The sequence below is a fragment of the Roseovarius aestuarii genome, assembly GCF_019966515.1.
GTDB lineage: Bacteria > Pseudomonadota > Alphaproteobacteria > Rhodobacterales > Rhodobacteraceae > Roseovarius > Roseovarius aestuarii.
Window position 1 is genome coordinate 57672 of sequence record NZ_JAIMIB010000002.1, and the last position, 109613, is coordinate 167284.

The 109613-nt window shown below is 59.1% G+C and carries 121 protein-coding genes (2 of these 121 cut by a window edge); 71 read left to right on the forward strand and 50 right to left on the reverse strand.

Features of this window, described 5'->3' with window-relative positions:
- The 6 genes from LC334_RS03350 to LC334_RS03375 form a co-directional block, all read left to right on the forward strand.
- Positions 1–114, forward strand: the end of a protein-coding gene (locus tag LC334_RS03350; protein WP_085798847.1) for a glutathione S-transferase family protein. It extends 555 nt beyond the left edge of the window; 114 of the gene's 669 nt are visible here — the last part of the coding sequence; its start codon lies off the left edge, out of view; its stop codon occupies positions 112–114.
- Positions 111–770: a glutathione S-transferase family protein gene (locus LC334_RS03355; RefSeq protein ID WP_085798848.1), complete on the forward strand. Its 660-nt coding sequence runs from the start codon at positions 111–113 to the stop codon at positions 768–770. Before LC334_RS03350 ends, LC334_RS03355 begins: the two co-directional genes overlap by 4 nt.
- A gap of 1 nt (position 771) precedes the next feature.
- Complete coding sequence (locus LC334_RS03360) at positions 772–1626, forward strand: hydroxymethylglutaryl-CoA lyase (RefSeq protein ID WP_085798849.1); 855 nt, start codon at positions 772–774, stop codon at positions 1624–1626.
- 12 nt (positions 1627–1638) lie between these two features.
- A complete protein-coding gene (locus LC334_RS03365) occupies positions 1639–2427 on the forward strand; it encodes a crotonase/enoyl-CoA hydratase family protein (protein WP_085798850.1) in 789 nt (262 codons plus the stop codon).
- 133 nt (positions 2428–2560) lie between these two features.
- The gene (locus LC334_RS03370) at positions 2561–3589 is read left to right on the forward strand and encodes a hypothetical protein (protein ID WP_223412869.1); all 1029 of its coding nucleotides are present in this window, start codon (positions 2561–2563) and stop codon (positions 3587–3589) included.
- 21 nt (positions 3590–3610) lie between these two features.
- On the forward strand, positions 3611–3811 hold the full coding sequence (locus LC334_RS03375) for a hypothetical protein (RefSeq protein WP_223412870.1): 201 nt from the start codon (positions 3611–3613) through the stop codon (positions 3809–3811).
- Here the strand turns inward: LC334_RS03375 and LC334_RS03380 are convergent.
- Together LC334_RS03380 and LC334_RS03385 are read right to left on the reverse strand one after the other, a co-directional pair.
- Positions 3808–4137, reverse strand: coding sequence for a cupredoxin domain-containing protein (locus LC334_RS03380; protein WP_085798851.1), 330 nt, complete (start codon positions 4135–4137; stop codon positions 3808–3810). The genes LC334_RS03375 and LC334_RS03380 overlap by 4 nt on opposite strands.
- A 2-nt stretch (positions 4138–4139) precedes the next feature.
- Positions 4140–4658, reverse strand: a complete 519-nt coding sequence (locus LC334_RS03385; RefSeq protein ID WP_085798852.1) for a DUF4142 domain-containing protein — start codon at positions 4656–4658, stop codon at positions 4140–4142.
- A 139-nt stretch (positions 4659–4797) separates the two neighbouring features.
- Here LC334_RS03385 and LC334_RS03390 point away from each other — a divergent pair, with 139 nt between their 5' ends.
- The 29 genes from LC334_RS03390 to LC334_RS03530 all read left to right on the forward strand — a co-directional run bounded on the left by LC334_RS03390 (position 4798) and on the right by LC334_RS03530 (position 29428).
- Positions 4798–5748, forward strand: a complete 951-nt coding sequence (locus LC334_RS03390) for an AraC family transcriptional regulator (RefSeq protein WP_085798853.1) — start codon at positions 4798–4800, stop codon at positions 5746–5748.
- A gap of 206 nt (positions 5749–5954) precedes the next feature.
- A complete protein-coding gene (locus tag LC334_RS03395) occupies positions 5955–7004 on the forward strand; it encodes a cobalamin-independent methionine synthase II family protein (RefSeq protein WP_085798854.1) in 1050 nt (349 codons plus the stop codon).
- 161 nt (positions 7005–7165) lie between these two features.
- Positions 7166–7531, forward strand: a complete 366-nt coding sequence (locus LC334_RS03400) for an NADH-quinone oxidoreductase subunit A (RefSeq protein WP_085798855.1) — start codon at positions 7166–7168, stop codon at positions 7529–7531.
- A complete protein-coding gene (locus tag LC334_RS03405; RefSeq protein WP_085798856.1) occupies positions 7522–8055 on the forward strand; it encodes a NuoB/complex I 20 kDa subunit family protein in 534 nt (177 codons plus the stop codon). Before LC334_RS03400 ends, LC334_RS03405 begins: the two co-directional genes overlap by 10 nt.
- Positions 8052–8378: an antibiotic biosynthesis monooxygenase gene (locus LC334_RS03410; protein ID WP_085798857.1), complete on the forward strand. Its 327-nt coding sequence runs from the start codon at positions 8052–8054 to the stop codon at positions 8376–8378. Before LC334_RS03405 ends, LC334_RS03410 begins: the two co-directional genes overlap by 4 nt.
- Positions 8371–8979 carry an NADH-quinone oxidoreductase subunit C gene (locus tag LC334_RS03415; RefSeq protein WP_085798858.1) on the forward strand — a complete coding sequence of 203 codons (609 nt, stop codon included), beginning with the start codon at positions 8371–8373 and terminating at the stop codon, positions 8977–8979. The genes LC334_RS03410 and LC334_RS03415 overlap by 8 nt, the downstream gene beginning before the upstream one ends.
- Positions 8976–9137: a hypothetical protein gene (locus LC334_RS03420; protein WP_176237610.1), complete on the forward strand. Its 162-nt coding sequence runs from the start codon at positions 8976–8978 to the stop codon at positions 9135–9137. Before LC334_RS03415 ends, LC334_RS03420 begins: the two co-directional genes overlap by 4 nt.
- Positions 9134–10366, forward strand: coding sequence for an NADH-quinone oxidoreductase subunit D (locus tag LC334_RS03425; RefSeq protein WP_085798859.1), 1233 nt, complete (start codon positions 9134–9136; stop codon positions 10364–10366). The genes LC334_RS03420 and LC334_RS03425 overlap by 4 nt, the downstream gene beginning before the upstream one ends.
- Positions 10367–10409: 43 nt before the next feature.
- Complete coding sequence (locus tag LC334_RS03430) at positions 10410–10697, forward strand: hypothetical protein (RefSeq protein ID WP_085798860.1); 288 nt, start codon at positions 10410–10412, stop codon at positions 10695–10697.
- Positions 10697–11857, forward strand: coding sequence for an NADH-quinone oxidoreductase subunit E (locus tag LC334_RS03435; protein WP_085798861.1), 1161 nt, complete (start codon positions 10697–10699; stop codon positions 11855–11857). The genes LC334_RS03430 and LC334_RS03435 overlap by 1 nt, the downstream gene beginning before the upstream one ends.
- A gap of 13 nt (positions 11858–11870) precedes the next feature.
- Positions 11871–12089 carry a DUF5337 domain-containing protein gene (locus LC334_RS03440; RefSeq protein ID WP_085798862.1) on the forward strand — a complete coding sequence of 73 codons (219 nt, stop codon included), beginning with the start codon at positions 11871–11873 and terminating at the stop codon, positions 12087–12089.
- 6 nt (positions 12090–12095) lie between these two features.
- The gene (nuoF, locus tag LC334_RS03445; protein WP_085798863.1) at positions 12096–13391 is read left to right on the forward strand and encodes an NADH-quinone oxidoreductase subunit NuoF; all 1296 of its coding nucleotides are present in this window, start codon (positions 12096–12098) and stop codon (positions 13389–13391) included.
- 4 nt (positions 13392–13395) lie between these two features.
- On the forward strand, positions 13396–13812 hold the full coding sequence (locus tag LC334_RS03450; RefSeq protein ID WP_223412871.1) for an MAPEG family protein: 417 nt from the start codon (positions 13396–13398) through the stop codon (positions 13810–13812).
- 48 nt (positions 13813–13860) lie between these two features.
- The gene (locus LC334_RS03455) at positions 13861–14193 is read left to right on the forward strand and encodes a hypothetical protein (RefSeq protein WP_085798864.1); all 333 of its coding nucleotides are present in this window, start codon (positions 13861–13863) and stop codon (positions 14191–14193) included.
- A 124-nt stretch (positions 14194–14317) separates the two neighbouring features.
- Positions 14318–14725, forward strand: coding sequence for a DUF5333 domain-containing protein (locus LC334_RS03460; protein ID WP_085798865.1), 408 nt, complete (start codon positions 14318–14320; stop codon positions 14723–14725).
- Positions 14726–14731: 6 nt separating this feature from the next.
- Positions 14732–16750, forward strand: coding sequence for an NADH-quinone oxidoreductase subunit NuoG (gene nuoG / locus LC334_RS03465; protein ID WP_085798866.1), 2019 nt, complete (start codon positions 14732–14734; stop codon positions 16748–16750).
- Positions 16750–17154 carry a hypothetical protein gene (locus LC334_RS03470; RefSeq protein WP_085798867.1) on the forward strand — a complete coding sequence of 135 codons (405 nt, stop codon included), beginning with the start codon at positions 16750–16752 and terminating at the stop codon, positions 17152–17154. The genes nuoG and LC334_RS03470 overlap by 1 nt, the downstream gene beginning before the upstream one ends.
- A gap of 7 nt (positions 17155–17161) precedes the next feature.
- Positions 17162–18199: an NADH-quinone oxidoreductase subunit NuoH gene (gene nuoH, locus LC334_RS03475; protein ID WP_085798868.1), complete on the forward strand. Its 1038-nt coding sequence runs from the start codon at positions 17162–17164 to the stop codon at positions 18197–18199.
- 1 nt (position 18200) lies between these two features.
- On the forward strand, positions 18201–18695 hold the full coding sequence (gene nuoI, locus LC334_RS03480; RefSeq protein WP_085798869.1) for an NADH-quinone oxidoreductase subunit NuoI: 495 nt from the start codon (positions 18201–18203) through the stop codon (positions 18693–18695).
- Positions 18692–19105 carry a carboxymuconolactone decarboxylase family protein gene (locus tag LC334_RS03485; protein WP_085798870.1) on the forward strand — a complete coding sequence of 138 codons (414 nt, stop codon included), beginning with the start codon at positions 18692–18694 and terminating at the stop codon, positions 19103–19105. Before nuoI ends, LC334_RS03485 begins: the two co-directional genes overlap by 4 nt.
- Positions 19102–19710 (forward strand): NADH-quinone oxidoreductase subunit J, encoded by a 609-nt coding sequence (locus LC334_RS03490; protein WP_085798871.1) that lies wholly within the window; start codon positions 19102–19104, stop codon positions 19708–19710. The genes LC334_RS03485 and LC334_RS03490 overlap by 4 nt, the downstream gene beginning before the upstream one ends.
- Before the next feature lie 42 nt (positions 19711–19752).
- Positions 19753–20058: an NADH-quinone oxidoreductase subunit NuoK gene (gene nuoK, locus LC334_RS03495; RefSeq protein WP_085798872.1), complete on the forward strand. Its 306-nt coding sequence runs from the start codon at positions 19753–19755 to the stop codon at positions 20056–20058.
- A 4-nt stretch (positions 20059–20062) separates the two neighbouring features.
- Positions 20063–22189: an NADH-quinone oxidoreductase subunit L gene (gene nuoL / locus LC334_RS03500; protein ID WP_085798873.1), complete on the forward strand. Its 2127-nt coding sequence runs from the start codon at positions 20063–20065 to the stop codon at positions 22187–22189.
- Positions 22189–23736 carry an NADH-quinone oxidoreductase subunit M gene (locus LC334_RS03505; RefSeq protein ID WP_085798874.1) on the forward strand — a complete coding sequence of 516 codons (1548 nt, stop codon included), beginning with the start codon at positions 22189–22191 and terminating at the stop codon, positions 23734–23736. Before nuoL ends, LC334_RS03505 begins: the two co-directional genes overlap by 1 nt.
- A 12-nt stretch (positions 23737–23748) precedes the next feature.
- Positions 23749–25185: an NADH-quinone oxidoreductase subunit NuoN gene (gene nuoN, locus LC334_RS03510; protein WP_176237611.1), complete on the forward strand. Its 1437-nt coding sequence runs from the start codon at positions 23749–23751 to the stop codon at positions 25183–25185.
- Positions 25186–25202: 17 nt separating this feature from the next.
- Positions 25203–25952 carry a biotin--[acetyl-CoA-carboxylase] ligase gene (locus LC334_RS03515; protein ID WP_085798875.1) on the forward strand — a complete coding sequence of 250 codons (750 nt, stop codon included), beginning with the start codon at positions 25203–25205 and terminating at the stop codon, positions 25950–25952.
- 10 nt (positions 25953–25962) lie between these two features.
- Entirely contained in the window at positions 25963–26733 is a 771-nt protein-coding gene (locus tag LC334_RS03520) for a type III pantothenate kinase (protein WP_085798876.1), read from the forward strand.
- 6 nt (positions 26734–26739) lie between these two features.
- On the forward strand, positions 26740–28410 hold the full coding sequence (locus tag LC334_RS03525) for a ribonuclease J (RefSeq protein WP_085798877.1): 1671 nt from the start codon (positions 26740–26742) through the stop codon (positions 28408–28410).
- A 175-nt stretch (positions 28411–28585) separates the two neighbouring features.
- Positions 28586–29428, forward strand: coding sequence for a HalD/BesD family halogenase (locus LC334_RS03530; protein ID WP_085798878.1), 843 nt, complete (start codon positions 28586–28588; stop codon positions 29426–29428).
- 39 nt (positions 29429–29467) lie between these two features.
- Here the strand turns inward: LC334_RS03530 and LC334_RS03535 are convergent, their stop codons facing one another.
- The 3 genes from LC334_RS03535 to LC334_RS03545 all read right to left on the reverse strand — a co-directional run bounded on the left by LC334_RS03535 (position 29468) and on the right by LC334_RS03545 (position 32942).
- Positions 29468–30463, reverse strand: coding sequence for a heme-binding protein (locus tag LC334_RS03535; RefSeq protein WP_085798879.1), 996 nt, complete (start codon positions 30461–30463; stop codon positions 29468–29470).
- Positions 30464–30640: 177 nt separating this feature from the next.
- Positions 30641–32047: a DEAD/DEAH box helicase gene (locus LC334_RS03540; RefSeq protein WP_085799152.1), complete on the reverse strand. Its 1407-nt coding sequence runs from the start codon at positions 32045–32047 to the stop codon at positions 30641–30643.
- A 271-nt stretch (positions 32048–32318) separates the two neighbouring features.
- Positions 32319–32942 (reverse strand): hypothetical protein, encoded by a 624-nt coding sequence (locus tag LC334_RS03545; protein ID WP_085798880.1) that lies wholly within the window; start codon positions 32940–32942, stop codon positions 32319–32321.
- 160 nt (positions 32943–33102) lie between these two features.
- Here LC334_RS03545 and LC334_RS03550 point away from each other — a divergent pair, with 160 nt between their 5' ends.
- A complete protein-coding gene (locus LC334_RS03550) occupies positions 33103–33660 on the forward strand; it encodes a hypothetical protein (protein WP_139836285.1) in 558 nt (185 codons plus the stop codon).
- Between the two features lie 109 nt (positions 33661–33769).
- Here the strand turns inward: LC334_RS03550 and LC334_RS03555 are convergent, their stop codons facing one another.
- The 3 genes from LC334_RS03555 to LC334_RS03565 form a co-directional block, all read right to left on the reverse strand.
- Positions 33770–34099: a GYD domain-containing protein gene (locus LC334_RS03555; RefSeq protein WP_085798881.1), complete on the reverse strand. Its 330-nt coding sequence runs from the start codon at positions 34097–34099 to the stop codon at positions 33770–33772.
- Between the two features lie 206 nt (positions 34100–34305).
- Positions 34306–34500, reverse strand: a complete 195-nt coding sequence (locus LC334_RS03560; RefSeq protein WP_085798882.1) for a hypothetical protein — start codon at positions 34498–34500, stop codon at positions 34306–34308.
- Between the two features lie 8 nt (positions 34501–34508).
- Complete coding sequence (locus LC334_RS03565; protein ID WP_085799153.1) at positions 34509–34961, reverse strand: iron-sulfur cluster assembly scaffold protein; 453 nt, start codon at positions 34959–34961, stop codon at positions 34509–34511.
- Between the two features lie 67 nt (positions 34962–35028).
- Between LC334_RS03565 and hisI the strand changes: the two genes are divergently transcribed.
- On the forward strand, positions 35029–35391 hold the full coding sequence (hisI, locus tag LC334_RS03570; RefSeq protein WP_085798883.1) for a phosphoribosyl-AMP cyclohydrolase: 363 nt from the start codon (positions 35029–35031) through the stop codon (positions 35389–35391).
- A gap of 33 nt (positions 35392–35424) precedes the next feature.
- Here the strand turns inward: hisI and gluQRS are convergent, their stop codons facing one another.
- The 4 genes from gluQRS to LC334_RS03590 all read right to left on the reverse strand — a co-directional run bounded on the left by gluQRS (position 35425) and on the right by LC334_RS03590 (position 39519).
- Entirely contained in the window at positions 35425–36267 is an 843-nt protein-coding gene (gluQRS, locus tag LC334_RS03575; protein WP_085798884.1) for a tRNA glutamyl-Q(34) synthetase GluQRS, read from the reverse strand.
- A complete protein-coding gene (locus LC334_RS03580) occupies positions 36264–36878 on the reverse strand; it encodes a class I SAM-dependent DNA methyltransferase (RefSeq protein WP_085798885.1) in 615 nt (204 codons plus the stop codon). Before LC334_RS03580 ends, gluQRS begins: the two co-directional genes overlap by 4 nt.
- Positions 36879–36891: 13 nt before the next feature.
- Positions 36892–38256, reverse strand: a complete 1365-nt coding sequence (gene trmFO / locus LC334_RS03585) for a methylenetetrahydrofolate--tRNA-(uracil(54)-C(5))-methyltransferase (FADH(2)-oxidizing) TrmFO (RefSeq protein WP_085798886.1) — start codon at positions 38254–38256, stop codon at positions 36892–36894.
- A 474-nt stretch (positions 38257–38730) separates the two neighbouring features.
- A complete protein-coding gene (locus LC334_RS03590) occupies positions 38731–39519 on the reverse strand; it encodes an enoyl-CoA hydratase (protein ID WP_085798887.1) in 789 nt (262 codons plus the stop codon).
- A 58-nt stretch (positions 39520–39577) separates the two neighbouring features.
- On the opposite strand from LC334_RS03590, the gene LC334_RS03595 reads away from it, so the two are divergent.
- Entirely contained in the window at positions 39578–40000 is a 423-nt protein-coding gene (locus LC334_RS03595; RefSeq protein WP_085799154.1) for a PaaI family thioesterase, read from the forward strand.
- Positions 40001–40150: 150 nt separating this feature from the next.
- Here LC334_RS03595 and LC334_RS03600 read toward each other — a convergent pair whose 3' ends face one another.
- Both LC334_RS03600 and LC334_RS03605 read right to left on the reverse strand, forming a co-directional pair.
- Positions 40151–40807 carry a DUF1638 domain-containing protein gene (locus LC334_RS03600; RefSeq protein ID WP_085798888.1) on the reverse strand — a complete coding sequence of 219 codons (657 nt, stop codon included), beginning with the start codon at positions 40805–40807 and terminating at the stop codon, positions 40151–40153.
- Between the two features lie 71 nt (positions 40808–40878).
- Entirely contained in the window at positions 40879–41583 is a 705-nt protein-coding gene (locus LC334_RS03605) for a corrinoid protein (protein ID WP_085798889.1), read from the reverse strand.
- 210 nt (positions 41584–41793) lie between these two features.
- Here LC334_RS03605 and LC334_RS03610 point away from each other — a divergent pair, with 210 nt between their 5' ends.
- Both LC334_RS03610 and LC334_RS03615 read left to right on the forward strand, forming a co-directional pair.
- Positions 41794–42879 carry a PA0069 family radical SAM protein gene (locus tag LC334_RS03610; RefSeq protein ID WP_085798890.1) on the forward strand — a complete coding sequence of 362 codons (1086 nt, stop codon included), beginning with the start codon at positions 41794–41796 and terminating at the stop codon, positions 42877–42879.
- 62 nt (positions 42880–42941) lie between these two features.
- Entirely contained in the window at positions 42942–43787 is an 846-nt protein-coding gene (locus LC334_RS03615) for a phytanoyl-CoA dioxygenase family protein (RefSeq protein ID WP_085798891.1), read from the forward strand.
- Between the two features lie 306 nt (positions 43788–44093).
- Here LC334_RS03615 and LC334_RS03620 read toward each other — a convergent pair whose 3' ends face one another.
- The 4 genes from LC334_RS03620 to LC334_RS03635 all read right to left on the reverse strand — a co-directional run bounded on the left by LC334_RS03620 (position 44094) and on the right by LC334_RS03635 (position 47263).
- Positions 44094–44651, reverse strand: coding sequence for a tetratricopeptide repeat protein (locus LC334_RS03620; protein WP_085798892.1), 558 nt, complete (start codon positions 44649–44651; stop codon positions 44094–44096).
- Positions 44652–44681: 30 nt separating this feature from the next.
- A complete protein-coding gene (locus LC334_RS03625) occupies positions 44682–45776 on the reverse strand; it encodes a hypothetical protein (protein ID WP_139836286.1) in 1095 nt (364 codons plus the stop codon).
- 371 nt (positions 45777–46147) lie between these two features.
- Complete coding sequence (locus LC334_RS03630) at positions 46148–46507, reverse strand: hypothetical protein (protein ID WP_085799155.1); 360 nt, start codon at positions 46505–46507, stop codon at positions 46148–46150.
- A gap of 36 nt (positions 46508–46543) precedes the next feature.
- Positions 46544–47263 carry a DUF599 domain-containing protein gene (locus LC334_RS03635; protein ID WP_085798895.1) on the reverse strand — a complete coding sequence of 240 codons (720 nt, stop codon included), beginning with the start codon at positions 47261–47263 and terminating at the stop codon, positions 46544–46546.
- Between the two features lie 81 nt (positions 47264–47344).
- On the opposite strand from LC334_RS03635, the gene LC334_RS03640 reads away from it, so the two are divergent.
- From LC334_RS03640 to glcF, 3 genes are read left to right on the forward strand one after another with little or no spacing between them, the layout of a single operon-like run.
- Complete coding sequence (locus LC334_RS03640; protein ID WP_085798896.1) at positions 47345–48784, forward strand: FAD-linked oxidase C-terminal domain-containing protein; 1440 nt, start codon at positions 47345–47347, stop codon at positions 48782–48784.
- Positions 48785–48843: 59 nt separating this feature from the next.
- Entirely contained in the window at positions 48844–49980 is a 1137-nt protein-coding gene (gene glcE / locus LC334_RS03645) for a glycolate oxidase subunit GlcE (RefSeq protein WP_085799156.1), read from the forward strand.
- Entirely contained in the window at positions 49977–51266 is a 1290-nt protein-coding gene (glcF, locus tag LC334_RS03650) for a glycolate oxidase subunit GlcF (protein ID WP_085798897.1), read from the forward strand. Before glcE ends, glcF begins: the two co-directional genes overlap by 4 nt.
- 178 nt (positions 51267–51444) lie before the next feature.
- On the opposite strand, the gene LC334_RS03655 is transcribed toward glcF, so the two are convergent.
- From LC334_RS03655 to LC334_RS03665, 3 genes are all read right to left on the reverse strand, one after another.
- Positions 51445–52593 carry a M24 family metallopeptidase gene (locus LC334_RS03655; protein ID WP_085798898.1) on the reverse strand — a complete coding sequence of 383 codons (1149 nt, stop codon included), beginning with the start codon at positions 52591–52593 and terminating at the stop codon, positions 51445–51447.
- 104 nt (positions 52594–52697) lie between these two features.
- Positions 52698–53129, reverse strand: coding sequence for an SRPBCC family protein (locus LC334_RS03660; protein WP_085798899.1), 432 nt, complete (start codon positions 53127–53129; stop codon positions 52698–52700).
- On the reverse strand, positions 53126–53467 hold the full coding sequence (locus LC334_RS03665; protein ID WP_085798900.1) for an ArsR/SmtB family transcription factor: 342 nt from the start codon (positions 53465–53467) through the stop codon (positions 53126–53128). The genes LC334_RS03660 and LC334_RS03665 overlap by 4 nt, the downstream gene beginning before the upstream one ends.
- A 189-nt stretch (positions 53468–53656) precedes the next feature.
- On the opposite strand from LC334_RS03665, the gene LC334_RS03670 reads away from it, so the two are divergent.
- The 4 genes from LC334_RS03670 to LC334_RS03685 all read left to right on the forward strand — a co-directional run bounded on the left by LC334_RS03670 (position 53657) and on the right by LC334_RS03685 (position 57870).
- Positions 53657–54142, forward strand: coding sequence for a (2Fe-2S)-binding protein (locus tag LC334_RS03670; RefSeq protein WP_085798901.1), 486 nt, complete (start codon positions 53657–53659; stop codon positions 54140–54142).
- A gap of 24 nt (positions 54143–54166) precedes the next feature.
- A complete protein-coding gene (locus tag LC334_RS03675) occupies positions 54167–56530 on the forward strand; it encodes a xanthine dehydrogenase family protein molybdopterin-binding subunit (RefSeq protein ID WP_085798902.1) in 2364 nt (787 codons plus the stop codon).
- An 11-nt stretch (positions 56531–56541) separates the two neighbouring features.
- Entirely contained in the window at positions 56542–57330 is a 789-nt protein-coding gene (locus LC334_RS03680; RefSeq protein WP_085798903.1) for an FAD binding domain-containing protein, read from the forward strand.
- A 147-nt stretch (positions 57331–57477) separates the two neighbouring features.
- Positions 57478–57870, forward strand: a complete 393-nt coding sequence (locus LC334_RS03685; RefSeq protein WP_085799157.1) for a hypothetical protein — start codon at positions 57478–57480, stop codon at positions 57868–57870.
- A gap of 42 nt (positions 57871–57912) precedes the next feature.
- Here LC334_RS03685 and mmsB read toward each other — a convergent pair whose 3' ends face one another.
- The 6 genes from mmsB to LC334_RS03715 all read right to left on the reverse strand — a co-directional run bounded on the left by mmsB (position 57913) and on the right by LC334_RS03715 (position 64380).
- Positions 57913–58785, reverse strand: a complete 873-nt coding sequence (mmsB, locus tag LC334_RS03690; protein ID WP_085798904.1) for a 3-hydroxyisobutyrate dehydrogenase — start codon at positions 58783–58785, stop codon at positions 57913–57915.
- 13 nt (positions 58786–58798) lie between these two features.
- On the reverse strand, positions 58799–59833 hold the full coding sequence (locus tag LC334_RS03695; protein ID WP_085798905.1) for an enoyl-CoA hydratase/isomerase family protein: 1035 nt from the start codon (positions 59831–59833) through the stop codon (positions 58799–58801).
- Positions 59830–60972 carry an acyl-CoA dehydrogenase family protein gene (locus LC334_RS03700; protein WP_085798906.1) on the reverse strand — a complete coding sequence of 381 codons (1143 nt, stop codon included), beginning with the start codon at positions 60970–60972 and terminating at the stop codon, positions 59830–59832. Before LC334_RS03700 ends, LC334_RS03695 begins: the two co-directional genes overlap by 4 nt.
- 115 nt (positions 60973–61087) lie before the next feature.
- Positions 61088–62218: a carboxylate-amine ligase gene (locus tag LC334_RS03705; RefSeq protein WP_263286354.1), complete on the reverse strand. Its 1131-nt coding sequence runs from the start codon at positions 62216–62218 to the stop codon at positions 61088–61090.
- 106 nt (positions 62219–62324) lie between these two features.
- On the reverse strand, positions 62325–62720 hold the full coding sequence (locus LC334_RS03710; protein ID WP_139836288.1) for a hypothetical protein: 396 nt from the start codon (positions 62718–62720) through the stop codon (positions 62325–62327).
- A gap of 160 nt (positions 62721–62880) precedes the next feature.
- Complete coding sequence (locus tag LC334_RS03715) at positions 62881–64380, reverse strand: CoA-acylating methylmalonate-semialdehyde dehydrogenase (RefSeq protein ID WP_085799159.1); 1500 nt, start codon at positions 64378–64380, stop codon at positions 62881–62883.
- Positions 64381–64494: 114 nt separating this feature from the next.
- Here LC334_RS03715 and LC334_RS03720 point away from each other — a divergent pair, with 114 nt between their 5' ends.
- The 4 genes from LC334_RS03720 to LC334_RS03735 all read left to right on the forward strand — a co-directional run bounded on the left by LC334_RS03720 (position 64495) and on the right by LC334_RS03735 (position 66808).
- On the forward strand, positions 64495–65391 hold the full coding sequence (locus LC334_RS03720) for a LysR family transcriptional regulator (protein ID WP_085799160.1): 897 nt from the start codon (positions 64495–64497) through the stop codon (positions 65389–65391).
- Between the two features lie 60 nt (positions 65392–65451).
- Positions 65452–65886, forward strand: a complete 435-nt coding sequence (locus tag LC334_RS03725) for a CBS domain-containing protein (protein ID WP_085798908.1) — start codon at positions 65452–65454, stop codon at positions 65884–65886.
- Between the two features lie 65 nt (positions 65887–65951).
- Complete coding sequence (gene coaD, locus LC334_RS03730; protein WP_085798909.1) at positions 65952–66443, forward strand: pantetheine-phosphate adenylyltransferase; 492 nt, start codon at positions 65952–65954, stop codon at positions 66441–66443.
- A gap of 11 nt (positions 66444–66454) precedes the next feature.
- Positions 66455–66808 (forward strand): cupin domain-containing protein, encoded by a 354-nt coding sequence (locus LC334_RS03735; RefSeq protein WP_085798910.1) that lies wholly within the window; start codon positions 66455–66457, stop codon positions 66806–66808.
- 187 nt (positions 66809–66995) lie between these two features.
- Here the strand turns inward: LC334_RS03735 and LC334_RS03740 are convergent, their stop codons facing one another.
- Together LC334_RS03740 and LC334_RS03745 are read right to left on the reverse strand one after the other, a co-directional pair.
- Positions 66996–67292 carry a hypothetical protein gene (locus LC334_RS03740; RefSeq protein ID WP_223412872.1) on the reverse strand — a complete coding sequence of 99 codons (297 nt, stop codon included), beginning with the start codon at positions 67290–67292 and terminating at the stop codon, positions 66996–66998.
- On the reverse strand, positions 67285–67554 hold the full coding sequence (locus tag LC334_RS03745) for an HAD family hydrolase (protein WP_223412873.1): 270 nt from the start codon (positions 67552–67554) through the stop codon (positions 67285–67287). The genes LC334_RS03740 and LC334_RS03745 overlap by 8 nt, the downstream gene beginning before the upstream one ends.
- 358 nt (positions 67555–67912) lie before the next feature.
- Here LC334_RS03745 and phnD point away from each other — a divergent pair, with 358 nt between their 5' ends.
- The 4 genes from phnD to phnE (LC334_RS03765) all read left to right on the forward strand — a co-directional run bounded on the left by phnD (position 67913) and on the right by phnE (LC334_RS03765) (position 71390).
- Positions 67913–68890 (forward strand): phosphate/phosphite/phosphonate ABC transporter substrate-binding protein, encoded by a 978-nt coding sequence (gene phnD / locus LC334_RS03750; protein ID WP_085798911.1) that lies wholly within the window; start codon positions 67913–67915, stop codon positions 68888–68890.
- A gap of 78 nt (positions 68891–68968) precedes the next feature.
- Complete coding sequence (gene phnC / locus LC334_RS03755; RefSeq protein WP_085798912.1) at positions 68969–69766, forward strand: phosphonate ABC transporter ATP-binding protein; 798 nt, start codon at positions 68969–68971, stop codon at positions 69764–69766.
- On the forward strand, positions 69763–70575 hold the full coding sequence (gene phnE / locus LC334_RS03760) for a phosphonate ABC transporter, permease protein PhnE (RefSeq protein WP_085798913.1): 813 nt from the start codon (positions 69763–69765) through the stop codon (positions 70573–70575). The genes phnC and phnE (LC334_RS03760) overlap by 4 nt, the downstream gene beginning before the upstream one ends.
- The gene (gene phnE, locus LC334_RS03765; RefSeq protein WP_085798914.1) at positions 70575–71390 is read left to right on the forward strand and encodes a phosphonate ABC transporter, permease protein PhnE; all 816 of its coding nucleotides are present in this window, start codon (positions 70575–70577) and stop codon (positions 71388–71390) included. Before phnE (LC334_RS03760) ends, phnE (LC334_RS03765) begins: the two co-directional genes overlap by 1 nt.
- Positions 71391–71535: 145 nt before the next feature.
- Here phnE (LC334_RS03765) and LC334_RS03770 read toward each other — a convergent pair whose 3' ends face one another.
- Together LC334_RS03770 and gap are read right to left on the reverse strand one after the other, a co-directional pair.
- Positions 71536–71679: a hypothetical protein gene (locus LC334_RS03770; RefSeq protein WP_176237612.1), complete on the reverse strand. Its 144-nt coding sequence runs from the start codon at positions 71677–71679 to the stop codon at positions 71536–71538.
- Between the two features lie 71 nt (positions 71680–71750).
- A complete protein-coding gene (gene gap, locus LC334_RS03775; protein ID WP_085798915.1) occupies positions 71751–72752 on the reverse strand; it encodes a type I glyceraldehyde-3-phosphate dehydrogenase in 1002 nt (333 codons plus the stop codon).
- 409 nt (positions 72753–73161) lie between these two features.
- Here gap and LC334_RS03780 point away from each other — a divergent pair, with 409 nt between their 5' ends.
- Together LC334_RS03780 and LC334_RS03785 are read left to right on the forward strand one after the other, a co-directional pair.
- Positions 73162–73521, forward strand: coding sequence for a phage portal protein (locus LC334_RS03780; RefSeq protein ID WP_370737935.1), 360 nt, complete (start codon positions 73162–73164; stop codon positions 73519–73521).
- A complete protein-coding gene (locus LC334_RS03785) occupies positions 73466–74962 on the forward strand; it encodes a phage tail protein (RefSeq protein ID WP_085798916.1) in 1497 nt (498 codons plus the stop codon). Before LC334_RS03780 ends, LC334_RS03785 begins: the two co-directional genes overlap by 56 nt.
- 64 nt (positions 74963–75026) lie before the next feature.
- Here LC334_RS03785 and LC334_RS03790 read toward each other — a convergent pair whose 3' ends face one another.
- The gene (locus tag LC334_RS03790; RefSeq protein WP_085798917.1) at positions 75027–75365 is read right to left on the reverse strand and encodes a TraR/DksA family transcriptional regulator; all 339 of its coding nucleotides are present in this window, start codon (positions 75363–75365) and stop codon (positions 75027–75029) included.
- Between the two features lie 84 nt (positions 75366–75449).
- On the opposite strand from LC334_RS03790, the gene cysE reads away from it, so the two are divergent.
- A complete protein-coding gene (cysE, locus tag LC334_RS03795) occupies positions 75450–76277 on the forward strand; it encodes a serine O-acetyltransferase (protein ID WP_085798918.1) in 828 nt (275 codons plus the stop codon).
- 622 nt (positions 76278–76899) lie between these two features.
- Here cysE and LC334_RS03800 read toward each other — a convergent pair.
- From LC334_RS03800 to LC334_RS03815, 4 genes are all read right to left on the reverse strand, one after another.
- The gene (locus tag LC334_RS03800; RefSeq protein WP_085798919.1) at positions 76900–78201 is read right to left on the reverse strand and encodes a pyruvate dehydrogenase complex dihydrolipoamide acetyltransferase; all 1302 of its coding nucleotides are present in this window, start codon (positions 78199–78201) and stop codon (positions 76900–76902) included.
- A 12-nt stretch (positions 78202–78213) separates the two neighbouring features.
- The gene (locus LC334_RS03805) at positions 78214–79593 is read right to left on the reverse strand and encodes a pyruvate dehydrogenase complex E1 component subunit beta (protein ID WP_085798920.1); all 1380 of its coding nucleotides are present in this window, start codon (positions 79591–79593) and stop codon (positions 78214–78216) included.
- Positions 79594–79608: 15 nt separating this feature from the next.
- Positions 79609–80619 (reverse strand): pyruvate dehydrogenase (acetyl-transferring) E1 component subunit alpha, encoded by a 1011-nt coding sequence (gene pdhA / locus LC334_RS03810; RefSeq protein WP_085798921.1) that lies wholly within the window; start codon positions 80617–80619, stop codon positions 79609–79611.
- Between the two features lie 140 nt (positions 80620–80759).
- A complete protein-coding gene (locus tag LC334_RS03815) occupies positions 80760–81059 on the reverse strand; it encodes an FtsB family cell division protein (protein WP_085799161.1) in 300 nt (99 codons plus the stop codon).
- 209 nt (positions 81060–81268) lie between these two features.
- Here LC334_RS03815 and LC334_RS03820 point away from each other — a divergent pair, with 209 nt between their 5' ends.
- Positions 81269–82894 carry an acyl-CoA dehydrogenase family protein gene (locus LC334_RS03820; RefSeq protein WP_085798922.1) on the forward strand — a complete coding sequence of 542 codons (1626 nt, stop codon included), beginning with the start codon at positions 81269–81271 and terminating at the stop codon, positions 82892–82894.
- Between the two features lie 100 nt (positions 82895–82994).
- Here LC334_RS03820 and LC334_RS03825 read toward each other — a convergent pair whose 3' ends face one another.
- Entirely contained in the window at positions 82995–83888 is an 894-nt protein-coding gene (locus tag LC334_RS03825; RefSeq protein WP_085798923.1) for a fructose bisphosphate aldolase, read from the reverse strand.
- Between the two features lie 103 nt (positions 83889–83991).
- Positions 83992–84771: an SDR family NAD(P)-dependent oxidoreductase gene (locus LC334_RS03830; RefSeq protein ID WP_217809103.1), complete on the reverse strand. Its 780-nt coding sequence runs from the start codon at positions 84769–84771 to the stop codon at positions 83992–83994.
- Positions 84772–85009: 238 nt separating this feature from the next.
- Here LC334_RS03830 and speB point away from each other — a divergent pair, with 238 nt between their 5' ends.
- Positions 85010–85972, forward strand: coding sequence for an agmatinase (gene speB / locus LC334_RS03835; protein WP_085798925.1), 963 nt, complete (start codon positions 85010–85012; stop codon positions 85970–85972).
- Positions 85973–86006: 34 nt separating this feature from the next.
- On the opposite strand, the gene LC334_RS03840 is transcribed toward speB, so the two are convergent.
- Positions 86007–87194 (reverse strand): phosphoglycerate kinase, encoded by a 1188-nt coding sequence (locus LC334_RS03840; RefSeq protein ID WP_085798926.1) that lies wholly within the window; start codon positions 87192–87194, stop codon positions 86007–86009.
- Between the two features lie 129 nt (positions 87195–87323).
- Between LC334_RS03840 and LC334_RS03845 the strand changes: the two genes are divergently transcribed.
- Genes LC334_RS03845 through LC334_RS03855 form a run of 3 tightly spaced genes read left to right on the forward strand, consistent with a single transcriptional unit; the run spans position 87324 to position 89134 of the window.
- Entirely contained in the window at positions 87324–87830 is a 507-nt protein-coding gene (locus tag LC334_RS03845; RefSeq protein ID WP_085798927.1) for a peptidylprolyl isomerase, read from the forward strand.
- Entirely contained in the window at positions 87823–88368 is a 546-nt protein-coding gene (locus tag LC334_RS03850) for a peptidylprolyl isomerase (protein ID WP_085798928.1), read from the forward strand. Before LC334_RS03845 ends, LC334_RS03850 begins: the two co-directional genes overlap by 8 nt.
- A gap of 16 nt (positions 88369–88384) precedes the next feature.
- Positions 88385–89134, forward strand: a complete 750-nt coding sequence (locus LC334_RS03855) for a DUF4336 domain-containing protein (protein ID WP_223412874.1) — start codon at positions 88385–88387, stop codon at positions 89132–89134.
- Between the two features lie 148 nt (positions 89135–89282).
- Here LC334_RS03855 and LC334_RS03860 read toward each other — a convergent pair whose 3' ends face one another.
- The 3 genes from LC334_RS03860 to LC334_RS03870 form a co-directional block, all read right to left on the reverse strand.
- Entirely contained in the window at positions 89283–89489 is a 207-nt protein-coding gene (locus LC334_RS03860; protein ID WP_085799163.1) for a cold-shock protein, read from the reverse strand.
- Between the two features lie 256 nt (positions 89490–89745).
- The gene (locus LC334_RS03865) at positions 89746–91116 is read right to left on the reverse strand and encodes a hypothetical protein (RefSeq protein WP_085798929.1); all 1371 of its coding nucleotides are present in this window, start codon (positions 91114–91116) and stop codon (positions 89746–89748) included.
- Positions 91117–91401: 285 nt separating this feature from the next.
- A complete protein-coding gene (locus LC334_RS03870; protein ID WP_176237613.1) occupies positions 91402–91956 on the reverse strand; it encodes a L,D-transpeptidase in 555 nt (184 codons plus the stop codon).
- A gap of 429 nt (positions 91957–92385) precedes the next feature.
- Here LC334_RS03870 and LC334_RS03875 point away from each other — a divergent pair, with 429 nt between their 5' ends.
- The 4 genes from LC334_RS03875 to LC334_RS03890 all read left to right on the forward strand — a co-directional run bounded on the left by LC334_RS03875 (position 92386) and on the right by LC334_RS03890 (position 97803).
- Positions 92386–93129 carry a VPLPA-CTERM sorting domain-containing protein gene (locus LC334_RS03875; protein ID WP_223412875.1) on the forward strand — a complete coding sequence of 248 codons (744 nt, stop codon included), beginning with the start codon at positions 92386–92388 and terminating at the stop codon, positions 93127–93129.
- Positions 93130–93603: 474 nt separating this feature from the next.
- Positions 93604–96780: a Hint domain-containing protein gene (locus LC334_RS03880; RefSeq protein ID WP_085798931.1), complete on the forward strand. Its 3177-nt coding sequence runs from the start codon at positions 93604–93606 to the stop codon at positions 96778–96780.
- Positions 96781–96894: 114 nt separating this feature from the next.
- A complete protein-coding gene (locus LC334_RS03885; protein ID WP_139836291.1) occupies positions 96895–97185 on the forward strand; it encodes a hypothetical protein in 291 nt (96 codons plus the stop codon).
- Positions 97186–97509: 324 nt separating this feature from the next.
- On the forward strand, positions 97510–97803 hold the full coding sequence (locus LC334_RS03890) for a hypothetical protein (RefSeq protein ID WP_085798933.1): 294 nt from the start codon (positions 97510–97512) through the stop codon (positions 97801–97803).
- 49 nt (positions 97804–97852) lie between these two features.
- Here the strand turns inward: LC334_RS03890 and LC334_RS03895 are convergent, their stop codons facing one another.
- Positions 97853–98113, reverse strand: coding sequence for a hypothetical protein (locus tag LC334_RS03895; protein ID WP_223412876.1), 261 nt, complete (start codon positions 98111–98113; stop codon positions 97853–97855).
- Positions 98114–98535: 422 nt separating this feature from the next.
- Between LC334_RS03895 and LC334_RS03900 the strand changes: the two genes are divergently transcribed.
- Complete coding sequence (locus LC334_RS03900; protein ID WP_085798935.1) at positions 98536–99399, forward strand: peptidoglycan-binding domain-containing protein; 864 nt, start codon at positions 98536–98538, stop codon at positions 99397–99399.
- Between the two features lie 59 nt (positions 99400–99458).
- Here the strand turns inward: LC334_RS03900 and ettA are convergent, their stop codons facing one another.
- Together ettA and LC334_RS03910 are read right to left on the reverse strand one after the other, a co-directional pair.
- Positions 99459–101114: an energy-dependent translational throttle protein EttA gene (gene ettA, locus LC334_RS03905; RefSeq protein ID WP_085798936.1), complete on the reverse strand. Its 1656-nt coding sequence runs from the start codon at positions 101112–101114 to the stop codon at positions 99459–99461.
- A gap of 59 nt (positions 101115–101173) precedes the next feature.
- Entirely contained in the window at positions 101174–102487 is a 1314-nt protein-coding gene (locus tag LC334_RS03910) for a reverse transcriptase family protein (RefSeq protein ID WP_085798937.1), read from the reverse strand.
- A 357-nt stretch (positions 102488–102844) separates the two neighbouring features.
- On the opposite strand from LC334_RS03910, the gene LC334_RS03915 reads away from it, so the two are divergent.
- The 3 genes from LC334_RS03915 to dacB all read left to right on the forward strand — a co-directional run bounded on the left by LC334_RS03915 (position 102845) and on the right by dacB (position 106430).
- Positions 102845–104083 (forward strand): alpha/beta hydrolase, encoded by a 1239-nt coding sequence (locus LC334_RS03915; protein WP_085798938.1) that lies wholly within the window; start codon positions 102845–102847, stop codon positions 104081–104083.
- 152 nt (positions 104084–104235) lie between these two features.
- On the forward strand, positions 104236–104838 hold the full coding sequence (locus tag LC334_RS03920) for a nicotinate-nucleotide adenylyltransferase (RefSeq protein WP_085798939.1): 603 nt from the start codon (positions 104236–104238) through the stop codon (positions 104836–104838).
- 86 nt (positions 104839–104924) lie between these two features.
- Positions 104925–106430 (forward strand): D-alanyl-D-alanine carboxypeptidase/D-alanyl-D-alanine endopeptidase, encoded by a 1506-nt coding sequence (gene dacB / locus LC334_RS03925; protein ID WP_085798940.1) that lies wholly within the window; start codon positions 104925–104927, stop codon positions 106428–106430.
- A 137-nt stretch (positions 106431–106567) separates the two neighbouring features.
- On the opposite strand, the gene queF is transcribed toward dacB, so the two are convergent.
- From queF to LC334_RS03950, 5 genes are all read right to left on the reverse strand, one after another.
- Positions 106568–107035 carry a preQ(1) synthase gene (gene queF / locus LC334_RS03930; protein ID WP_085798941.1) on the reverse strand — a complete coding sequence of 156 codons (468 nt, stop codon included), beginning with the start codon at positions 107033–107035 and terminating at the stop codon, positions 106568–106570.
- Positions 107036–107053: 18 nt separating this feature from the next.
- Entirely contained in the window at positions 107054–107767 is a 714-nt protein-coding gene (queE, locus tag LC334_RS03935; protein WP_176237614.1) for a 7-carboxy-7-deazaguanine synthase QueE, read from the reverse strand.
- Positions 107764–108120, reverse strand: a complete 357-nt coding sequence (gene queD, locus LC334_RS03940; RefSeq protein WP_085798943.1) for a 6-carboxytetrahydropterin synthase QueD — start codon at positions 108118–108120, stop codon at positions 107764–107766. The genes queE and queD overlap by 4 nt, the downstream gene beginning before the upstream one ends.
- Positions 108120–108812 carry a 7-cyano-7-deazaguanine synthase QueC gene (gene queC / locus LC334_RS03945; protein WP_085798944.1) on the reverse strand — a complete coding sequence of 231 codons (693 nt, stop codon included), beginning with the start codon at positions 108810–108812 and terminating at the stop codon, positions 108120–108122. The genes queD and queC overlap by 1 nt, the downstream gene beginning before the upstream one ends.
- Positions 108813–108924: 112 nt before the next feature.
- On the reverse strand, positions 108925–109613 hold the 3' portion of the coding sequence (locus LC334_RS03950; protein ID WP_085798945.1) for a helix-turn-helix domain-containing protein. 169 nt of this gene lie beyond the right edge of the window; only the last 689 of its 858 coding nucleotides appear in the window; its start codon lies beyond the right edge, outside the window; its stop codon occupies positions 108925–108927.

Genomic DNA, 109613 nt, shown 5'->3' on the forward strand with positions numbered 1-109613 from the left:
CGCGAGTTACTGTCGCGGCGTGACGCGCTGAGCACCTGGATGCATTGGATGGGCCGGCGCGCCTCGGTGGTTGAAACCCGGCCCCAGCTTACCGCAACAGGAGGTACCGTATGATTCGCTTGCATCATGTCCCGTTCTCACGCTCGTTTCGGGTGCTGTGGCTGCTGGAGGAGCTGGGCCTTGATTATGAGGTCGCCCATTATTCCATTCGCGATGGCAGCTTGCGCGATCCGGCTTTTCTGGCAATATCTCCCGCCGGGCGGGTGCCCGCGCTTGAGCTGAACGGAGATATTCTGTTCGAAAGCGGCGCGATCCTGCAGACGCTGTGCGAGCAATATGCCGATGCCGGGTTGGCCCCCGTGGGGCGGGGCGCAGAACGCGCGCGATATCTGGAGCTGTTGGGCTATGCCGAGACCATGGCGAGCCTGATTGAAAACCTGAACCTGCAACGTGTTTTCCTGCGCGATCCGTCTCAGGCCTCGCCGACCGTCATCAAATTGACGACCGGGCGCTTGAAAGTATCGCTCGCGGGCCTGGAGACCTTGCTGGGAGATCAGGATTTCCTGCTTGGGGCCGGGTTTTCCTCGGCGGATGTGATGATGGGGTTCAACCTTTTTGCGGCGCCGTATTACGTGAAGATGGAGGCGTTTCCAAAGCTGCATTCCTATCGTGACCGGTTAGCGCAACGACCAGCCTATGTCCGGGCGCGGGCCCGGGACGGCGCACAGGATTTCTACGTTAAGGATTTCTATCCGGTGCCGGAGGCGTGAGATGGGCGATTTTGTAGAGATATTCGAAGTGGGGCCGCGCGACGGGCTGCAAAACGAAAAGCGCCAGATCCCGACGGCGGAAAAAATCGCGCTGGTCGATTGCCTGAGCCGCGCCGGGTTCCGCCGGATTGAAGTGGCAAGTTTTGTCAGTCCGAAATGGGTGCCACAGATGGCCGATTCAGCCAAGGTTCTCGCTGGTATCACACGGGCTGACGGTGTGCGCTATGCGGCACTGACGCCGAATTTGCGCGGGTTTGAGGGCGCGGTGGCAGCGCGGGCCGATGAGGTGGCGATCTTTGGGTCGGCCTCGGAAGGGTTTTCGCGCGCCAACATAAATGCGTCCATTGCCGAGAGCCTGGAGCGGTTTGCGCCGGTGGTTGCTGCGGCAAAGACGGCGGAGATGCCGGTGCGGGGCTACGTCTCGTGCGTCAGCGATTGTCCGTACGATGGGCCGACCGATCCGGCACGGGTGGCGTGGGTGGCCGGGCAGCTCTTCGAGATGGGTTGCTACGAGATTTCGCTGGGTGACACGATCGGGCAGGGTACGCCCGAGCGGATCGAGGCAATGCTGGCAGCTGTGGCGGACGTGGTTCCGGTAGCGCAGCTTGCCGGGCATTATCATGATACGAGCGGTCGGGCTTTGGCCAACATCGAGGTATCTTTGGCGTACGGCGTGCGGGTGTTTGATGCGGCTGTGGGCGGGTTGGGCGGGTGTCCCTACGCGCCCGGAGCCGCTGGAAACGTCGCGACCGAGGCCGTGCATGTGCGGGCGACCGAACTGGGCTATGAAACCGGATTAGACGCCGAAATACTGCATGACGCTGCAGATATGGCGCGCGCCATGCGGCGGGGCTGAAGGAGCCAAAGGATGTATGAGACACTGACTATAGAAACGGATCTGCGGGGCGTTGCGACGCTGTGGCTGAACCGGCCCGAAAAGCACAATGCGCTGTCGGCGCAAATGATTGCAGAGCTGACCCAAGCGGCGTCGGATCTGACGGCAGATGAAAGCGTGCGCGTGGTAGTGTTGGCGGCGCGCGGCAAATCATTCTGCGCCGGCGGTGATCTGGGCTGGATGCGCGAGCAGTTCGATGCCACGCCGGAGACCCGCGCGGTTGAAGCGACCAAGCTGGCGATGATGTTGAATGCGCTCAATACGCTGCCCAAGCCGCTGATCGGGCGCGTGCATGGAAATGCCTTTGGTGGTGGTGTCGGCATGGCCAGTGTCTGCGATGTCGTGATCGGGGCAGACCATATCCGGATGGGCCTTACCGAGACCAGGCTGGGTCTGATCCCGGCTACCATCGGCCCGTATGTTTGCGCTCGGATGGGCGAAGCCAAGGCACGACGGGTGTTTATGTCGGGACGGTTGTTCGGGGCGACCGAGGCGTTAGGTCTGAACCTATTGGCCCGTGTCGTGCCCGAGGCTGATCTGGATGCTGCGATTGAAGCAGAAGCTGCGCCCTATCTGGCCTGTGCCCCGGGGGCCGTGAGCCGTGCCAAGGCGCTTTTGCGCGCGTTTGGGCCGAAGATCGACGAGGATGTCATCGCCCATTCCATTGCCGAGTTGAGCGCCTGCTGGGCCGGGGATGAAGCACCCGAGGGCATCGGTGCTTTTTTTGACAAGCGCAAACCCGGATGGGCGCCCGGAGAATAGGCGCCGCGCACCCAAGGGCATTTTAGCCACTCGACCAAGATTAACCCGTCCTTAACCATAATGCCTTTGACATGCGGGGATGGCGGCACCTACTGATCACGAAATCGAGAGAATTATTCACGGAGTAGTGATCATGGTACGAGTTCTGGCGCGCGCGCTTTTGTCTTTCGGTGTTATTTCAGCACTTTATGTGACTTCAGCTACGGCAGAGGAACGTGTCGGCGCATACTCGTTTGGTGGTGCCGTCAAAACCGACCTGCGCTATTCCGAACAGATGTTCGACCGGCAGGATCATGTCACCGACAAGATCGCCGTTGCACTCAGAGCTCGTCAGTCCGGCGCGCTTGACCCGCAGAGCTTTTACTTTGGCGGGCGGCTGGTGCTGACCTATATTGCGGAGAAATCGAACACAGCGGGCAAGTTTCCGATCCTGTCACGACTGCCGCCGACTCATACCTCGGGTAAGTCCGATTCCTATGGCGTGCTCAATGAAGCGTCACTGAATGCGACCATCACACTACCCTGGGTCACGGCGTTTGCGCAGGGTGAATATACCGAGGTGGAATATCCCGGTCAGGACGACCTGCAGCTGAGGAAATACTGGGTAACCGTCGGTGATCTGGACCACTCGCCCTTCTACGTGGGCGTCGGGCGCAAAACTGTGAATTTTGGTAATTTCGCCACCTACGCCCCATTCACTCATAACCATAGCAGTCACTATTTCTGGTCACAGACCGACGATCCGCTGCTGGAGGTGGGGTATATCACCAACAAGACGCAGATTGCCTTTTCGCTCATTCCGGAACATCGCGGGCTGCGGGTGATCAGCAGCCCCGACAATGACGGTGATCTGTCGAATTTCGCGATAAACGGGTCGCACCGGTTTGATCTGCAGGGCGCTCGCAGCCTGACTGTTGGCGGTGGATATCTGCGCGGCACCATCTATGACAGCACCATCGCGCATCATCCACCCGGTGTCGGGATCAACCGCTCGTGGAACAATGCTTACAACATCAACGCAATCTACAGCGCCTCGAACTACGATATCATGGCCGAGTTCACCCAGACAGCGGACCGCTGGCCTGCGACCGGCCACAAGGTCTCGGCCACGACATTGCAGGCGCGCTACAGATCGAAAATCCTCGGCAAGCCGGCAGTTTAATCGGTAAGCGCCAGCCGTGGCGTGCAAGGCAATGACGGGTTCGAGTGGGAGCGGATGGAGCAGGTAATCTTTGGGCTAGAGGTCGAACCAACGCCGCATGTGAAGCTGGGAGCAGAATATATGTACAATGCCGGTTTCGTGCCGCTGATCTTACCCACCATAACCGGTGATCGCAGCGTTGAATCCCATACCTTTATTGTCGGTGCGGAACTGACTTTCTAACCGATGATCAGTTTGGCCGTCATCGCCGGGTGATGGGCGCAGAAATAATCGCCGGTCCACTCTTCGGTCACGGTTAGTTCGACGCTCTGGCCCTTTTCCAGCGTCCCGGTATCCCAACTGCCATCGTCGGCAGTGGCGGTATGGGGCGCGAGGTCATGGTTGGTGAACCTTATCTGATCCCCGGGCTTCACCGCTAATGTCTCGGGCTCATACACAAAGTTGCGAATGCTGACCTCGCGGAGCTCGCCCTGAGCGGCGATTGGCCCCGGGGACAAAGGAATGAGGGCACCTCCCAGTGCCCCCCTGACAAATGTACGACGATCCATAGTTATTGAACCGCCTTGACCATCATTTCGGCATGGCCTTCATGCGCCTTGAAGATCTCAAGCCCCTGCTCAAAAAGCGCTTTGACCTCGGGATGGTCAATATTGGGAATAAAGGCGGTTTCGACCAGGTTGTTGACCGCTTGATGATAGCCCAGCTCGTTTTCGGCGTAGGCGCGGTCAAATTCGGCGCCGCGCAGCTGTGACAGCCGGTTGATGATCTCTTCCGAGTCGCTCGCAAGTTTTTGCGACAGGAAGTTATCCTGGGCTTCGGCGCCCAGCTTTGCCAGCAGCTCAAGGGCGGCAGCATTTACGGCCTCGTGGTCCCGGATCATGGTTTTGGCAAATTCGTGGATCTCGGGCGTGGTGCTGATGGCGAGCGCGAGGTGGGCGTAACGGATGTCGATCGTGTCGGCAACATAAGCCACATGGGCAATTTCAGTATCGCTCAGTTGCGCGGGGTCATTTGCAAATGCCGGGGTGCTGATGGCAAGCATCAGGGTGGCAGCGAGCAGGCTTTTCATGAGGTTCTCCCATTTGAATTGGTTTCGATGTTTCAAATAGAGAGCAGGTGGGCTGAACTTTGAATGGCGTAAAGTTCAGAATTCATGCCCATTCGTTCAAACGCATGGACCTGATAGGAAATTTCTGTACATTTAGGCCATGACCGATTTGCTAAGCGATATCCTGATGCGCCTGTCCATGAAGGGGACGCTGTATTTCCGTGCGTCTTTCCGACCACCTTGGGGGGTTCGGGTGCCAAGCTATTCCAACGTGGCGCGGTTTCATTTTGTGCATCGCGGCGAATGCATGATCAGGCATGAAAAGGGCGGTGATCCCTTGCGTCTGGCGCAGGGGGATCTGGTGATCATTCCGGGGGGCGCGGGCCATTCGCTCTATTGTCAGCCGGAAACCGAACTTGATGCGCTACCACTTGAGACGGTGCTGGAGCGCGCGGGCTACGACGGAGAGGGCGTGTTGTTTTATCCTGGGGACGACAAGCTGGAAGACAGGGAAACGCAGTTGATCTGCGGGCATTTTTCCATAGCCGAAGGCCAAGAACATCCGATTTTCGACCGATTGCCGCCTTTCGTGCATATCCCTGATTACGGCGCGCAGGCAGGGCAGTGGATGGAGGCAACGCTACGCATGATCGGGGCCGAGACCGGCGCGCAGGCGATGGGGGCCAACCTGATCGCGCTAAAGCTTTCCGAAACGATATTTGCCCAGGCGATTCGGGCTTTCCTGTCCAGCCCTGAGGCCGAGGGCGTCGGGCTGTCGGGTTTTGTCGACCCGCAACTGGCGCGGGCGCTGCGAATGATCCATGCGGACCCGTCGCATGGCTGGACGCTGGATATGCTTGCGCGTGAGGCGGGGATGTCGCGCACCGGGTTCGCGGTTCGGTTCTCGGACAAGGTGGGCATGCCGCCGCTGCAATATGTGACCTATTGGCGAATGCAACTGGCCTGTCAGGCGCTGCGCGAAACCGGCCGGTCGGTGGCTGAAGTAGCGGCCGAGGTCGGCTATAGTTCGGAATCCGGATTTTCGCGGGTATTCAAGAAGGAAAAGGGCCTGCCGCCCGCGAAGTATCGCGCGGCAATGGCAGCGGCCTGAGCAATCATTGGCATATGACGCCCTGAGACGTGTGATTGCCAGTCGCGGCAGGTGGGCTGATGATCGCCCGGCGCTCTTCGCGCCTGCTTCCGCGCCGGGCACATCTCGAACGACGGACCAGTGCCAAAGTTGACCGAACATGGTTTCGTCCAAAACAGAATTGTCCTAGCATTCCGCCCATGCGAATACACTGAAAGGACGCAGCCATGTCTTTGCCGACGACCTGTATCGGGGCCTATCCCAAACCTGACTACGTGCCGATCTCGGATTGGTTTCAGGTACGGTGCGACGATGATGACTATGGCGACAAGGTGCTGCGCAACTGGACCGAGAACAGCGAAAAGGACATTGTGGCCCTTCTGGACAGGGCCACAGTTGAGGCGGTCGAAGACCAGATCGCCTGTGGCATCGATGTGCCAACCGACGGTGAGCAGCGGCGCGAAAACTACGTGCATTACCAGTGCCGGCACTTCGAGGGGTTCGACTTCGAGAACCTGACCGAGACCGTTCAGCGCAACGGCGCGTATAAATCCGAGCTTCCCACGATCCGTGCGCCGATACGGGCCACCGACACTTCAACACTTGTGCGCGATTGGCAGGTTGCTGAGAAAGCCGCCGGCAGACCGGTCAAGATCACCGTGCCGGGGCCGATGACGATTTCCGACACCACCGCGGATGCCTATTACAATGATGCCCCGAAACTGGCGCGTGACCTGGCGGATGCGCTTAACGGGCAGATCAGGGCGCTGGCCGAGGCGGGTTGCCGGAACATACAGGTCGATGAACCGATCTTCGCCCGCAAGCCCGACGAGGCGCTGGCCTATGGTACAGAAACGCTGGAACGGTGTTTTCATGGCCTGCCCGACGAGGTAACGCGGGTCGTTCACATGTGCTGCGGCTATCCATCCTATCTCGATCAGGACGACTATCCCAAGGCAGACCAGGGATCATATCAGCAGATCGCAGAGGCGGTCGATGGCATCGCCGATCAGATCTCGATCGAGGATGCGCACCGTCACAACCCCACGCACCTCTTTCCGCAATTCCAGAAATCAAAGCTGATCGTGGGTTTCGTCACCGTCGCTTCGAGCCGGGTCGAGCCGGTCGAGGAAATCCGCGCACGTATGATCGAGGTGATGCAACATATGCCCGTGGAACGGCTAATCGCGGCGCCCGATTGCGGGCTGGGTTTTCTGGGGCGGGACCTGGCGATGCAAAAGCTCAAAAATCTGTCCGAGGCGGCCCAATCCGTCTGATGCTTCGCCGCGATGCTGCACGACAGCAAAGCTTTGAATTTCGGTGCTGTTAAAATGCTTTGGTCAGGTTGACCCCACCTTGGGGCACGGGTAAACCCGAATGTAGTCATAAAGAGCCATCTGAATGCGTGACAATTCATGCGCATGAAAGGAGCCACCACGTGGAAGAGATGCTAAGGGAATACCTTCCCATTCTCGTTTTCCTGGCCATCGCCATCGGTCTCGGAATTGTTCTGATCCTCGCCGCTGTCGTATTGGCCGTTCGCAACCCCGATCCCGAGAAAGTCAGCGCCTACGAATGTGGCTTCAATGCCTTTGATGATGCTCGGATGAAATTCGACGTGCGCTTCTACCTGGTCTGTATCCTTTTCATCATTTTCGACCTTGAGATCGCGATGCTGTTTCCCTGGGCCGTAGCCTTCAAGGATATCAGCATGGTGGCGTTCTGGTCGATGATGGTTTTCCTCGCGGTTCTGACCGCCGGATTTGCCTATGAGTGGCGCAAAGGAGCGATGGAATGGGATTAGCAACCGGCGCCAACACCGCGGGCGGCGACCGCGAATTCGCCACGCAGGAACTGAACAGGGATTTGCAGGACAAGGGGTTCCTGCTGACCACCTCCGAGGACATCGTGAACTGGGCGCGAACCGGAAGCTTGCACTGGATGACATTCGGTCTGGCCTGCTGCGCGGTCGAGATGATGCACACCGCCATGCCGCGCTATGACGTGGAGCGCTTTGGCTTTGCCCCGCGCGCCTCCCCGCGCCAGTCGGATGTGATGATCGTTGCCGGAACGCTGACCAACAAGATGGCCCCCGCTTTGCGCAAGGTCTATGACCAGATGCCCGAGCCGCGCTACGTGATCTCGATGGGCAGCTGCGCCAATGGCGGCGGCTATTACCATTACAGCTATTCCGTGGTGCGCGGCTGTGACCGGGTTGTGCCGGTCGATATCTACGTGCCTGGCTGCCCGCCCACCGCCGAGGCGCTGGTCTATGGCATCATGGCTTTGCAACGCAAAATCCGCCGTACCGGGACCATCGTGCGATGAGCAGTGCGGTTGTCAGAAGGTGGGAAGCCACCGTGGCAAGGGATGATCTGACCGCCTGCGTTGAGACTTTTCGTGAACGCGTGCTGCCCAACATGCGCGCGATCGACGGGTTCCGCGACGCTACCTTTCTGGCAAGACGTGACGAAGATCCTGCGCATCTGATCGTGCTGACCAAATGGCGGGACATGGCCGCGGTGGTTGCTTTTGCAGGTGATCAGGCCGCGAAAGCCGTGGTGCCGGATTTCATGGCGGGCTTTTTCAAGACCCAAGATGCCGAGGCCACGTTTTACGACCAGATTCTCCGGGAGGAAGGCGATGAGTGACGCGCTGAACGAACTTGGCACCCATATCGAGACCAAACGCACCGATTGCGTGCTGGGTTGGAGCGTCGCCCATGACGAGCTGACCGTCGATGTGGCGCTTTCGAATATCGTGGGTTTGGTCGAGTTTCTGAAATCCGATCAGACCTGCAAGTTCTCGACCCTGGTGGATATCACCGCCGTAGACTACCCCGAGCGGGCCAAGCGGTTCGACGTGGTCTATCACTTCCTCAGCATGTACCAGAACCAGCGCATCCGCCTGCGTATCGCCGTGCGCGAAGAGGATATGGTGCCGTCGATCACCGAGGTGCATCCCTCGGCCAACTGGTTCGAGCGCGAAGTTTTCGACATGTACGGCATCCTGTTTTCCGGCCACCCGGACCTGCGCCGCATCCTCACCGATTACGGCTTTCGCGGCTATCCGCTGCGCAAGGATTTCCCGACCACAGGCTACACCGAAGTGCGCTATGACGAAGAGCAAAAGCGCGTGGTCTATGAGCCCGTCAGCCTCGTGCAGGAATACCGCCAGTTCGATTTCATGTCTCCGTGGGAGGGGGCCGAATACATCCTGCCCGGTGATGAAAAGCAGGAGGAGGCGAAATGATCCCGTTTCTGACTGAGATTGCGGAATTCATCGTTGCTTTGCTGATGCTTGCAGCAACACAGCCCTTTTTAAAAAAATCTGTAGATGTCTCATGCTGTGTCATCCCGTTGCATGGCGTAGCTAAACCGTCGCATATTACCGGGAGGCTCGCGAAATGATGGACGGCTCCACCAACGCTCGCGGCTATGAAGACGCCCAGACCGGCGAGCAGCAGATCCGCAATTTCAACATCAACTTCGGGCCTCAGCACCCGGCGGCGCATGGCGTGCTGCGGTTGGTGCTGGAGCTGGACGGCGAGATTGTCGAGCGCTGCGACCCGCATATCGGTCTGCTGCATCGCGGCACCGAAAAGCTGATGGAAAGCCGCACCTATCTGCAGAACCTGCCCTATTTCGACCGGCTGGATTACGTGGCCCCGATGAACCAGGAACATGCCTGGTGTCTGGCCATCGAAAAACTGACGGGCACCGAGGTGCCGCGCCGGGGCAGCCTGATCCGGGTGCTGTACTCGGAAATCGGCCGTATTCTGAACCACCTGCTGAACGTGACCACACAGGCGATGGATGTGGGCGCGCTGACCCCGCCGCTCTGGGGCTTCGAAGAGCGTGAAAAGCTGATGGTCTTCTATGAACGCGCATGCGGGGCACGGCTGCATGCGGCCTATTTCCGCCCCGGTGGCGTGCATCAGGACCTGCCGCCGGACCTGATTGACGATATCGAGACCTGGGCCAATGAATTCCCCGCCGTGATCGACGATATTGACGGGCTTCTGACCGAAAACCGCATCTTCAAGCAGCGCAATGCCGATATCGGCGTGGTCAGCGAGCAGGAAGCGCTCGATTGGGGCTTTTCAGGCGTGATGGTACGCGGCTCGGGCATGGCATGGGATCTGCGCCGGGCGCAGCCCTATGAATGCTATGACGAGTTTGAATTCCAGATCCCCGTGGGCAAGAACGGCGATTGCTATGATCGGTACCTCTGCCGGATGGAAGAGATGCGCCAGTCTCTGCATATTATCCATCAGGCGATTGCGAAACTGCGGGCGCCGGAAGGGCAGGGCGATGTGATGACCCGGGGCAAACTGTCGCCACCCACACGCGGCGACATGAAAACCAGCATGGAAAGCCTGATCCACCATTTCAAGCTTTACACCGAAGGCTTCCGCGTGCCGGAGGGCGAAGTCTATGCCGCCGTCGAGGCACCCAAGGGCGAGTTCGGCGTTTATCTGGTGGCTGATGGCAGCAACAAACCTTACCGCGCCAAGATTCGCGCGCCGGGGTATTTGCATTTGCAGGCGATGGACCACGTTGCCGGGGGGCATCAGTTGGCCGACGTGGCGGCGATTATCGGCACGATGGATGTGGTGTTCGGAGAGATCGACCGCTGATGCGGTCTTGCAGAAAAGCGGAAGAACGCGAGGGACGTAGTAAATGAAGACAGGTATTCGGCTGGGAATTTTCGGAATAGCGATCGGCTTGTCGGGCTGTGCTTTGCCACCGGACGGGGTAAGCCAGCAAGATATCGCCAATTACGAGGCCGCCGTGGCCAGTATCGGCTGTGTGATGGCACATGAATCCGATTATCTGCCGGTCGAATTTCAGGCCGGGCTGACCCGCGAACAGACCCTGGCGATCACCAAATACGAACTTGCCGCCGAGAGGGCCGTCTCATTGCCCGAGGGTGGTGTGAAACTGACCACAGGAGCCTGTGCCGGATAATGCTACGCCGTCTTCACCACAAGCAACCCGAGAGCTTTGCCTTCACGCCCGCCAACCGGGAATGGGCTGATGCGCAGATCAGCAAATACCCCGAGGGCCGTCAGGCCAGCGCGATCATCCCTTTGCTTTGGCGCGCGCAGGAGCAGGAGGGCTGGCTGAGCCGACCGGCGATCGAAACTGTCGCCGATATGTTGGGGCTGGCCTATATCCGGGCGCTGGAGGTGGCGAGTTTCTACTTCATGTTCCAATTGCAACCTGTTGGTTCCGTGGCGAATATCCAGATCTGCGGCACGACGTCCTGCATGATTTGCGGGGCCGAGGACCTGGTGGGTGTCTGCCGCGAAAAGATTGCCGACAAGCCGCATACACTCAGCGGCGACGGCAAGTTCAGCTGGGAAGAAGTGGAATGCCTGGGCGCCTGTGCCAATGCGCCGATGGCGCAGATCGGCAAGGATTATTACGAGGATCTGACCGCTGCACGACTGGCCGAGATCATTGACGAGTTGGCAGCGGGCAAAGTGCCGGTGCCCGGGCCGCAGAACGGGCGTTATGCCTCGGAACCCAAGGCCGGTCTGACCAGCCTGAAGGATTTCGATAGTGGTCAGACCAAGTATAATGCCAGCGCACAGCTCGCCGTTGATATTGGCGAGACGGTAAAGCGGATCGATGGCACCGAAGTGCCTATTTTGGCGCCGTGGCGCGACAAAGGCGCCAACCACGCCCCCGCCGCTTCTGCCGTCAAGCTGAACGAAGAAGCGCAGGATGTCCGGGTTGCAACTCCTGCCAAACCTGCGGCGAAGGTCGAGAAAGCCAAGCCTGCGGCAAAGGCAAAATCGGCAAAGGCTGCAAAAGTAGATGCGCCCGCTGATACCGGCACCAAGCCCGAGGCGCTGAGCGCACCGCGTGATGGCGGGGCTGATAATCTGAAAGAGATCAAGGGCGTCGGTCCAAAGCTTGAGAAGCTGCTGAATTCGCATGGAATTTATCACTTCGACCAGATCGCCAACTGGTCCGACAAGGATGTGGCGTGGGCTGATAACAGCCTTGTCGGTTTCAAAGGTCGGGTGAGTCGCGACAATTGGGTCGAACAGGCCAGAATTCTCGCCGAAGGAGGCGAGACAGAATTTTCGAAACGCGTTGACGATGGCGACGTGTACTGACGGATGATGAGTGATGGCTGCGCAAGAGGACGAAGGCAAAAAGGGGCGGCAGGCCGCGCTGGTGATTGCCGGAACGGCGATCTTCTGGGTCGTCGCGTCCTTCGTGGGCGGTCAGTTGGGGCTGGACAACCGCACCCGCGCGCTTTTCGATCTTGTGGCTTTGGCAGGGTTCATCTGGGCCCTGTGGATGATCTTTCAAATCTGGCGCGCGCGTCAGGATAATCAGGGGTAGTAGCGGATGCTGAACGACCAGGACCGTATCTTTACCAATCTCTACGGCATGCATGATCGCACGCTGAAGGGCGCGCAGGCGCGGGGCCACTGGGATGGTACCGCGAAGATCCTGCAGAACGGGCGCGACTGGATTGTCGATCAGATGAAGGCCAGCGGGTTGCGCGGGCGGGGCGGGGCGGGTTTCCCCACCGGACTGAAATGGTCTTTCATGCCCAAGGAAAGCGATGGCCGTCCTGCTTATCTGGTGGTCAATGCCGACGAGTCTGAGCCGGGCACCTGCAAGGATCGCGAGATCATGCGCCATGATCCGCACACGTTGGTCGAGGGCTGCCTGATCGCCAGTTTCGCGATGAATGCCCATGCCTGCTACATCTACATTCGCGGCGAATATATCCGCGAGAAAGAGGCGCTTCAGGCCGCGATTGACGAGGCTTACGAGGCCGGTCTGATCGGTAAGAACGCCTGTAACTCAGGGTATGATTTCGACCTCTACCTGGCTCACGGGGCAGGCGCCTATATCTGCGGCGAGGAAACTGCCTTGCTGGAAAGCCTTGAGGGCAAGAAGGGCATGCCCCGGATGAAGCCGCCGTTTCCGGCCGGTGCCGGGCTTTATGGCTGCCCGACCACGGTCAACAATGTTGAATCCATTGCCGTGGTGCCGACCATTTTGCGGCGTGGGCCGGACTGGTTTGCCGGTTTTGGTCGCCCCAACAATGCGGGCACCAAGCTTTTTGCCATCTCGGGCCATGTCAACAACCCTTGTGTCGTCGAAGAGGCGATGTCGATCACGTTCGAGGAACTGATCGACAAGCATTGCGACGGTATTCGCGGCGGCTGGGATAACCTCAAGGCCGTCATTCCGGGCGGATCGTCGGTGCCGTGCATCCGTGGCGAGCATATGCGCGAGGCGATCATGGATTTCGACTACCTGCGCGAACAACGCTCGGGTCTTGGCACGGCGGCGGTGATCGTGATGGACAATTCCACCGATATCATCAAGGCGATCTGGCGGCTGGCGAAGTTCTACAAACACGAAAGCTGCGGCCAGTGTACACCGTGTCGCGAAGGCACTGGCTGGATGATGCGGGTGATGGAGCGTTTGGTGAAAGGCGATGCCGAACCGGAAGAGATCGACATGCTGCTGGATGTGACCAAGCAGGTCGAGGGCCACACGATCTGCGCCCTTGGCGATGCGGCAGCCTGGCCCATTCAGGGTCTGATCCGCAATTTCCGAGATGAGATCGAAGACCGGATCAAGGCAAAACGAACCGGCGCGGTTAGCGCTGTGGCGGCGGAGTGATCTGATGGAACACTTCGCTACATACGGACATGCAATCGTGGCGATGGCGGCGACGGCTATTTTTGGTCTGCTGCTCAGCCCCCTCTCGGCGATGCGGAAATCGGCGATTGGCCTGGCACCGGGATGCGAACCCGAGGCTGATTACAGCAGTTCGGTCTATCGTTGGCACCGCGCGTATGCCAACCTGTCCGAGACGATTGGCTTCTTTGTCGCCTGTGTCGCGGCCGCCATTCTTGCGGGGGCGAGCCCGTTCTGGGTGAATCTCTTCGCCTCGATCTTCTTTGTTAGCAGGCTGGTGCTGGCCGTGATCCATATCGGCGGGATCGGCAAACCAGATATGAGCGCGCGCTCGTTCCTTTATGTAGCGGGATGGCTGATGTGCGTCTTGCTGGCGATCATGGCAATTTTTGCGGTTTTGTAGGGTGAGTGCGATGGAAACATATCAGCAGCCGGTAGCGGGGGGCCTCGCATGAGGATACTGGCGCTATTGATGGCCTCGGTGGTGTTGCTTGCTGCCTGTGCCGAAAGGGACAAACGTGTCTTTTTCGACGGCAAATACTATCCGACCAAGGTCAAGAAGGTGAAAGGGGACCGTGAGACCTTTGTGGTGAATGTCCGCAAGACCTCACAGGGGATTGACGGCGCGCGTGAGGCGGGCCGCCATGGTGGGATCGAGTATTGCATCAAGAACTTCGGGTATTCCGAGATCGACTGGATAGTCGGCCCGGATGATGTGGCCGCAGGCGAGGCGCGGTCGAAGGGAAATCTGGTGTTGAAGGGGCGTTGCCGCGTATGGGAATAAAACGCTTCATATCAATGTGTTGCAGCGACTGTTATTGCATATCAGGCGGCGTCGACTCCAATTTTGCGATGCGCGGGGCCTCTGTTTCAGAGGTGCCCGGGTTCCGCATGAAAGGAGACACATTATGCGTATGACTTCCCTTGCCTTTCTGACCGTCGCCGTAACCGCTGTTTCGGGGGGCGCTTTGGCGCAACGCGGCCTCGTTCATGAGACCGATATCAACGACAAGCTGCTCGTCGTCTCCTTGGCCGATAAGGTCAACCGGGGCTGCGGTAGCATCTCAGCGCGGTATTGGCAGGCCCATTCCTTTGTCAACGAGCTGAAGGCCGAGGCGCAATCGCGCGGCTACTCCAGAGCCGAGATAGATGATTACATTGAAGACAAGGCCAATCGCGCGGCGATGCGCCAACGCCGCGATGCCTATTTCGTGTCCAAGGGGGCCAGCAGCACCGACCCGCAAAGCCTGTGTGCCTTTGGCTATGCCGAAATTCAGAAGCAGAGCCAGATTGGCGTGCTACTAAGAGCAAAGTGAGAACGGATGTCAGACCTACGCAAGATCATTATCGATGATACCGAGATCGAAGTAGATGGCGCGATGACCCTGATCCAGGCCTGCGAGCAGGCCGGGATCGAAGTGCCGCGCTTTTGCTATCACGAACGTCTGTCGATTGCCGGAAACTGCCGGATGTGTCTTGTCGAGGTCGTCGGTGGCCCACCCAAGCCGGCGGCTTCCTGTGCCATGCAGGTACGCGATCTGCGCCCCGGGCCCGAAGGCCAGCCGCCAGTGGTCAAAACCAACAGCCCGATGGTCAAGAAGGCCCGCGAGGGCGTCATGGAGTTCCTGCTGATCAATCACCCGCTGGATTGCCCGATCTGCGATCAGGGCGGTGAATGCGATCTGCAGGATCAGGCGATGGCTTACGGAGTGGATTTCAGCCGTTTCCGCGAAGCCAAGCGCGCGGTGGACGACCTGGATCTGGGACCGCTGGTTGAAACCCATATGACGCGTTGTATTTCCTGCACCCGTTGCGTGCGTTTCACCACCGAGGTGGCAGGTATTCACCAGATGGGCCAGACCGGGCGGGGTGAGGATTCCGAAATCACTGCCTATCTGGGCGAGACACTCGATAGCAATATGCAGGGTAACATCATCGATCTTTGCCCGGTGGGGGCGCTGGTGTCGAAGCCCTACGCCTTTACCGCGCGGCCCTGGGAGCTGACCAAGACCGAAACCATCGACGTGATGGATGCGCTTGGCTCAAACATCCGGGTTGATTGCAAGGGCCGCGAAGTGATGCGGATCCTGCCGCGCAACCATGATGGTGTGAACGAGGAATGGATTTCCGATAAGTCACGCTTTGTCTGGGACGGGCTGCGTCGGCAGCGGTTGGACAAGCCCTATATCCGCGAAAACGGTAAACTGCGCCCGGCAAGCTGGGGCGAGGCGCTTGGCGCGGCCGCCGCCGCGATGAAGGGTAAGAAAGTGGCCGGCCTGGTGGGTGATCTGGTTCCGGTTGAAGCGGCTTTCGCCCTGAAAGAGCTTGTCGAAGGGCTGGATGGCAACGTGGAATGCCGTACCGATGGTGCGAAGCTTCCGGCGGGCAACCGTTCGGGCTACGCGGGTACTGCGGCGATCGAAGATATTGATGATGCCAAGTTCATCATGCTGATCGGCACCAACCCGCGGGTCGAAGCACCGGTACTGAATTCGCGCCTGCGCAAGGCCTGGAGCAAGGGCGCAACCGTTGGCGTGATCGGCGAGGCGGTGGACCTGACATTCGACTATACCCATGTGGGTACAGACCGGGCCGCACTGAGCGGTGTTCTGGGCAAGGAACATGGCGCGGTCCTGGAAGCACCGAGCCTGGTTGTCGTCGGGCAGGGTGCCCTGCGCGAAGCAGACGGCGAAGCGGTTCTGGCTGCCGCGATGCAACTGGCCGACGAGACCAAATCGAAATTGCTGATCCTGCACTCCGCCGCTGCTCGTGTGGGCGCGATGGATGCGGATTGCACGACAGAGGGCGGTCTGGCCGCCGCGATGGATGGGGCCGAGGTTGTCTACAATCTGGGCGCCGATGAGGTCGAGCTCGCCGATGGGGCCTTTGTGGTCTATCAGGGCAGTCATGGCGACAGGGGCGCGCACCGCGCCGACGTGATCCTGCCGGGCGCCGCCTATACCGAGGAGCAGGGGCTTTTCGTCAACACCGAAGGCCGCCCGCAACTGGCGCTGCGCGCAGGTTTCGCACCGGGTGAGGCCAAGGAAAACTGGGCCATTATCCGGGCGCTTTCCGGTGAGATGGGCGCAACACTGCCCTATGACAGCCTTGCTCAGCTTCGTCAGGCGCTGGTCGATTCCGCACCGCACCTGGCGCAGATCGATGATGTGCCGGAAAACGAATGGCAACCGCTTGCCACCGGCAAATTGGGCGATGCGGATTTCCGCAATGCGATCAGTGATTTCTATCTGACCAACCCGGTTGCCCGTGCCAGCCAGCTGATGGCCGAGCTCAGCGCCAACGCGAAAGCGCGCGGCGAGAAACCGATGGCGGCCGAGTAATGCCCCTGCGCCCGCTCATATCCCTTCCGGTCCTTGCCCTCGCGGCGGGGTTTGCGGGCTGTGAGTCGCAGGCAACGAACGAGGTCAGCCGCGCCGCCCCAGTTTACCAGGGCATCGATACGCGGCTTATGGACAGCGATCTAGTGAACATTCATGTCGCCATGTCGGGGGCCGACTCGGCCGAGGACGTAGATCAGTATGCCGAATGTGCCGCTGCGCAATATACGCTGATCCGGGGTTACGGTTTTGCGCGTCATGTGCGCACGAAAGTGGTCGAAGAGGGTGGCATCTGGCGCGGCGATGCAGTTTATACGATCTCACCGGCGCTGCCCCGTGGGCTAAAGACAATCGACGCAGAAGTCGTCGCCGCGCATTGCGCGGAAAACGGAATACCGATGGTGTGAGGACCTGATGGCTGAATTCTTTACAACCCCCCTCGGGATCGCGGTTCTGATCGTGGCGCAATGTCTGGCTGTCATAGCCTTCGTCATGATCAGCCTGCTGTTTCTGGTATATGGCGACCGCAAGATCTGGGCTGCGGTGCAGATGCGGCGCGGCCCCAATGTGGTGGGCACCTTCGGCATTCTGCAATCGGTAGCCGATGCGCTGAAATACGTGGTCAAAGAGGTGGTTGTCCCGGCGGGCGCCGACAAGGCCGTCTTTATGCTGGCCCCGCTGACCAGTTTCGTGCTGGCGATTCTGGCCTGGGCAGTCATCCCGCTCAACGAGGGCTGGGTTCTCAGCGATATCAATGTGGCGATCCTGTTTGTCTTCGCGGTCTCTTCGCTCGAGGTCTACGGAGTGATCATGGGGGGCTGGGCCTCGAACTCGAAATACCCCTTCCTGGGCTCGCTGCGCTCTGCCGCGCAGATGATTTCTTACGAGGTCAGCATCGGTCTGATCATTATTGGCGTGATCATCTCGACCGGCAGCATGAACTTTGGCGATATCGTCGCCGCGCAGGACGGCGATTACGGCTTCTTTAGCTGGTACTGGCTGCCCCATTTCCCGATGGTCTTCCTGTTCTTCATCTCGGCGCTGGCCGAGACCAACCGACCGCCATTCGATCTGCCCGAAGCCGAATCCGAACTGGTGGCAGGCTATCAGGTGGAGTATTCCGCGACGCCGTTCCTTTTGTTCATGGCCGGTGAATATATCGCCATCTTCCTGATGTGCGCGCTCACCTCGCTCCTGTTCTTCGGCGGCTGGCTCTCGCCCATCCCCGGGCTGCCCGATGGTGTGCTGTGGATGGTGGGCAAGATGGCGTTCTTCTTCTTCATCTTCGCGATGGTCAAGGCGATCACGCCGCGCTACCGCTACGATCAGCTGATGCGCATCGGCTGGAAAGTGTTCCTGCCGCTCAGCCTGGGCTGGGTGGTGATCGTCTCGTTCCTGGCGAAATTCGAAGTCCTCGGCGGCGCATGGGCCCGCTGGGCCGTAGGAGGCTGATATGACACAGATTGATTACGGACGTGCAGCGGGGTATTTCCTGCTCTCTGACTTCATCAAGGGCTTCAAGCTGGGGCTGAAGTATTTCTTCGCCCCCAAGGCCACGCTGAACTACCCGCATGAAAAGGGGCCTCTCAGCCCTCGTTTCCGGGGTGAGCACGCCCTGCGCCGCTATCCCAATGGCGAGGAACGCTGCATTGCCTGTAAGCTGTGCGAGGCGATCTGCCCAGCGCAGGCGATTACCATCGACGCAGAACCGCGCGATGACGGCTCGCGGCGGACCACTCGCTACGATATCGACATGACCAAATGCATCTATTGCGGTTTCTGCCAGGAGGCCTGCCCGGTGGATGCGATTGTCGAAGGGCCGAATTTCGAGTTCGCCACCGAAACCCGTGAGGAGCTGTTTTACGACAAGGCCAAGCTTCTGGATAACGGTGAACGCTGGGAAGCCGAAATTGCACGTAACCTTGAAATAGACGCACCGTACCGATGAGTGATGCAAGCAATCCTTTTGCCGCGATGATGGCCCAGGCGCAGGAAATGGCGAAAGCGATGAACCCTGCGCTGGAATCGTTTTCGCCCAAGGGGTTTGAAACCCTGTGGCCGACCATGCCCAAGGAATTCATGGAAATGGCCTTTGGCAAGGGTGTCAGCAAGGACGGGCTGGATGCCAAGACGCGGCTGCTGCTGACGCTGGCGGGCCTCACCATGCTGGGCGCGCAGAGCGATACACAGATCCGGATGACCGTGCGCCACGCGCTTGAGGCCGGGGCCACCAAGGATGAGATAGCCGAGACCATCGGAATGATGTCGATGTTCGCCGGCCTGCCGTCAATGACCCGCGCGATGGAAACCGCGCGCGGTGTTCTGGACGAGCATGAGGAAGAGGGAAAAGAGACATGACCATCGCAGCGTTCTGCTTCTATCTGTTTGCGATTTCGGTGCTGGTGGGCGGACTTTTCACCGTGATCAGCCGGAACCCGGTGCATTCGGTGCTTTGGCTGATCCTCTCGTTCATCAGTGCTGCGGGGCTGTTCGTGCTGTTGGGCGCGGAATTCGTCGCCATGCTGCTGGTCATTGTTTACGTGGGCGCGGTTGCGGTGCTGTTCCTCTTTGTTGTGATGATGCTCGACGTGGACTTTGCCGAGCTGAAGGCCGAGATGGCCAAATATATGCCTCTGGCGCTGCTCATCGGGATGATCCTCTTGATGCAGTTTGGCCTAGCTTACGGTGTCTGGGAAACCTCTGATGGGGCCGAAGCGGCCCGTGCAGCAGTATCCGTCGAGGGCGTCGAAAACACCGCCGCCCTTGGCCTGCTGCTCTATGACAAATACTTCCTGCTATTCCAGCTAGCGGGCCTGATCCTGCTGGTGGCGATGATCGGGGCGATCGTGCTGACCCTGCGCCACCGTCAGGACATCAAGCGCCAGAATGTGCTGCACCAGATGTGGCGTGATCCGGCCAAGGCGATGGAACTGAAAGACGTAAAACCGGGGCAGGGGCTGTAACGCCACCTAGCCGACCGACAAGAATAAGAACCGAGGGACGACATGATAGGTTTGGAACATTATCTGACGGTGGCGGCGGCTTTGTTCGTCATTGGCATTTTCGGCCTCTTCCTCAACCGGAAGAACGTGATCATTCTGCTGATGTCGATCGAGCTGATGCTGCTTTCGGTCAATATCAACCTTGTCGCCTTCTCGTCCTATGCGGGCGATCTGGTGGGGCAGGTCTTTACCCTCTTCGTGCTGACCGTGGCCGCGGCCGAGGCAGCCATCGGGCTTGCCATTCTGGTCTGCTTCTTCCGCAACCGTGGCACAATTGACGTCGAAGATGTCAACGTGATGAAAGGCTGAAGACATGGAAAAAATCATCCTCTTCGCGCCTTTGATCGGGGCCATCATCGCCGGTTTCGGCTGGCGGATCATTGGCGACAAGGGTGCGCAATGGGTCACCACGGGGCTTTTGTTCCTCTGTGCGCTGCTCAGCTGGATCGTGTTTCTCGGCCATGACGGCGAGACCCATTACATTCACGTGCTGGATTGGGTGCAGTCGGGCACGCTTGATACCGCCTGGGCCATCCGTCTGGACCGGCTGACGGCGATCATGCTGATTGTCGTCACGACCGTCTCGGCCCTCGTGCATCTTTATTCGATGGGCTACATGGCCCATGACAGCCAGTTCGACGAAGAAAAAGAAAGCTATCGCCCGCGTTTCTTTGCCTATCTGAGCTTCTTCACCTTCGCCATGCTGATGCTGGTGACAGCGGATAACCTGGCGCAGATGTTCTTTGGCTGGGAGGGTGTGGGTCTGGCCTCGTATCTGCTGATCGGCTTCTATTTTCGCAAACCAAGTGCCAATGCCGCTGCGATCAAGGCTTTCGTGGTCAACCGCATCGGTGATTTTGGTTTCGCGCTTGGCATCTTTGCGCTGTTTTACCTGACGGACAGCATCAGGTTCGATGATGTCTTTGCCGCCGCGCCAGAGCTGGCGAACACGCAACTGACCTTCCTCTGGACGGACTGGAACGCTGCCAACCTGATTGCCTTCCTGCTCTTCGTCGGTGCCATGGGCAAATCGGCGCAGCTTTTCCTGCACACCTGGCTGCCGGATGCGATGGAAGGCCCGACACCGGTGTCGGCTCTGATTCACGCCGCGACCATGGTGACAGCGGGTGTCTTTCTGGTCTGCCGGATGTCGCCGCTTTTCGAATATGCGCCCGAAGCCAAGATGTTCGTGACCTTCCTTGGCGCCTCGACCGCGTTTTTCGCGGCCACGGTTGGGCTGGTGCAGAACGACATCAAGCGCGTGATCGCCTATTCGACCTGCTCGCAGCTGGGTTACATGTTCGTGGCCGCCGGTGTGGGGGTCTATTCAGTGGCGATGTTCCACCTTTTCACCCACGCGTTCTTCAAGGCGATGCTGTTTTTGGGCGCCGGGTCGGTGATCCACGGGATGCACCACGAACAGGACATGCGGAACTATGGCGGGCTGCGCACGAAACTGCCCTATACGTTCTGGGCGATGATGATCGGCACGCTTGCCATCACCGGCGTTGGCATTCCGCTGACCCATATCGGGTTTGCCGGGTTCCTGTCGAAAGATGCGGTGATCGAAAGCGCCTATGCGGGCACGGCGGGCGGCTATGCGTTCTGGATGCTTGTCATCGCGGCCCTCTTTACCAGCTTCTATAGCTGGCGGCTGATCTTCATGACCTTCTATGGCAAACCGCGTGGCGACAAGCACACCCATGATCATGCCCATGAAAGCCCGATGACCATGCTGGTGCCGCTTGGCGTACTGGCGATTGGATCGGTCTTTGCCGGGATGGTCTGGTATGGCAGCTTCTTTGGTAGCCATGATAAGGTGAATGCTTTCTTCGGTATTCCCGCCCATCATGCCGAAGCCGCCGAGGGCCACGGTGACGAGGTCGGTCATGGCGAGGCTGAGGCGACCGATGACGGCCATGGCGACGCTGCGATGAAGGAAGAAGGCGATCACGCTGATGCCGACATGGCGCATCGCGGTGAAGCGCCCAAAGGCGCGATCTTCATGGCACCGGACAATCATGTGATGGACGACGCGCACCATGCCCCCACATGGGTCAAGGTCAGCCCATTCATCGCTATGCTGATCGGCTTTGCCGTGTCATTCTGGTTCTACATCGTGAACCCGGAGATGCCCAGGAAACTGGCCGAAAGTCAGCGCCCGCTCTACCTCTTCCTGCTCAACAAGTGGTATTTTGACGAGATTTACGATTTCCTTTTTGTCCGGCCCGCCAAGGCGCTCGGGTCGTTCTTCTGGAAACGCGGCGATGGCAATGTCATCGACGGCGCGCTCAACGGGGTGGCGATGGGAATCATCCCCTTCTTCACCCGCCTCGCTGGACGGGCACAGTCCGGCTACATCTTCACCTATGCCTTTGCGATGGTCATCGGCATCGCGGTGCTGGTCACATGGATGAGTTTTAGCGGGGGAGCACACTAATGGATAACCTGCTTTCCATCACCACCTTCATCCCGACGATTGCAGCCGCCATCCTGCTGATCTTTCTGCGGGGTGAAGACGAGGCTGCGCAGCGCAACGCCAAATGGGTGGCGCTGATCGCCACCTCGCTGACCTTCATCGTGTCGCTCTTTATCCTGTTCGGGTTCGACCCCAGCGATACCGGCTTCCAGTTCGTGGAAGAGCATAACTGGCTTCTGGGTCTGAAATACAAGATGGGCGTCGACGGGATCAGCGTGCTTTTCGTGCTGCTGACCACATTCATAATGCCACTGACCATTGCCGCATCGTGGAACGTGACCACCCGCGTCAAGGAATACATGATCGCCTTCCTGATCCTTGAAACGCTGATGCTGGGCGTGTTCATGGCGCTTGATCTGGTGCTCTTTTACCTCTTTTTCGAGGCGGGTCTCATTCCGATGTTCCTGATCATCGGCATCTGGGGCGGTAAGGAGCGGATTTACGCCAGCTTCAAGTTCTTCCTCTATACCTTCCTGGGCTCGGTGCTGATGCTGGTGGCGATGGTGGCGATGTTCGCCGATGCGGGCTCTACCGACATCCCCACGCTGATGAACCACCAGTTCGGGTCGGAAAGCTTCAGCTTGCTGGGCATCCAGATTGTGGGCGGGGCACAGACCCTGATGTTCATCGCCTTCTTCGCCAGCTTCGCGGTCAAGATGCCGATGTGGCCGGTCCATACATGGCTACCTGACGCTCACGTTCAGGCCCCCACGGCGGGGTCGGTCGTGCTGGCGGCGATCCTCTTGAAGATGGGCGGCTACGGCTTCCTGCGGTTCAGCCTGCCGATGTTCCCCATCGGGTCTGAGGTGATGACTCCGCTGGTCCTGTGGATGTCGGCCATCGCGATTGTCTACACCTCGCTGGTCGCGCTGGCGCAGGAAGACATGAAAAAGCTCATTGCCTATTCCTCAGTGGCCCATATGGGATACGTGACCATGGGTATCTTTGCCGCGAACCAGCAAGGCATCGACGGCGCAATCTTCCAGATGATCAGCCACGGCTTCATCTCGGGCGCGCTCTTCCTATGCGTCGGCGTGATCTATGACCGGATGCATACCCGCGACATCGACGCTTATGGCGGCCTAGTGAACCGGATGCCGGCCTATGCGCTGATCTTTATGCTCTTTACCATGGCCAATGTTGGCTTGCCGGGGACCTCCGGGTTCGTCGGTGAATTTCTGACGCTGATGGGCATCTTCCAGGTCAATACCTGGGTGGCGATGGTCGCAACCTCGGGTGTGATCCTCAGTGCTGCCTACGCGCTCTGGCTATACCGCCGGGTGGTGATGGGTGACCTGATCAAGGAAAGCCTGAAGTCAATCACCGATATGGGGCGCCGCGAACGCGCGATCTTTGCGCCGCTGGTGGTGATGACGATCCTGCTGGGGGTATACCCGGCTCTGGTGACCGATATCATCGGCCCCTCGGTCGAGGCGCTGATTACCAATTACGACACTGCCCTGGCAGACGGCCGCGCCGCCAGCCAGACCGCAGCCGTTTCGCATTAACCGGAGGCCGACATGATCCAGGCTGATCTGAATATTATTCTTCCCGAGATCGTACTGTCGGTCTATGCGATGGCAGCGCTCTTGTTCACGGTCTACACCGGCAAGGACAAGATGGCGGGTTTGCTGGTGTGGCTGACCGCGGCGCTGTTCGTTGCCATGGCGCTTTTTGTCGGGGCAACCGGGGAGAGTACGCGCGTGGCGTTTGACGGCATGTTCGTCGATGATGGCTTTGCCCGCTTTGCCAAGGTCACAATTCTGTTGAGTGCCGCGGCGGTACTGGTCATGGGCCAGGAATATATGGCGCGACGCAAGATCCTGCGGTTTGAATATCCGCTTCTGATCTGCCTTGCGGTTGTCGGCATGATGGTGATGGTCAGCGCTGGTGATCTGATGGCGCTTTATATGGGGCTCGAACTGCAATCGCTGGCGCTTTATGTCGTGGCCTCGCTGCGTCGCGAAAGTGCCAAATCGACTGAGGCGGGTCTGAAATATTTCGTACTGGGTGCGCTCAGTTCAGGCCTGCTGCTGTACGGTGCCTCGCTCACCTACGGATACACCGGCACCACGCTCTTTTCGGGGATCGTCGAGGCGGCAGAGGGCCGCGCGCCTCTGGGCCTGCTCTTCGGCATCGTTTTCGTGATCTCGGGTCTGGCGTTCAAGGTCAGCGCCGTGCCGTTCCACATGTGGACGCCGGATGTCTATGAAGGTTCGCCCACGCCGATCACCGCCTTCTTTGCCACCGCGCCTAAGATGGCGGCGATGGGTCTCTTCGCCCGTGTCGTACATGACGCCTATGGCGGCGTCGTCGGCGACTGGCAGCAGGTGATTGCCGTGCTCAGTGTGTTGTCGATGTTTCTTGGCGCTGTTGCAGCAATCGGCCAGACCGATATCAAACGCCTGATGGCCTATTCCTCGATCGCGCATATGGGCTTTGCCCTGATGGGATTGGCCGCCGGGACAGCCTTTGGCGTGCAGGCCATGCTGATCTACATGGCGATCTATGTGACGATGAATGTCGGCACTTTCGCCTTTATCCTCAGCATGGAGCGCGACGGCCAGCCGGTGACGGATATTGCCAGCCTGAACATGTATTCCAAGGCCCATCCGGGTCGGGCACTGGCGATGCTTGTGCTGCTCTTCAGCCTTGCTGGCGTGCCGCCGCTACTGGGGTTCTTCGGCAAGTTCTACGTGCTGCGCGCCGCCTATGATGGCGGGTTGGCGTGGCTTGCTGTTGCCGGTGTAATCGCCTCGGTCATCGGCGCGTTCTATTACCTGCGTATCGTCTTCTTCATGTATTTCGGCGAGGAGCGGGAAGAGCTGGAAACGGCGCGCTCTCCGATCCTGTGGAGCCTGCTTATGGTGTCGGCCACGGTCATGCTGGTAGGGATCATCAACATGTTCGGCGTTGAAACCATAGCCGAGGCAGCGGCGGCAACTCTTGTCAACTAAACAAGGGTTTATGCACAATGACTGACTGGCCCGAGGGCTATGGCAAGCGGGTGCTGGCCAGTGTCGACAGTACAAATGCCGAGGCCGCACGGATTGCGCCCGGTCTTGCAGGCCCCGAGTGGATTCTGGCACTAGAGCAGACCGCCGCGCGAGGCAGGCGCGGCCGGGGCTGGGCCAACCCTGCAGGTAATTTCTCCGCAACGCTGGTGATGCATCCAGCCGAGACTCCGGACAAGGTAGCGCTGAGGTCTTTCGTGGCAGCACTTGCCCTCTACGACGCCCTCGTGGCGGCCACGGGTCGGGCCGGGCCGTTTTCCCTGAAATGGCCCAATGACGTGCTGCTGAACGGTGGCAAGCTGGCGGGTATCTTGCTGGAAAGCGCTGGCAGCGGCGGAACGCTTACACATTTTGCCATCGGCATTGGAGTGAACCTCAAACACGCGCCTGATGCCTCTCAGGTCGAACCCGGCGCGGTGCGCCCCGTCTCGCTTCTGTCCGAAATCGGCGCCGATGTCAGCCCGGAAGAGCTGCTTGATCTTCTGGCGCCCGCCTATGCCCGTTTTGAGGCGCAGTTCACCACCTTTGGTTTCGAGCCGATCCGCGCCGCCTGGCTGGACCGCGCCGCGCGCCTGGGCGAAGTTGTGACAGCCCGCACCGCCCGTGACGAGGTCACCGGCACGTTCGAAACGGTGGACGCGGCAGGTAATCTTGTATTATCCACGGCCAAATCCCGCGTGGCCATTCCGGCTGCGGACATATTCTTCTGAAGGCAACGCGATGCTTCTGGCGATTGACTGCGGCAACACCAATACCGTCTTCTCGATCTGGGATGGCGAGAAATTTCTGTGCACCTTGCGCACCTCGACCCATCACGCGCGCACGGCGGACGCCTATTTCACCTGGTATTCGACGCTGGTGAAGCATTACGGGATCGATGTTGAAATCACCGATGTCATCATCTCGTCCACTGTGCCGCGGGTGGTTTTCAACCTGAGGGTCTTTACCGACCGGTTCTTTGGCTGCCGCCCGCTGGTGGTGGGCAAGCCTGAATGCCTTCTGCCACGCGAGCCCCGGGTTGATGAAGGCACGATCGTAGGGCCGGATCGGCTGGTGAACACAGCCGGTGCCTTCGACCGGCATGGCGGTGATCTGATCGTGGTGGATTTCGGCACGGCGACAACTTTCGATGTGGTATCCAAAGACGGAAACTACATCGGTGGCGTTATTGCACCGGGGGTCAACCTGTCGCTTGAGGCGCTGCACATGGCCGCCGCTGCGCTGCCACATGTGGATATTTCGAAACCGCAAAAAGTGGTTGGAACCAACACGGTCGCCTGTATGCAATCCGGAGTATTCTGGGGTTATATCGGGTTGGTGAAAGAAATCTGCGAGCGTATCAAGGCCGAGCGCGAACGCGAGATGACGGTGATCGGTACCGGCGGTTTGGCACCGCTTTTCGCCGAGACGGAAGCACTGTTCGACGTGCTGGAAGATGATCTGACAATGCACGGGCTGACCGTGATTCATAACCATAATAAGGAGGGCTGAGGCCCGATGAGCAGTGAACGACTGATTTACCTGCCACTTGGTGGAGCAGGCGAGATCGGCATGAACGCCTATGTCTACGGCTATGGCAAACCGGGGCAGGAGAGGTTGATCCTTGTCGATCTGGGCGTGACCTTTCCCGATATGGATGGCAGCCCCGGCGTCGATCTGATCCTGCCTGACATCACCTGGCTGGCCGAACGCAAGAACCAGTTGGAGGCGGTGTTCATAACCCATGCTCACGAAGACCACGTGGGCGCCGTTGCGCATTACTACGAAGCACTTGGCGCACCGATTTATGCGCGTGCTTTCACCTCCAACATTGCCCGTCGCAAGATGGAGGAGCACGGGCATTCCGAAAAAGCGGTTAGGACCGTCTCCCCCTGGCCTGAAGTGACCGAAGCCGGGCCATTCAAGGCGGGTTTTGTGCCGATTTCTCATTCTATCCCGGAAAGTTCGGGACTGGTCATCGACACACCTGACGGCCGTCTGGTGCATACCGGCGACTTCAAGATGGATACCGATCCGGTGGTCGGGGAACCGTTTGATGCGTCGGTTTGGGAGGCGATTGCCAAACCCGGGGTGAAAGCGCTGATCTGCGATTCCACCAATGTTTTCAGTCCTATGGAGGGACGTTCCGAAAGCAGTGTCGGTCCCGAAATCGAAAAGCTGGTCGCCTCCGCAAAAGGTATGTTCGTCTGTACTACCTTTGCCAGCAACGTGGCACGCGTCAAGACACTGGCCGAGGCCGGTGAACGGGCCGGGCGGTCGATCTGCCTGATGGGCCGGGCGATGCGGCGGATGATCGAGGCAAGCATCGAAACCGGCGTGCTGAAGGATTTTCCAAAAGTCGTAAGCCCCGAAGATGCAAAGCAAATTCCGCGTGAAAGCCTGATGCTGATTGTCACCGGCAGCCAGGGCGAACGACGTGCGGCGAGTGCGCAACTGGCGCAGGGTAAGTATCAAGGGATTACTCTGGCCGAGGGCGACACTTTCCTTTTCTCGTCCAAAACCATCCCCGGAAATGAACGCGGTGTCATCAGAATTATCAATCAATTCAGCGAGATGGGCGTTGATGTGGTGGATGATACCAGCGGGCTTTATCATGTGTCGGGCCATGCCAACCGGCCTGATCTGGATGCCATGCATAAGCTGATCAAACCGCAGTTGGTGATCCCGATGCATGGCGAGCACCGGCATCTACGGGAACATGTGAAACTGGCGAAAAACAATCGCTTATATGGTGTTCTTGCAGTCAATGGCATGATGATGGACCTCAGCCAGAACACGCCCACCGTGGCCGAATATATCGAAACCGGACGGACCTATCTGGATGGCAGCGTCAAGATCGGCGCGCTTGACGGCGTGGTGCGCGACCGGATCAGGATGGCGCTGAACGGGCATGTGATGATCAACGTGATCCTGGATGAGGATGACGAACCGCTCGGGGAACCCTGGTGTGAAATCAAGGGCTTGCCCGAAACCGGCCACAGTCGCGCGCCGCTGGTGGATGTGCTTGAAGAAGATCTGAGCCAGTATCTGGGCCGCGCCGGATCTAAGACGCTGATCGACGATGACAAGCTGGAAGAGGGCCTGCGCAAGGTCGCCCGGCAAAGTGCCATGGGCGAGATTGGTAAGAAGCCTGAGGTCAGCGTGATCATCAGCCGATTGAGTGGCTGAGAAACGTAGAGCCTGTACGTAACGTACGCATAAAACGTACATAAATCGGGCCGATGCGCGGATCGGCGCCTGCGGGATGTAGATTCTGTACGTTTTGCGACCCGCAGAATGTCGAAAACGGGCAAGACCGAGGGCGTGCCGCAGCGGTTTCATGAGCGAAAGAGGAGATGTCCGCATGACCCTTGACGCGAGCCGGTTGATCGACCTTGAACGCTATCCCATCCACTGCAATGGCACAGAACGCGACGCGTTGCTGGCGCAGGTCCGGGCTGATCTGGCGCGCGATGGCTGCGCGGTGATCAAGGGGTTCCTGACCACTGGCGGCGTCGCTGCGCTGGTTGATGAGGCGAACAGTGTCGCTGATCAGGGACATTGGTCGAAGAGCCGGACCAACGCCTATTTCACCAAGGATGACCCGAGCTTGCCGGAAGATCACCCGCGCCGGCAATTCTATGACCGGTCGAACGCGTTTGTCCCGGCCGATAATTTCAGCCCGGACGGCCCGCTGCGCACCGTCTATGATGCGCCGGGTTTCGATGAGTTCATCCGCGACTGTCTGCAGGAGGAAAACTTCTATCGCTACGCCGATCCACTGGCCGATGTGATCGTGAACGTGGCCGAAGAGGGCAATGGCTTTCCCTGGCATTTCGATACCAATAATTTCACCGTGACACTGGACATTCAAAACGCCGAAACCGGGGGCGCGTTTGAATACGCCGCCGGTATCCGCGAGGGTGACGAGAATTTCGACGAGGTCGCGCGGGTGCTGAACGGTACCTCGGATCGGGTGACAGTGCTGGAGCTGGAGCCGGGCGATCTGCAACTGTTCCGAGGGCGCTATTCATTGCACCGGGTGGCGCCGCTGAAGGGCAATCGCCCGCGCTACGTGGCGATCTTTTCCTATGTACAGGAGCCCGGCATGGTCGGCGCACCGGAACGCACCAAGCAACTTTACGGCCGTACCCTTCCGATCCATCACGAACGCGCCGGACAGCGCGGGGATGCCTATATCGACTGAGTGAAGCCGGGCCGGGTACGTGCCCCGGCCCCGCCGGATCTACTCGGGGTAGTCTTCTTTTTCCAGCGTGGCGATGCTGATATGCGGCCACTGCGCGCGGCCCGGAAAACCATCTTCGCGCGGGCGGAAGAAATTCAGCATGACCACCTGTGCGTATTGCAGGCGTAGCTTGGGGTATTTCGACTTGTGTGCCCGTTCGTTCAGTTCCTGAATCCAGAAGGTGGATTTCATCGATACCGGTTCGGCCTCTTTTTCAGTGAACGGCATGTTCTGCACACCGGCGCCTTCACGCTTGGTATCAAGCACCAGCTCGGTGGTGCGTTTAATGTTCACGCCCTGATTGGCAAAGCGCAGGATCTCGGTCATGTCGCGCGGGTTGAAGCCCGGGAACCCCGCAACCGAGGCGGGGACAGTGCCGAAAAACGGGTTGTTGATGTAGTGCTCGTAAGGGTCGAGGTAATCGTCGTCAAAGACATCGTAGCCCGGCGTTGTCAGATCCTCGAACCGGCCAAGGGGCAGGGCGTTGATTGGGGGAATTTCCGGCGCGCCCCGGTGCCTGCGGGCGTCGCCAAGGGCAAGGACGGAATTGCCATGCGGAATCGAGGCCAGACGGGCGATGTCGATACCGTCGGTCCGGTGGTCCTTGACCCAGATGAACAGGCCGGGCTCGTGATGGATTGGCAGACCGGGGCCGCCAGCCTCACCGCTGACCGGGAAATCGTCGGCGGCGATCTGGGCGATCTGCTGCTGATAGTCGATCGTGGCGACTCGCTGATCCACCAGCACGCCGCGGTTGGGCACATTGTCATCGACAAAGGCGAAGGAGAGTGTTTCGTCATATTGATTCATCAGGATGCGATAGGGCGCGGTGCCCTCGGGCGCGTCTTTGAACGGCAGTGCGATCATGTTCCAGCCGGTGCCCTTGGCCCGCCAGGTGCCGGGCAGGTTTTTCAGCGGGCCGAGTTCCTGTTCCATTTCCAGGCTGGCGCTGTAGAATTGGCGTTCGCCGCCGCCATGCTTGCGTTTGTCAGACATGATAAATCCTCAAAAAAAATGAATGTTTGGAGATAGTATCTGTCAAATTACACGTAATGCGGTGCGTGCAAAAGGTAGTGAAACCCATAGTTGATTAGTGCGCGCCAAGATGCAATGGCGCCGCACCAGACGGCACAGAGTTGTTGTCAGAAAATCTGTCAGCCGTATCTGCGAAAGTCAGCCGGTCCGGCGATCGTCAAAGCTGAGGGCGATGAAGCTGGGCAGATGATCACCCATGCCTACAACCTTGTCGCCACTGGATTTACCCTTGCCGCCGCGGCTGCGGGGCTTTGGCATGTCCTCGGGTGTTTGGTCCATCACCGCGACCGGTGTCTCCGCGACCTCGGGCTTATCCTCGGATTTCTTGCGCGACCGCGAGCGTTTTGGCTTCTCGGGCTTTTCTTCCTGGGCGTCGTCGGCGTTCGGTGCGCTGGATTTCAGTGGGTTGTCGATCCGGGGGATTTCCTTCTGGATCAGACGTTCGATGGCATCGAGATTTTTCTCATCCCTGGGGATGCAGATCATCATCGCCTTGCCATCGCGGCCTGCGCGGCCGGTGCGACCGATGCGGTGCACGTAATCCTCGGCATGGCCGGGGACATCGAAATTGAACACATGGCTGACGGCGGGCACATCGAGGCCGCGCGCTGCCACGTCCGAGGCGCAGAGGAAGCGCAGATCACCGGCGCGGAATCCATCAAGCGTCCGGGTGCGCTGTGACTGGTCCAGATCGCCATGAATCGGGGCCGCGTCATAGCCGTATTTCTTGAGGCTCTTGGCGACGATATCCACATCCGTCTTGCGGTTGCAGAAGATGATGGCATTGGTGCATTTCTCACCCTCGCCGTCGATGATCGCACGCAGAAGCTTGCGTTTCTCGGTGCCTTCGCGGTCGCGGCGCGAGGCTTTGAACATCACCACACCCTGTTCGATCGTCTCGGAGGCGGTGGCCTGGCGGGCAACTTCGATCCGTTCCGGGGCGCTGAGGAACGTGTTGGTGATACGCTCGATCTCGGGCGCCATGGTGGCCGAGAAGAACAGAGTCTGGCGGGTGAAGGGCGTCAGGCCGAAGATGCGTTCGATATCGGGGATGAAACCCATATCCAACATTCTGTCGGCCTCATCCACGACCATGACTTTCACATCGGAAAGGATCAGCTTGCCGCGTTCGAAATGATCCAGCAGGCGGCCCGGTGTGGCGATCAGCACGTCAACGCCCTTGTCGATGAGCGTATCCTGCTCCTTGAAGCTGACCCCGCCGATGAGCAGCGCCTTGGTCAGCTTGAGATATTTGGAATAGGTGTCGAAATTCTCGGCCACCTGGGCGGCAAGCTCGCGGGTCGGGCAGAGCACCAGCGACCGCGGCATCCGCGCACGCGCGCGGCCTCGGGCCAGAAGCGACAGCATGGGCAGGGTGAAACTGGCGGTTTTGCCGGTGCCGGTCTGGGCGATGCCCAGCACGTCACGCCCTTCCAGCGCAGGCGGTATCGCACCGGCCTGAATGGGGGTAGGGGTTTCATACCCGGCGTCGTCGATGGCTTTCAGAACCTTGGGGTTCAGCTTTAACTCAGAAAACTTGGTCATATGTGTCCGTTTGTTGCGGACACTATCCATGGCCCGCGCGTCTGATCCCGGATCGGGCCCCGCACGGGCCCCGTGGACGTCCACATGGATGACCCGGTCGCTTGCCTTTACCGGAAGAAGGGGGGCGCGGTCAATGCAACCCGTAAAATCTTGTCTAATGCGCGGATTGGTGCGGGGATTGTTAACCATCTCGCAACAATGAGGCCGGAGTGGGACACAGTGGAGCAGTCTGACAGGCAAACCGGGCCTGCTGCTATGATCGGACGGGCGATCAGGCCATCAACAAGGCCCGCGCTGTTGGGTGGATATCGGGTTCGTACTCCTGTGCCAGCACCGCGACGGTGGGCGCAGGTGTCAGCACCGTGGCCGTGCCGCGCGCAGGACGGGGCAGACAGGCGGTATAGCTGCCACCATCCGATCTGAGCAGGTGGGATTGCCAGATCAGGTGCGGCGCGCCGTCGTGGCAGATGAAGGTGCCATCGGGCAGGCCTCCGATCGGAACCTGATGGCGGACATGCTGGCGGGTACGGGTCACACGCGCGGCATGCAGCATCCGGTCATCATGCGCAAGCGTGTCGGCCCCATGAGCACTGGCCCAGGCGGCGCGAAAGCTCTGATACGCGGTGCGGCGACACAGGCCGCAGGGGCGATGCCCGGCGGCAAGGGCACTACATTCATCGAGGAAAAACAGCTCGGTATAATTACGGGGCGTCATGACTGGCCGGTGCCAGCCTTTGTATTCCAGCACGCAGGTGACCCAGTGAGGATGCTGCCAGCGACGGGTTTGCAGCCGTTGAGTATCGTCATGCAATATCCCGCGATTGCCCATCAACGTGCCGCGCCAGGGCTGCGCGGTAATCTCACCAGAGGGCAGAACGCGGTTTTGCAGGGTCATTCGGCCAGCTTAATGCGCTAGCCCACGAGGTCCAACCCTTGCGCCGATCTGCATGGTGAATTGTCATCTGAGAAATCACTGGAAGAATCAAGCGAGGAGAGTTAGCGAAATTTGCTGCGACAAAATAATCTGTGGTTTTACTTGAGTAGGAACAAACACAATGAAACAGAGTTTGCCGATCGTTGTTCTATTTGCTTTTCTGGTTTCAGCGTGTGCTGAGACACAGAATAGTCCAGCCGTTGAAGAACCGGCGGCGGAAACTCAATCCAATGAAGCGAAAGTAGCGAAGTCCGGGAGTATCGCGTCACCAGGCTCAATTCGTACAATTGGCTCCCGCAAAGTTAGCCTTTCTCTCACCCGCAAGGTTGATTCCAATCACGGATCGCCGAAAGTAGTTGCCCAAAAGGTACCATGCAAAGTCGAAGGGCAAGGAATTTCAAAATCGTTTATGTCGCCTGGCATGGTAAACTTGCCAGCATATCAGAGTGATAACTCTGTGCTTAAAGAAATTGAATTTTCATGCACTTACGAGGGGGAAACTTATAATCAAACACTTACAACGATCAACCTTTCCGGCCGTAACAGGTCTTTAAGTTCAGGAGTAGCCGCATCGCTGGTTTGCGGCCAGGCATGTAGTCAGGCCGCTGCGAACCGAGCGATGATGCCAAAGCCTGGCGACATTTACGGTTATACAAATTTCCAGCTTAGCATTGAGTAGAGCCCTCGCCGGACTTCTGTGTTCCTCGCCCAATGTCCGCTTCGTCCCGCTCAGCAGACCTCGGGAGCAAAAAGCATGGGCTTCGGATTCTCGGAGCAGCGTGACCGCTCTAACCAGCCGGTTTGAACTTGGCGGCTATCCCGCCAGCCTTCTGCTGCGCCGCCGTGAAATCTGCGCTTGAGTAAGCCCGAACCGTTTTCAAATTCGACACCGTACCTGTTGCGCCCGCGACCATCAGAGCAGGGAGAATATCTTCCCCGTCAGCAGCCTCGCAGATCATCAAAAAATCGGTCTCTCCGGTCGTTGCATAGTAGGACAGCATCTGTCCGCCTGCGGCCTCGACCAACGGTTTGACGGCAGCGGCTCGATCCGATGGGTTTGCAATCATACCCTGGATCGCCTGGGCCGTGTAATTTCCGGTAACGATAAAAGTCGGCATTTGTTCCTCCCCTGAAACTTGTTCCAACAATTGCCAACGATAACACGTTTTATAGAGATCGCTGCAGGTTTTCGCCTGAGCAACCCTATTGGGGGCAAACGGGCGATTGTATGATTGTCCAGCGCGCGACTCGAATGGCAGCTATGTCCGCGACGTAGCCGTTGGGCGCAGCTATATCTGCGACCGCGGCATTTGCGAACCGTTCCTCAGTTGTCGTCCTGCTTGGGACGGTGCATCCAGACTGGGACAAGAAAGACGATACAGGCGATCAGGAAGGTGAGGCTGGCGATGATGCCGATCACATCTTCCGCCTTCCAGGTGCTCCACAGGAAGAACAGCGCCGAGATGGTGAAGAGAACCCAGCCGGTGAAATTGAACGTCCAGACGGTGCGCGGGGACATCTTTTGGCTCAGGCGCAGGAGGTTTTCGCGCTGATCGCTTCAAGCGCCTCGACCGAGGCTTCCAACGTCAACAGGATCGAGGCGTGACGGTTCTTGTAGTCTTTCGCCGGTTGCAGCACTTCGAGCCCGTCAAAGGGCGCATCGGGAACCGGGCCGTCGTTTTTCAGCATATCCTTGAGCGCATCCCGGGCAGCGGTGATCTGGGCCGCATCACACCCCACGATATTGCTGCCGACCACGCTGGCAGCCGCCTGTCCCAGGGCGCAAGCCTTGACGTCGGCGGCATAGTCGCTGACCCGGCCGTCTTTGGTTTTAATGTCCACGGTCACGGTCGAGCCACAGAGCGGCGCACGGCGTTTGACCGAGGCATCCGGGTCCTCGAGGTGGCCGTGGCGCGGAATGTCAGCGGCAAGCGCCAGAATGCGCGCCGAATAGAGCTTGATCAGATCGGTATCGCTCATGGCTTTCCCTTTCAGTGCTGACCCCATAGATAGTGGCAGCGAGAAGCGTTGAAAAGGGTGTCTGAACATGGTCTTCGATCCGGCGACATTGACCTATAACGAGGCGGGGCTGATTCCGGCGATCGCACAGGATGCCGAGAATGGTGATGTGCTGATGATGGCGTGGATGAACGCCGAGGCTGTGGCAAAGACGCTGGAGACCAGTCGGGTGACCTATTGGAGCCGCTCGCGTCAGGCGTTCTGGATCAAGGGCGAGACGTCAGGCCATGTGCAGGAGTTGGTTGAGGCGCGCGTGGATTGTGATCGTGATTGCCTGTTGCTGCTGATCCGTCAGACTGGTGCCGCGTGCCATACCAACCGGCGGAGCTGTTTTTACACGGCGCTAAGGGATGGCGCGGAAGTTGAATTGATGGCGCCCGAGGCGGACTGAATGTTATTTGAGTATTTTTTCCAAGAAGAAAGATCAGCCGAGGCCGACCATGGCGCGGATATCCTGTGGTGTGGCACCCTCTTGGCGGAATTTTGACAGGGCGCGGGCATCATCACGTTTGGCCAGGCGTTTACCCTGATCATCCCGGATCAGCCGGTGGTGGTGGTAGATCGGTGTGGGCAGGTCGAGCAGATTTTGTAAAAGCACTTGCAGGAAGGTGATCTGATAAAGATCCTCGCCACGCACTACATGGCTGATGCCTTGCGCAGCTTCGTCGATCACCGACGCCAGGACATATGATACCGTCTCGATCTCTTTTCGGCCAAGGACGGCATCGCCGATTTCGGACACCAGCCGGTTCGGATCGAGGAACTTGCCCCCCTTATGTCGCGGACCGGTCTCGGTAAACGACGCGTTGTTCAGGTGAGCGATGGCGCGCGCCATGTTCAGCCGCAACGCATCACCCTTCCGGCGGCTGCTGAGATCCCGGTGGCGACAGGTGCCGGGATAGATACTGGCATCGGTTGCGACGCCTTCCTGAGGGGCGGATTGGGCGTTGCGGATATCGGTTCGGCTGCAGGAACAGGGATAGATCAGCCCCTTTGCCGCCAGGTGCATCAGATGTTCGTTGTAGAGCGCCAGATGGTCGGATTGTCGTAGGACCGGTTCTTCCCAGGTCAGGCCAAGCCAGTGAAGATCTTCATAGATCAACGCCTCCCATTCGGGGCGCGCGCGGTCAATATCGGTATCTTCGATCCGGAGCAGAAAACGACCATGATTGGCCTGCGCCATATCATGCGCCAGGAGAGCTGAATAGGCGTGACCCAGATGCAGAGGACCAGTAGGAGATGGGGCGAAACGGGTAGTGAATGTCACGCTTTTTCAAGGATATAGACGTAAGACTTGATGTCCTGCTTCGGCAGGTGGGGCCCGTATTTCTGATACTTGAGCCGCGCCGCGCCGCAATCGAGCCATTGGTTGAGCCGTGCAGGGTATTGCGGGTCAGCGATGGCGTGATCGTTGAGGCTGAAGGCCAGTTTACCGCCGGGATCAAGAGCGTTCATCAGCAGATCCAGTGTCATTGCCGGGGCTGCGCCGGTGCCGATGACGCCAATGGCGGCGATCACGTTGTAGCTGCCTTGTGCGATGGGCGCCTCGTCATGGATATCCATCAGCGTGAGAGATCGATAGATGTCCTTGCCGCGTGCCAGATCGAGCATTTCAGCGCTCGGGTCCATCCCGTCGATCGTGTCAAACCCCGCCAGCTTGAGCGCGAGGCCGGAAAGCCCGGTGCCGCAGCCGAAATCGAGCACCGGCACGGCAGGGTCGTCAAGGTAATCGGCGAGCGCTTTGGCAACACGACCCGGCGTGGCATAGCCGTTTGTTGAAACCTCGGCGTCGTAACTTGCGGCCCAATCGTTGTAGAGCGCCTGCGTATCCTCGGGCGTTTCCAGATCGTAGGCCTTGTCTAAAAATGTATCTCCCATGGGGGATAGAAAATCACACCGTTTGGTTTTCGTCCAGTGTGCAGCGGCTTAGCCAGTCGCTCCAGGCCGTTTTGGCACGGTCGGTATAGGCTTTGTATCGGTCCTTACGGCCCCGTCTGCCGCCTTTGAGGCCCTCGACCGGGCGGAAGAGGCCGAAATTGACGTTCATCGGCTGAAAGGTTTTGGCCTCGGCGCCGCCAGTGATGTGGTGGATCAGGGCGCCCATCGCGGTATCCTGGGGCGGCCCCTGCAGCGGCTGGCCGAGGATCTCGGCTGCCGCCAGACGTCCGGCAAGCAGGCCCATAGCTGCGGATTCGACATAGCCTTCGACACCGGTGATCTGCCCGGCGAAGCGAATATGCGAGCGCGAGCGCAGGCGCATCTGATCATCAAGCAAGGTCGGGGAGTTCAGGAATGTATTGCGGTGAATGCCACCTAAGCGGGCAAATTGCGCATTCTCAAGCCCGGGTATCATTTTCAGAACAGACGTTTGCGCGCCATACTTCATCTTGGTCTGAAAACCGACGATATTATAGAGCGTGCCAAGCGCGTTATCGCGGCGCAGTTGCACCACTGCGTAGGGTTTCACATCGGGCGCATGCGGATTGGTCAGGCCAACCGGTTTCATCGGGCCAAAGCGCAGCGTCTCGCGGCCGCGTTCGGCCATGACTTCGATCGGCAGGCATCCGTCGAAATAGGTGGCGGTTTCACCTTCATGGAACTCGGTCTTGTCGGCGGCCAGAAGCGCGTCGATGAAGGCTTCATACTGGTCGCGGTCCATCGGGCAGTTGAGATAGGCGGTGCGCTCTTCCTCGGTTTCGCCCTTGTCATAACGCGACTGCATCCAGGCGCGGCTCATGTCGATGCTGTCGTGATAGATGATTGGCGCGATTGCATCGAAGAAGGCCAGCGCGTCCTTGCCGGTCTCGGCGGCGATCGCGTTACCGAGACCTTCCGAGGTCAGCGGGCCGGTGGCAATGATCCAGTGGCCATCTGCGGGTAGCTCGGTGATTTCGTCATATTCGATACGGACGAGCGGGTGATCTTTGAGAGCTGCGGTGACGGAGGCGGCAAAGGGATCGCGGTCGACGGCCAGCGCGCCGCCTGCGGGCAGGCGGTGCTGGTCGGCCATCGCCATGATCAACCCGCCCGCGGCCCGCATCTCCCAATGCAGCAGACCCACGGCGTTTTGTTCGTCATCGTCCGAGCGGAATGAATTCGAACACACCATCTCGGCCAGATCGCCGGTACGGTGGGCAAAGGTTTCGACCTTAGGGCGCATTTCGTGGATGACCACGGGCACGCCGATATTGGCCGCCTGCCAGGCGGCCTCGGATCCGGCCATGCCGCCGCCGATGATGTGAAGTGTCTCTGCCATAGGCAGCGATCTACGGCATCGCTGAAAGATTGAAAAGCGGGTTTGCGGTCGCGCGGGAAGAGGTCGAGTGGGTCACCAGGTCTGGCAAGTGATGGTCAGAGAGAGGCTGACCTGGAGGAACTGTCAAAATAGCGGTGACCCACACTCGAAACGCGGAAATGTGCGCTCGTCTACTGTTAAATCGCTGAATTGCGGCGAAAAAATGGCAAATGGGGAAATAATGTGACGCCAAATTAGGAATAATTAACAAGATTATTCAAGTGGCTGATATCAGGGAGTTTCGTAGGACTGGCATAATCACGACGGGACTTTTGACCGTAGAGAAAGCGTTAATATGAAAGAGTGACCATGCCAGCCCTGCGCGGATCATGGCAAAAAAGTGGCAGCGCTGAAAAGTAAAAGGTTGGAAACTTTTTGTAAGAAAGCTGGAAACGATCTGATAACATATTGTTTTTGTATTGGAAACTACCAGTTTCAAGTTTGATCCCAGTTGGGTGGGCGCTTTTCGATGAAGGCGCTTATACCCTCTTCGGTATCACGAAAAAGCATGTTCTCAACCATGACTTGTCCCGCATAGTCATAAGCCTGATCCAGCGGCAGGTCGATCTGGTTGTAGAACGCCTCCTTCCCGATTTTGACCACAGCGCCAAGTTTCGACGCAACGGTCTCGGCCAATGTATTGGTGGCGGCCTCAAGCTCATCCTGCGGCACGGCGCGGTTGATGAGGCCCAGAGCCATTGCGCGGTCGGTGTCGATGAATTCGCCGGTTGTCAGCATCTCGAAGGCCTGCTTGCGCGGAATATTGCGCGACAGCGCCACCATCGGGGTCGAGCAGAACAAGCCTATATTCACGCCGTTTACGCCAAACCGGGTGCCAAGTGCCGCGACGGCCATGTCGCAGGACGCAACCAACTGACAGCCCGCGGCGGTTGCGATGCCGTGGGGTTGGGCGATGACCGGCTGGGGCAGGGCGCGGATCGACAGCATGACCTTGGAGCAGCGGGCGAAAAGATCTTCGAAATAGCTTTTGCCGCCATCTTCAGCCTGTCTGCCCTGAGTCATCTCTTTGAGATCATGACCGGCACAAAACGCCTTGCCGCTGCCTGCGAGAATCACCGTGCGGATATGGGGTTGTTCACGCAATTGGTCAAACTCGTCCTGCAGCGCGGCAAGCATGGCGTCGGAAAGCGCGTTTAACTTTTCCGGCGCGTTGAGCGTCAGGCGGGCGACGGGGCCGGTATCGCTGCGGGTTAAAATTGACATCTTGTTTCTCCGGGTTGGTTGGGGCCATTGTTAGCGTCGAATGAGCAAGGAGGAAAGCATGGCTTTGCAGATGAACACCGAGGAGTTGATGGCTTTCCTGGACCGTGAGTTTCCTCAGATCACGGGTGAGTTTACGATCGAGGATCTGGGCGAAATGCGCATCCGCACAAGGATGACGGTGAGTGAGCGGCATCTGCGGCCCGGCGGCACGATTTCCGGCCCGTCGATTTTCGCGCTGGCGGATGTATCTGTTTATCTGGCTGTGCTGGCGATGATCGGACCGGTCGCCCTGGCGGTAACGACGAATTGTTCAATCGACTTCATGCGCAAGCCCGAGGCAGGGGTCGACCTGATCGCCGAATGCAGGATGCTGAAACTGGGTCGGGTGCTGGCGGTCGGGGAAGTATTGGTTTTTTCCGACGGCATGGAAAAGCCCGTTGCCCGGGCCAGTATGACCTATTCCATTCCGCCAGCTGGATAGCGTTCATTGGGTCTGAACGGACACGCCCGGTTCCGGAGTTCGCCGGTAATAGCCTTCGGTCTGGTATCGCGTGTGGTTTTGTACTTCACAGATCCAACGGCAGCATAAGATCAAAACCGATTGATCGACCTTACGCATTACCTAGATGCCCTAAGCCCCGGTGGATACGTCGCGCAGCGCGGTTTCAAGGTCGCCGTAGCCGGTGAATCGGTATTCAAATTCCAGTCCTAACCGCTCGGCACAGACTTGTGCCTTTTCCACCAGCGCAGGGTCCTTGATCTGCGCCTGATAGACCAGTTTGGTGTAATTGCCGAAGATCATGTCACGCAGTTCCGGGTGTCTATCCAGGCCCATCGGTTTCCAGATGAACGCATCGAATTGTTTGACCAGAAAGTCGGTCAGGTAAAAGGCGGTGATCTCACCATTTTCCGAACGTTCGGAAAACGCTTCATTGCCTTCAAAAAACGAATAGCAATGCGGCCCCTCAACCATTTTCACGCCCAGCTCATCGCATTTCGCCTGCAAAAGCCCGCCGGTGCCGCAATCGGCATAGACCACGAAAATCTCGTCATAGTCATCTCGGTGTTTCAGAACGGCCTCTTCCACCGCTTCGGTAATCTTGTCCGGGTAGAGGTGATATTTGGCGGGCAGGCAGGTCAGGGTCATGTGCGTCCAGCCGTTGGCCTTTGTCAGCGCCAGAATTTCGCGCGCCAGCGCCCCGCAGGCAATCAGCAGGATCGAGGCCTCGCCCGCATCTTCGATAAACCCCTCATGGGTCAGCGTTTCATCTGCTGGCAGAATGGTCATGGCATGTCCTTCAACAAAAAAACGGCCCGCGCGAACGGGCCGTCTGAAATCTCGTCATCCGAGTGGGTGTCTCAGCCCGTAACACCCTGATTGTGTTTGCGCGACATGAAGTCCTTGGCGGTCTCCACCGCCACGGCCGCGTCACGGCAATAAGCGTCGGCGCCGATGGCCTTGCCGAATTCTTCATTCAGCGGCGCGCCGCCAACCAGCACGGTATAGTCGTCGCGGATGCCCTTTTCGACCATCGTGTCGATCACAACCTTCATATAGGGCATCGTGGTGGTCAGCAGGGCAGACATGCCCAGAATATCCGGACCTTCCGTTTCCAGCGCCTCAAGGTAGTTTTCGACGGGGTTGTTGATGCCCAGATCGACCACTTCGAAACCCGCACCTTCCATCATCATGCTGACAAGGTTCTTGCCGATGTCGTGGATGTCGCCCTTGACGGTGCCGATCACCATCTTGCCCACTCGGGGCGCGCCGGTCTCGGCCAAGAGCGGCTTGAGGATGGCCATGCCGCCCTTCATCGCGTTGGCAGCCAAGAGCACCTCGGGCACAAACAGGATCCCGTCGCGGAAGTCCTTGCCGACGATGGTCATGCCACCCACGAGCGCTTTGGTCAGGATGTCATACGGCTCCCACTTGCGTTCTAGCAGGATATTGACGCCTTCCTCGATCTCTTCCTTCAGGCCGTCATAAAGGTCATCAAACATTTGCTGGACAAGTTCTTCATCGTCCAGTTCCGACAGGATGATGTCGTCTTCTTCGTCTGACATTACCGGTTTCCCTTAATCTTGCTGCGCGGGATGCGCAAAGTTTCGTTGCCGCAGCTTTCGTCAATTTGTCGCAGTTGCACTGTCCGAATTACGACACAGAGACCACCTCAACCGACGTATAGCGCGAAATCGTGCATCGAATAAGCAAAAATATCTCATGATCTATATGCCGTTATTGCATATGTTCGCTAAATGTTCCAATTTGAGTAAATGGAACCCGATCGCAGTACAGATCCGACTAAGCGCCTTGCCGGCCGCGGCGCGCTCAGCAACCGGGTTGGCCGGTTCGAAGCGCTGGAGCGGCGGTTCGAGGATGACGGCTGGGACAGGGAGGAGGACGAGCAGGTGTTGCGCACCCATGTCGCGATTGAGACGCCGCACAGCATGATCACCTATAACCGCTCACCCGACCTGCCGTTCGATCGGTCCATCAACCCGTATCGGGGCTGCGAACATGGCTGCATCTATTGCTTTGCCCGGCCAAGCCACGCCTATCTGGGCTTATCACCGGGGCTTGATTTCGAAACCCGGCTGATCGCCCGGCCAGAAGCGCCCGAGATGCTGGCACGCGAGTTGCGCAACCCGCGCTACAAGCCGCGCCCGATTGCCATTGGCACCAATACGGACCCGTATCAACCGATTGATAAAGAATGCAGAATCATGCGCCACTGCCTGAAGGTTCTGCGGGATTTCAACCATCCTGTGGCGATCGTGACCAAGGGTACGCTGATCGAACGCGACCTCGATATCCTGTCCGAGATGGCGGGCAGGGGGCTTGCCCGCGTCGGCATTTCGGTGACCACGCTTGATCCGCGCCTGTCGCGCCTGCTGGAGCCACGCGCGCCGGCCCCGAAACGGCGCCTTGCAATCATCAGCGCGCTGGCCGGCGCTGGGGTGCCGGTGCGGATCATGACCTCGCCAATCATCCCGGGCCTCACCGACCCCGAGATCGAGGCGCTGCTTCAGGCAGGCGCAGACGCAGGCGCGGATGCCGCAAGCTGGATCATGCTGCGCCTGCCGCGCGAGGTTTCGCCGCTGTTTCAGGAATGGCTGGCGCGGCATTACCCGGACCGGGCAGGGCGGGTGATGTCGCATATTCGCACCATGCATGGCGGCAAGGATTACGAGGCGCAATGGGGTCGCCGGATGCGCGGCAGCGGCCCCTATGCTGAGATGATCGCGAAACGCTTTGATCGGGCCGCGCGGCGGCTGGGGCTGGATCGGCTTCAGCCGCGGCTGCGTTGCGACCACTTCAATGTGCCTCTGGATGACGGCGCACAGATGTCGCTTTTCTGATAGACCAGCGCGTCGGCTCCGGGTTCAACGGAGGGGCATGTTTCTGGGTGGGAAAAGCCACGATGACCCACATATCGGCAGATGTTCAGTCTTTCGACGCCGCAGAGGTCAAGCCGGAGTCAGCGGCGATTGCTGCCTTTGAGCAAGACGGCGTCATATGCCTGCGTCAGGCCATAGGGCCCCATTGGCTGTCATTGATCGAAGAGGGCATCGAGGCAGCGCTTTCGGGGGCCAGCACCGATCTGGATGTGGTCAAGGCGGCGCAGGACAAGGGCCGGTTCACGGTCAGTTCGCAGGCATGGCAGAAAGTCGATCAGTTTCGGCGCTTTATCTTCGAAAGCCCTCTGGCGGACATGTCGCAATGCATATTGCAATCCCAGACACTGACACTGTTTTATGATTTCTTGCTGATCAAGGAGGCGGGCAGCGGCAGCGCCGCCACGCCGTGGCATCAGGATCATTCCTACTATCCGCTACAGGGCGACAAGGTGATCAATTGCTGGACCGCGCTTGATCCGATCCCGGTCGAGACGGCCCTGCGGTTCTGGAAGGGGTCGCACAGCTCTGGCATTGTCCACCGTGCGGTAAATTTCGAAAACCCGTCAAAGCCTTATCGGCATGCGCGCCCCGAGCATCCGGCGGTTCCCGAGATCGATGCTGACCCAGAGGCCGAGATCCTGACCACGGCCATGGATGCGGGCGATCTGCTGATATTCAGCTCGCGGGTGTTTCACGCAGCACCTGGCAACCGGCTGGATCGCCGCCGCGCCGGGTTTTCCATCAACTGGGTCGGAGATGGTGTGACCTATGAGGATGCGCCCGCGCTGGCAACCTACCGTGACACGAGGCTTAGCACAGGGGATCTGATCAGCAATTCTCCCAAATTCCCGCGTGTCCGACCAGCCTGATCGAAGCTTGACCAGGGCGGTGAGCTGCCGGAATGGGTCAGGTGGATAAAGAATGATAGGTTTGGTGGCGCAATAGCAAAAGGACGAAATGTCCGTTTTGAGCCCTATGTGACAAATGCAGCGATCCGCACCAATGTCAGCTATTTGATATAGTGGTCCGAGTAACCGATCCGTGGTTGCCCTCAAACACCTCTACAAACTCATCTGGCCTGTTCGTCTCTCTACAGATATTTATCGGCAAACTACCAACTTTGATTTACTCGGCAAAAATTCATGATCTCTACTGACTCCGTTTTGCCCATCTTTTCAGGAGTCTTTGATATTCAGCCTTTGCCGCAAAGTTGCAACCACAGGGTGATCAGGGCCTAGCGCGGCTTCTGTCAGAGCTAACTGTCGTTTCCGTAATTCGCGTACCTCTGCATCATTGCCAAGTTGTGATAGCGCAGTTGCAACTGCGTCAAGGCTTGTGGTGAGGTCTGGGAAAGGCTCGGCGTTTAATTTCTCGCGCAACTCCAAATCGCGGCGAAAGTAGGCCAATGCGTCAGCGGGAGACTCTGACAGTTTGCGGGCGCCCAGTCCACGCAGGGCCTGCGCGACAATCCAACCTATTTTTGGATCCACATTGTCGCCCGTCGGGACATCAACCAGTTTGCGCCACGCAGCTATAGCGGCTGGCCAATCGTAATGTTCATCGGCGGCTTCGCCATATGCCTGCCATGCTTCGAGCGTTTCGCGTGCGTGGTTCCCAAATTCACTTTCACACCATAGTGCATAAGCCAGCAGGATGGGCATTAGTTTTTCTGCATTGCCAGTGTTCCCGGCCTGCAAAATGCGCTCTGTCCATTCAGTTGTGGTGTCGGGCATGAAAACTCGGGCCTCGTATTTACCGACTTTTTATGGCGCTGCAGCGGGATAAGCCAAAGGAACATAGGGCACACCATAGTTTGCTGCAACATCCATCACCTCGTGGAACCTGTGGGTTCCCGATTTGTTAAGTGCGAGCGACTTATTGAAAAACGCAAAGATTGCCCAGGCAAGTGCTTCATTTTCGGCGCCTGTCGCGCCGACCGTAGCTGCCAGCGTTAAAATTTGCGCGGTAGTGGCTGACGGCCCCGCGTTGAGTGGTACATTGCCAGCACGCGCAGTTTGTGTCCAATTTGCAGCTTCATTTGGATTCCAGCCGCATTTACGGGCAGCGTTCTGGCCCGCTGTCATCTGAACATTCCATACCCCTACAACGTCGCGCACATTATGACGCATCTTCAAGGCATAGTCTGCGACCAAGGTGATCTTGCCGTCCAAGTCGGTGGGTTGATTGGCCATCGCCTGCCCCAGCGACTTACCGCCGCCCCATACAGATTCCCACAATGTACTGTAGTAATAGTTGTATCGCCCTTTCTTTGCACTGGCCGCAGTTTTGTAGGGCGCGCCTTGTGCGTTATGAAACGTGGTGAGCTTCGTCATGAACGTGGTCAGGTGCCCAGTGATGTTGGCGCTGGATTTTGTGCTTGTGGCCAACGTGCCTTCGGTCGCGAGGTTTGCCTCACTGCCAACTTCACCCACAAGTGCACGGATCAAACCATCGTCATTGTTGTATTGCCGGTTTTGAGATGTCGCCAATGGATTTTTACTTGTGGCGGACGCACTCACCCAATCTGACAGGTACTTTTGCGCCTTGGTCTGATCGGCTGCGTTCATCGCGGTGACCAGCGGGTCGGCTGAAATACGCGCCCAGGTCGTATCTGCATTGTCTTGGTTCACCCCGCCGACAGATACCACGCGCTGAATGATGGCCTCGCTGTTGCGACTAGGCAGTGTGTTGGCGACCTGCTGCATAGTTTGCAGTCGTTGCACCACGGGTGAATTATCTGCCTGTTCTTGCAATGCAGTGGTCTCAAGTGTGGCGCTGTTTTCAACACATGTTGCTTCCGGGCGGGCTGCTTTGGCGGCCGCTGACGTTCTCGTTTGTAGCTGTCGTGCAGCTTCCATGGCTTATCCACTTGTTCAGGGGATTTATAGGTCATCTAAATCTACGAACAATTACGCTTCAATTTTCAACCATAGATTTAGTTAGGACATACGCAATTATAAAGTGGATCGTGTTACATGGGGGGTCTCGGTTGCCGCTGCTGCATAAGGAGGCGCAAGTGTAGGATTTGGCTCGTAACCGTTGGTTGTTTGGTTAAAAATCTTGAACGTTTGCATTTAGATTTCTGGACCAACAGTTGTAGGTGCGGCCGTTGGTGCGCCTGCGGCGAAAGCTCGCTTTGTCCGCGAAGCTGACTCATTAGGAGCTGTAAATACACCTAATTTGCCGACTGAAACCGTGGCGGGAGAGTGTTGCGCTTGCCTTGAGAAAATCAGGGCTTCAGCTTGACCTTCCTTGATTGTCCTGACCAGCCGTCGACCGAGCATTTGGCGCGCACGAACACTTCACGGGTGCCGTCGGGAAAAACCACGCCGCTGAGGGCGCGGGTGAAGGGTTGTTCGTTCACATGCGGATGCAGCAGTTCACGATGTGCCAGCCGATTGCCCCGGGCATCCAGCACTTCCCAGCCGTCCGCATAGTGATCCCAGCCGGTATCGCCATGTTCAAGGGTCACGTCGACGCGCCAGACCATACCGGTTTTCTTGATCCGTACATCCTTGATCTCGGGCGGATGTGCCCAGGCTGGCCCGGCTATCAGGCAACTTATTAACAGTAGTAAAACCTTGTTCATGCTCATCACTTAACTGCTGAACGCAACGATTTCGAGTCACGTCTGTGTGTCACTCCTGTCACATTCCGGTCGCATCAGGATGTCTTTCGAGCGTGATGCGAACTCGCGCCGGAAGAGAACCAGGCAGGTCGTGGCAGTAGCGATGATCAGCGCGCCAGCCCCCAGAAGCCAGGCGCAGGCCGCCAGCGCGAAATAGACCGAGCGCAGCCCGCGATTGAAGCTGCGCGAGGCGGTGATATTGATCTCGCCTGCTTTTTCGGCCCGGGTTTTCGCGCGCGGGTCGGCTGGATCATTCGGCACCGCGCCCATCAACACGCCGCAATAGCCGAACAGGCGGTTTGACCAGACAAACTTGAAAAACGCGTTGGCCAGAAAGCTGAGGATGACCAATACTTTAAGTTCCCAAACGATAATGGGATCGCTTTCGAGTGTCAGATCCTGTGCGATGCCCATCAGCCTGTCAGTGTTGCCCAGCAGGGCCAGACAGCCGCCAATGGCGATCATCGAAGCTGAGGCAAAAAAAGCCGTCGCCTGCCGGATCATCGCGAGAATTTGCGCGTCAAATACGCGCGGCTCGCGGGTGACCATATGCACCATCCATTCACGCCGGTAATCAGCCATCAGCGTGCCGACGGATTTCATGTTTTTGAAATCGTTTTCAATGATATACCCGATCACGATCGACGCGATGATCAATAGCGCCAGCGCCGCGATGTCCCATGCGGTGAAATGTGAAAGTCTTTCGGTCAGAACCATGCATTACGCATAGCCTGTCGAGGTTGGACTTGCCAGTGTGTGAAATTGGTTATAAAATATTACCAATTGAGGGATTGCCATATGGATATGCCAACGCCGGACCCGCAGATCATCGCGCGCAAGGCTGAATTGGTCACGCGTTTGCAAAAGGTGCTGCCTGCAGATGCGCTGATCACAGACGAACATGAGACCCGTGCCTATGAATGCGACGCGCTGACCGCCTATAAATGCCCGCCGCTGCTGGCGGTGCTGCCTGCGTCGACGCAGGAGGTGTCGGATGTGTTGCGGATTTGTCATGATATGGGGGTGCCGGTGGTGCCGCGCGGGTCGGGCACCTCGCTGGCCGGTGGGGCGCTCCCCACGGCCGACAGCGTCATCCTGGGGGTCGCACGGCTGAACGATGTACTGGAAACCGACTATGATAACCGCTTTGTCCGGGTGCAGTCAGGCCGTACCAACCTGTCGGTGACCGGCGCGGTCGAAGAGCAGGGGTTCTTTTACGCCCCTGACCCGTCAAGCCAGCTTGCCTGCGCCATCGCGGGCAATATCGCGATGAATTCAGGCGGGGCCCATTGCCTGAAATACGGCGTGACCACCAATAATCTGATGGGCGTCACCATGGTGCTGATGGATGGGACCATCACACAGATCGGTGGGGCCTACCTGGATGCCGAAGGCTATGATCTGCTCGGGCTGATCTGCGGCTCGGAAGGCCAGTTGGGTGTTGTCACCGAGGCTACATTGCGCATTCTGCGCAAACCCGAAGGTGCGCGGCCCGTATTGATCGGGTTTGACGACATCGTCGTGGCCGGGGCCTGTGTGGCCGACATCATCAAGGCGGGCGTGCTGCCTGTTGCCATTGAGTTTATGGACCGCCCCTGTATCCGCGCCACCGAAGCCTTTGCCGGAGCCGGATACCCGGATTGCGAGGCGCTGTTGATTGTCGAGGTCGAAGGCAGTGACGCCGAGATCGACGAGCAGCTCGAAACCATCGTCACTATCGCCCGCAGCCATAACCCGGTCGAGCTGCGCGAAAGCAAATCGGCCGAGGAAAGCGCGAAGATCTGGCTGGGTCGCAAATCCGCCTTCGGGGCGATGGGGCAGATCAACGACTATATGTGCCTTGATGGCACGATCCCCGTCAGCCAGTTGCCTTATGTTCTGAAACGGATCGGCGAGATGAGCCAGCAATATGGCCTGGATGTCGGCAATGTCTTTCATGCGGGCGATGGCAACATGCACCCGCTGATCCTGTTCGACGCCAACAAGCCCGGCGATCTGGAACTGTGCGAGGCGTTCGGCGCCGATATCCTGCGGCTTTGTGTCGAGGTTGGTGGTTGTCTGACCGGCGAACATGGCGTGGGCATCGAAAAGCGTGACCTGATGAATGACCAGTATGATCCGGGCGATCTCGAGATTCAGATGGCGGTCAAGGATGTGTTCGATCCGAAATGGCTGCTGAACCCGGCCAAGGTTTTCCCGCTTGCCGCCTCGGACACCCGCCGGATTGCAGCGGAATAACCTGCGATGCCCTTCGGCCTGTGGCCTCACCCCGGAGTATGTTTGGAACGATGAAAGCACTGATCCCCGAAACCGAGGCCGAACTGGCCACGATGATTGCGCAGGCCGAGGGGCCATTGCGTATTCAGGGCGGTGGCACCCGGCCCATTGGCGCGCCTGTGGACGGTCAGATTCTGAGCACAACGGGTCTGACTGGCATAGAGTTGTATGAACCCGGTGCACTGACGCTTGTAGCGCGCGCAGGCACACCGCTGGCCGAGGTTGAGGCGGCGCTGGATGCGGAGGGTCAGCGCCTGGCGTTCGAGCCGATGGATCACCGACCGTTGTTGAACACCTCTGGCGAACCGACGATTGGCGGCGTGGTGGCGGCCAATGTCTCGGGGCCCCGGCGCATTCAGGTGGGCGCGTGCCGCGATCATCTTTTGGGCGTACGCTTTGTGGACGGGCAGGGGCAGATCATCAAGAACGGCGGTCGGGTGATGAAGAACGTCACCGGCTACGATCTGGTCAAGCTGATGGCTGGCAGCTACGGCACGTTGGGGGTGCTGAGTGAGGTCTCGCTTAAAGTGCTGCCCAAAACGCACATGACCGGCGTGCTGCTGTTTGAGGGATTGAGCGACACGGAGGCCGTCAAAGCCCTGAGCGTCGCACTGGGGTCGCCTTTCGAAGTAACCGGTGGTGCGCATCTGCAAAAGGGGATGGACGGCGCTCCGGTGACGATGATCCGGCTGGAGGGGTTCGAAAATTCGGTCGCCTATCGGGCGGGTGAGTTGCAGAAACTATTGGCAGGGTTCGGTGACTTTATGTTGGAAACCGATCCGGACCGCACCCGGGCCGGCTGGCGCTATGTGCGCGACGTGGCGCCGTTCCAGACGCGCAGCGGCGATGTTTGGCGTTTATCGGTCAAACCCTCGGACGCGCCGGGTATCGTGGCGGCGCTGAGCGGGGCCGAGGCAATCTATGACTGGGGCGGTGGACTGATCTGGCTGCTGGTGCCCGAGGGGTCGGAGTTGACCGCTGCCACGATCAGGGCAGCCATTGGCGGGACGGGCGGGCATGCAACCCTGATTAGGGGAAATCCGGCTGAGGTATTTCAGCCCTTGTCTCCTGCGGTCGCCGCGTTGCAGCGGGGGCTTCGTCAGAAATTCGACCCTCGCCGTATCCTCAATCCCGGTTTGATGGGGGCGGATACATGAAAACGGAATTTACCCCCGAACAGCTGCAAGACCCCGCCCTTCAGCGCTCTAACGAGATTCTACGCTCCTGCGTGCATTGCGGGTTCTGCACCGCCACGTGCCCGACATATCAGGTATTGGGGGACGAGCTCGACAGCCCTCGTGGTCGCATCTATCTGATCAAGGAGATGCTGGAAACGGGCCGCAAGCCTGACGCAAAGACGGTTAAACACATAGACCGCTGCCTGAGCTGCCTGGCTTGCATGACAACCTGCCCCTCGGGTGTGCATTACATGCATCTGGTCGATCACGCCCGCGATTATATCAAAAAGAACTATACCCGCCGCTGGGATGATCGCGCGCTACGCTGGTTGCTGTCGAAAATCCTGCCCTATCCCACGCGGTTCCGGTTGGCGTTGCTGGGGGCCAAGATCGGGCGGCCGTTTGCGTGGGCAATGCCTGATGCCCGCCTGCGCGCGATGCTGGAAATGGCGCCCAAGCGCATCCCGCCGGTCAGCCGCAACGACGACCCGCAAAGTTTTGCGCCTATAGGCAAGCAGGTGAAACGTGTGGCCCTGATGACCGGCTGCGCGCAAAAAGCACTGAACACGGACATCAACGATGCCACCATCCGCTTGCTGACCCGTTTGGGTTGCGAAGTCATCGTCGCTGAGGGGGCCGGGTGCTGTGGCGCGCTGACCCATCACATGGGCAAAACCTCTGAGAGCCACGCCACCGCGGCGAAAAACATCCGTGCCTGGACGGCCGAGATGGACGGGCAGGGGCTTGATGCCATCGTGATCAACACTTCGGGCTGTGGTACGACGGTCAAGGATTACGGGCATATGTTCCGCAACGAGGCGCTCGCGGATGATGCCGCGCGGGTTTCGGACATCGCCGTGGATATCTCGGAGCTTTTGACGCAGCTTGACCTGCCAGAAGGCGGTGACAAGAAGATGGTCGTCGCCTATCACGCTGCCTGTTCGTTGCAGCATGGTCAGCAGATCAAGGCTGCCCCGAAAGACCTGCTGAAACACGCCGGCTTCACCATCGCCGAACCCGCCGACAGTCATCTTTGCTGTGGCTCGGCAGGCACTTATAACCTGATGCAGCCCGAGATTTCGGCCAAGCTGAAGGCGCGCAAAGTCAGGACGCTTGAGGCGAAATCCCCCGATGTGATCGCGGCGGGGAATATCGGGTGTATGATGCAGATAGGCTCGGGCACGACAGTGCCCATTGTCCATACGGTCGAGTTGCTGGATTGGGCGACGGGGGGCCCTGAGCCCCGCGCATTGATCGGTAAGTAAGGCGACGCAGGTAACCCCGCCCTGAGTCGAAACTGCCCCGGTTTCAAGATACGTCTCGGGCGAGCACAGGGGCTCTAGGCCTTCTTAAGTTTGGCCTGGGCCTTGGAGCGGACCTCGGACATCGCGGCCAGCCGTCAAATCGTCAGCGGCAGTCTGGCCCCGCACCGGACAATTACCTTTAACGTATCAGTAGATCCAGCGGCTGGCGCGACAGGCGTTCGACTCCGTTTTCGGTAACCCTGACCGAGTGGCCATAGCACATGGCCAGCCCGGCCTTGCTGTCCATCAGGATCATGTGCAAAAAGAAAACCTGATTTTCCTGCATGAGCAGCGGGTTGCCGTGGTAGAACATCGGGAAATCGACCCAGATCGGGTTGTAGATCGCGCCCATCGCATACCCGCAGGCCTGCGACCGCGCGTGGTTGAGACCGGCGGCGTCGAATACACGCGCATGAGCATCAAAGACATTTCCCATCGGATCACCGGGCCGGATCGCCGCTTCGCAGGCTTCCAGCGCCTCGACACAGGCCGAGTGCATGTGGCGTTGCCAGTCATTGGGTTCACCAATCACCACGGTGCGCATCATCGCGGCATGGTAACGCGCATAGGCGCCGGACCATTCCCAGGTGATCTGGTCCTGCGGGTCCAGATGGCGACGGCCGGAATAGTAGCGGCAGAGCAGCGCACCGGGGCCGGAGCCAAGAATGAACTCGTTACCGGCATAATCGCCGCCGCCCTTGAATACGGCCCCCTGCATTTCCGCCAGTATGTGGCCCTCGAACGCGCCCGCGCATGTCACAGCAAGCCCGGCATCCATTGCGTCGTCGGAAAGGGCGGCGGCCTTGCGGTGCATCTCGATTTCGGCGGGGGATTTGATCCGGCGCAGGGAGCGGATCAACTCGGAAGCGTCAACCATGTCGGGCAGGGCGCTGCGCACCATCTGACCGTTGAAATCCGTGAGGCCGGAGGTATTGGATTCGAACCCCAACCGCCCGGTCGCCACGCCCAGTCGTTCCAGCAATTTTATCAGATCCTGAACTGGTTTGGCGCCTTCCACCTCGGTCCAGATGTGGATTTCATCATCCGCGAGCGTCGAGGTCAGCTGCGCCTGACGCAGATCGGGCAGGCGGGTCAACAGGTGCAGATCGCCATTCGCGGTCAGCACCATCGCTTGGAACATCGCAAAGCCGAACGTGTCATAACCGCTGATCCAGAAATGGCTTTCAGGCGCAAACATGATAAGCGCATCAAGTCCGGCATCGGCCACCGCCTGGGTGGCGCGGGCCTGGCGGGCGGCATATTCGGCATCGTCGAAATGTAGTGGCATGAGCGTCCCTTCGATAGTTCGGGAAACTCAATCGCGTGCAGAGAGTTTTGGCAAGCGAAATGAGACGCAAACGGGCGAATGGGGAAGCCCGCTTGCGCCTATGATCAGGCCACCTCGGCCAGACGGGCGAGAATGGCGGTCCAGCCGCCTTCGTGATTGTCGCGGCTTTCCTGATTGGGAAAGCGAATATGGGTGAGCGTCACATGGGTGCCGTCGCCCTCAGGCCGGAAATCGAGCGTGACGGTGCTGCCCTCGACCGAAAAAGGCGACTCCCAAGAGAACATGATGCGGTTGGGGCGGTCGATCTCCTGATAGACACCGCCATGCGGCATTTCATCGGCGTCATTTTTCATGATCAGGTCAAAGCGCCCGCCGACCTTGGCATCAGTTGTGGCGCTTGGGGTGGTCATGCCCGGGCCCGGCTGCATGAACTGCATCAGCATGTCCGGATCAAGCCAGGCGTCGAACACGCGTTCGGGCGGGGCGGCGATGCTGCGGGTAACCGTGAGTGAGAGGTCAGTATCGGTAAGGGTCATTTGGCAGTCTCCTGAGTCAGCAGATGATCGAGCGCCTCAAGTCGCTGCGCCCAGATTGAACGAAGATCGGCAAACCACCGGTCGATTTCCTCGAGCGGCGCCATCTGTACTTCGATTAGATGTTCGCGCCACTCGGTGCGCCGCGCTACCAACCCGGCCTTCTCCAGCACCTTGATGTGCTTGGACACTGAATTGAGGCTCATCTCGAAATGCCCGGCGATATTGGTCACACACTGCGGTCCGTGCTGCGCCAGAAGCGTCAGGACAGCGCGGCGCGTGGGGTCGCTGGCGGCCTTGAGGATGTCGGTCAGTTTATCATGTGATTCTTGTTCAACCATACGGATGAATAACAAGCTAACCTCAATCAATCAACCAAAAAGATGAATGATAGGTCAAACCGCTACCTGCTATTCCGGTACATACGACTTTAGTCGGAGAAGGTGCACGTTAAGGGAAAACATCCTTCCCATAGCGCGGCTTGCATGCTTATCTTGCGGCATAGACAAAAATAAAACTGGGAGGTGCCGATGTCACAGGTCAGCATGACCGTGAATGGCAAGTCTGCGTCCGGCGAGATCGAAGGCCGCACATTGCTTGTTGAATTCCTGCGCGAAAATCTGGGTATGACGGGAACACATGTTGGGTGCGATACTAGCCAATGTGGCGCCTGCGTGGTCCATGTAGATGGCAAGGCGGTTAAAGCCTGCACGATGTTTGCAGCCGAGGCCGAAGGGGCCAACGTCACGACAATCGAGGGCATGGCCAACGAGGACGGCTCTCTGGGCACGATCCAGCAGGCCTTTCAGGATCATCATGGGTTGCAATGCGGGTTCTGCACGCCGGGGATGGTGATGAGCGCAGCGGCCCTTCTGGCGGATAACCCGAACCCCAGCGAGGTCGAGATCCGCGACTACCTTGAGGGCAATATCTGCCGTTGCACCGGGTATCACAACATCGTCAAGGCGATCATGGCCGCTGCCGGTCACGACGTGTCGAAAATCGCCGCGGAATGACGCAGCGCAAAGGGAGGATTTGATATGCCAGCAGACGGAGGCATTGGCGCCGCAACACCGCGCCGCGAGGACGTAAGGTTCCTGACAGGGGCCGGGAATTATACCGATGACATCAATCTTAAGGGTCAGGCCTATGTGCATTTTTTGCGCTCGGACGTGGCGCACGGGACGCTGAACAATGTGGATACCGCCTCGGCCGAGGAGATGCCGGGTGTCATCCGCATCTTTACCGGCGAGGATTTCGCCGACGTAGGCGGCATTCCCTGTGGCTGGCAGGTGACCGACAAGCATGGCGAGCCGATGCAGGAACCGGCGCACCCGGTTCTGGCGCGCGGCAAGGTCTGCCATGTCGGCGATCCGATTGCTGCCGTGGTCGCCGAAACCTATGAACAGGCGCGTGATGCTGCCGAGGCGATCGAGGTCGATATCGACGATCTTCCCGCAGTGATGGACATGAAGGCAGCACTGGCGGACGGTGCCACCAAGGTGCATGACGATCTGAGTTCGAACCTATGTTACGACTGGGGTTTCATCGAGGATAACAAGGCAGCGGTGGGCGAGGCGATTGCCAATGCGGCGCATGTGACCACGCTGGAGCTGGTCAATCAGCGCCTTGTGGCGAACCCGATGGAGCCACGCGTGGCGGTGGGCGACTATCACCGCGCCAATGACGAAAGCACGCTTTATACCACCTCGCAGAACCCGCACGTGATCCGCCTTCTGATGGGCGCTTTTGTGCTGGGCATCCCCGAGCATAAGCTGCGCGTCGTGGCCCCGGATGTTGGCGGCGGCTTTGGCTCGAAAATTTATCACTACGCGGAAGAGGCGTTTTGTACCTTTGCCGCCCGGGCGCTGAACCGGCCGGTGAAATGGACCTCAAGCCGGTCCGAGGCGTTCATCTCGGACGCGCAGGGGCGCGACCACGTGACCAAGATCGAGCTGGCTTTGGATGCGGACAACAATTTCACCGCCATCCGGACCGAAACCTACGCCAATATGGGCGCGTATCTGTCGACCTTCGCGCCCTGCGTGCCGACCTATCTGCACGGCACGCTGATGGCGGGCAACTACAAGACGCCCAACATCTATGTGAACGTGAAGGCGGTCTTTACCAACACCGTGCCGGTCGATGCCTATCGCGGCGCTGGACGGCCCGAGGCGACCTATCAGATCGAGAGGGTAATCGACAAAGCCGCGCGTGAGCTTGGTGTTGATCCGATTGCTCTCAGGCGTCAGAACTTTATCACTGAGTTCCCATACGCCACGCCGGTGGCTGTGGAATATGACACCGGCGATTACACCGCGACTATGGACAAGCTGGAAGAGATCGCGGATGTCGCCGGCTTTGCAGCACGTCGCGCGGAAAGCGAAGCGCGGGGCAAACTGCGCGGCTTTGGCGTTAACTGCTATATCGAGGCCTGCGGTATTGCGCCATCGGCGCTGGTTGGCGCTCTGGGCGCGCGCGCGGGGCTTTACGACGCGGCGACGGTACGGGTGAACGCCACCGGCTCGATTTCGGTCATGGTCGGAGCGCATAGCCACGGGCAGGGACACGAGACCTCGTTCCCACAAGTGGTGGCCGAGATGCTGGGCATCGACCCCTCGATGATTGATATCGTGCATGGAGACACTGCCAGAATCCCGTTTGGCATGGGCACCTATGGTTCGCGTTCGCTGGCGGTCTGCGGGTCGGCCATGGTGCGGGCGACTGAAAAGATCATCGCCAAGGCCAAGAAGATTGCGGCGCATATGCTGGAAGCCTCGGATGCCGATATTGAATTGAAAGACGGTCAGTTCACCGTCGCAGGCACCGATAAGTCCGTGGCCTGGGGGGACGTGACCCTGGCGGCGTACGTGCCGCACAACTACCCGATCGAGGATGTCGAGCCGGGGCTGGAGGAAACGGCCTTCTACGATCCGGCGAACTTCACCTACCCGGCGGGTGCCTATGCCTGCGAGGTCGAAGTGGACCCCGAGACCGGCAAGGTCACCATCGAACGCTTTGCCGCCGCCGACGATTTTGGCAATATCATCAACCCGATGATCGTTGATGGTCAGGTGCATGGCGGGCTGGGGCAGGGGATCGGGCAGGCGCTGCTGGAATCCTGTGCATATGACGAAAGCGGGCAACTGCTGACCGGATCTTACATGGATTACGCCATGCCGCGCGCCGATGATGTGCCGTTCTATGCGGTGGATCACTCGTGTCAGACGCCCTGTACGCACAACCCACTGGGTGTGAAAGGATGTGGTGAGGCGGGCGCGATCGGCTCGCCGCCAACGGTGGTCAACGCGGTCGTGGATGCACTGCAAAGCGCAGGCCATAACGTCACCCATATCGATATGCCGCTGTCACCATCGCGCGTGTGGCAGGCAATGCAAGGGTAAGGAGAGAAGAGATGTATGCATTTGACATTGAACGCCCGACCCGTCTGACCGACGCGGTCAAGCTGCTGAGCGATGCGACGGATAGTCAGCTCATCGCGGGCGGGCAAACCCTGATCCCGACGCTGAAACAACGGCTTGCCATGCCCGAGCGCTTGGTGAGCCTTGGGGCCGTCGACGAAATCAAGGGTATCTGTACCGGCGATGACGGCGCGCTCTGCATCGGTGGCGGCACCACCCATGCTGATGTGGCCGCGGGGGCCGGAGCCTATCCGGCGCTGGCCGGGCTGGCGGCGAATATCGGTGATCCGGCGGTTCGTAATCGCGGCACGATCGGTGGCAGCCTTGCCAACAACGATCCCTCTGCCTGCTATCCCTCGGCCGTTCTGGCCTCGGGCGCGACGGTGGTGACCAATGCGCGCCAGATCGCAGCGGATGATTTCTTTGACGGCCTCTTTGCCACCAATCTGGAAGAGGGCGAGATCATTACCGAAGTTCGTTTTCCGGTGCCTGATGCCGCGGCTTACATGAAGTTCGAGCAACCAGCCTCGCGCTTTGCGTTGGTGGGCGTCTTTGTTGCCAGGTTCTCAGGCGGCGTGCGCATTGCGGTAACCGGCGCCTCGGAAGAAGGCGTGTTCCGCTGGTCCGAAGCCGAAGCGGCCCTTGCCGGGAATTTTTCTGCTGGGGCGCTCGACGGGCTGTCTTTGTCAGGCGACGGGATGATCAGCGACCTGCACGGTTCGGGCGACTATCGGGCACATCTGATTAGTGTAATGACCAGACGGGCCGTAGCAGCTGCCTGAACGATGGCCGGGGTGACGTGGACACATGTCGCCCCTTCCGCAACGTCAGTGGCAGTAATGCTGGCCCGAAACCCTGTGCAACGCTAGGTTCAAATGGCGCGCGTGCATTGGTGCGCCGGGCATAGCCGTTTGGGGACGGGACATCTGATGATTGTAGAAATCTGGCAGAGCTTCAGACGTTTGCCTCTGTGGGTTCAGATCTGGGTGGCAGCGATACTGGTGCCAGTCAATCTGGCCGCGTTGCTCTTTTTATCCGCGCCGAACGGCATGCTGGTGGCAGCGCTCGCGGTCGGCGGGATGGCGCCAAATCTGATCATTATGATGCGCGATCACGGGTTTTCCCGCGCCATGGCGCTGCCGCATCTGCTGATTTGGACGCCGCTGGTGATTCTGTTGATTAGCCTGCTGACCGGCGGGGCCGAGCTGCCGGATACATACCGACAATTCCTGTTCCTGCTGCTGGTCGTTAACCTCGTGTCGCTGGCGTTTGATTGTGTTGACGCCATGCGGTGGTGGAAAGGCGACCGGGGCGCCGCCTAGCGTCAATTTCTGCGCGAAGACAAGGCTGAACCGGATACCCTTTTAACTATGGCCACGAGCCTCGAACCTTGGCAGCATGGCGCTGAAATCGCGGCCTGCGCCGTCTTCATCCTCGACGAATTGCGCATAGAGATCGCGTGCTGCTTGGCCAAGCGGCGTGTCCGCATCTGCAGCTTCGGCGGCTTGCTGTGCGAGCCGGAGGTCCTTGAGCATCAGATCTGCGGCAAAACCGGGCTGGTAGCCGTTGTCGGCGGGGCTTTGCGGACCGATGCCTGGCGCGGGGCAATAGGCGTTCATCGACCAGGAATAGCCTGATGAGGTGCTGACCACATCGAACATCGCCTGCCGGTCGAGACCCAGCTTGTCAGCCAAGGCAAACGCCTCGCAGGTGACGATCATCGTGGCACCAAGGATCATGTTGTTGCAAATCTTGGCGGCCTGTCCGTTGCCGGAAGGGCCACAGTGAACTGCCTTTTGCCCCATGATATCAAACAGTTCCTTGGCGATATTAAAGCCCGCCTCATCACCGCCGACCATGAAAGTCAGTGTGCCACCTTGCGCCCCGCCAACCCCGCCTGAAACCGGCGCGTCCAAGGCTAGGAGGTCCGCCGTTTGCCCTTGTGTCGCTACAGCGCGGGCGCTTTCAACATCGACGGTGGAGCAATCAAGGAGCACGGCCCCCCGCTGCATGACCGGGATCACCTGATCGGCGACGGCGCGCAGGATTTGTCCGTTGGGCAGCATGGTGATCACCACATCACGGCCCGTTGCGGTCTCCTCGGCACTGGCAGCCATGGTCACGCCGTCGATCGAGACATCGGCCATGTCAAACCCGGTCACCTCATGCCCGGCCTTGGCCAGATTGGCCGCCATCGGGCCGCCCATGTTGCCCAACCCGATAAATCCGATTTTCATGGCATATCCTTCCCTAGTCGAATGTCAGTTTGTCCTTGCCAAGCGGCATCAGCATCTTCGTGGCGGCCAGTGACGGCGGATTGTCCAGATCATGCTGCCATTTGGGGCTGCGATCCTTGTCGATCACCGCCGCCCGGATGCCTTCCAGAAAATCGCCGTATTCCATCGCACGATAGGTGAATCGGTATTCCAGTTCCAGCGCATCGCGGATCGTGGTGCCGGGGCGCCGCAGGCGGTGGGTCGTCTCAACGGCGCAGGCCATGGCAAGGGGAGATCCACGCGATAATGCCTTCAGGGCACGTCCCGCAAATTCGCTGTCGTCGTTGCGCAAAGAGGTGAGAATATCCGCAAGGGTCTCACCGCCGAAATGCGCATCAATCTGCGCCTGCTGCGCGGCGAGCGCCCCGTCGGGCGGGACTTGCTGCGCGGCTTCGATGGCATCGGTGTCACCGGTCTCTTCGAGTTTCCCGATAAGTTCCGGCCACATCTCTTGTGGCGCATAACTATCTGCAAAGCCGCCCATAATCGCATCAGCGGGACCCATGCGCGTGGTCGTAATGCCCAAATACTCGCCCAATCGTCCCGGCGCCTGCGCCAGCATCAGCGAGCCTCCAACGTCGGGCACAAGGCCGATACCACATTCGGGCATGGCAACCTGGCTGTTTTCGCAGACGATCCGGTGTGAGCCGTGGCATGAGATGCCGACGCCGCCGCCCATGGTGAAACCTTGCATGAAGGCCACGTAAGGTTTTGAATATTCGCGGATCTTGGCATTCAGGCGGTATTCGTCCGCCCAGAATCTCTGGCCATAGGCGAAATCGCCAGCGCGGCCGGTTTCGTAGAGTTTCTGGATGTCGCCGCCAGCGGAAAACGCCTTGTCGCCCTCGGCGTCGATGATCACCAGTGCGACCTCGTCATCGTCGCGCCACGCATCCAGCGCATCCTCGATGGCGAGGCACATCTCGTAGGTGACAGCATTCAGCGCCTTGGGACGGGTCAGGGTGATGCGGCCTGCGCGACCCGTCTTGCGGATCGAAATATCGCTCATTGTTCGGCCAGTAGCTGGCGGGCGACGATCAGGCGCATGATTTCGTTAGTGCCTTCGAGGATTTCGTGCACGCGCAGGTCACGGACCAGTTTTTCGATGCCATAATCGGCAAGGTAGCCATAGCCGCCATGTAGTTGCAGGCACTGGTTGACGACTTTCGATCCGGTCTCGGTCACGAAGCGTTTGGCCATGGCGCAGAACTTGGTGGCGTCGGGGGCGCCGGTATCCAGCTTCCACGCGGCCTGGCGCAGGAAGGTGCGGGCGGCCTGCAGCTCGATCTCCATATCCGCGAGGCGGAATTGCAGGGCCTGGAACTGGTCGATTGAGCGGCCGAATGCCTTGCGTTCGGACATGTATTGCAGGGTCATGTTCAGTGCGTTTTGCGCTGCCCCCAGCGAGCAGGAAGAGATATTGAGGCGCCCACCGTCCAGCCCCGCCATTGCGTATTTGAACCCGTTGCCTTCCTCGCCGACAAGGTTTTCAGCACCGATCTGGCAATCGTCGAACTGAACCTGCGCGGTAGGTTGTGAACGCCAGCCCATCTTGTCTTCAAGCGCGCCGAAGCTGAGGCCCTTGGTGCCGTCCTCGACATAGACCGTCGAGATGCCCTTGGGGCCGTCTTCGCCGGTGCGGACCATGACCACATAGGCATCTGAATAGCCGCCGCCGGAGATGAACGCCTTGGTGCCGTTGAGCGTGTAGCCTTCATTGGTGCGGGTGGCGCGGGTCTTGAGCGCGGCGGCGTCTGAGCCCGAGCCGGGTTCGGTGAGGCAGTAGGAGAGAACGGTTTTCATGCTGAGAATGCTGGGCATCAGCCGCGATTTCATCTCATCGCTGGCATAGGTGTCGATCATCTTGGCGCACATGTTGTGGATGGACAGGAACGCCGCGACGGAAGGGCAAGCCATTGACAGGGCTTCGAACACAAGCGTGGCGTCAAGCCGGGTAAGGCCCGAGCCGCCGCTCTCTTCCGAGACGTAGAGCCCGCCAAATCCAAGCTCTGCGATTTGCGGCCAAAGCTCTTTCGGGATGGTGCCCTGTTTTTCCCAATCGCGGGCGTGTGGGGCGATGTTGTCCTGGCCAAAGGCATAGGCCATGTCGAAAATGGCAGTTTGTTCTTCGGTTAATGCGAAATCCATCGAATCGTCCCCCTGGCCGGTAATTGAACGTGTGTTTAATTACCAAATATTGCAGCAGTGTTGCAAGCATTGTGAGATTTGCGTGTAACACCCGAATAACCAGTGGGATCACGTTTCAAAGATCGGCGTGGAATTCCTCGATCAGATGACGGACGACGGCCTGTAGCGCGTGTTCGTGATCGTCGCCGGCTTGCACGGCTTCCTCATAGGTGCGGCGTTGGCGTGTCGAACTGGTGCCAAGGCGCAGAATGTCACGGGCGCCTTCGACTTCTTTCACTGACTCGAAAAACTGCGCGTCTTCCTCGATCAGGTCTAGGATCTCCTCGAAGAGTTCCGCGGTGGGCACGATCTCGCTGCGGCCGAAATCAATCAGCCCCTCGCGGATGCCGTAGCGCTGCGCCCGCCAGCGGTTTTCCGCAACCAGGAAGGCATCGTAAATCCGCCAGCGCTGGTTTCGTGTGGCCAGTCGGTGGAGCATCCGGGTGATGGCCTGGGTCAGGGCCGCCAGTGTCAGGGTGTGTTCCAGCCGGGGCTGCACGTCGCAAATACGCGACTCGATGGTGGGGAACTTGGACGACGGGCGCAGATCCCACCAGATTTTCGAGCTGTCCTCGATCACGCCCAGTTGGATCAACACATCTACCGAGCGTTCGAACTCGCTAAAGCTCTCCATGCGCGGCGGCAGGCCAGTCCGGGGCAGGTTATCGAAGACGGTCAGCCGGTAACTGTCGAGCCCGGTATCGCGGCCCTGCCAATAGGGCGAAGAACAGGACAGCGCCAAGGTATGGGGCAGGAAATAGCTGAGTTGGTTGATGATATCGATACGTCTGTCGGGGCTCGCGATACCGACATGAATATGCATGCCGCAGATCAACATGCGGCGAACCACGCCCGCCAGATCATGCGAGAGGTCGTTATAGCGTTCCTTGTCGGTGTGGTGCTGGTCGCGCCAGTCGGAAAACGGGTGGCAGGAGGCGGCGATAGGAGCGAGGTTGAACTTGGCGGCGTTCTCGGAGACGCAGCTGCGCAGGCGTTTGAGGTCATCGCGCGCCTCGGCCACGTTTTTGCAGACCTTGGTGCCGATCTCGATCTGGCAGTTCAGGAATTCCGGGCTGACCTGATCTTTCAGCTCGCTTTTGCAGGCGTCCATCAATTCCGCCGGGGCCTCTGCCAGGGCAAGGCTGTCGCGATCGACCAGAAGGTATTCTTCTTCGATGCCGATGGTGAAATCACTGTCTGATGCCAAAGCTATCCCCTGTCCTGAATTGACATCAGGATGCAATCTGGCCGGGGTTTTGGCAAGCTGGGCTTTAGGTCAACTGGCTAAGGCACCACCGTGCCAGAGGGAGAGGTCAGTTTTTCCGAGGCATGGCGGCACGATGCGTTGGTGCCAGGAGTTCGTCCTGATTGTGTTTGGCCAGCGCGCGGGTTTCAGCGTCGATCTTGGCAAAGCGCGAGGGCAGCGCGCGGCGCAACAGGGCAACGGAAATCTCGGTTTCGGAATGCAATTGATCCGCAAGGCTGTTCGACGACTCGTTTTGCCACAGAATGCGCGCTTGAGCGGGGCGTTTGGGCCGTGCCGTGCTTGCCTCGCAGGGCTGTTTCGCCGGAACCGGCGGGGTTTCAATCTGCGTGCGTGTTTGGGGCTGCGAGCGTGTGTGGGAGTGAGCAAAACGCGTGTGGCGCTTGGTAAGGCCCGGCGCGTGTATGCTGCCGTCAGTCTTGCTATTACTAAAAATCTTAAACATCCATATCCCCATGTTATCTTGATTAATGCTTAAGTAACAAAATGGGCAAAATTGTGTTGTGCGCGGGGCCAACAGGTGCCGAGTGAAGCAGGCCGCAAAAGAAAAGCGCCCGCCGAAGCGGGCGCTTTTGGGATTTAGGGTCAGACCCTGGATTTGGTAATTAATCCATTGCCTTGAAGTTAAATTCGCCGCCTTCTTTGATGCCCGAGGGCCAGCGCGCTGTTACGGTCTTGGTACGGGTGTAGAACTTGAACGAATCCGGTCCGTGCTGGTTCAGATCGCCGAACATCGATTTCTTCCAGCCGCCGAATGTGTGATAGGCCAATGGCACCGGAATGGGCACGTTGATGCCGATCATGCCGATGTTGATGCGATGCGCAAAATCGCGCGCCGTGTCGCCATCACGGGTATAGATGGCCGTGCCGTTACCGTATTCATGGTCCATCGCAAGGCCCATCGCCTCTTCGTAGGAGCCGGCGCGCACCGTGCTGAGGACCGGACCGAAAATTTCCTGCTTGTAGATGTCCATGTCGGGGGTGACGTGGTCAAAGAGATGCGGACCGACGAAAAAGCCGTTTTCATAACCTTGCAGTTTGAAATCACGGTTATCGACAACCAGCCTGGCGCCCTGATCAACACCGGACTGGATGAGGCCCATGATCTTTTCCTTGGAAGCGGCAGTCACAACCGGGCCAAAATCAACATCATCGCCGTCCGTGTAGGGCGCGACGCGCAGTTTTTCGATGCGAGGTACCAGCTTTTCAATCAGGCGGTCTGCGGTTTCATCGCCAACAGGAACGGCAACCGAAATTGCCATGCAGCGTTCGCCTGCTGCGCCGAAACCGGCCCCCACTAGCGCGTCGGCGGCCTGATCCATATCCGCGTCGGGCATGACGATCAGGTGGTTCTTGGCGCCGCCAAAACATTGCGCGCGTTTGCCGTTGGCGGTGGCACGGCTGTAGATATATTGCGCGATCGGGGTCGAACCCACGAAAGACACACCACCGATGAGGTCGTGATCCAGCAGGGTATCCACGGCTTCTTTATCGCCGTTCACGACCTGGAAGACGCCGGCGGGCAGTCCCGCCTCGACAAAGAGTTCGGCCAGCATCAGCGGCACAGAGGGGTCACGCTCGGACGGTTTCAGCACCACGGCGTTGCCGCAGGCCAGCGCCGGGCCAACATGCCAGAGCGGCATCATCGCAGGGAAGTTGAAGGGCATGATCGCGGCGACAACACCCACGGGCTGACGCATGGAATACATGTCGATACCGGGGCCGGCATCATCGGTATATTCACCTTTCAACATCTGTGGCGCGCCAATGCAGTATTCGATCACTTCCAGACCACGCTGCAGGTCGCCCTTGGCATCGGGGATGGTCTTGCCGTGTTCACGGCTGAGCGCCTCGGCCAGTTTGTCCATGTCGCGGTTCATCAGGCCAACCATGGCCATCATCACACGTGCGCGTTTCTGCGGGTTTGTGGCGCCCCAGGCGACCTGCGCCGCGGCGGCATCCTCGACCGCCTTGGTGGTCTCGGCCGCGCTGGCCATAGGGCATTTCGACTGAACCTCGCCGGTGGCAGGGTTGAAAACATCGTCAAAACGACCAGACGAGCCCTTGGTTTGAGCGCCGTTCAGAAAGTGCGTCAGTTCTTGCATTGCGTCCTCCATGAATTTTGAGCGCAGCGTAGCGTTGCAATTTTGATTGTAAAAGAGGCAATTTTCCAAAAGAGATTTGCAAAAATGCAAAACGCTCGAAAAAGGATGATGGTGATGGGAACGCAGTGGGATGATCTGAAAATTTTCCTGGCGGTGGCGCGGCGCGAAAGCCTGTCGGGGGCAGGGCGGGTGCTGAAGGTCGATCCGGCCACGGTGGGTCGCCGGGTTGCCCGGCTTGAGGCGTCATATGGCGCGCCGCTTTTTGCAAAGTCACCAACCGGTTACGCGCTGACCGATGCGGGCCAGCGGTTGATTGCCCATGCGGTGCGGGTCGAACAGGCGATGGAGGACGCCACTGAGGAGATGATGGGCACCACCGGCGGTTTGACCGGTCAGATCAGAATCGGTGCGCCGGACGGATCAGCCAACTTCCTGCTGCCGCAGGTGCTTGAGCGGATTTCCGACGACAACCCCGATCTGGATATTCAGCTTGTGGCTTTGCCGCGGGTTTTCAACCTGACCCGGCGCGAGGCGGATATGGTTGTGGCGGTCAGCCCGCCCACTGCCGGGCGCCTGACGGTTCAGAAGGTTACCGATTACAAGCTGCATCTGGCGGCGTCCGAGGAATATCTGGCGAAATACCCGCCGATCACTTCGCTGGACGATCTGAAAGGCCACCGGATCGTCGGCTATATTCCCGACATGATTTTCGACAAGGAGTTGGATTACCTGAGCGAAACTGGGGTCGAGCGGGTCAATCTGGCCTCGAATTCCGTTTCGGTGCAGATCAACTGGGTGCGTCATGGCAGTGGCATTGGCATCATGCATGATTTCGCGATGCCCTGGACCAACGGGTTGCGGAAAATCCTGACCGATGAGGTTAGTCTGACGCGCAGCTTCTATCTGGTGCGTCATGCCGACGATCGGCGGCTGGAGCGGCTGAACCGTTTCGCCACCGCGCTCGTCGATGGAATGCGGCACGAGGTGGCGCGTCTAGAGGCGTTGACTTGACAGTAGGGGTCTCATGCGGGAACCTCAGGAAAACGAAACAATTTTTAGCGGAGGCCCGCCATGCTGGTGCAACAAATCCTTAAGTCCAAGGGCGATGAGGGCGTGATCACGGTGAAGCCCTCGATGCTGGTCTCTGACGCGGCGAGCATTCTGGCTGAAAAGCGGATTGGCGGCCTGGTCGTGTCCAAGGATGGCGACAGCGCCGACGGCATTTTGTCAGAGCGCGACATCGTGCGGTCGCTTGCGATGCGCGGGGCCTCTTGCATGAATGACAAGGTCGAGGATCTGATGACCCGTAACCCGGTCTGCTGCTCAAAGCAGGACACGTCGGATGCGGTTCTGACGCGGATGACCGATGGCCGGTTCCGCCATATGCCGGTGGTGGCGGACGGCAAGCTGGTGGGGATCGTCACCATTGGCGATGTGGTCAAGGCCCGCCTGCAGGAACTGGCGATGGAAAAAGATGCCCTGCAGGGCATGATCATGGGCCACTAAGCCCTTGCATTCGGCGCCGCGGTATTATTGCGTGACGCCGAACGCCATTTTCTAGGATTCCGCCCATGCGCATTGGTCTTTACCCCGGCACGTTTGATCCGATCACGCTGGGTCATATTGATATCATCCGCCGTGCCGCCGTGCTGGTGGATCGCCTTGTGATTGGCGTGGCGATCAATCGCGATAAGGGACCGCTTTTCTCACTCGAAGAGCGCGTGGCGATGATCGAGGCGGAATGCGCGATCCTTTCTGAGCAGACCGGCACCGAGATTGTCGTACATCCGTTCGAGAATCTACTGATCCAGTGCGCGCAGGATGTCGGTGCCCAGATGATCGTGCGTGGTTTGCGGGCAGTGGCCGATTTCGAATATGAGTTTCAGATGGTGGGGATGAACCGGGCGATGGATGCGTCGGTCGAAACGGTGTTTTTGATGGCAGACGCCAATCACCAGGCGATTGCATCGAAACTGGTCAAGGAAATCGCCAGGCTGGGCGGCGATATTTCAAAATTCGTGACGCCTGCAGTAAAGGACGCTTTGCTGCGGAGCTATGCGTGACCGGGGGCGGGATGTCTGAGGTATTCAGAAACACGTCAACGGCGCTGCCATTGCCCAAAGGTGAGACGCTGGTGGCCAGAACTACCGAAGCCAACTGGCAGCAAACCGGTACCGATGGGTTTCTGATCAAACCGCTTTTTGAGGATACGATATCAGGCCAGCGTACCTGGCTGATGAAAGTCGACCCCGGTGCGCTGGCGCCGCCCCATGCCCATAGCGAGACCGAGCAGATCTACGTGATCGAAGGCTCTTTTTATGATGACGAAAACACCTATGGCCCCGGCGATTTCGCCATCCGTGCCCCCGGCGTGATGCATACGGGCGGCAGCAAAGACGGGGCGGTCGTGATGCTGATCTATTCATAAGCAGTTTCTGTGGCTACCGGAGGCGATATCGCAAACGCCCGCTAAGCGGACCGAAACTGCCGTTTGTTGTGCTTGCGCTAATGTCCGCATTGCAGCATGCGGCGTGGCCTCAATCTCCTCAGCAATATCTTCGCTTGTTTCAAACAGACCCGGTTTGTAGAAATCCAACAGCTCAGCCCGTGCCAAATCAAATCTGGTTCAGATGCCAATCCGGATAGAATCCCGATCGATTGCAATAAGTCGTAACATCGTGGCCGGCAAATAAACCATCGCGTTCAACTAGTACGATGCGCCATCCCTGGACCGCTGCCAGATCCGCATTTGCAATTATGACCGGGCGAGAATGTGCGCCGAGCGACGCTTCGAACATCCTCTGGCGCAACTCTGACCAGTTTACGGAAGACAAGAACAGAAAGCCGTCAACATGGTCGAAGTCCGCGCGGACATCACCGAGGCGAATGACCTCAGAACCTACATCACTCATCCTGTCTGCGGGCCGCCGCAATCCCATCCCAGACACCCGGTTTGAGCGCGGCAAGTGCTGCGTCCCGGCTGGTGATGACCTCGGCACTTTCAATGGAAATCCCTAGCCTTTCGACCTTGGCCAAAGTGCCGGCGCGATCATAACTTGTGGCATTGGTCAGGACGCGGACCTTGCAGCCAAGGGCGCGTAGTTCGTCTAACCGGCGACCAGCCCCTTCGATCAATGTCTCACCGACATTGATCACACCGAATGCGTCGAACACAAATATTGTCGCGCTTTCGGCGATATCGGTCAGCGCTGCATTTTTCGAGTTTTGATCTGGCTGCTTGTTGCCGGAAAGTGGGACCGAACCTGTTGGTAGCGATCAAAAATCTCAGGAGCAGTAAGCATGGGTCTTGATGGCCTTCGGATTGATGTCTGCGACGGGTGCTCGATTTGAATTGGTCGTTCAACTGCAGCGGCCAAAGCAGTCCTTACTGATCAGTAACTGTACGGGGCCGGGCGTCAGGCCCTGCAAGATTGAAATTTCGCTTGCGGCAACGCGTGCCGAAACCGCAATTTTTTCTTTGTTAATCGGGACATTCAACAGTAGCCTTAAGCCCAATGGGAGGAGACTTATTATGAATATGACAACCAAGTTATTGTCGGGCGCGGCCTTTGCTTTCTGCCTGTCACTGGCAACGGGGCCGGTTGCGGCGCAGGATTGTCCGCGCGGCGATCTGGATGAACGCTTTTGCGACGCCGATGGCGACCTGCTGGCGGACACACCCACCGATGAAAGCGAGCTGATTGATCCCGACACGCTGATCTTTGCCTACACGCCGGTCGAAGACCCGGCGGTTTATAAAGAGGCCTGGGCCGATTTCCTGACGCATCTTGAAGCCGAGACCGGCAAGAAGGTCACGTTTTTCCCGGTTCAGAACAACGCCGCCCAGATCGAGGCGATGCGCTCGGGCCGCCTGCATATCGCAGGCTTCAATACCGGGTCGAACCCGCTGGCAGTAAACTGTGCGGGCTTCAACCCGTTTACGATCATGGCGGCCGAGGATGGCAGCTTTGGCTACGAGATGGAAATCCTGACCTATCCCGGATCGGGTATCGAAAAGGTCGAAGACATTTCCGGCAAGCAATTGGCGTTCACGTCACCCACATCGAACTCGGGTTTCAAGGCGCCCTCGGCGATTCTGAAAAGCGATTTCGACTTACTGCCCGAGCGCGATTTCGAACCGGTCTATTCCGGCAAACATGACAACTCGATCCTGGGCGTGGCCAACAAGGACTATCCCGCTGCCTCGATTGCCAATTCGGTGCTGGCGCGGATGATCGAGCGGGATGTGGTCAAGGAGGAGCAGTTGGTTTCGATTTACAAGTCGCAGACATTCCCGACCACCGGCTATGGCGTTGTCTACAACCTCAAGCCCGAACTGAAAGAAAAGATCAGGAACGCGTTTTTCAACTTTGAATGGGACGGCACCAGCCTGAAAGAAGAGTTCGAGAAGAACGGCGAGGGCCAGTTCCTTGAGATGACCTATCAGGAATATTGGGAGGTGATCCGCAAGATTGATGCTGCCAACGGCGTCAGCTACGCCTGCGAGTAACACGGTCAAAGATCAGGCAGGGGGCGGCGGTTTCGGGCCGCCCTTTTCCATAGGAAAAATTGGGGCGGGAGGGCTTTCATGCTGCGGCTTGAAAAGCTGGTGAAGACCTACAAGACCGGGGATCAAGCGCTTAAGTCCGTCGATCTTGAAGTGCCCGATGGCCAGGTTCTGGCACTGATCGGTCCGTCTGGGGCAGGTAAGTCAACGCTGATCCGCTGCATCAACCGTCTGGTCGAGCCGACGTCGGGCAATGTCTTTCTGGGTGGTGTGGAACTAACCGGGCTCTCGTCGGGCAACTTGCGCAAAGAGCGCCGCCGCATGGGGATGATTTTTCAGGAATACGCGCTGGTGGAACGCCTGACGGTAATGGAGAATGTTCTGTCAGGCCGTCTGGGTTACGTAAGTTTCTGGCGCAGTTTTCTGCGTAAATATCCGCAAAAAGACGTGGACGAGGCGTTTCGCCTGCTGGATCGCGTAGGCCTGCTTGAGATGGCCGACAAACGCGCTGACGAACTGTCGGGCGGACAGCGGCAACGTGTGGGCATCTGCCGGGCGCTGATCCAGGATCCGGCACTTTTGCTGGTGGACGAACCAACGGCCTCGCTAGACCCCAAAACCTCTCGCCAGATCATGCGGCTGATCTGCGAGCTTTGCAAGGAGCGTGGTCTGGCGGCAATCATCAATATTCATGACGTGGCGCTGGCACAAATGTTCGTGCAGCGGGTCATCGGGTTGCGGTTTGGTGCTGTCGAATTCGATGGCCCGCCCGATGCGCTGACACCCGTTGTATTGACCACGATCTATGGCGAGGAAGACTGGGAAGCGACCATCGATAAGATCGACGAAGAAGGCGACGAACCCGAGGCCGCCGAATGAGCAAGGACCTCAACAGCCTCGTTGGCAAGCCCTGGAAAAAGCCTCCGTTCATTCAGCGCGGCTGGTTGCGCTGGTCGCTGGTGTTGGGGTTTGCGGTCTATATGGTGGCCGCAGTCCTGACGATCGAAGTGAATTGGGCCCGCGTCTACGAGGGTCTGGAGCGCGGCAAGCAGTTTATCCTGGCGTTCACCAGCCCCGACTTTGCATCACGCTCCGGCGATATCTGGGACGGAATGCTGGAAAGTATCATTATGACAGTTGCGGCCTCGGTGGTGGGGATAGGTATTTCGATCCCGATCGCATTGGGGGCCGCGCGCAATGTCGCGCCATTGCCTGTCTATCTGATCTGCCGCGGCATCATCGCGATCAGCCGGGCCTTGCAGGAAATCATCGTTGCGATCCTTCTGGTAGCGATTTTCGGCTTCGGTCCGCTGGCGGGCTTCCTGACGCTGAGCTTTGCCACGATCGGCTTCCTGTCGAAGCTGCTGGCCGAAGATATCGAGAGCATGGACAAGGTGCAGGCCGAGGCAATCAAGGCATCAGGGGCCCACTGGGGGCAGTGGATCAATTACGGCATTCAGCCACAGGTCATGCCACGCCTGATCGGTCTGTCGATGTACCGCATCGACATCAATTTCCGCGAAAGCGCCATTCTGGGTCTTGTAGGAGCCGGCGGTATAGGTGCAACGCTGAATACTGCCTTTGACCGTTATGAATATGACACGGCGGCTGCGATTCTGCTGATCATCATCGTGATCGTCATGGCGCTTGAATACCTGTCGGGCATCATCCGCGAGAGGGTGCAGTAATGCCGGTTCAGGACGTTCAGGGACAAAAGGTCTGGCAGCGCCGAACCGGTCGGGAATCGCTGTTCCACTGGCTGCTCTGGCTGGCAGGAATCGCGGTTTTCGCCTATTGCTGGCAACAGATTTCGAACGCGACGACTTGGTTCTTTGTCTGGGACGCGCCCAGCATTGCCGGCGATATCTGGCGCCGGGCCACCCCGCCGAAATGGGAATACATCACGCAACTGGGCGAACCCATCTGGGACACGCTTAACATCGCGACACTGGGGACAATTATCGCCTTGTTCCTGGCGGTGCCGGTTGCCTTTCTGGCCGCGCGCAACACTACCCCTTCGACACTGTTCATTCGTCCGATTGCGCTTCTGATCATCGTATCCACCCGCTCCATCAACTCGCTGATCTGGGCGCTTTTGCTGATCGCGATCATCGGACCCGGTGTCTTTGCCGGGGTGATCGCCATCGCAATCCGATCGATCGGCTTCTGCGCCAAGCTGCTCTACGAGGCCATCGAAGAGATCGATCACACGCAGGTCGAAGCCATAACGGCCACCGGTGCGTCGCGCTGGCAGGTGATGGCCTACGGGATCGTGCCGCAAATACTGCCTGCGTTTGCGGGCATCGCGGTCTTCCGCTGGGACATCAACATTCGCGAGTCTACCGTTCTGGGGCTCGTTGGCGCGGGTGGTATCGGGTTGCAACTTTCTGCATCGCTCAATGTGCTGGCCTGGCCGCAAGTAGCACTAATACTTTTGGTGATCCTTGCTGCGGTAGTTATCTCAGAATGGGTCTCCGCAAAAGTTCGCGGCGCTATCATTTAGCTTTCAGGCAAAATTCGTTTGGATAGATGGATGAGTTCCCCTGTAAGCCGACTTTCATTCGGTTCGCAGCGTCCTTCCGCTTTGGGTTCGAAGCAGACCTTCGTCGAACCTGACATGACGTTACTCAGTAGTCTCGTAGGACATATCATCGCCAGAAGGCCATCCATTCGATCATGTCTGTGAGCTTTCGGCTTAGAAACAGCGTTGCCGACAGGTCATTCATCAGCCAGTCACCACACAGCCCAATCAGGATGAGTGCGCCTAGGGCGAGGGCGATCTGGTTGGTCATCTTGGGCTGTCCACAAAGAAAAATCCCGCCCGGTATGCCGGACGGGACGAATCTGTGCAAGATTTCAATGGTTAACCCAGCTTGCCCATTAGCACGGCAACATCGGCCATGCGGCAGGAGAAGCCCCATTCGTTGTCATACCAGGCCAGCACGCGGACCAGCCGGTTGCCGATGACCCTGGTCTGGTCGGGGGCAAAGATCGAGCTTTCCTCGGTATGGTTGAAATCGATCGACACCTTGGGTTCGGGATCATAGCCCAACACGCCTTTGAGCGGACCGGCGGCAGCGGCGGCAACGACTTCGTTTACGTCGGCCTCGGACACGTCGCGGGCGGCGATGAAGGTCAGGTCCACGGCAGACACGTTCGGTGTGGGCACGCGGATGGCCGAACCGTCAAGCTTACCTTTTAGCGCGGGGAGCACTTCACCCAGTGCTTTCGCGGCACCGGTCGAGGTGGGGATCATCGACATCGCGGCAGCACGGGCGCGGTAGAGATCCTTGTGGCGGCGGTCGAGCGTCGGTTGATCGCCGGTGTAGGCGTGAATCGTGGTCATGATGCCAGATTCAATACCGATGCCTTCGTGCAGCACCTTGGCCACGGGCGCGAGGCAGTTGGTGGTACACGAGCCGTTCGAGATCATATTCTCACCGGCTTGCAGATCGCCATCGTTCACGCCAAGGACCACGGTGCGGTCGACATTCTTGCCGGGCGCCGAGAGCAGTACTTTCCTGGCGCCGCGCTCAAGATGTTTGCGGGCCTTCTCGCCATCGTTGAACTTGCCGGTGCATTCCAGCACGACGTCGACGCCGGACCAGTCAAGTTCGTCCATGTCATAGGTCGAGAACATTTGCATCGGGCCCTTGCCCAGATCCATCGTGCCGTCGCCCAGCGTGATCTCGTTCGCGAAACGACCATGCACGCTGTCATATTTAATCAGGTGTGCTGCGGTTTCCAACGGGCCGGTGGCGTTGACCTTGACGACTTCGATATCATCGCGCGGGCTTTGCGCAATATGAGCAAGGGTACAGCGGCCGATGCGGCCAAAGCCATTGATGCCGACTTTGATGGTCATGGCGGTTTCCTCTGTATCTAATTGTTGCCCGCGATATAGACCTGCCGGAACGGCCCTGAAAGGCGAAAATCGCCAAATATCCTACTGTTAGCGATAAACACTGTTTTCGTATTTGGGTCAGTGCGTTTGATTGCGCTAACAGATTCCGCGATGCAGAGCTCTTAGCGCGCGTTCTAATTCGCTTTTCAACCCATTGGTGTTCACGACCTCGGACCGTACGAACGGTCTGGTTCACTTTCTTTAAACCTTTGGACGTCTGATGCGCACAAGACGGGACTTACCCGGCTCGGCGGCAGATACAGCACAAGATATTACTAAGGAGCGTCTGAGGATGATTATGGATTTCTTTCGGCAATAGGGCGCGACGGGGCAAGCGCCTGAGCAGAAAGCCAGCGCAACCGGCTCGCTGATGGCGTGGCATGGTGCCGGGCGGGTAGCCTGGAGTCCACGCGATACGGTGACGCTTACCCGTGCCGGGTTCAGCGGCAATCCGGTCGGATTTCGCTGCGTCAAGATGATCGCCGAGGCGGCGGCGAGCCTGCCGCTGGTGTTGCAGGATGCCACGCAGCGTTATGCCGAACACCCGGTGCTGGGGCTGATCAAAAGTCCGAACCCGATACAAGGGCGCGCTGAACTCTTCGAGGCTTTGTACGGTCAGCTGCTGCTAACCGGGAACGCCTATATCGAGGCCGTGGGCGGCGTTACAGCCCTTGATGCTTTGCGCCGGTTTCGATGCGGTGGAACGTGGCGGAGAGTTGAAATGTCGTAACCGTAACGGCACGGTTACGGCGGCGATTTCAGTCGACGAGATGGTCCGTGATCCGGAAAGTGATGGCATTATCGAGACGACGCGCGGCAGCGTGGCCGCGTTGCCGAGCCGCGTCAGGTTGCGTTTCATTGATGCGGACAGCGAATTCGAGGTGCGCGCGGAGGAGGCGGTTTTGCCGGATGAGGATATACAGAGTGCCTCGCAATCGGAAATGCCTGTCTGCCTGACCCGGACAGAGGGACGCCAGACCGTGGAACGCTGGTTGGCAGAGGCGCGCGTGTCGGCAGACACCGTGCGGCTGACATTGCCGCCATCACGGCTGGATGTCGGGGCCGGAGATGTTATCGAACTGGGAGATACCGGCGAAGCCAGGCTTTTTCGCGTGGACCGAGTTGAGCAGATGGGCAATGCGCAGCGCGTCGAAGGGGCACGTATCGAGCCTGAAAGCTACCGCCCGATTGACATTGACGAAGTGGTTCCGAGGATGCGTTCGATTTTGCCGCCGGTGCCGGTGACGCCGCTGTTTCTGGATTTGCCGCTCTTGACCGGTGATGAAACGCCGCACGCGCCGCATGTGGCGGTGATGGCCGATCCCTGGCCCGGCGCGGCGGCGATCTATTCTTCGGATGTCGACGCGAACTACCAATTAAACCAGATTGTTCCGGCGCGGGCGCCGGTTGGCATCACCGAAACTGCGCTGGCCCCATGCGGTGCAGGGTTGGTTGATTATGGTGCCGACCTGATCGTGAAGATGGAATTCGGCGTTATGGAAAGCGTCGTCGATGACGCCTTTCTGGCAGGGGCCAATCTTTGTGCGATCGGGGACGGTACACCGGATGGCTGGGAGCTGTTCCAGTTTCGCGACGCCGAGTTGATCGCGACGAATACCTATGCGCTGAGGCATCGTTTGCGGGGGCAGTTGGGGACCGAAACGGCGCAGGGCGGTGACTGGCCCGCTGGCTCATTTGTTGTGCGGCTTGATGGCACCTCGGTGCAGATCGGTATGGCTGAGAGGAAACGCGGATTGCTACGTCATTACCGGGTTGGACCGGCGGATCGACCGATGGATGACGATGCCTATCAATATGGCGCGCTGGCCTTTGACGGTATCGGGCTGAAACCGTACAGCCCGGTGCATCTGCGCGGTGTGCTCGAGCCTGGGGGCGATCTGAGCTACAGCTGGATCCGGCGCACCCGGATCGGTGGAGATATCTGGAACACGCCCGATGTTCCGTTGAACGAGGAAAGCGAACAATATCTGCTGCGGGTAATGCAGGGAGCGACGCTGCTGCGCGAAGAGATGTTGACCGCGCCGAGTTGGAGCTATCCATCTGCTCTGCAGGCGGCGGATGGGCTGAACGGGGACTTTGACATCGAGGTCGCCCAAGTATCGGCAAGCTTTGGCCCGGGCACGTTCGCGGTGTTGCCGCAGTCGATTTGAGGGAATTGGAGCGTCGTCCCTGAACCGTGGCTCACGAACGGCGCTTTATCATGAAAATGTCGCGCTAACCATTCGCACAACCGATGCATTTGGCAGCGGCAGGGTCTAGTTCAAGGCGTCCTGTGGCGATCGCGTCGCCGCAATCTTCGCAATAGCCATATTCGCCTTCGTCTAACCGACCGAGGGCTGCGGCAAGGCGGGTTTTCTCCGTCCGGCGACGGCTGGCCTGGGCTTTGGCCATGGCCTGATATTGTAAAGCGTCCATTCGGCTGAGGCGGCCAACGGCCTGCTGATCCAGCTCAACCGTGGCCTGGCCGGATTCGCCCAAGGCGTCCTCCTGTGCGATCTCGTCAAGACGCGCATGGATCAGATCGCGGAATTTAGCCTGATCGGTTGTATTCATTTTGCTTATTCCCGCTATCACAGCTTTGCATTTTACCATTCCTACCTATCTGGTATAGTCAAGGCCTGCTTAAGGAGCCTGCATATGGTTGAAACACGTGCACAACTCGCCCAGCTTGACCCGGTTTGGGCGCAGATCATCGCCGAGGCGCAGGACGCCATCGACTTCGAACCGCTTTTGGGCGGAGTGATCCATTCCAGCATTCTGCACCATAAAAGCATCGAATCGGCGCTGTCTTATCGCCTGTCGCTCAAGCTGGCCTCGTCCGAGATGTCAGAACAGCTTTTCCGTGAAATTTGCGACGAAGCGATGGCGAGCGATCCCGAAATCGCATTATCAGCCCGTGCTGATATCGTGGCGGTGAATGATCGCGACCCGGCCTGTGACCGTTTCATCCTGCCGATGCTCTACTTCAAGGGGTTCCAGGCCGTGCAAGCCTATCGCATAGCGCATTGGCTTTGGCGCGAGGGCCGCAAGGACCTGGCGCGGTTCTTTCAAATGCGCTGCTCGGAAGTGTTCGGTGTCGATATCCATCCCGCCGCACGGATCGGCAAGGGCATCATGATCGACCATGCCCACTCTATCGTGATCGGCGAAACCGCGGTGGTGGGGGACAATGTCTCGATGCTGCATTCGGTCACGCTGGGCGGTACCGGTAAAGAAGAAGAGGACCGCCATCCCAAGATCGGCAATGGCGTGCTGATCGGCGCAGGGGCCAAGGTGCTGGGCAATATCCGCGTTGGCAATTGCAGCCGGATCGCCGCAGGCTCGGTCGTGTTGCAGGAAGTGCCGCCGTGCAAGACCGTCGCTGGTATTCCAGCCAAGGTCGTGGGCGAAGCAGGCTGCGATCAGCCGTCGCTGACCATGGATCAATTGCTGCAGACCGCTCCCGGTCCGGAAGGTCAGTCTTAACTTCGTTCTGTTGAAGCCATAAAAACCCCCGGAAGTGCTTAAGCGCGACCGGGGGTTTTCCGTTCTTTCGACAATGTCCTGGGCGCAGTTTCATTACGTTCGGCGTTTGCTACCCGTATTACTGACATGCGCGCCCACGCCGACGCCATCTCACGGCGGCGACCCGGTCAGGCTAGCGCCTATTCATCGAGGCTATAGATTGCGACTTGAGGCGCTGCCGTAAACGGTTGAGTCAGGTTTGCGTCGTCGGCGGCCAAGAGAAGCGGCCATGTTGCGAAGACACCCAATGCGACAGTGCTGAAAAGAAAAATGGTTTTCATGACGAAGCCCCGTGATGGCTGATTGCGTTGTTCCATCTCAACATGCGGCAGAGGTGGCGTGTCATTCAAAAACAACCGGCCTGCGACCGGTTGTTATCGGATATCAAAATCTCGCACTATTTTGATATTAAACAGTATTTTCAGAATTTCGCTCGGGAAATGTTTCTTGGAGGGCGCAAAGTCCGATAAATGAGTGGGCACGCCACTCCGTTACCGTTCACAACAAAAGACGGCGCCGGATGATTACCCGGCGCCGGTTCGTTGCAGTTCCGCACTTGAGTTCAGCCGGAGCGGTGCCCGTCTCAGGCCAGCATCACCATCGGGTTTTCGAGGTTTTGCAGAATCTGTTCCAGCAGTTCGGCGCCAAGCGCACCGTCGATGACCCGGTGGTCAACGCTGAGTGTCACGGACATGACCGTGGCCACGGTCAGTTCGCCATCATCGCCCACGACGGGTTGTTTCTTGCCACCGCCAACGGCGAGGATCGCGCCGTGGGGCGGGTTGATCACCGCGTCGAAGTTATCAATCCCGAACATACCTAGGTTCGAGATGGCGAAGGTGCCGCCTTGGTATTCCTCGGGCGCCAGCTTGCGGTCGCGGGCGCGGGCGGCGAGGTCTTTCATCTCGGCCGAGAGCGCGGAAAGCGACTTCATGTCGGCATCTTTCAGGACCGGCGTAAAGAGGCCGCCTTCGATGGCCACGGCAACGGCCACGTCCGAGGGTTTGAGTTTCAGCACCTTGTCACCGGCCCAGACCGCGTTGGCATCGGGCACCGCCTGCAGCGCCAGGGCGCAGGCCTTGATGATGAAATCATTGACGCTGAGCTTGACGCCACGGCTTTCGAGTTGCTTGTTGAGTTGGCTGCGGAATTTCATCAGTGCATCCAACCTGATGTCACGGCGCAGGTAGAAATGCGGCACGGTCTGCTTGGCCTCGGTCAGGCGTGCGGCGATGGTCTTGCGCATGCCGTCAAGCTTGACCTCTTCATACTCGCGGCCCTGATACATCGCGGCAACCGTTCCAGCGGATGGGCCGGTTGGGGCGGGGGCCGCCGGGGCGGCCTCGGCTGCGGGTGCGGCGGCAGGTTTGGCCGATGGCGATGCGGTTTCCACATCGGCCTTGACGATACGACCGTGAGGTCCGGAGCCCTTGATCTGGCCCAGATCAAGTCCCTTGTCGGCGGCGATCCGGCGCGCAAGCGGTGAGGCGAAGATGCGGTCGCCGCTGGCGGCTGCCGGGGCAGGGGGGGCGGGCTTCTCGGCGACGGCTGGCGCCGCCACCTCGGCACTCGCGTCGGCACTCGCGGCCTCCGGCGCGGGTTGAGAGGGAGTGGAGACATCGCCGATGTCGTCCGCGCTCTCGCCGTCTTCCAGCAGCACCGCGATCGGGGTGTTGACCTTGACCCCTTCGGAGCCTTCACCGACCAGGATTTTGCCAATCGTACCTTCATCGACGGCTTCGAATTCCATTGTAGCCTTGTCGGTTTCGATCTCGGCGAGAAGATCGCCGGAGGCGACCGTATCACCCTCCTTGACCAGCCATTTGGTCAGCGTGCCTTCTTCCATCGTGGGCGACAGGGCGGGCATGAGAATTTCTGTTGGCATTGCCTTGTCTCCTTACCGATAGGTTACTTTTTTGACCGCCTCTAGCACCTCGGCGGTCGAGGTCAGGGCGAGCTTTTCGAGATTGGCTGCATAGGGCATGGGGACGTCCTTGCCGGTACAGTTGATCACCGGCGCATCGAGATAGTCGAACGCGCGTTCCATCAGCGTGGCGGTGATGTGATTGCCGATAGAGGCCACGGGCCAGCCTTCCTCGACGGTGACGCAGCGGTTGGTCTTCATCACGCTGGCGACAACCGTGTCGGTGTCCATCGGGCGCAGGGTGCGCAGGTCGATCACCTCGGCGCTGATGCCATCTTCGGCCAGCTTTTCAGCCGCCTCGAGCGCGTAGGTCATACCGATGCCGAAGCTGACGATGGTGACATCCGTGCCCTCGCGCCAGATCTTGGCCTTGCCGAAGGGGATGGTGAAATCATCCAGCTTGGGCACGTCGAAGGACTTGCCGTAGAGGATCTCGTTTTCCAGGAATACGACCGGGTTGGGATCGCGGATCGCGGATTTCAGCAGGCCCTTGGCGTCGGCTGCCGAATAGGGTTGCACCACCTTGAGGCCCGGCACCTGCGCATACCAGGCCGCGTAATCCTGTGAGTGCTGGGCGCCAACACGCGCTGCTGCCCCGTTGGGACCGCGGAAGACGATCGGGCTGCCCATCTGGCCGCCGGACATGTAAAGCGTCTTGGCGGCGGAGTTGATGATCTGGTCGATCGCCTGCATGGCGAAATTCCAGGTCATGAATTCGACAATCGGGCGCAGACCGCCCCAGGAGGCACCGACGCCAATCCCGGCAAAGCCGTGTTCGGTGATCGGGGTGTCGATCACGCGTTTTGCGCCAAATTCTTCCAGCAGGTTCTGGGTGATCTTGTAGGCGCCCTGATATTCGGCGACCTCCTCGCCCATCACAAAGACGGTTTCGTCGCGGCGCATTTCCTCGGCCATGGCCGAATTCAGCGCCTCGCGCACGGTCATCTTGACCATCTCTGTGCCCTCGGCCCAGTCGGGGCTGGTGTCGGGTGTTGGGGCAGCGGGGGCCGGGGTTGCGCCTGCGGACGCAGTCGCGGCGGGGGCCTCAGCCGCTGGCGCAGCCTCAGTTGGGGCAGACGCGGCGGTGGTGGCGATGTCATCGGCGTTTTCGCCCTCTTCCAGCAGCACTGCGATGGGGGTGTTGACCTTGACGCCCTCGGTGCCCTCCTCGATGAGGATCCTGCCGATGGTGCCTTCATCGACGGCTTCGAACTCCATCGTTGCCTTGTCAGTTTCGATCTCGGCCATGATATCGCCGGAGTTGACGGTATCGCCTTCTTTCACCAGCCATTTGGCCAATGTACCTTCCTCCATCGTGGGGGAGAGGGCGGGCATGAGAATTTCTGTAGCCATTGTCTGATCTCCTCCTCAGGCGTTCTGCGGTGCAATGTCGGTGATTATGTCGGTCCACAGCTCTTCGACTGCAGGTTCCGGGCTGTCCTTGGCGAAATCGGCGGATTTGTTGACCACGCTCTTGATCTCCTTGTCGATTGCCTTGAGGTCTTCCTCGCTGGCATGGTTGCCGGACATCAGCAGTTCGCGTACATGTTCGATGGCATCCTTTTCCTCGCGCATTTTCTGCACTTCTTCGCGGGTCCGGTACTTGGCCGGATCCGACATTGAGTGGCCGCGATAGCGGTAGGTCTTGACCTCAAGGATATAAGGGCCCTTGCCCGCGCGGCAGTGGGCGACGGCCTTCTCACCGGCCTCCTTCACCGCCAGCACATCCATGCCGTCGACTGCCTCGCCGGGAATGCCGAACGCCTGCCCGCGGGTGTAGATATCGGGTGTCGAGGTCGAGCGTTTCTGCGACGTGCCCATCGCATACTGGTTGTTCTCGATCACGAAAATCACCGGCAATTCCCACAACGCCGCCATGTTGAACGTCTCGTAGACTTGGCCCTGGTTCGCCGCGCCGTCGCCGAAATAGGTGAAGGTCACGTTGTCATTGCCCTTGTATTTGTCGGAAAACGCCAGCCCGGCACCCAGCGGCACATTGGCGCCGACAATGCCGTGGCCACCGTAGAAGTGCTTATCGGTCGAAAACATGTGCATCGAACCGCCCTTGCCGCGGGAATAGCCGCCCTCGCGGCCGGTCAGCTCGGCCATGACGCCATCGGGGTTCATGCCACAGGCCAGCATATGGCCATGGTCGCGATAGGTGGTAACTCGCTTATCGCCTTCCTTGGTCGCCGCCTCAAGCCCGACGACAACCGCTTCCTGGCCGATATAGAGGTGACAGAAGCCGCCGATCAGGCCCATGCCGTAAAGCTGTCCGGCCTTTTCTTCGAATCGCCGGATAAGCAGCATGTCGCGGTAAAACTGTTTCAGTTCATCTGAGGAAATATTTGATTTCTTTGATGTTTTCCTGGCGGCCATGGGTGGGCAACTCCTTGTCCGGATTAATAGTTTAGCATTAAACTAATTTTATATAACATCTTTGTGCAACAGACGAGAGCGAAATGTCACCTGATCACGCAGTTGGGCGAACGAGGGTTATCGGGGAGGACAGGAGGACGTCAGCGGATGACGATTTCGTCGCCGCGCAACAGGCCCAGAACGTCGCGGGCTTGCTGATCGAGCAGGTCGAGATCAAGGTAATTATCTGACAGGCGGCGGGTCAGGTTTTCCATTCGCTCAACCCGCGCCTCCAACGTCTCCAATTGGGTCTGCAAGGTCCGGCTTTCCGCCTGGATTTCGGCGCGGCGAAACAGGCCATAATCGCCTTGAACCGCCGCAAAGGTGAAATACAGGCCCAGGCCAAACGCCACGACGAAAAAGATCAGCGCGCCCATTGCAGGTTTGGTGCGGGTGGTCATCTTGCTCTGCCTCATGTGCCGCCTCTGCCGGGCGGTGTTTATGCAACATGGCATATCCCACGCGCTTTGTGAATCCCCTTTCTTTTGCGGGGTGTACGGCGCAAGAATGACGATGAGGCGGCCCGGCGAATAGATACGCGCCTGGGCCTGAAAGCAGGTTCCCACTTGCCGGATTGCGCTTTAGCATTAGCGCTAAAGGAGAGTCGTTCATGTCATACTTGTCCCTACGCGGTCATGTCGAGACCCATGAGGTGCTCAACCAGCCCGCGGACCGGCAGGATCAGGACCTGTGGGCCGAGGATCCGGCGCTGATCTGTCACGCGGGCGCGGCGGGGGCGGATATCGCCCATCTGGCCGCTTATGGTGAGAAACTGGGCAGCGCCGCGCTGCGGCAAGCCGGGCTGGATGCCAATCGTCATGTGCCGGAACTGGTGGGTTTCGACCGTGGCGGCAGGCGGCTGGACGAGGTGCGGTTTCATCCCACCTATCATCAGCTGATGCAAGCCGGGATTGGCGCAGGCTATGCTGCCATCGCGTGGGAAGGACGGCTGGGCGGTCATGCCACCCACGCAGCCATGGTTTACCTGACAAGCCAGGTGGAGCCGGGCGTGTGCTGTCCGATGACGATGACCTACGCCGCTATCCCCGCGCTCAAGGCCGACAGGGCGCTCTTTGATCAATGGGTGCCCAAGCTGATCTCGCGCGTTTATGACGGGGCCGTGAAGCCGTTGATGCGCAAACCCGGCGCAACAATGGGCATGGCCATGACGGAAAAACAGGGTGGCTCGGACGTGCGCGCCAACACCACGCGCGCCGAGCGGGACGGTGATCACTACCGGCTGACGGGGCATAAGTGGTTCTGCTCGGCGCCGATGTCAGACGGGTTTCTGACGCTGGCGCAGGCGCCCGGCGGACTGACCTGTTTTCTGGTGCCACGCTGGCTTGAGGGTGCACGCAATGCGATACACATTCAGCGGCTCAAAGACAAGTTGGGCAATCGTGCAAATGCGTCGGCTGAAATCGAATATCACGGCGCGCTGGCGCACAGGCTGGGGGGTGAGGGCGAAGGGGTTCGCACGATCATTGAGATGGTCCACCATACGCGGCTCGATACCGCGATGGCCCCGGCAGGGCTGATGCGCGCGGCGCTGGATCGGGCCGGGTATTGGGCGCGGCATCGCTCAGCTTTTCAGAAGCAACTGATTGACCAGCCTCTGATGCGCAATGTGCTGGCCGACCTGGCGCTCGACTGGGAGGGCACGCTGGCGCTTGGCTGCCATGTCGCAAACGCCTTCGACGGCACGTCCGACCGTGACCGCGCCTTCGCCCGGCTTGCCGTGGCGCTGGCCAAGTATCTGGGCAACAAGCTCTGCCCCGGTCTGGTTTACGAGGCGATGGAGGTGATCGGCGGCGCGGGCTATGTGGAAGAAAGCGGTATGCCGCTTTTCTATCGCGAGGCGCCGCTGAATTCGATCTGGGAAGGGTCGGGGAACGTGATCTGTCTGGATGTGCTGCGCACTCTCCGGCGCGAACCGCTGGCCGGAGAGGTGCTGAGCGACGAGTTGGGCAAAGCGGCCGGTCAGACCCGTCACTACGACGCGGCGATGAAGGCGCATATGCAGCGCTTTCCCAAGCTGCCGGACGAGGCGCAGGCCCGCTGGTATGTCGAGAGCTTGGCGACATTGCTGACCGCTTCGGTGCTCATCCGTCACGCGCCTGCGGCGGTCTCTGATGCTTATGTTGCCACCCGGTTGAGCGGTGAGCGGGGCCGGACGGCAGGGGCTATCGGCAACGTGGACGTTGACAATATTCTGGTCAGGTTAGGCGGCGGCTAATGCCGTTTGAAATCTGGCACAGATATCCGAACCCGACCTGTGCACGAAACCGAGGCCACAGGCCGCCATGCCAGGGATGAACCGCTCCGGTCGTTTCAGCTCAGCCCGCCACTGACGCCTGATAGATGCTGTCGATCGTATCGGCGATCATGGCATCGAACTCGGCATCCGATTGCTGCGCCGAGAGTCCCTCGGTCAGGGCGCGGGAGAAACTCGCGATCATGCCGGTATTCTGTGACAGCCTGCCATTCGCCTCATCCCGCGAATAGCCGCCCGACAGGGCCACAACGCGCATGACGTGCGGATGGTCGATCAGCGGTTTATAGAGGTTGGCGGTCTCGGGCAGGGTCAGCTTCAGCATTACCTGCTGGTCACCCGGCAGGGCATCCAGTTGCGATTTCAGTTCGGCCAGCAGCATATCTTCGGCTTCCGATTTGTCGCTGATCGAGATCGTCACTTCGGGCTCGATGATCGGTACCAGGCCGTGGCTCAGGATCTGCTGGCCGACCTCGAATTGCTGCGCCACGTTGGCGGCAATGCCCGAGGGTGAAGCCGCGTCGATGACCGAACGCATCTTGGTCCCGAATATCCCCGCCGCATTGGCACGCGTCAGAAGCGCATCCAGGTCGGGCATCGGTTTCATCAGCCGCACGCCGTCGGCCTCATCCGCCAACCCCTTGTCGACCTTAAGGAAGGGCACGACGCCGCGTTCCTCCCACAAATAGGTGGCCGAGGGTTTGCCGTCGATCTGGCGGTCCATCGTCATCTCAAAAAGGATCGCGCCCACCACTTTCTCACCGGTAAAGGCCGGGGACTTGGCAATCCGCGAGCGCATGCCGTGGATCAGGTCGAACATCTCGGCATCCGAGCTATAGGCGTCTTCGTTCACACCATAGAGTTTCAGCGCCTTGGGGGTTGATCCACCGGATTGATCCAGCGCCGCCACAAACCCCTTACCCGAACTCATCTGCTTACGCTGTGCTTCTTTCGACATGACAATCCCCGTCGCTGATACGTTTCAATCTTCCTGCGGCTCATATTCGAGCCCGCCGCGTGTTGCAATTATGGTGGCGCTAACATGTCCACCAACGATCCGGCTAGCGACCTTTCCCCATGATCTTGCCGGTGATGAAAGTGGTCAGCCAGCGCGGCGCGAACCGCGGCGATACCGCGAAGAGCTTGTTCATCAGCCCGGTCACCGCGATGCGCCGCCCGCGCATTGTCGCCGCCCATCCGGTCTCGGCAACCGCGCGGGCCGACATCGGGGCGCGCAGTTTCAAAAGGCCAATCCCGTGCATATCGGCGGCGTCGAAAAAGGCGGTCGCGGTGGCGCCGGGGCAGACCGCCGTGACGGTCACCCCGCTGCCGCGCAGCTCTTCCGCGACGGCCTCGGACAGCGCCAGCACATAGGCTTTCGACGCATGATAGACCGCCATGTTGGGGCCGGGCATGAAGCCCGCGACCGAGGCCACGTTCATGATCCGCCCGCCGCCCTGGCCCTGCATATGCGCGACCGCCTGTTTCATCAGAACGCTCAGTGCGGTGATGTTGACGTTGATCGAGGTCAGCTCCCGCGTCCAGGTCTGCCCTTCGGCGAAATCGCCATGCGATCCCAGCCCGGCATTATTGACCAGAACGTCGATCCGGCGGTTCTCGCTGGCGGCCTGCCACAGTCGCTCGGCCTCGGAAAGCTCAGCCAGATCGGCGGGGATGACCTCGACCTGCACCGTGTCGCTGCGCAGCTCATCCGCCAGCGCGGTCAGTTTGTCCTCGGACCGAGCGGTCAGGATCAGGTTGCGCCCTTCGCGTGCCGCGATGCGGGCAAACTCCGCGCCCAGCCCTTCCGACGCCCCGGTGATCAATGTCCAGTTTTGCACGATGCCGCTCCCGATTAGCTGACTTCATGTTAGACACGCCAGGGGCGGACAGGCAACCGCGCGCGCCTCCGTTGCGCCACCTGCCCGAAACCAAGGATGATTTTGCCACCAGCGTTTTACGCGCAGCGGTACATTCCGGAAATAAATACCTATAAACTTGGCCTGAGCTGTTTTCGCCAACGCGCTTCGGGACTATCCTCGGGGCACCAAGACAGCCTTAGCCTCCTCAGGAGCCGCCATGCCGCATAAGCCAACCAGCCCGTTCAACCAGCCCCTGGGCGGAAACGCCATGCCGCGGTTTGGTGGCGATGGAACGATGATGCGCCTGCCCCTGCAACGTAGCGCCGAAGGGTTGAATGCCTGTTTCGTTGGCATCCCGATGGATATCGGCACGTCGAACCGCGCCGGTACACGCCACGGTCCGCGCCAGATCCGCGCCGAAAGCTGCATGATGCGGCCGTTCAACATGGCAACCGGAGCCGCGCCGTTTGAAAACATGCAGGTCGCCGATATCGGTGATGTCGCGATCAACACTTTCGATCTGAAGAAGACCGCCGATATCATCACAGCGGCTTATAAGGATATCCTGGCGCATGATGTCGTGCCGCTGACACTGGGGGGTGATCACACCCTGACTTATCCGGTGTTGCGGGCGATCGCCGAGAGGCATGGCCCCGTGGCCCTAGTGCATGTCGATGCCCATGCGGACACCAACGAGGAAATGTTCGGCGAAAAGATCGCCCATGGCACGCCCTTCCGGCGCGCGGTCGAAGACAATCTTCTGATCAATGACAAGGTGTTCCAGATCGGCCTGCGCGGCACCGGCTATGCCCCCGATGATTTCAACTGGGGACGCGATCAAGGGTTTACCGTCATCCCGGCGGAGGAATGCTGGCACAAATCTCTGTCGCCGCTGATGAGCGACATACGTGGCAGGATCGGCGATGCGCCGGTCTATCTCAGCTTCGATATCGACAGTCTGGACCCGGCCTTCGCCCCCGGCACCGGGACGGTCGAAATGGGCGGGCTGACCACCATCCAGGCGCTTGAGATCGTGCGTGGATGTGCCGGTCTGAACCTTGTTGGCTGTGATCTGGTCGAGGTATCCCCGCCCTATGATCCCAGCGGAAACACCGCGATGATCGGGGCAAATCTGCTCTACGAGATGCTCTGCGCCCTGCCGATGAACTGGGACACCTAGAAAGCGCCCCACGGGGAAATCACCAAACTACGGCTCAGCCTGCCTTTAATGCGGCCACGCCGGGCAGGTCCTTGCCTTCCATCCATTCCAGAAACGCCCCGCCTGCGGTCGAGATGTAGGTGAAATCATCCGCCGCGCCCGCCTTGTTGAGCGCGGCCACCGTGTCTCCGCCACCAGCAACCGAGATCAGCTTTCCTTCGCGGCTCAGCGCGGCTGCGTGTCGTGCGGCGGCGTTTGTGGCTGTGTCGAAGGGCTCGATTTCGAAGGCGCCGAGCGGGCCGTTCCAGATCAGCGTCTTTGCCTTGTCCAGCGCGGCGCCGACCCGCGCCACCGATTGCGGCCCGGCATCAAGGATCATCGCGTCATCGGGGCACAGATGCACCGCAAAGGTCGCGTTTTCAGCGCAGGCCGCGAATTCGCGCGCTACGACGATATCGGCGGGCAGAATGATCTCGCAACCAGTGGTCGCAGCTTTCGTCATGATCGCGCGGGCGGTGTCGGCCATGTCGTGTTCGCACAGCGATGTGCCCACGTTCAGTCCCTGCGCTGCGATAAATGTGTTGGCCATGCCGCCGCCGATCACCAGTTGATCGACCTTGTCGATCAGGTTGCTCAGAAGCTCGATCTTGGTCGATACCTTGGCGCCACCAACGACCGCGACCACCGGACGCTTGGGGGTGCCAAGTGCCGCCTCGAGTGCCTGCAATTCAGCCTGCATCAGACGACCCGCGCAGGAGGGCAGGTGGCGCGCCACCCCTTCGTTACTGGCATGGGCCCGGTGCGCGGCGGAAAAAGCGTCGTTGCAATAGATGTCGCCCAGCCCCGCGATGCGCTTGGCAAACTCAGGGTCATTTGCTTCCTCGCCGGGATGAAAGCGGATGTTTTCCAACAGCAACACATCCGCTGCTTGCGCCTCGCTTGTCAGCGCCTCGGCGCCCTCCAGCGTCTCGATCAGCGTGACCGAACGGCCAAGCGCTGCCTCAAGCGCGGGCAGGACGGTGCGCAGCGACATGTCCAGCACCACCTTGCCCTTTGGCCGTCCGAAATGCGCCAGCAGCATCGGTTTGCCGCCCTTGGCCAGAATGTCATGGATCGTCGGCACGACCCGGTCGATCCGTGTTGTGTCGGTGACCATGCCGTTTTCGACCGGTACGTTGATATCCACCCGGGTCAGCACCCGTTTGCCGTCCAGCTCAATGTCGTCCAGCGTTTTCCAGCTCATTCGAGGCGTCTCCGTACCGTAATTCGCGCCCCTATTGGCGCGAAGCCCGCCAGCGGTCAAGCTCTGTACTTGGCATTCTCAGATGAAGCGCCTAGGTATCGGGGCAACGATTGCATTGAGGAGAGGCACATGGCCGAGATCAAAGACCCCGAGAACACCATCCTGATAGAGCTGAAAGACGGTACCGTCACCATCGAACTGCTACCCGATATCGCGCCGGGCCATTGCGACCGGATCAAGGAGCTGGCCCGTGCGGGTGCCTATGACAATGTCGCGTTCCACCGGGTGATCGATGGGTTCATGGCGCAAACCGGCGACGTGGCCAACGGCAACATGGAAAAGGATTTTAACCTGCGCGCGGCAGGAACCGGCGGCAGCGATCTACCCAATCTCAAGGCCGAATTCAGTGGCGTTCCCCATGACCGGGGTACAATCGGCGCGGCGCGCAGCCAGAACCCCGACAGCGCCAACAGCCAGTTCTTCATCAATTTCAGCGACAATCATTTCCTGAATAAGCAATATACCGTCTATGGCCGGGTGGTCGCCGGGATGGAGCATGTCGATGCCATCACCCGGGGCGAGCCGCCGATGAATCCCGACCGGATGATCAGCATGAAAGTGGCCGCCGATGCGTAAGCTTGCCCTGTTGCTGGCGACACTCGCCAGCCCCGCCCTTGCCACCGGTCTTGAAGTTCAGATCGAGGGCGAAGCCAACGGTACCGTCACCATTGATCTTTTTGAAGATGTGGCACCGGGCCATGTAGAACAGATCACCGCGCTGGCCTCGGAAGGGGCCTATGACGGGGTGGTGTTTCACCGGGTGATCGAAGGCTTCATGGCCCAGACCGGCGATGTGCAGCACGGCAAGAACGGTGGTGATCTGAGCCGCGCGGGTACCGGTGGCAGCGAACGCCCTGACCTCAAGGCCGAATTCTCGGACATCACCTTTGCCCGTGGCGTCGTCGGTATGGCGCGTTCGCAGCACCCCGACAGCGCCAACAGCCAGTTCTTCATCATGTTCGCGCCGGGCGATTTTCTTGACGGGCAATATACCGTCGTGGGTCAGGTGACTGGCGGCATGGAGGTGATTGACGCCATCAAGCGCGGTCAGGGCCAATCTGGCGCCGTTGCTGGGCAGCCCGACGTTATGACCTCGGTCTCCGTGACCGAGTAAAGGGCGGGAAACTGCCGTGACAACCTATCCCCCCCTCGGCACGCTCAAACCCGTGGCCGAGCGCATCTGGGTGGTTGACGGCCCGGCGGTAACCTGCCGCCGGATGCCAATCTCGACCCGGGCGACCGTGGTGCAGCTATCAGGCGGGGACCTCTGGGTGCATTCACCCACCGGCCTAAGCGACGGGTTGAAGGATGAATTGGCAGCCCTTGGGCCGGTCGCGTATCTGGTCGCGCCCAACTGGGACCACAACCTGTTTCTGGAGGACTGGCGCGCCGCTTACCCGCAGGCGCAGGTCTGGGCGGTGTCGGGCGAAGGCGCACGCGGGCCGGGTGTGGATTTCGACCACGCTCTGGGAGCACGAACCCCGTGGATGAGCGAGGTCGCGCATCTGATCGTGGGCGGCAGCCGCAAATATCGCGAGGCCGTCTTTTGCCACCGCCCCTCTGCCACGCTGATCGTCGCCGACCTGATCCAGAATTTCGATACCGCGCGATTGCCTGCCTGGATGCGTCCGCTGATCTGGTTGGCGGGTACTGATGACAGCGACGGCAAGATGCCCTATCTGATGCGCCGCCGCTATGATGGCGCAGAACTCGGCAAATCCATCGAACACATAATCAACTGGGCGCCGCGTCGGCTGATCCTGTCTCATGGTGACTGGTTCGAAAGCGGCGCGGTCAGGGAACTGGAACGTGCGTTCAAGAAGATACTGCACGCGCGGCAGTGGGGCCGGGCGATAGACGAGATCGATCGCAAAGGCTGATTGCACGGCAGCATGACGAGGTTAGCTTTGGTTCGCAAGATGTTGGCTTGAAGTATTAAATTCCGGATAAGCTCCAATGAATCAGATGCTAGGGCAGACATGAAAAAGGGCCCCGTAGAGGGCCCAGTTCAATCTTAACGTCAGTGGCTTATGCCAGAACGATGTTCGATGCCGACTCGCGACCGTCACGGCCTGCTTCGATGTCGAATGTCACTTTCTGGTCGTCGGCCAGACCGGTCAGACCGGCGCGCTCAACGGCAGAAATGTGAACGAATACGTCTTTGCCGCCACCTTCAGGTGCGATAAAGCCGTAGCCTTTAGTTGCGTTGAACCATTTTACGGTGCCATTAGCCATACCGTAATTCTCCTTTGTTGTTGCTGCCCACGTCGTTGCGGCAGCCCGGCTAGTCAGTGCAAATCGAGTAACTGACCGTGAAAGGAGCAGATGGTCGATAGTGGTAACGTCGCAGGGTGCGATATGAGGAAACCGCGGGAAAAAATCAAGGGTGAAGAGGAATTTAGCGCGCGATGAGCGGAATTTGACGCGATGAAATGGCCCGGCATGATCACCCATGCCGGGCCGTTCATTTGGACGTCAAAGACAGAGCCGGTTAGCTTTCTTCAGGCTCTCCGCCCTCTTCGGTTTCACCCTCAGGACAGCAACGATATTCCTGGCTTTTTTCCAGCAGGTCGATCTGCTTGGCAAGCAGCTGGTTCTCCAGATCCTTGCGCACGAGATCAAGCTCGATGGCTTTCTGCCGGCTCTCTTCGCAGGTGTTGCAGGCATCAAGGCAGCCCTTGACCACGATACCCTGGGTCGGCAAGCAATAGGTCCGTTCGAACTCTAGCTCGGCGGCCAGTTGCGGCCCAACGTTGTTTGATCCGGCCTTGGCAAGAATCCCCTGTTTGACCAGATCATCATCGACCTGCTTCAACAGCTTGTCATGCACCTGTGGGTCCAGCGGCTTGGCACTGGCGATCACCGGTGACGCGGCGGCCGCGGCGATGTTTGTGCTGAAGCCGCTTGCAGCTCCAAGCGATCCGCCGGTTACATTGGGCGTGAGATTGGCGCGCTGCGCGAAGGCAGATGCACGGCCAACGGTCTGAACCTCGGCGCGCGCGGTTTGTGTGGCCAGCATGCCTTCGGGCAGCACCTTGACGCCGGTCGCCGGGCGTACGGGACGCGCGTCTACTACAGACCCTGCGGCTGTATCGACAACCCGGCGCAGAACCGACCTGATACGGAAGCGCAGGATCTGCCGTTTGACCAGCTGATACGCGAAATACGTGACCGCGTGGCACTCGTTCTTGTTCTCGATGGTCCGGGTTGATGCCTCGTAGGCGCTTTCGCTTTCGCCTTCGGCATGGGTGCGGCTTTGCACCTCGCCGATCTGGGTCGCATTGGCCGCGCGGGTCGCCTGTACCGACCGGTCATGCGAGGCAGACGCATGGCGCGACAGCTCACGCAGGAACGACGACGAGCTGTTGGCGTTGAAATCGCCTTCGACATTCACGCTGCCGCCACCGGCAAAGCCGAAGGAGGCCCCATAGGCATCGACATCGGTTTCAAAATCCGAATGCGATTGCGATTGTGCCGACCCGCTGTCGGTGACCGTGAGGTCCGACATGTAGCGGTCCATCGACTTCATGTAGTAGGTTTCCTCGGATGTCTGCTCGTGCCGGTAGCTGACCTCGCTCTCTCGATCATAGGTGAACCGGTTGTTGCGGTTCGCCGTGTAGAGCCGCACCTTTTCGCCCGGCAGCAGGGTGGTGGAATAGATCACATCACCCAGGGCCATCGGGCCGGGGCAGCGTTCAAGTTCCGCCACGATGCTGACTTCGACCTTCGCGGCCCCCAGATTGTAGGTGAGCCGGTAGGTGACCGTTAGGTTTTCGCAGCAGGGCTCGGTCGTGATTTCCGGGCAGCAGGGGAGTTTGTTGGTCGTGATAAGTTCGCCATCAGGCATAACTTCGTCCTCCATTTAAATTGCGTTGGTTCAATAATCAGCCCGCGGCCACAAAGCGAAAATGCGCATCGTGACATTTGGTGCGGGCATGCGCGCAAAATAGCGGCATCGCACGTTCTGGGGGATTTGAAAGTGATACACTCGCCTTAGTCAGCCGATATTGGCCGAAACCGGCGGTCGAGGCGCGCGGAAAATGGCCCAGAATCATGCGACTCAGGGAAAAGTCAGGTAAGCCTGAATTGACAGCATTCCGTTGCGTTACCAAGCATCGGAATGCTGCTTCTCACCAGATCGGTGTGGCTAGAGGACGGTCACGGTGGTGCCAATCGGCACACGCTCATAAAGATCCTGTACATGTTCGTTGATCATGCGAATGCATCCGTTCGACACCGACCGCCCGATGGAGCGGGGCGCAGTGGTGCCGTGAATACGGAAATACGTGTCACGACCGTTTTGGAACAGATAGAGCGCACGCGATCCCAGCGGATTGCCCGGACCGCCCGGCTTGACATAGTCGTTGTCCACGAATTCGGCGTAGGTGTTGGGCTCTCGTTCGATCATCTCGTCGGTGGGGCGCCAGGTGGGCCATTTTTTTTTCACCGAGATCGTGGCGGTGCCGGTGAACTCAAGCCCGGCCTTGCCGACACCGACGCCGTAACGCAGAGCCTTGCCCGGTTCGGTAATGTAATACAGGAAATGGGCGCGTGGCAGGATCAAGAGTTGTCCCTGCGCATGTTTGGGATCGATCGAAACCTCTTGCGGGCGGAATTTCGGATCGACTTCGAAGGCATGGGCGGCGGCGGGCAAGGTTGCGGCAGCGACCCCGGTAGCCAGAAAATGGCGGCGTTTCATCATTGAATCAGTTCCCCTTAGGTGCGTTTTCGATATAAATCCGCATTCTGGACTGAGAAAATCAAAAACCGGTGAAGGATTTTCGTGGTTGCTATCCTGCAACAGGTTCGTCGCGCGCGGCCCGAATCGGGCGTTTGTCCCGGCCTGCGGCAGCCGTCGCCAGCCGACTTGACCCGTCAGATGCCGTGCGCGCCACGCCTGCTGTCAACAGAAAAAATTAAATCGATGTAATTGCTTGATAATCTGGCGGTCTCAACGGCGGTATCGCGTGATGACCGGGTGTTGAGGCAAAAACCGAGTGGTAGAACATGAAGGAAACAATCGGGCAATAAACCAAGAATCGTTGCCTGAGCGAGTGCTTTGGCAAGGTGAAATATGCCTAAATACAACTAAAAGATGTATTTATGAGGTTTAGGCCAAAAATTGCCGAATTTGGCTTTTTTTGAGGCAAATTTATGGTATGTCTACTCTAAGTTTACGATTTATCGAGGTAACACTATGCTAAAGCACATGATGGCAGCAGCGGTTCTGGCAGCGGGAATGTCTGTTTCAAGCGCGCAAGCTGCAGTTCTGGATCTCACGGACTTGATTAGATCTACGAGCGGTGGGTTCACCTCGTCGTTGATCCATGACCAGCGAAACGGCAAGATGAGCGGTAATAAGCGCGGTCAGTTCGGCAGTGCGATCACAGGTGGTACGTTCAACACCACCACCGGCGCCATCCAATTTGACGGTACGATCCGGAAGCAGCGCAAAGCTGGTGGTTTCCGTACATCGACATTCAAAGCCGTCGGTAACCTGAGCACGTCGGCAACCCGAACCAACGGGCTGTTCGGCAACATTCAGTTCACGTTCACCGGCAACCTGCTGAGCGGCAAGGTGCTTAACTTCCTGTTCAAAGACAAGAACTACACCAATGGCGGACAGCCGAACGGCTTCGCCTCGAACGGCACGCAAAACTTTATCGCGCTGTGGGGTGATCTGGGGAATTACAACAGAACCAGATGCACCAGCCAGCTGGATAAGTGCTTCGGCATTGACCTTCGGATAGCATACAAGCCCGGCGGTGGTGGTGGCGGTGTGCCGTCTCCTGTTCCACTTCCGGCATCGGCTCTCTTCCTGCTGGCTGGTATCGGCGGCCTGGGGGCTGTCCGGAAGCTGCGCAAGAAAGCCTGATCTTTTCGGAATTGAAATTGGAACGGCCTCTGCGATCACGCAGGGGCCGTTTTCTGTTGTACTGGCGTATTCTTGACGTCCGGCGCGGACGTAACATTTCGTCTTGAGACCGACCTTCATAAGCAGCGTGCGACTGCGTAAGGCATCACTTCCAGCTTTTCTAAGATCAGGCGACGCAACAGATCGCCAGCAACCAACTCGGCATGAGGTCGAAACACCATAATTCGCCTAAAATTCTACCCATTTGGCGCAACAGGCCGCGCTGAATTTTAATCAAATCTCCAGCCCGCCGCGTTTCAGTGCAGCCATGAAACGGATGCAGCCACCTGTACCGGTATCAGCACACGCTGCCGGCCGATCTTATTTTGGTGATGACCTAGGTCACCCCGCCTGCCTGACGGCGTGGGGTGGATTGCATGCAGTATTGATAGCCCGGCGCGCAATTAACCAAACCACCTGACGGAGTAATGATTGATGGCCACACATTTCTTCTACGGATACGCTCCGGATGCATTTACCTCACCTGAACCGGGCACGATGCAGCTTGACCCCGATTGGGACGTTCAGGACAATGCCTATGATTTTCACATCACCGATGATGATGATGATTTTCAGGGGGATTCCAATACGAATGAAGTGAGCGATGACAGCAGTCAGCAAACCGGCGTCGTCTACGATGAAAATGGAAACGCTATCGCCAGCGGGAATGCCTATCTTGAAGAGGCTTATGTTCTGACGGATGGAAACGGGAACACGGTTCGTGTCTATCGGGTGGAAATCGATGGCGTCCTCGCGGGCTATATCGCCGACGGCCCGATCCAGCCTGGCAATACCTACACCATGTCGGGCACAGAAAACGTTAACAACTCTAATGCACCCGCTTATTCCGAGCTTGAGGACCAGTCATACAACCAGGACTCGTCTAACAATATTGAAGGCACAACGAATGACGACACAATCCAGTCCGGCGCCGGTTCCGATACCGTTGCGACGGGTGATGGTGACGACAGCATCGACGGCGGTTCAGGGGCTGATAATATCGACAGCGGCACCGGCAATGATACCATCAGTGGTGGCAGCGGTGACGACACGATCAGTGGTGGGTCTGGCACCGATAGTATTGACGGGGGGGATGGCGACGACACCATCGACGGCGGCAGTGGTGCTGACAGCATCACCGGTGGCAGTGGGGCGGACACGATCTTTGGCGGACTCGGTAAGGACACGATTGACGGTGGTTCCGGCGATGACAATATCGACGGCGGCGATGGTGCCGATAGCATCTTGGGCGGCAGCGGCAACGACACGATCATCGGCGGCGATGGCGGCGATACCATTGATGGCGGATCTGGCGATGACAGCATAGATGGCGGCAGCGGTCATGACAGCCTGACAGGCGGGGATGAGGGGGCCTCGACGATCAATGGCTCGATCAACACCGGCAACTACAGCGAAACCGACGATGGCTACAGCGTCACGGCACAGAACGTTTCGGGCGGTGCGCTGACGTCGGCCAGCGCCTCCAACGTAGCGACCTCCGGTGGCGGCCTTGGTGCAACAGGTGCCGTGTCCGATACCGATAGCGGGCAGGACAATCAACTTGCCTTTGACAAGGCTTCGGGCATCTCTGAGCGGCTGATCGTCGACTTTGACAATGATGTCACATCGGCCAGTTTCAGCTTTCAATCACTCTTTACCGACAGTTTCGGCGAAGTCGCACATTGGGCGATTTACGATGATGGTGTGCTGGTATCCGAGGCGGATTTCACCGAAGATCCGGTCGGCTCAGGCTCGGGGACGGTGGATCTGAGCGGGTTTGGGAATTTTGATCAGATTGTCTTTACCGCGCTCTTGCAGACCGATGGAACAGACGGGTCGGATTACGTTATCACCGACATCAGTTATACGATGCCGACGACCGAAACCAGCAATGACACGATTGCTGGCGGGGCTGGTGACGACACGATCCTTGGTGGTACCGGCGACGACAGCCTGAGCGGCGGAGATGATGCTGATACCTTTATATTGGAGGATGGGTTCGGCTCCGACACGATTGCCGGGGGCGAAGCAGGCACAGATAGTGATACGATAGACCTGTCGAACCTGAGCGGCCCAGTCACGGTAACGTATACCGGGGATGAGGAGGGGACGATCACCGACGGCTCCGATACGTTGAGTTTTAGCGAAATCGAAAGGCTGACACTCACCGATCATGCCGATGTCGTTGATGCGTCTGCGGATTCTGTCGGCGTCGATATCGATGGGGCGGGTGGTAGTGACACGATCACCGGCGGGACTGGCGCTGATAGCATACAAGGCGGGAACGACGCTGACAGTCTTGATGGCGGCGCTGGCAAGGATACCCTCGATGGCGGCGATGGCGATGATACGCTTCTGGCTGGTTTCGATGATGGTACCGGTGATGTTTTCATCGGCGGATCGGGGACCGACACATATCAGATCGACGGCACAACCGTCGATGGCTGGGCGTTCAATATCGACCTCGGCAGTGGCAGCGATCAATATGGTAACACGTATTCTGGCATCGAAAACATCATTGGAGGGGACGACAATGATACGCTGACCGGCGATGGCGAAGACAACGTATTTGATGGCCGAGCCGGGGCAGACATTCTTTCAGGCGGGGGCGGCAGTGATACACTCATTGGCGGGACTGGCAGCGATACTCTGTCAGGCGACGCTGGGGACGACAGCCTTGATGGCGGTGTCGGCAATGACAGCCTGACGGGCGGGGCGGGGGACGATATCTTTACCGTCTCCGCTGGCCATGACACGATCAGCGATTTCAACACCGGCAACACCGGCACGCTGGACGATGGCGATAATACCAACAACGATTTCATCGATCTGTCTGGGCATTACGACAACCTGTCCGAGCTTTGGGCCGACCAGGCCGATGACGGCGTCCTGAACCAGTCGAATACGACTGACAGCAAGGGGCGCAGCACCGATTATTCCGACAATACCCAGTTCGGTGCCGGCGACTCGATGACCTTTAGCGGTGCCAGCGCCGACAATTCCAGCTTTAGGGAGGAAAATACCGGCGTTGTCTGCTTCACCTCGGGCACCGCCATCCGGACACCGCGCGGCGATGTGCTGATCGAAGAGCTGCGTGCTGGCGATCTGGTCTGTACCCTGGACAATGGCCCGCAGCAGATCCGTTGGATCGGACGGCGCTCGTTGGGCGCGCGGGACTTGGCCGCGAACCCAAAGCTGCGCCCGGTGCTGATCAAACGCGGGGTGATGGGGGCGGAGCGCGATCTGCTGGTATCGCCACAGCATGGTATGCTGATGCCCGATCATACCCTGGTCCGGGCGAAGTTCCTGGCCGAGCTCAAAGGTAATCCGATACGCATCGCCCACGGCCAGCGGTCGGTCACCTATATCCATCTGCTGTTTGATGAGCATCAGATCATCTTCGCGGAAAACACCCGGTCCGAAAGCTTTTATCCCGGTAAAATGGCGGTTAGCGCCGTGGACGCGGCGGCGCGGGATGAACTCCGCAACCTGTTCCCGGCCCTGTCCTCCATGTCGGAGGCGGCGCCGGAAAGCTGGTATGGCAAATCGGCACGGTGTTATCTGAAACGCCGCACCGTTTTGCAGGGTGCAGCTGGGCAACTCTCTCATTAACGCGGGCGGAATACTCCGCTTAGCAAGGCGACCGGCCAGACGGGCGCTGCGCCCTACGTTTTGACGTGGAAATGGTGTATGATGGGGCGGTTTAAAAACCGGGAGGAGAGGATGATGCCATATATCACGATCACGACCTGGGAAGTAGGCGACGGCACCGATTATGACGCCAGCATGCGCAACGTTCGCGACAAGCGTTTGCCCGCCCTCAAGGATCTGGGCGCAACGCGGGTGACGGTGGTGCGCACCAGCGACCGCACAAGTGCCGCCATCACCGAATGGCCTGACGAGGTGACTCGCGACACCGCCGAGGCGGCGATCGAAGCGGTCCGCGTCAAGGTCCATACCGAGGATCTGGTACGCCTGACCGGCGAGATGCGGGGCGAGGTTGTCGCCGAAGTCTGAGCGCGCGCGGGTGGATCAGGGCCGCGCCGTTCTGCATGCAAACAGAATCACCCGGGCGAGCGAAATCGGCGGAGTCACGCCTAGATTGTTTCTGCTCTGGAGACAGTCAATCTCGCATCGGAGTTTTGTCTCGTCAGGGTAGAACGGGTCTGAGATTTGCGCGGCAAAGTGACGCTACGTCACGAATCTTTTAAAGTTCAATGGAAACAGACTGTTGATCGAAAAACGGCCAGACATGGCCAACGCAACCATAGGTTTCCCCGATTTTTGCAAGCGAATTAACGCCACTTTAGTTAATGTCTGCACAACCGAGGGGATGACGGGATGTGGTTGAAGAAAAAAAGTGCGTCTAGCGCAGAGATTCCCAAACTGCGGGATGAATATCAACGGCTGCTGCATGAGACCTTGCCGGATGTGGGATCACTCCACGAAACGGCCAAGCCTGCGCGGCCATGCAACCTGTCTCGGGTTGCGGCGCCGGTTGACGAAACCGTTTGGCAGGAACACCAGCGCGCCCTGCAACACCATCAGAAAAAAGCCGAGCCGCCGACAAAGAGCACAGCCGGTCTGACCGGCGGCGACGACATTCTGCTGGCACAGGCAAGTTTCGCAAACTAAATCACCGAACTGGCGGCTGTTGGTCAGGGCAGGGGCGGGTACCGCCACCCTATGGCTTCAGCTTGCGGTCGTCAGGTAAATCATTCATCCACAGTTCCTTGTCATCCGCCCGGTCATGTTGCCATGTGTCGCGCGTGCAGGAACAGACTTTGCCTGAACAGGCGCGCCAGAAACCGGGCTCGCAGAGGGGTTTCATCGCCGCGCATTCCGCGCCGTCCCACCCGCCGGTGCAATAGCAGACATTGGTGACCGGGTCGCAGAGGCGCTCGGCCTCGTCCGTGGCGACTGCCGGGCCGGGAAGGAGGGTCACGTTCAAAATGAAGATGTAAAGAAGGCCCCGGGTCATGGGGCAGGGATAGCAGAGCGTCGCGTGCCTCGCCACAAGGGGCAAGTCAGATCGTGGCCCAGTCGGTGAAGTGATAGGGCAGCGGGCGCCGGGTCCAGGGCGGATGCGGCAGCGCGCGGCGTACAGGCCGGTTTTCGGTGTTCCTTTTGAACAGACATGATCTGCCTCCTTTCCCTATAGATATGGGAGGCGCAGAACGACCCAGCCAGAGTCTGTCGAGGGGTCGTGAAAAAGTGTTACAGAGGACCTCAGAGGGTTTGTGTCGTTGGTGAGATGAGTTTCCAATCACCGAAAACTCGTTAGCAGTACCCTTTCTTCCACATACACTTGCATATAGCTCCTGCCCGAATAACACTTTCAATGAGTTCATTTTTGGGAGCTGCCGTATGGTTGAAGTGAAAGACCGACAACATGTGACATTAGCGTCGACGAGTAACCTGATTATTTTCAAGGCGCAGAGCGATGTAGCCATGAACAACGATGAATGGCCGGGTTTATCCAGTTTTGTCGAAAGCCATTTGGTACTGAAGCCGCTAGCAACGTTGCTTAATGAACTAGGTGTTGGGGCAAGTAAACTCCGCGCAAATTGGTTTTACTTAACAGCCGGCGATCCTTTTGAGGTTGAGTTCAAGAGTGAGCCACTCCTAGCGTCCCAAGCCATCCAACTAAGTCATAGCGGAATTAGAAGCCTTAGAAGCGGAGGATGGGAAATTGATACAATTGATGGTCCGCTAAAGATTGAGTTTGAACGGCTCGAATCACACTTCGGATCATTCTCCATAAAAAGGACGCTAAAGGTTGTATTGCCAGACCCCCAACAAGTTTCCAGTGCTGTTCTTGCTTCGTTGATATTTTCCGTGATTCCAACTTATGGAGAAAATATAACAGTTGCCGAAGGCAAAGCGGAAAATAGCTTGTTCGTTTGTTATCTGAACCGGACAATGCCTGATGAATTTGGTCAAATAATGGACACAGCTGTAACTGATCTGAAAATGAGTGCAAACTTTTCCGAGTTAGAACGTCAGCGAGTTTGGCGGAACCGACAACTGTGCTTGAAGGCTGCGGGTTATGATCCGGGCCTTATTGACGGAATTAATGGACCTAAAACAGAAGCTGCGTTCAAGGAATTTGCAAAAGATATACCGAGCGCCTCGTGGAAAAACGAAAACATAATTCGCCTCTTGATTATGCAAGCCGCCAGTCTTCGAGGAAGCAAAGATTCAGTAATAACCCTCAATATGAAAATCTAAGATCATGCTTTATAACGGTTAAGAGAAACTCTCTGACGGTGTTTCGATTGAGGGTACTATTACCTCGCAAACTTCTTGTGCTTCATCCGTTTGGGCTCCAGCGCATCCGCCCCCAGACGGCGTTTCTTGTCTTCTTCGTAATCCTCAAAATTGCCTTCGAACCATTCGACATGGGCCTCGCCTTCGAAGGCCAGGATATGCGTGCAGATGCGGTCGAGGAAGAAGCGGTCGTGGGAGATGACGACGGCGCAGCCGGCGAAATCCACCAGGGCGTCTTCCAGGGCGCGGAGGGTTTCGACGTCGAGGTCGTTGGTCGGTTCGTCGAGTAGGAGCACGTTGCCGCCTTCGCGCAGAAGCCTTGCCATGTGGACGCGGTTGCGTTCGCCGCCCGAGAGCAATGAGACTTTTTTCTGCTGGTCGCCGCCCTTGAAGTTGAAGGCCGAGCAATAGGCGCGGGCGTTGACCTCGGCGTCGCCCAGCTTGATGATGTCCTGTCCGTCGGCGATCGCCTCCCACACGTTCTCATTGGGGTTGAGATCGTCGCGGGACTGATCGACGTAGGATAGCTGCACCGTGTCGCCGTATTCGACGGTGCCTTCGTCGGGTTTTTCCTGTCCGGTCAACATCTTGAAGAGCGTTGTTTTACCAGCACCGTTGGGGCCGATCACGCCGACGATGCCGCCGGGAGGGAGCGAGAAGGAGAGACCTTCGATCAGGAGCTTGTCGCCCATGTGTTTCTTGAGGCCCGTCACCTCGATTACCTTGTCGCCGAGGCGCGGCCCGTTGGGGATGACGATCTGGGCGCGGGCGAGTTTCTCGCGCTCGGACTGGCTGGCCATTTCGTTATAGGCGTTGATCCGGGCCTTGGATTTGGCCTGCCGCGCCTTCTGGCCCTGCCGCATCCATTCCAGTTCGCGTTCGAGCGTCTTCTGTTTGGATTTGTCCTCGCGCGCTTCCTGCGCCAGGCGTTTGGCCTTCTGTTCGAGCCAAGCGGAGTAGTTGCCTTCGTAGGGGATGCCGCGGCCACGGTCCAACTCGAGGATCCAGCCGGTGATGTCGTCGAGGAAATAGCGGTCATGGGTGACGATCAGGATCGTGCCCTTGTAGTCAATGAGGTGCTGTTGCAGCCAGGCAATGGTTTCGGCGTCGAGGTGGTTGGTCGGCTCGTCCAACAGCAGCATGTCGGGCGCTTCGAGCAGCAGTTTGCAGAGCGCGACGCGGCGCTTTTCCCCGCCCGAAAGGGATGTGACGTGGGCATCATCCGGGGGGCAGCGCAGGGCCTCCATCGAGACATCGATCTGGCTGTCGAGATCCCAGAGGTTCTCGGCGTCGATCTGATCCTGCAGGGCGGCCATTTCGTCGGCGGTCTCGTCCGAGTAGTTCATCGCCAGTTCGTTGAACCGGTCGAGTTTTGCTTTTTTGGCGGCGACGCCGAGCATGACGTTGTCGCGCACCGAGAGGGTTTCATCCAGCTGCGGCTCCTGCGGCAGGTAGCCGACGCGCGCGCCCTCGGCGGCCCAGGCCTCGCCAGTGAAATCGGTGTCGAGGCCGGTCATGATCTTCATCAGGGTGGATTTACCGGCGCCGTTGACGCCGACCACGCCGATCTTCACGCCGGGCAGGAAGCTGAGATGGATGTTCTCAAAGCATTTCTTGCCGCCCGGATAGGTCTTGGAGACGCCTTGCATGTGGTAGACGTATTGGTAGGCTGCCATGAGAATGCTCCTTCAGATCGAATTTATCCCCAGATAGACAAGTGCGCAGGTGAGGGCAATCACCCGATTGTGCCAGTTTGCAGGGCGTTGGCGAGCCATTCGCGCAGCTTCGCGCCCTTGGTGGGGTTGACCTGTTCGAACCAGGCTATGCGCCCGGCGAGTTGGTCGATGAAGATGCGATCAGCGCGGCGCGGGTCTACGGGATCGCGCAGGTGATGGATCACGGCCTTGAGGTGATCGTAATCGGCGCGCGGCAAGTTTAGGTGGCGGTTGACGACTAGGCCAGTGACGGTCTGTCGCCGATGGGCCGGTTGGATACGGGTTTTTGCGGCGTTCAGTACAAAACCGCAATCGCGCACGATCTGCGGGACCATGCGTTGCAAGGGGTTTGCAATGGGGGCATCGCCGGAAAAGGTAAGGTCGTCGGCGTAGCGGGTGTAATTGGCACCGAGCGACCGGGCCAGACCCGCAAGACGAGTGTCAAGCGTGAAGGCGGCGAGATTGGCCAGTGCCGGGGAGGTGGGTGCCCCCTGCGGCAGGTGTCGGCCTGTCAGGTGGTCGCGATCCGCAAGGTGGGCCGTTGCCAGAACGTCGCGGGGCGTGAGCGCCGTGGTAAGCCCGGCCAGATGCCGCGCCACCGCAGCGGGGTACCCGAAGGATCGGAAAAGCCCGTAGATGCGATGGTGATGGATCGAGGGGAAGAAACCGCTGAGATCGAAGCTGACAACCATCTCCTCGCCCGCGTGGCGCGCAGCCGCTTGGGCACAGTTTTTGCCGCGACAAAACCCGAAGGCAGCGGGGTGCGTTGGAATGTGGGCAATCATGTCGCGCAGTATCCGGCGTTGAAGCTTTTTGAGAAAGGGCCGGGGTTCTTCGATTAGCCGCAGGGTACCGTTACGTTTGGCGATCAGATGATGGCGGTAATGCGGGGCGAAGGCGCTGTCTGCATTGGCAGAGAGACCAAGTAGGTCAGCAAATCGTGTCAGTTGCAGGGGCGGCAGCGCCAGCCAAGCCGCCAGATCATCGGAGGTGGTCAGTACGGGCAGGCCAAGGCCGTCAAGCGCGGGCACCGGCCGGAACTGTGGCGGATCGATCAGTGGATCGGGTATGGCGCCAGTCAGCGTGAAATGCCGGAAAAGTGGATCAGTGGCCGGGCTTTGCTTCAGGTACAGCAGTATCTGCCTGTCATCCGGGGCGGCGGTCGCCGGAAAGGTTTGCTTCAACTCGCGTGCAAGGCGGTGCGACACGGACCGCAAGCGGGACGGCAGACGCTGCTCAAGGTGATGCCGGATATCCCAGAATGTCCACTCAAGTTGGCTCAGCCCCTGCGAAAGCGGGCCGAAAAGCAAGTCTTGTTTCGTGTACCGCGCCATCAGTCAGAAACGGACCCCAACCTGTCGTGTCCTGCATGACCGGTCCTGGGCGAAGCCCAGTGGCGGTCATGCGCCGAATGTCCAGCGTAACGGTAGTAAGATGGGGAAGCCCCATCCGGCCGAATTTCTCCGGCGGCTTGGATTCCGTTTCTGACTGCATCAGCTTACGCCGGGAACCGGAGGGGTCAAGCCCGGACCGGCTGCGATGCAGGGAGTGCCGCCTCGGCTGCGCGCCGGAAATTCCTTGATGTGGCTGATTTCAGTGAAGCGGCGGAAGAGGCATTGTTGGCAGCTAGGCTTTGCGCAATAGTCGGGCACACCTGTTGGGGGGGATTGCGGTTGCGACTGGGACATGCGTTGGCGAATAGCATCTTGGGGCAGGCATTGCGGATTGTGCGCCTGCGGGCGATGGCGCTGATCTTGGCGTTGCCGGTTGCCGCTTGTGACACCTTGCCTGTACTGACATCGACAGCATTCCCCGGGATGCATGGCGCACCATCGAGCGCACAGGTATATTACGTCACGGACCGTTCTGCCGTCCGGGGCGCGGGCCCGGCACTAAACTATGGGCATGAGCGCAGCGCTTCGATGGCGTTCGGGCAGACCGAATTGAGTTTTGATAAGCTGGCGGTGGATGCCGGCGCGCGGCAGATAAGGGTTCGGGGTGTCACGGAACATCTGAGATTTCCCGCCACGCCGCTGCCACTTTCTCAAACCAAGGGAGAGATTGTGACGGATCGCGATGCACTGGCGAATTATAATGCAGTGGGTCGGGCATTCCAGGACCGGGTAGGGCAACTGCTGAAGGAAGCGGGGCAGGACCAGGTCATCATCTTTGTGCACGGCTACAATAACGACTTCGACGAAGCGATGACGACGATGGCCAATATCTGGCAGGCGACCGATCGCAATGCGGTACCGATTGCATATACCTGGCCCGCCGATAACCCGGGGCTGTTCGGATATTTCAAGGATCGTGAAAGCGGTGAGTTTTCGATCTTTCACCTCAAGGAAACGCTGCGATTGCTGGCCGGGGTGCCGGGGTTGAAAAAGATCCAGTTGATTGCCCATAGCCGGGGCACCGATGTGGCCACCACCGCGCTGCGCGAGATGGTTATCGCGGCACGGGCGGCCGACAAGAACCCCCGGTCAGTGCTCAAGATCGACAATCTGGTGCTTGCGGCGCCTGATCTGGATATCGACGTGGCGCGTCAGAGGTTGATCGCCGAAAGATTTGCCCCCGCCTTCGAACGTGTCACGGTCTATATGAACCCGTCCGATGGCGCGCTTGCTTTTGCCCAGACGGTGAATTCCGGCACCCGTTTTGGGCGGCTGTCATTCGAAGATCTGAGCGCGGCCGAACGGGAAAGTATCGCCCGGGTCGGTAATGTCTATTTCATTGATGTCAGCGGCGTAGTCGATCCGCGCGGACATTCCTATTTCCGCGAAAATCCGGTGGTACTTTCGGATATAGTAGCGCTTCTGAAAACTAGTGCCAGCCCGGATGATCCTGTGCGCAATCTGAGCCGCATCGACGCTAATTTCTGGATGTTGGAACAGTTCCCGGATGTTATATTTCAACCCTCCGACAGGTAGGCGAACACGGGCAGCATGAACTGATACGAAGCTCCAGAAGGTGAAGGCGCCAGGTTTGCGCCTCTCCGACCTGGGGTGGCATCCACCTAACAATAGCATTGCGCGGGGGATTTCTCTGGACGACGCAGGCGGGGCTGCGCTAGGCGGGTTAGATGCGCTATCAACTGCCAAAAACCCGACCGGGGCAGGTTGTGGGACTGTTGGGGGGATCATTCGATCCGCCTCATGCAGGGCATGTGCACCTGACCCGCGAGGCGTTGAAAAGGTTCGGTCTGAACCGGGTCTGCTGGTTGGTCAGCCCCGGAAATCCGCTGAAGTCGCGCGGCCCCGCACCGCTGGCAAAACGTATGGCCGCCGCTCAGGCGATCATGAATCATCCGCGGGTGTCGGTCAGTGATTTCGAGGCGCGTGTCGGAACCCGCTATACCGCCCAGACCCTGGCCGCCCTACGGGCGACGCATCCGGGCGTGCATTTCGTCTGGCTGATGGGGGCCGATAATCTGGCGCAGCTCGACCAGTGGCAGGACTGGCGCTGGATCATGGACAGCGTACCGTTGGGCGTGCTGGCTCGGCCCGGTCAGCGGATCTCGGCGCGGATGTCCAAGGCCGCGCGGACCTACGCCCATGCGCGCCTGCCGGGGCGGATGAGCCAGTTGCTGGCGCGCGCCGAGGCCCCGGCATGGTGTTTCATAAACATGCCGATGCGCACGATATCCTCGACTCAGTTGCGACAGCGCGGCGACTGGACCGGGTGACAGCAGTACCACTGCCGAAAATTTGAACCCGAAGTGAGGCGGAAAGCGGATTGTCTGTTCCGTACCGGTGGGGTTAGGTTGCGGTCATGAGCAGGTACACTTCGAGACGCGTCTTTCTGGGCGGGCTGCTAAGCGGTTCGCTAAGTGGTTTGGCCGGGGTCGCGATGGGCGAGGCGCCCAGCGTGTCGCTGCGGCCGCAACTGCGTCCGGATGGCTCGCGCAAGAAAACCGCAACCGGCGTCGAGACGCTGATCCGCGAGGCCAACCTGAGCGGTCGCGTGGGATGCGCCGTGGTCGACGTGAAATCTGGCCGTGTGCTGGAAGGGGTAGAGGCGCAATCGGGCCATCCGCCCGCAAGTGTGACAAAGGCAGTGACCGCGCTTTATGCACTGGACGCACTGGGCGCGGACTACCGCTTCGAGACACGGCTGATGGCGGTCGGACCGGTGGAGGATGGCGTGTTGCAGGGTGATCTGGTGTTGGTGGGCGGCGGTGATCCGACCCTCGATACCGATGGGCTGGCCGAGATGGCAACCCAGTTGAAACAGGCCGGTGTCGAAAGCGTCAAGGGTAGGTTTCTGGTCTATGGCGGGGCGCTGCCCTTTACCCGTGCGGTGGATGAGGACCAGCCCGAGCAGGTGGGCTATAACCCCTCGGTGTCCGGCATAAACCTTAATTTCAACCGGGTGCATTTCGAATGGAAACGCGGCAGCGATGGCTATGATGTGACGATGGAGGCGCGGACCGGTAAATACCGCCCCAAAGTCACCGCGGCCCGGATGCAGGTCGTGGACCGCAAGGGGCCGGTCTACACCTATACCGATGGCGGCAGCCATGACAGCTGGAGCGTGGCCCGCAAGTTTCTGGGCAAGAACGGCGCGCGATGGCTGCCGGTGCGCAAACCAGAATCCTATGCCGCAGAGGTATTCGGCACGCTGGCGCGGTCCGAGGGCCTAGCCCTTGGGCTGGCGGAAGTGGTGAGCGAAGTGCCTGCCGGAGGGCGCGTGCTCGTGACACGGCGCAGTGATCCGCTGAACGAGATTTTACGCGACATGCTGAAATACTCGACCAATTTGACCGCCGAGGTGGTCGGACAGGCGGCGACGAAGAAACGCAAGGGCGAGGTTCAGTCGATCCGGTCTTCGGCGCGTGAGATGTCGCATTGGGCGCGCGAAGTGCTGGGCATGAAAGGCGCGCGGCTGGTCGATCATTCGGGCCTCGGCAGCATGTCGCGGCTGTCGCCCGAGGCGATGGCCAGGGGATTGGCGATGGTGCACAGGCAGGGCGAGTTGAAACCGATATTGAAACCGGTCGCCCTGAAGGATGCAAACGGTCGCAAGAACAAGAACCATCCGGTGAAAGTGACGGCGAAAACCGGAACGCTTTATTTCGTCAGTGGCCTAGCCGGATATATGACAGCTGCAGATGGCACTGAGATGGCATTTGCCATCTTTGCCGCCGATAAAAAGCGTCGCGACGAGCTGCCCAAGAAACTTGGCGATCGACCGCCGGGTGCTCGGGGCTGGAACAGCCGCGCCAAGCGGCTGCAGCAGAAGTTGATCGAACGCTGGAACACGGTCTACGGCAGTTAGGGGCTGGGCGGCATCGCCGGGGGCCATTGGTTGGATCAGACGAGCGTCAAATCCTGTCTTGTCGAGTCTTATCTGAACCGTCATTCACGATCGGCGCGGCTTCTCAATGTTCGGGTCAACGCCGGTACAGGGCAAGTTTATCCGCGCCCGCGATAGGTTGGCACGCCCTGATCGGGGATCCAGACGCCTGCCGGTTGCTCGCCGGTCTGATAGAAGACGTCGATCGGGATGCCGCCACGCGGATACCAGTAGCCGCCAACGCGCAGCCATTTGGGCTCCAGCAGCTCGATCAGACGTTTGCCGATGGTGACGGTGCAATCCTCGTGAAAGGCACCGTGATTGCGGAATGAGCCCAGAAAAAGCTTCAGCGATTTGCTTTCGACCAGCCAGCCATCGGGGATGTAATCCAGCACGATATGGGCAAAATCGGGTTGGCCCGTCATCGGGCAGAGCGAAGTGAATTCCGGCGCGGTGAAGCGCACGGCATAATCCGTGCCCGACTGTGGGTTTGGCACCTTTTCCAGCACCGCCTCTTCCGGGGAGTTGGGCAATTCGGTCTGTCCGCCCAGCTGGGTGAGGTTCTTGTAGATATCCTGATCGGCCATTTGGGGCTCTCCTATTTCTCAGACGCCGCGCTTGTTGCCCCAGACGAGCACATGCAGTTGCGGCAGGATGCGGGGGGTGAACCAGCGGTCGGCAAGGGCGCGCTCGATCAACCATTCATAGCGGGTCATGATGCCGGGCAGGTCGATGGCGTCACTGTCGGGCCCGGGCGGGGTGTGGTTGCCCGGTTGCAGATATAGCGGCAGCGAGGGGTAGCCGGCGGCCACCTCGCGCGCCCATGTGTAATCGTCTTCATCAAAGATCACGATTTTCATGACACTCTCGGTTTCAACGGCGGCGGCGATGCACGCGTCGAAGGCGTCCCAATCGACGGTCTCGCCCGACGAGGGTGGTTTGGGGCTGAGAATGAGCGGTGCCAGCTCGCAAAACCAGTCTCGCGCGACCGACCCTTGGGTTTCCATCGCAAAGCTGTAGCCCTGCGTCTTGCCCAGTCGGATCAGCGGCCCGAAATCCTGGATCGCCGGGTTGCCACCCGAAAGCGAGATCGTCAGGGGTTGGCCGCCGGATAGCTCTGTGACCTTTCCCATGATCTCCTCGGCGGTCATCGGCTGCCATTCGTGGCGATACCGGCTGTCGACCGCATGCAGGCTGTCGCACCAGCTACACCGATAGTCGCAGCCGCCCGCGCGCACAAAAACAGTCGGCACCCCGATAACCGAGCCTTCGCCCTGAATGGTCGGGCCGAAGATTTCCGAGATGCGCAGCCGGGTCATGGCCGGTATTCCGCCCATGTTTTGGGGGTTTCCGAGATGCGCAGGGCGCTGACCTGATCCCAGCGGGCGCGGCACCAGTCATATAGGTCTTTTGCCAACCGTTCCGAGGTGACCATGTCGTGGCCGAAAACGTCATTGAGGTGCCGGTGATCAAGCTCCTCGTCTATATATTTCTTCAGCGGTGCAAGCGCGCGGTAATCCAGCACAAAGCCGTTTTCATCGAGCGTGTCCGAGCTGAGTTCGACCTCAACTATGTAGTTATGCCCATGCAGCCGCGCGCAGGGGTGATCGTCGGACAGGCCGCAGAGCTGGTGGCTGGCTGAGAAGTGAAATTCCTTGGTGATCCGGTACATCAATGGGCCTCCACCGCTGATTTCCAGAAGTCGGGATCGGCATAGGCTGTCGGGTCTTTGACACCCGCGATGTCAAACGCTTCGCGCCGCTCGACGCAGGTGCCGCAGCGCCCGCAATGCAGATCGCCCCCCTTGTAGCACGACCAGGTGTCGGCAAAGGGCGTGCCGTGTTTTGCGCCAGCGGTGACGATGGCGGATTTCGGAACATGCACGAAAGGCGTGAAAAGCTGCACCGAGGCATAGCCGTCCAGCGCCTTGTCCTGCATCGCCTGGAACGCGTCAATAAAGTCGGGACGGCAATCGGGGTAGATGAAATGATCCCCGCCATGCACCGCTGCGGCAACGGCATCCGCGCCCTTTGCCGCCGCCATACCGAAGGCGATCGCCAGCATGATTGCGTTGCGGTTGGGCACGACGGTGACTTTCATATTGTCCTCGGCGTAATGCCCGTCGGGCACGTCCAGATCATCGGTCAGCGCGGACCCGCTGAGATGCCGTCCAATATGCCGCATGTCTATCAGATCATGCGGCACGCCCAGCCGGTTGGCGGCACGGGCGGCGAATTCAACTTCTTTACGGTGCCGCTGGCCGTAGTCGAACGAGATCAGACCCACCAGTGTATGTTCTGCCGCGACCAGGTGGGCAAGCGAAACGGAATCGAGTCCGCCGGAGCAGATGACGAGTGTCTTCATTTTCAGGTCCTTGTTTTATAAGCCGGGTAGGCTGCGACCGGCGCTCACGACGGGTGAACAGGGGGCATTTAGACAAAAAACCGGGGAATGGCAAATTCTGTGTAAGGCGGTTTCATGAACCGGCGCGCAGCTCGCGCAGGAAGTCGGGCAATTCACGGGCGGAAACGGCGGCTTCGCGCACCAGATGGTCGAAATGACTGGTCAGGGCCTGCACCCGTTCGGTATCGCGAAACGCCATGTAGTTGCGCCCGATATAGATCACCGCAAGCAGGGGGCCGAAGATGGTGACCGGGGCCGAATAGACCCGGCGCGCATCATAGAGGTAAAGCCGCAGGCGCGGGTAAAGCTGCTGCGTGACCTCCAGCAGGTTATCCAACTGCGCTTGCCGCAGGCCGATATCGAGACCGCTGTAATATCCTTGACCGCGGGCAAAACTGGTCAATTCGTGGACCGGCAGGGCAATCTCATAGTCCGATTGCGTGCCGCGCATCCACGCCAGGCGATCCTCAGAGGCGCCGATGGCCTGATCCGTGGACCTGCCCAGATGCGGCGCGTATTCCCATTCCAGCAAAGCACGGGTCTTGAGCATGTCGGGCAGGCTGGTGGGCACATGGCGAATTTTGTAGCCCGCTGCCTCTTTATGCCACTGGAAGATCTGTTCATCGACCAGCGCGCGCGGAGCTTCGGTCAGCGACAGCGACGTGGCAAGAATATCGGCAGCAGTTTCAGGCCGGTCGGTAAGGCCCAGCAGCCAGTCGGCTGAAATGCCCAGAGCGGCGGCGCATTCGCCCACCACCTGCG

Excerpts from the sequence above, each read along its gene's own strand:
- LC334_RS03910 (WP_085798937.1), bottom strand. The coding sequence starts at position 102,487 with ATGGCGCGGTACACGAAACAAGACTTGCTTTTCGGCCCGCTTTCGCAG.
- mmsB (WP_085798904.1), bottom strand. The coding sequence starts at position 58,785 with ATGAAAATCGGATTTATCGGGTTGGGCAACATGGGCGGCCCGATGGCG.
- LC334_RS03540 (WP_085799152.1), bottom strand. The coding sequence starts at position 32,047 with ATGACCAAGTTTTCTGAGTTAAAGCTGAACCCCAAGGTTCTGAAAGCC.
- LC334_RS03590 (WP_085798887.1), bottom strand. The coding sequence starts at position 39,519 with ATGTCAATTTTAACCCGCAGCGATACCGGCCCCGTCGCCCGCCTGACG.
- LC334_RS03550 (WP_139836285.1), top strand. The coding sequence starts at position 33,103 with ATGAAACAGAGTTTGCCGATCGTTGTTCTATTTGCTTTTCTGGTTTCA.
- cysE (WP_085798918.1), top strand. The coding sequence starts at position 75,450 with ATGGTTGAAACACGTGCACAACTCGCCCAGCTTGACCCGGTTTGGGCG.
- LC334_RS03515 (WP_085798875.1), top strand. The coding sequence starts at position 25,203 with ATGACTGACTGGCCCGAGGGCTATGGCAAGCGGGTGCTGGCCAGTGTC.
- LC334_RS03555 (WP_085798881.1), bottom strand. The coding sequence starts at position 34,099 with ATGCCGACTTTTATCGTTACCGGAAATTACACGGCCCAGGCGATCCAG.
- LC334_RS03740 (WP_223412872.1), bottom strand. The coding sequence starts at position 67,292 with ATGAGTGATGTAGGTTCTGAGGTCATTCGCCTCGGTGATGTCCGCGCG.
- queD (WP_085798943.1), bottom strand. The coding sequence starts at position 108,120 with ATGTACCGGATCACCAAGGAATTTCACTTCTCAGCCAGCCACCAGCTC.
- LC334_RS03425 (WP_085798859.1), top strand. The coding sequence starts at position 9,134 with ATGATGGACGGCTCCACCAACGCTCGCGGCTATGAAGACGCCCAGACC.
- phnD (WP_085798911.1), top strand. The coding sequence starts at position 67,913 with ATGAATATGACAACCAAGTTATTGTCGGGCGCGGCCTTTGCTTTCTGC.
- LC334_RS03885 (WP_139836291.1), top strand. The coding sequence starts at position 96,895 with ATGCCATATATCACGATCACGACCTGGGAAGTAGGCGACGGCACCGAT.
- LC334_RS03695 (WP_085798905.1), bottom strand. The coding sequence starts at position 59,833 with ATGAGCGATATTTCGATCCGCAAGACGGGTCGCGCAGGCCGCATCACC.
- LC334_RS03660 (WP_085798899.1), bottom strand. The coding sequence starts at position 53,129 with ATGACCCTTACCGATACTGACCTCTCACTCACGGTTACCCGCAGCATC.
- LC334_RS03490 (WP_085798871.1), top strand. The coding sequence starts at position 19,102 with ATGACCATCGCAGCGTTCTGCTTCTATCTGTTTGCGATTTCGGTGCTG.
- LC334_RS03470 (WP_085798867.1), top strand. The coding sequence starts at position 16,750 with ATGCCCCTGCGCCCGCTCATATCCCTTCCGGTCCTTGCCCTCGCGGCG.
- LC334_RS03560 (WP_085798882.1), bottom strand. The coding sequence starts at position 34,500 with ATGTCCCCGCGCACCGTCTGGACGTTCAATTTCACCGGCTGGGTTCTC.
- LC334_RS03870 (WP_176237613.1), bottom strand. The coding sequence starts at position 91,956 with ATGATGAAACGCCGCCATTTTCTGGCTACCGGGGTCGCTGCCGCAACC.
- LC334_RS03815 (WP_085799161.1), bottom strand. The coding sequence starts at position 81,059 with ATGACCACCCGCACCAAACCTGCAATGGGCGCGCTGATCTTTTTCGTC.
- pdhA (WP_085798921.1), bottom strand. The coding sequence starts at position 80,619 with ATGGCCGCCAGGAAAACATCAAAGAAATCAAATATTTCCTCAGATGAA.
- LC334_RS03460 (WP_085798865.1), top strand. The coding sequence starts at position 14,318 with ATGCGTATGACTTCCCTTGCCTTTCTGACCGTCGCCGTAACCGCTGTT.
- LC334_RS03405 (WP_085798856.1), top strand. The coding sequence starts at position 7,522 with ATGGGATTAGCAACCGGCGCCAACACCGCGGGCGGCGACCGCGAATTC.
- LC334_RS03360 (WP_085798849.1), top strand. The coding sequence starts at position 772 with ATGGGCGATTTTGTAGAGATATTCGAAGTGGGGCCGCGCGACGGGCTG.
- LC334_RS03420 (WP_176237610.1), top strand. The coding sequence starts at position 8,976 with ATGATCCCGTTTCTGACTGAGATTGCGGAATTCATCGTTGCTTTGCTG.
- LC334_RS03440 (WP_085798862.1), top strand. The coding sequence starts at position 11,871 with ATGGCTGCGCAAGAGGACGAAGGCAAAAAGGGGCGGCAGGCCGCGCTG.
- LC334_RS03845 (WP_085798927.1), top strand. The coding sequence starts at position 87,324 with ATGGCCGAGATCAAAGACCCCGAGAACACCATCCTGATAGAGCTGAAA.
- LC334_RS03385 (WP_085798852.1), bottom strand. The coding sequence starts at position 4,658 with ATGAAAAGCCTGCTCGCTGCCACCCTGATGCTTGCCATCAGCACCCCG.
- ettA (WP_085798936.1), bottom strand. The coding sequence starts at position 101,114 with ATGGCAGCCTACCAATACGTCTACCACATGCAAGGCGTCTCCAAGACC.
- queE (WP_176237614.1), bottom strand. The coding sequence starts at position 107,767 with ATGACCCGGCTGCGCATCTCGGAAATCTTCGGCCCGACCATTCAGGGC.
- LC334_RS03820 (WP_085798922.1), top strand. The coding sequence starts at position 81,269 with ATGTCATACTTGTCCCTACGCGGTCATGTCGAGACCCATGAGGTGCTC.
- LC334_RS03430 (WP_085798860.1), top strand. The coding sequence starts at position 10,410 with ATGAAGACAGGTATTCGGCTGGGAATTTTCGGAATAGCGATCGGCTTG.
- LC334_RS03390 (WP_085798853.1), top strand. The coding sequence starts at position 4,798 with ATGACCGATTTGCTAAGCGATATCCTGATGCGCCTGTCCATGAAGGGG.
- LC334_RS03605 (WP_085798889.1), bottom strand. The coding sequence starts at position 41,583 with ATGTCAGACGAAGAAGACGACATCATCCTGTCGGAACTGGACGATGAA.
- phnE (WP_085798914.1), top strand. The coding sequence starts at position 70,575 with ATGCCGGTTCAGGACGTTCAGGGACAAAAGGTCTGGCAGCGCCGAACC.
- LC334_RS03900 (WP_085798935.1), top strand. The coding sequence starts at position 98,536 with ATGGTTGAAGTGAAAGACCGACAACATGTGACATTAGCGTCGACGAGT.
- nuoL (WP_085798873.1), top strand. The coding sequence starts at position 20,063 with ATGGAAAAAATCATCCTCTTCGCGCCTTTGATCGGGGCCATCATCGCC.
- LC334_RS03610 (WP_085798890.1), top strand. The coding sequence starts at position 41,794 with ATGGAACCCGATCGCAGTACAGATCCGACTAAGCGCCTTGCCGGCCGC.
- LC334_RS03735 (WP_085798910.1), top strand. The coding sequence starts at position 66,455 with ATGTCTGAGGTATTCAGAAACACGTCAACGGCGCTGCCATTGCCCAAA.
- LC334_RS03715 (WP_085799159.1), bottom strand. The coding sequence starts at position 64,380 with ATGCAAGAACTGACGCACTTTCTGAACGGCGCTCAAACCAAGGGCTCG.
- hisI (WP_085798883.1), top strand. The coding sequence starts at position 35,029 with ATGGTCTTCGATCCGGCGACATTGACCTATAACGAGGCGGGGCTGATT.
- LC334_RS03395 (WP_085798854.1), top strand. The coding sequence starts at position 5,955 with ATGTCTTTGCCGACGACCTGTATCGGGGCCTATCCCAAACCTGACTAC.
- LC334_RS03805 (WP_085798920.1), bottom strand. The coding sequence starts at position 79,593 with ATGGCTACAGAAATTCTCATGCCCGCCCTCTCCCCCACGATGGAGGAA.
- LC334_RS03665 (WP_085798900.1), bottom strand. The coding sequence starts at position 53,467 with ATGGTTGAACAAGAATCACATGATAAACTGACCGACATCCTCAAGGCC.
- LC334_RS03365 (WP_085798850.1), top strand. The coding sequence starts at position 1,639 with ATGTATGAGACACTGACTATAGAAACGGATCTGCGGGGCGTTGCGACG.
- LC334_RS03615 (WP_085798891.1), top strand. The coding sequence starts at position 42,942 with ATGACCCACATATCGGCAGATGTTCAGTCTTTCGACGCCGCAGAGGTC.
- LC334_RS03865 (WP_085798929.1), bottom strand. The coding sequence starts at position 91,116 with ATGGAGGACGAAGTTATGCCTGATGGCGAACTTATCACGACCAACAAA.
- phnC (WP_085798912.1), top strand. The coding sequence starts at position 68,969 with ATGCTGCGGCTTGAAAAGCTGGTGAAGACCTACAAGACCGGGGATCAA.
- LC334_RS03770 (WP_176237612.1), bottom strand. The coding sequence starts at position 71,679 with ATGACCAACCAGATCGCCCTCGCCCTAGGCGCACTCATCCTGATTGGG.
- LC334_RS03825 (WP_085798923.1), bottom strand. The coding sequence starts at position 83,888 with ATGTCGAAAGAAGCACAGCGTAAGCAGATGAGTTCGGGTAAGGGGTTT.
- LC334_RS03680 (WP_085798903.1), top strand. The coding sequence starts at position 56,542 with ATGTATGCATTTGACATTGAACGCCCGACCCGTCTGACCGACGCGGTC.
- LC334_RS03670 (WP_085798901.1), top strand. The coding sequence starts at position 53,657 with ATGTCACAGGTCAGCATGACCGTGAATGGCAAGTCTGCGTCCGGCGAG.
- dacB (WP_085798940.1), top strand. The coding sequence starts at position 104,925 with ATGAGCAGGTACACTTCGAGACGCGTCTTTCTGGGCGGGCTGCTAAGC.
- LC334_RS03850 (WP_085798928.1), top strand. The coding sequence starts at position 87,823 with ATGCGTAAGCTTGCCCTGTTGCTGGCGACACTCGCCAGCCCCGCCCTT.
- LC334_RS03595 (WP_085799154.1), top strand. The coding sequence starts at position 39,578 with ATGGCTTTGCAGATGAACACCGAGGAGTTGATGGCTTTCCTGGACCGT.
- glcF (WP_085798897.1), top strand. The coding sequence starts at position 49,977 with ATGAAAACGGAATTTACCCCCGAACAGCTGCAAGACCCCGCCCTTCAG.
- LC334_RS03455 (WP_085798864.1), top strand. The coding sequence starts at position 13,861 with ATGAGGATACTGGCGCTATTGATGGCCTCGGTGGTGTTGCTTGCTGCC.
- LC334_RS03565 (WP_085799153.1), bottom strand. The coding sequence starts at position 34,961 with ATGAGCGATACCGATCTGATCAAGCTCTATTCGGCGCGCATTCTGGCG.
- nuoH (WP_085798868.1), top strand. The coding sequence starts at position 17,162 with ATGGCTGAATTCTTTACAACCCCCCTCGGGATCGCGGTTCTGATCGTG.
- LC334_RS03780 (WP_370737935.1), top strand. The coding sequence starts at position 73,162 with ATGGCGTGGCATGGTGCCGGGCGGGTAGCCTGGAGTCCACGCGATACG.
- LC334_RS03520 (WP_085798876.1), top strand. The coding sequence starts at position 25,963 with ATGCTTCTGGCGATTGACTGCGGCAACACCAATACCGTCTTCTCGATC.
- trmFO (WP_085798886.1), bottom strand. The coding sequence starts at position 38,256 with ATGGCAGAGACACTTCACATCATCGGCGGCGGCATGGCCGGATCCGAG.
- LC334_RS03800 (WP_085798919.1), bottom strand. The coding sequence starts at position 78,201 with ATGCCAACAGAAATTCTCATGCCCGCCCTGTCGCCCACGATGGAAGAA.
- LC334_RS03890 (WP_085798933.1), top strand. The coding sequence starts at position 97,510 with ATGTGGTTGAAGAAAAAAAGTGCGTCTAGCGCAGAGATTCCCAAACTG.
- LC334_RS03635 (WP_085798895.1), bottom strand. The coding sequence starts at position 47,263 with ATGGTTCTGACCGAAAGACTTTCACATTTCACCGCATGGGACATCGCG.
- LC334_RS03840 (WP_085798926.1), bottom strand. The coding sequence starts at position 87,194 with ATGAGCTGGAAAACGCTGGACGACATTGAGCTGGACGGCAAACGGGTG.
- LC334_RS03620 (WP_085798892.1), bottom strand. The coding sequence starts at position 44,651 with ATGCCCGACACCACAACTGAATGGACAGAGCGCATTTTGCAGGCCGGG.
- LC334_RS03700 (WP_085798906.1), bottom strand. The coding sequence starts at position 60,972 with ATGGATTTCGCATTAACCGAAGAACAAACTGCCATTTTCGACATGGCC.
- LC334_RS03545 (WP_085798880.1), bottom strand. The coding sequence starts at position 32,942 with ATGACCCTGCAAAACCGCGTTCTGCCCTCTGGTGAGATTACCGCGCAG.
- LC334_RS03415 (WP_085798858.1), top strand. The coding sequence starts at position 8,371 with ATGAGTGACGCGCTGAACGAACTTGGCACCCATATCGAGACCAAACGC.
- LC334_RS03625 (WP_139836286.1), bottom strand. The coding sequence starts at position 45,776 with ATGGAAGCTGCACGACAGCTACAAACGAGAACGTCAGCGGCCGCCAAA.
- coaD (WP_085798909.1), top strand. The coding sequence starts at position 65,952 with ATGCGCATTGGTCTTTACCCCGGCACGTTTGATCCGATCACGCTGGGT.
- speB (WP_085798925.1), top strand. The coding sequence starts at position 85,010 with ATGCCGCATAAGCCAACCAGCCCGTTCAACCAGCCCCTGGGCGGAAAC.
- LC334_RS03370 (WP_223412869.1), top strand. The coding sequence starts at position 2,561 with ATGGTACGAGTTCTGGCGCGCGCGCTTTTGTCTTTCGGTGTTATTTCA.
- LC334_RS03450 (WP_223412871.1), top strand. The coding sequence starts at position 13,396 with ATGGAACACTTCGCTACATACGGACATGCAATCGTGGCGATGGCGGCG.
- LC334_RS03600 (WP_085798888.1), bottom strand. The coding sequence starts at position 40,807 with ATGACCATTCTGCCAGCAGATGAAACGCTGACCCATGAGGGGTTTATC.
- LC334_RS03535 (WP_085798879.1), bottom strand. The coding sequence starts at position 30,463 with ATGTCTGACAAACGCAAGCATGGCGGCGGCGAACGCCAATTCTACAGC.
- nuoF (WP_085798863.1), top strand. The coding sequence starts at position 12,096 with ATGCTGAACGACCAGGACCGTATCTTTACCAATCTCTACGGCATGCAT.
- LC334_RS03785 (WP_085798916.1), top strand. The coding sequence starts at position 73,466 with ATGCTTTGCGCCGGTTTCGATGCGGTGGAACGTGGCGGAGAGTTGAAA.
- LC334_RS03860 (WP_085799163.1), bottom strand. The coding sequence starts at position 89,489 with ATGGCTAATGGCACCGTAAAATGGTTCAACGCAACTAAAGGCTACGGC.
- LC334_RS03675 (WP_085798902.1), top strand. The coding sequence starts at position 54,167 with ATGCCAGCAGACGGAGGCATTGGCGCCGCAACACCGCGCCGCGAGGAC.
- nuoG (WP_085798866.1), top strand. The coding sequence starts at position 14,732 with ATGTCAGACCTACGCAAGATCATTATCGATGATACCGAGATCGAAGTA.
- LC334_RS03530 (WP_085798878.1), top strand. The coding sequence starts at position 28,586 with ATGACCCTTGACGCGAGCCGGTTGATCGACCTTGAACGCTATCCCATC.
- LC334_RS03640 (WP_085798896.1), top strand. The coding sequence starts at position 47,345 with ATGGATATGCCAACGCCGGACCCGCAGATCATCGCGCGCAAGGCTGAA.
- LC334_RS03710 (WP_139836288.1), bottom strand. The coding sequence starts at position 62,720 with ATGTTTAAGATTTTTAGTAATAGCAAGACTGACGGCAGCATACACGCG.
- LC334_RS03720 (WP_085799160.1), top strand. The coding sequence starts at position 64,495 with ATGGGAACGCAGTGGGATGATCTGAAAATTTTCCTGGCGGTGGCGCGG.
- phnE (WP_085798913.1), top strand. The coding sequence starts at position 69,763 with ATGAGCAAGGACCTCAACAGCCTCGTTGGCAAGCCCTGGAAAAAGCCT.
- LC334_RS03920 (WP_085798939.1), top strand. The coding sequence starts at position 104,236 with ATGCGCTATCAACTGCCAAAAACCCGACCGGGGCAGGTTGTGGGACTG.
- LC334_RS03580 (WP_085798885.1), bottom strand. The coding sequence starts at position 36,878 with ATGGGAGATACATTTTTAGACAAGGCCTACGATCTGGAAACGCCCGAG.
- queC (WP_085798944.1), bottom strand. The coding sequence starts at position 108,812 with ATGAAGACACTCGTCATCTGCTCCGGCGGACTCGATTCCGTTTCGCTT.
- nuoN (WP_176237611.1), top strand. The coding sequence starts at position 23,749 with ATGATCCAGGCTGATCTGAATATTATTCTTCCCGAGATCGTACTGTCG.
- LC334_RS03485 (WP_085798870.1), top strand. The coding sequence starts at position 18,692 with ATGAGTGATGCAAGCAATCCTTTTGCCGCGATGATGGCCCAGGCGCAG.
- queF (WP_085798941.1), bottom strand. The coding sequence starts at position 107,035 with ATGGCCGATCAGGATATCTACAAGAACCTCACCCAGCTGGGCGGACAG.
- LC334_RS03630 (WP_085799155.1), bottom strand. The coding sequence starts at position 46,507 with ATGAACAAGGTTTTACTACTGTTAATAAGTTGCCTGATAGCCGGGCCA.
- LC334_RS03355 (WP_085798848.1), top strand. The coding sequence starts at position 111 with ATGATTCGCTTGCATCATGTCCCGTTCTCACGCTCGTTTCGGGTGCTG.
- nuoK (WP_085798872.1), top strand. The coding sequence starts at position 19,753 with ATGATAGGTTTGGAACATTATCTGACGGTGGCGGCGGCTTTGTTCGTC.
- LC334_RS03725 (WP_085798908.1), top strand. The coding sequence starts at position 65,452 with ATGCTGGTGCAACAAATCCTTAAGTCCAAGGGCGATGAGGGCGTGATC.
- LC334_RS03525 (WP_085798877.1), top strand. The coding sequence starts at position 26,740 with ATGAGCAGTGAACGACTGATTTACCTGCCACTTGGTGGAGCAGGCGAG.
- LC334_RS03410 (WP_085798857.1), top strand. The coding sequence starts at position 8,052 with ATGAGCAGTGCGGTTGTCAGAAGGTGGGAAGCCACCGTGGCAAGGGAT.
- LC334_RS03685 (WP_085799157.1), top strand. The coding sequence starts at position 57,478 with ATGATTGTAGAAATCTGGCAGAGCTTCAGACGTTTGCCTCTGTGGGTT.
- LC334_RS03880 (WP_085798931.1), top strand. The coding sequence starts at position 93,604 with ATGGCCACACATTTCTTCTACGGATACGCTCCGGATGCATTTACCTCA.
- LC334_RS03790 (WP_085798917.1), bottom strand. The coding sequence starts at position 75,365 with ATGAATACAACCGATCAGGCTAAATTCCGCGATCTGATCCATGCGCGT.
- LC334_RS03380 (WP_085798851.1), bottom strand. The coding sequence starts at position 4,137 with ATGGATCGTCGTACATTTGTCAGGGGGGCACTGGGAGGTGCCCTCATT.
- gap (WP_085798915.1), bottom strand. The coding sequence starts at position 72,752 with ATGACCATCAAAGTCGGCATCAATGGCTTTGGCCGCATCGGCCGCTGT.
- nuoI (WP_085798869.1), top strand. The coding sequence starts at position 18,201 with ATGACACAGATTGATTACGGACGTGCAGCGGGGTATTTCCTGCTCTCT.
- LC334_RS03505 (WP_085798874.1), top strand. The coding sequence starts at position 22,189 with ATGGATAACCTGCTTTCCATCACCACCTTCATCCCGACGATTGCAGCC.
- LC334_RS03435 (WP_085798861.1), top strand. The coding sequence starts at position 10,697 with ATGCTACGCCGTCTTCACCACAAGCAACCCGAGAGCTTTGCCTTCACG.
- LC334_RS03655 (WP_085798898.1), bottom strand. The coding sequence starts at position 52,593 with ATGCCACTACATTTCGACGATGCCGAATATGCCGCCCGCCAGGCCCGC.